The 114971-nt window shown below is 41.4% G+C and carries 122 protein-coding genes, 2 rRNA genes, 5 pseudogenes and 2 riboswitches (1 of these 131 running past the window's edge); of the genes and pseudogenes, 35 read left to right on the top strand and 94 right to left on the bottom strand.

What is annotated here, in order from left to right; translation table 11 throughout:
• Positions 1–716, top strand: partial view of an IucA/IucC family protein gene (locus tag B9Y89_RS01970; RefSeq protein ID WP_085521072.1) — the 3' portion only. The gene continues 1096 nt to the left of window position 1, outside the view; only the last 716 of its 1812 coding nucleotides appear in the window; the start codon falls outside the window, past its left edge; it ends in the stop codon at positions 714–716.
• A gap of 78 nt (positions 717–794) precedes the next feature.
• On the opposite strand, the gene pruA is transcribed toward B9Y89_RS01970, so the two are convergent.
• The 8 genes from pruA to B9Y89_RS01930 form a co-directional block, all read right to left on the bottom strand.
• Positions 795–2339, bottom strand: coding sequence for an L-glutamate gamma-semialdehyde dehydrogenase (gene pruA / locus B9Y89_RS01965; RefSeq protein WP_085521070.1), 1545 nt, complete (start codon positions 2337–2339; stop codon positions 795–797).
• Positions 2340–2586: 247 nt separating this feature from the next.
• Positions 2587–3789 (bottom strand): CamS family sex pheromone protein, encoded by a 1203-nt coding sequence (locus B9Y89_RS01960; RefSeq protein WP_085521068.1) that lies wholly within the window; start codon positions 3787–3789, stop codon positions 2587–2589.
• A 12-nt stretch (positions 3790–3801) separates the two neighbouring features.
• The gene (gene ligA, locus B9Y89_RS01955) at positions 3802–5808 is read right to left on the bottom strand and encodes an NAD-dependent DNA ligase LigA (RefSeq protein WP_085521066.1); all 2007 of its coding nucleotides are present in this window, start codon (positions 5806–5808) and stop codon (positions 3802–3804) included.
• 20 nt (positions 5809–5828) lie between these two features.
• Positions 5829–8045: a DNA helicase PcrA gene (gene pcrA / locus B9Y89_RS01950; RefSeq protein WP_085521064.1), complete on the bottom strand. Its 2217-nt coding sequence runs from the start codon at positions 8043–8045 to the stop codon at positions 5829–5831.
• A 17-nt stretch (positions 8046–8062) separates the two neighbouring features.
• Complete coding sequence (locus B9Y89_RS01945) at positions 8063–8764, bottom strand: heptaprenylglyceryl phosphate synthase (RefSeq protein WP_085521062.1); 702 nt, start codon at positions 8762–8764, stop codon at positions 8063–8065.
• A gap of 237 nt (positions 8765–9001) precedes the next feature.
• The gene (locus tag B9Y89_RS01940) at positions 9002–9301 is read right to left on the bottom strand and encodes a YerC/YecD family TrpR-related protein (protein ID WP_085521060.1); all 300 of its coding nucleotides are present in this window, start codon (positions 9299–9301) and stop codon (positions 9002–9004) included.
• A complete protein-coding gene (locus B9Y89_RS01935) occupies positions 9291–10355 on the bottom strand; it encodes a DUF3048 domain-containing protein (protein WP_254901160.1) in 1065 nt (354 codons plus the stop codon). The genes B9Y89_RS01940 and B9Y89_RS01935 overlap by 11 nt, the downstream gene beginning before the upstream one ends.
• A 20-nt stretch (positions 10356–10375) precedes the next feature.
• On the bottom strand, positions 10376–12103 hold the full coding sequence (locus B9Y89_RS01930; protein WP_254901159.1) for an adenine deaminase C-terminal domain-containing protein: 1728 nt from the start codon (positions 12101–12103) through the stop codon (positions 10376–10378).
• Positions 12104–12336: 233 nt separating this feature from the next.
• Between B9Y89_RS01930 and B9Y89_RS01925 the strand changes: the two genes are divergently transcribed.
• Positions 12337–12561, top strand: coding sequence for a spore germination protein (locus tag B9Y89_RS01925; RefSeq protein WP_441351461.1), 225 nt, complete (start codon positions 12337–12339; stop codon positions 12559–12561).
• Between the two features lie 602 nt (positions 12562–13163).
• Here B9Y89_RS01925 and purD read toward each other — a convergent pair.
• The 14 genes from purD to B9Y89_RS01855 all read right to left on the bottom strand — a co-directional run bounded on the left by purD (position 13164) and on the right by B9Y89_RS01855 (position 27580).
• Positions 13164–14435: a phosphoribosylamine--glycine ligase gene (purD, locus tag B9Y89_RS01920; protein WP_085521057.1), complete on the bottom strand. Its 1272-nt coding sequence runs from the start codon at positions 14433–14435 to the stop codon at positions 13164–13166.
• 16 nt (positions 14436–14451) lie between these two features.
• Positions 14452–15993 carry a bifunctional phosphoribosylaminoimidazolecarboxamide formyltransferase/IMP cyclohydrolase gene (purH, locus tag B9Y89_RS01915; RefSeq protein WP_085521055.1) on the bottom strand — a complete coding sequence of 514 codons (1542 nt, stop codon included), beginning with the start codon at positions 15991–15993 and terminating at the stop codon, positions 14452–14454.
• A 569-nt stretch (positions 15994–16562) separates the two neighbouring features.
• Entirely contained in the window at positions 16563–17126 is a 564-nt protein-coding gene (purN, locus tag B9Y89_RS01910) for a phosphoribosylglycinamide formyltransferase (protein ID WP_085521053.1), read from the bottom strand.
• Positions 17123–18157 (bottom strand): phosphoribosylformylglycinamidine cyclo-ligase, encoded by a 1035-nt coding sequence (gene purM, locus B9Y89_RS01905; protein ID WP_085521051.1) that lies wholly within the window; start codon positions 18155–18157, stop codon positions 17123–17125. The genes purN and purM overlap by 4 nt, the downstream gene beginning before the upstream one ends.
• Entirely contained in the window at positions 18154–19587 is a 1434-nt protein-coding gene (gene purF, locus B9Y89_RS01900) for an amidophosphoribosyltransferase (RefSeq protein WP_085521049.1), read from the bottom strand. Before purF ends, purM begins: the two co-directional genes overlap by 4 nt.
• Positions 19566–21797 carry a phosphoribosylformylglycinamidine synthase subunit PurL gene (gene purL / locus B9Y89_RS01895; protein ID WP_085521047.1) on the bottom strand — a complete coding sequence of 744 codons (2232 nt, stop codon included), beginning with the start codon at positions 21795–21797 and terminating at the stop codon, positions 19566–19568. The genes purF and purL overlap by 22 nt, the downstream gene beginning before the upstream one ends.
• Positions 21778–22464 carry a phosphoribosylformylglycinamidine synthase subunit PurQ gene (purQ, locus tag B9Y89_RS01890; protein ID WP_085521045.1) on the bottom strand — a complete coding sequence of 229 codons (687 nt, stop codon included), beginning with the start codon at positions 22462–22464 and terminating at the stop codon, positions 21778–21780. Before purQ ends, purL begins: the two co-directional genes overlap by 20 nt.
• The gene (gene purS / locus B9Y89_RS01885) at positions 22461–22712 is read right to left on the bottom strand and encodes a phosphoribosylformylglycinamidine synthase subunit PurS (protein ID WP_085521043.1); all 252 of its coding nucleotides are present in this window, start codon (positions 22710–22712) and stop codon (positions 22461–22463) included. Before purS ends, purQ begins: the two co-directional genes overlap by 4 nt.
• Complete coding sequence (gene purC / locus B9Y89_RS01880; protein ID WP_085521041.1) at positions 22712–23425, bottom strand: phosphoribosylaminoimidazolesuccinocarboxamide synthase; 714 nt, start codon at positions 23423–23425, stop codon at positions 22712–22714. The genes purS and purC overlap by 1 nt, the downstream gene beginning before the upstream one ends.
• Before the next feature lie 18 nt (positions 23426–23443).
• Complete coding sequence (purB, locus tag B9Y89_RS01875) at positions 23444–24742, bottom strand: adenylosuccinate lyase (protein ID WP_085521039.1); 1299 nt, start codon at positions 24740–24742, stop codon at positions 23444–23446.
• Complete coding sequence (gene purK, locus B9Y89_RS01870; protein WP_085521037.1) at positions 24739–25890, bottom strand: 5-(carboxyamino)imidazole ribonucleotide synthase; 1152 nt, start codon at positions 25888–25890, stop codon at positions 24739–24741. The genes purB and purK overlap by 4 nt, the downstream gene beginning before the upstream one ends.
• Positions 25890–26372, bottom strand: a complete 483-nt coding sequence (purE, locus tag B9Y89_RS01865; RefSeq protein ID WP_085521036.1) for a 5-(carboxyamino)imidazole ribonucleotide mutase — start codon at positions 26370–26372, stop codon at positions 25890–25892. Before purE ends, purK begins: the two co-directional genes overlap by 1 nt.
• 295 nt (positions 26373–26667) lie before the next feature.
• A riboswitch (purine riboswitch) is annotated at positions 26668–26769 on the bottom strand.
• Positions 26770–26846: 77 nt separating this feature from the next.
• Entirely contained in the window at positions 26847–27044 is a 198-nt protein-coding gene (locus B9Y89_RS01860; RefSeq protein WP_085521034.1) for an NETI motif-containing protein, read from the bottom strand.
• Complete coding sequence (locus B9Y89_RS01855) at positions 27041–27580, bottom strand: DUF2179 domain-containing protein (protein WP_085521032.1); 540 nt, start codon at positions 27578–27580, stop codon at positions 27041–27043. Before B9Y89_RS01855 ends, B9Y89_RS01860 begins: the two co-directional genes overlap by 4 nt.
• Before the next feature lie 101 nt (positions 27581–27681).
• Here B9Y89_RS01855 and B9Y89_RS01850 point away from each other — a divergent pair, with 101 nt between their 5' ends.
• Entirely contained in the window at positions 27682–28104 is a 423-nt protein-coding gene (locus B9Y89_RS01850; protein ID WP_085521030.1) for an Hsp20/alpha crystallin family protein, read from the top strand.
• Here B9Y89_RS01850 and B9Y89_RS01845 read toward each other — a convergent pair.
• The 9 genes from B9Y89_RS01845 to B9Y89_RS01800 all read right to left on the bottom strand — a co-directional run bounded on the left by B9Y89_RS01845 (position 28101) and on the right by B9Y89_RS01800 (position 40569).
• Positions 28101–28379, bottom strand: a complete 279-nt coding sequence (locus tag B9Y89_RS01845) for a hypothetical protein (protein ID WP_085521028.1) — start codon at positions 28377–28379, stop codon at positions 28101–28103. The two genes, B9Y89_RS01850 and B9Y89_RS01845, sit on opposite strands and share 4 nt — an antisense overlap.
• 393 nt (positions 28380–28772) lie before the next feature.
• Positions 28773–30089 carry an NCS2 family permease gene (locus B9Y89_RS01835; RefSeq protein ID WP_085521024.1) on the bottom strand — a complete coding sequence of 439 codons (1317 nt, stop codon included), beginning with the start codon at positions 30087–30089 and terminating at the stop codon, positions 28773–28775.
• Between the two features lie 192 nt (positions 30090–30281).
• Complete coding sequence (gene guaA / locus B9Y89_RS01830) at positions 30282–31823, bottom strand: glutamine-hydrolyzing GMP synthase (RefSeq protein ID WP_441351460.1); 1542 nt, start codon at positions 31821–31823, stop codon at positions 30282–30284.
• 128 nt (positions 31824–31951) lie between these two features.
• Positions 31952–32052, bottom strand: a riboswitch (purine riboswitch).
• A gap of 32 nt (positions 32053–32084) precedes the next feature.
• On the bottom strand, positions 32085–34301 hold the full coding sequence (locus B9Y89_RS01825) for a DUF4129 domain-containing transglutaminase family protein (RefSeq protein WP_085521020.1): 2217 nt from the start codon (positions 34299–34301) through the stop codon (positions 32085–32087).
• Complete coding sequence (locus B9Y89_RS01820) at positions 34288–35547, bottom strand: DUF58 domain-containing protein (protein WP_085521019.1); 1260 nt, start codon at positions 35545–35547, stop codon at positions 34288–34290. Before B9Y89_RS01820 ends, B9Y89_RS01825 begins: the two co-directional genes overlap by 14 nt.
• Positions 35544–36515: an AAA family ATPase gene (locus tag B9Y89_RS01815; RefSeq protein WP_085521017.1), complete on the bottom strand. Its 972-nt coding sequence runs from the start codon at positions 36513–36515 to the stop codon at positions 35544–35546. Before B9Y89_RS01815 ends, B9Y89_RS01820 begins: the two co-directional genes overlap by 4 nt.
• 372 nt (positions 36516–36887) lie before the next feature.
• Positions 36888–37841 (bottom strand): aldo/keto reductase, encoded by a 954-nt coding sequence (locus B9Y89_RS01810; protein WP_085521016.1) that lies wholly within the window; start codon positions 37839–37841, stop codon positions 36888–36890.
• 110 nt (positions 37842–37951) lie between these two features.
• A complete protein-coding gene (locus B9Y89_RS01805) occupies positions 37952–38935 on the bottom strand; it encodes an oxidoreductase (protein WP_085521014.1) in 984 nt (327 codons plus the stop codon).
• 362 nt (positions 38936–39297) lie between these two features.
• On the bottom strand, positions 39298–40569 hold the full coding sequence (locus B9Y89_RS01800) for an SLC13 family permease (protein ID WP_085521012.1): 1272 nt from the start codon (positions 40567–40569) through the stop codon (positions 39298–39300).
• A 349-nt stretch (positions 40570–40918) separates the two neighbouring features.
• Between B9Y89_RS01800 and B9Y89_RS01795 the strand changes: the two genes are divergently transcribed.
• The gene (locus tag B9Y89_RS01795; RefSeq protein WP_085521010.1) at positions 40919–42016 is read left to right on the top strand and encodes a tartrate dehydrogenase; all 1098 of its coding nucleotides are present in this window, start codon (positions 40919–40921) and stop codon (positions 42014–42016) included.
• Positions 42017–42349: 333 nt separating this feature from the next.
• Positions 42350–43078, top strand: coding sequence for a GntR family transcriptional regulator (locus B9Y89_RS01790; RefSeq protein ID WP_085521008.1), 729 nt, complete (start codon positions 42350–42352; stop codon positions 43076–43078).
• Between the two features lie 57 nt (positions 43079–43135).
• Here the strand turns inward: B9Y89_RS01790 and B9Y89_RS01785 are convergent.
• From B9Y89_RS01785 to B9Y89_RS01750, 11 genes and pseudogenes are all read right to left on the bottom strand, one after another.
• Positions 43136–43303: pseudogene (locus B9Y89_RS01785) on the bottom strand (enoyl-CoA hydratase); the annotation flags it as partial.
• Positions 43304–43707: 404 nt separating this feature from the next.
• Positions 43708–44647 (bottom strand): annotated as a pseudogene (locus tag B9Y89_RS19640) (IS110 family transposase).
• Positions 44648–44847: 200 nt separating this feature from the next.
• Entirely contained in the window at positions 44848–46032 is a 1185-nt protein-coding gene (locus B9Y89_RS01775; protein WP_085521006.1) for an acetyl-CoA C-acetyltransferase, read from the bottom strand.
• A 193-nt stretch (positions 46033–46225) separates the two neighbouring features.
• Positions 46226–46387, bottom strand: coding sequence for a hypothetical protein (locus B9Y89_RS18915; RefSeq protein WP_176222066.1), 162 nt, complete (start codon positions 46385–46387; stop codon positions 46226–46228).
• A gap of 116 nt (positions 46388–46503) precedes the next feature.
• On the bottom strand, positions 46504–47328 hold the full coding sequence (locus tag B9Y89_RS01770) for a 3-keto-5-aminohexanoate cleavage enzyme (RefSeq protein WP_085521004.1): 825 nt from the start codon (positions 47326–47328) through the stop codon (positions 46504–46506).
• Positions 47329–47431: 103 nt separating this feature from the next.
• Positions 47432–47872, bottom strand: coding sequence for an SDR family oxidoreductase (locus tag B9Y89_RS19255; RefSeq protein WP_254901172.1), 441 nt, complete (start codon positions 47870–47872; stop codon positions 47432–47434).
• 34 nt (positions 47873–47906) lie between these two features.
• Positions 47907–48170 carry an SDR family NAD(P)-dependent oxidoreductase gene (locus B9Y89_RS19250; RefSeq protein WP_254901156.1) on the bottom strand — a complete coding sequence of 88 codons (264 nt, stop codon included), beginning with the start codon at positions 48168–48170 and terminating at the stop codon, positions 47907–47909.
• A gap of 24 nt (positions 48171–48194) precedes the next feature.
• Positions 48195–49757: a sodium:solute symporter family protein gene (locus tag B9Y89_RS01760; protein ID WP_085521002.1), complete on the bottom strand. Its 1563-nt coding sequence runs from the start codon at positions 49755–49757 to the stop codon at positions 48195–48197.
• Between the two features lie 5 nt (positions 49758–49762).
• A complete protein-coding gene (locus B9Y89_RS18910) occupies positions 49763–49912 on the bottom strand; it encodes a hypothetical protein (RefSeq protein ID WP_176222065.1) in 150 nt (49 codons plus the stop codon).
• Positions 49913–49947: 35 nt separating this feature from the next.
• The gene (locus tag B9Y89_RS01755) at positions 49948–51000 is read right to left on the bottom strand and encodes a ketopantoate reductase family protein (RefSeq protein ID WP_085521000.1); all 1053 of its coding nucleotides are present in this window, start codon (positions 50998–51000) and stop codon (positions 49948–49950) included.
• Between the two features lie 84 nt (positions 51001–51084).
• Positions 51085–51885 carry a TrmB family transcriptional regulator gene (locus tag B9Y89_RS01750; protein WP_085520998.1) on the bottom strand — a complete coding sequence of 267 codons (801 nt, stop codon included), beginning with the start codon at positions 51883–51885 and terminating at the stop codon, positions 51085–51087.
• A 101-nt stretch (positions 51886–51986) separates the two neighbouring features.
• Between B9Y89_RS01750 and B9Y89_RS19515 the strand changes: the two genes are divergently transcribed.
• From B9Y89_RS19515 to B9Y89_RS18900, 4 genes are all read left to right on the top strand, one after another.
• Positions 51987–52538 (top strand): transposase, encoded by a 552-nt coding sequence (locus tag B9Y89_RS19515; protein ID WP_085520996.1) that lies wholly within the window; start codon positions 51987–51989, stop codon positions 52536–52538.
• A gap of 196 nt (positions 52539–52734) precedes the next feature.
• Entirely contained in the window at positions 52735–53169 is a 435-nt protein-coding gene (locus B9Y89_RS01740; RefSeq protein ID WP_085520994.1) for a cell wall hydrolase, read from the top strand.
• Positions 53170–53304: 135 nt separating this feature from the next.
• Positions 53305–53451, top strand: coding sequence for a hypothetical protein (locus B9Y89_RS18905; RefSeq protein WP_176222064.1), 147 nt, complete (start codon positions 53305–53307; stop codon positions 53449–53451).
• Between the two features lie 444 nt (positions 53452–53895).
• Positions 53896–54324 (top strand): hypothetical protein, encoded by a 429-nt coding sequence (locus B9Y89_RS18900; RefSeq protein WP_176222063.1) that lies wholly within the window; start codon positions 53896–53898, stop codon positions 54322–54324.
• Between the two features lie 148 nt (positions 54325–54472).
• On the opposite strand, the pseudogene B9Y89_RS01730 reads toward B9Y89_RS18900, so the two are convergent.
• Positions 54473–54559, bottom strand: a pseudogene (locus tag B9Y89_RS01730) (YjcZ family sporulation protein); the annotation flags it as partial.
• Positions 54560–54856: 297 nt separating this feature from the next.
• On the opposite strand from B9Y89_RS01730, the gene B9Y89_RS18895 reads away from it, so the two are divergent.
• A complete protein-coding gene (locus B9Y89_RS18895; RefSeq protein WP_176222062.1) occupies positions 54857–55000 on the top strand; it encodes a hypothetical protein in 144 nt (47 codons plus the stop codon).
• A gap of 770 nt (positions 55001–55770) precedes the next feature.
• Here B9Y89_RS18895 and B9Y89_RS19510 read toward each other — a convergent pair.
• Positions 55771–55860, bottom strand: a complete 90-nt coding sequence (locus B9Y89_RS19510; protein WP_369596709.1) for a putative holin-like toxin — start codon at positions 55858–55860, stop codon at positions 55771–55773.
• A 649-nt stretch (positions 55861–56509) separates the two neighbouring features.
• On the opposite strand from B9Y89_RS19510, the gene B9Y89_RS01720 reads away from it, so the two are divergent.
• The 4 genes and pseudogenes from B9Y89_RS01720 to B9Y89_RS01705 all read left to right on the top strand — a co-directional run bounded on the left by B9Y89_RS01720 (position 56510) and on the right by B9Y89_RS01705 (position 58283).
• Positions 56510–56716 carry a hypothetical protein gene (locus B9Y89_RS01720; RefSeq protein WP_085520988.1) on the top strand — a complete coding sequence of 69 codons (207 nt, stop codon included), beginning with the start codon at positions 56510–56512 and terminating at the stop codon, positions 56714–56716.
• A gap of 688 nt (positions 56717–57404) precedes the next feature.
• Positions 57405–57524 (top strand): annotated as a pseudogene (locus B9Y89_RS19505) (DUF1259 domain-containing protein); the annotation flags it as partial.
• Between the two features lie 365 nt (positions 57525–57889).
• Positions 57890–58000, top strand: a complete 111-nt coding sequence (locus tag B9Y89_RS01710; protein ID WP_085520986.1) for a YjcZ family sporulation protein — start codon at positions 57890–57892, stop codon at positions 57998–58000.
• A gap of 76 nt (positions 58001–58076) precedes the next feature.
• Positions 58077–58283 carry a hypothetical protein gene (locus B9Y89_RS01705; RefSeq protein ID WP_085520984.1) on the top strand — a complete coding sequence of 69 codons (207 nt, stop codon included), beginning with the start codon at positions 58077–58079 and terminating at the stop codon, positions 58281–58283.
• A gap of 411 nt (positions 58284–58694) precedes the next feature.
• On the opposite strand, the gene B9Y89_RS01700 is transcribed toward B9Y89_RS01705, so the two are convergent.
• On the bottom strand, positions 58695–59252 hold the full coding sequence (locus B9Y89_RS01700) for a recombinase family protein (protein ID WP_085520981.1): 558 nt from the start codon (positions 59250–59252) through the stop codon (positions 58695–58697).
• A gap of 579 nt (positions 59253–59831) precedes the next feature.
• Here B9Y89_RS01700 and B9Y89_RS01695 point away from each other — a divergent pair.
• On the top strand, positions 59832–60905 hold the full coding sequence (locus B9Y89_RS01695) for a hypothetical protein (protein WP_085520980.1): 1074 nt from the start codon (positions 59832–59834) through the stop codon (positions 60903–60905).
• Positions 60906–61326: 421 nt separating this feature from the next.
• Here the strand turns inward: B9Y89_RS01695 and B9Y89_RS01690 are convergent, their stop codons facing one another.
• Together B9Y89_RS01690 and B9Y89_RS01685 are read right to left on the bottom strand one after the other, a co-directional pair.
• Positions 61327–61530 carry a hypothetical protein gene (locus B9Y89_RS01690; protein WP_085520978.1) on the bottom strand — a complete coding sequence of 68 codons (204 nt, stop codon included), beginning with the start codon at positions 61528–61530 and terminating at the stop codon, positions 61327–61329.
• A 292-nt stretch (positions 61531–61822) separates the two neighbouring features.
• A complete protein-coding gene (locus tag B9Y89_RS01685) occupies positions 61823–62683 on the bottom strand; it encodes an ATP-dependent DNA ligase (RefSeq protein WP_085520976.1) in 861 nt (286 codons plus the stop codon).
• A 270-nt stretch (positions 62684–62953) separates the two neighbouring features.
• On the opposite strand from B9Y89_RS01685, the gene B9Y89_RS01680 reads away from it, so the two are divergent.
• Together B9Y89_RS01680 and B9Y89_RS01675 are read left to right on the top strand one after the other, a co-directional pair.
• Complete coding sequence (locus B9Y89_RS01680) at positions 62954–64186, top strand: DNA polymerase IV (protein ID WP_085520975.1); 1233 nt, start codon at positions 62954–62956, stop codon at positions 64184–64186.
• Between the two features lie 371 nt (positions 64187–64557).
• A complete protein-coding gene (locus tag B9Y89_RS01675; RefSeq protein WP_085520973.1) occupies positions 64558–65187 on the top strand; it encodes a hypothetical protein in 630 nt (209 codons plus the stop codon).
• Positions 65188–65584: 397 nt separating this feature from the next.
• Here the strand turns inward: B9Y89_RS01675 and B9Y89_RS01670 are convergent, their stop codons facing one another.
• The 10 genes from B9Y89_RS01670 to B9Y89_RS01625 form a co-directional block, all read right to left on the bottom strand.
• On the bottom strand, positions 65585–66067 hold the full coding sequence (locus B9Y89_RS01670) for a hypothetical protein (protein WP_085520971.1): 483 nt from the start codon (positions 66065–66067) through the stop codon (positions 65585–65587).
• A gap of 315 nt (positions 66068–66382) precedes the next feature.
• Positions 66383–67243 carry a DUF421 domain-containing protein gene (locus tag B9Y89_RS01665; RefSeq protein ID WP_085520969.1) on the bottom strand — a complete coding sequence of 287 codons (861 nt, stop codon included), beginning with the start codon at positions 67241–67243 and terminating at the stop codon, positions 66383–66385.
• A 24-nt stretch (positions 67244–67267) separates the two neighbouring features.
• Positions 67268–67474, bottom strand: a complete 207-nt coding sequence (locus B9Y89_RS01660) for a DUF1657 domain-containing protein (RefSeq protein ID WP_085520967.1) — start codon at positions 67472–67474, stop codon at positions 67268–67270.
• A 12-nt stretch (positions 67475–67486) separates the two neighbouring features.
• The gene (gene spoVAE / locus B9Y89_RS01655) at positions 67487–67843 is read right to left on the bottom strand and encodes a stage V sporulation protein AE (RefSeq protein ID WP_085520965.1); all 357 of its coding nucleotides are present in this window, start codon (positions 67841–67843) and stop codon (positions 67487–67489) included.
• Positions 67840–68853 (bottom strand): stage V sporulation protein AD, encoded by a 1014-nt coding sequence (spoVAD, locus tag B9Y89_RS01650; RefSeq protein ID WP_085520963.1) that lies wholly within the window; start codon positions 68851–68853, stop codon positions 67840–67842. Before spoVAD ends, spoVAE begins: the two co-directional genes overlap by 4 nt.
• Entirely contained in the window at positions 68854–69333 is a 480-nt protein-coding gene (gene spoVAC, locus B9Y89_RS01645) for a stage V sporulation protein AC (RefSeq protein WP_085520961.1), read from the bottom strand.
• A gap of 17 nt (positions 69334–69350) precedes the next feature.
• Positions 69351–69815, bottom strand: a complete 465-nt coding sequence (locus tag B9Y89_RS01640) for a YhcN/YlaJ family sporulation lipoprotein (RefSeq protein WP_085520959.1) — start codon at positions 69813–69815, stop codon at positions 69351–69353.
• Between the two features lie 69 nt (positions 69816–69884).
• A complete protein-coding gene (locus B9Y89_RS01635; protein WP_085520957.1) occupies positions 69885–70091 on the bottom strand; it encodes a DUF1657 domain-containing protein in 207 nt (68 codons plus the stop codon).
• Between the two features lie 157 nt (positions 70092–70248).
• A complete protein-coding gene (locus B9Y89_RS01630) occupies positions 70249–70530 on the bottom strand; it encodes a YetF domain-containing protein (RefSeq protein WP_085520955.1) in 282 nt (93 codons plus the stop codon).
• A 357-nt stretch (positions 70531–70887) separates the two neighbouring features.
• Positions 70888–72381 (bottom strand): phospholipase D-like domain-containing protein, encoded by a 1494-nt coding sequence (locus B9Y89_RS01625; RefSeq protein WP_085520953.1) that lies wholly within the window; start codon positions 72379–72381, stop codon positions 70888–70890.
• 530 nt (positions 72382–72911) lie between these two features.
• Here B9Y89_RS01625 and B9Y89_RS01620 point away from each other — a divergent pair.
• Positions 72912–73178, top strand: coding sequence for a hypothetical protein (locus tag B9Y89_RS01620; RefSeq protein ID WP_085520951.1), 267 nt, complete (start codon positions 72912–72914; stop codon positions 73176–73178).
• A 297-nt stretch (positions 73179–73475) separates the two neighbouring features.
• On the opposite strand, the gene B9Y89_RS01615 is transcribed toward B9Y89_RS01620, so the two are convergent.
• From B9Y89_RS01615 to istA, 4 genes are all read right to left on the bottom strand, one after another.
• Positions 73476–74159: a DUF421 domain-containing protein gene (locus tag B9Y89_RS01615; RefSeq protein ID WP_085520949.1), complete on the bottom strand. Its 684-nt coding sequence runs from the start codon at positions 74157–74159 to the stop codon at positions 73476–73478.
• 23 nt (positions 74160–74182) lie between these two features.
• A complete protein-coding gene (locus tag B9Y89_RS01610) occupies positions 74183–74761 on the bottom strand; it encodes a CBO0543 family protein (RefSeq protein WP_085520947.1) in 579 nt (192 codons plus the stop codon).
• Between the two features lie 476 nt (positions 74762–75237).
• Positions 75238–76248, bottom strand: coding sequence for a DUF3231 family protein (locus B9Y89_RS01605; RefSeq protein ID WP_085520945.1), 1011 nt, complete (start codon positions 76246–76248; stop codon positions 75238–75240).
• A gap of 139 nt (positions 76249–76387) precedes the next feature.
• Positions 76388–77623 carry an IS21 family transposase gene (gene istA / locus B9Y89_RS01600; protein WP_085521582.1) on the bottom strand — a complete coding sequence of 412 codons (1236 nt, stop codon included), beginning with the start codon at positions 77621–77623 and terminating at the stop codon, positions 76388–76390.
• Between the two features lie 94 nt (positions 77624–77717).
• Here istA and B9Y89_RS01595 point away from each other — a divergent pair, with 94 nt between their 5' ends.
• From B9Y89_RS01595 to B9Y89_RS01585, 3 genes are all read left to right on the top strand, one after another.
• Positions 77718–78308: a hypothetical protein gene (locus tag B9Y89_RS01595; protein ID WP_139822671.1), complete on the top strand. Its 591-nt coding sequence runs from the start codon at positions 77718–77720 to the stop codon at positions 78306–78308.
• 60 nt (positions 78309–78368) lie between these two features.
• Complete coding sequence (locus B9Y89_RS01590; protein ID WP_085520942.1) at positions 78369–79295, top strand: hypothetical protein; 927 nt, start codon at positions 78369–78371, stop codon at positions 79293–79295.
• A 513-nt stretch (positions 79296–79808) separates the two neighbouring features.
• Positions 79809–80705 (top strand): hypothetical protein, encoded by an 897-nt coding sequence (locus B9Y89_RS01585; protein WP_085520940.1) that lies wholly within the window; start codon positions 79809–79811, stop codon positions 80703–80705.
• A gap of 272 nt (positions 80706–80977) precedes the next feature.
• On the opposite strand, the gene B9Y89_RS18890 is transcribed toward B9Y89_RS01585, so the two are convergent.
• Both B9Y89_RS18890 and B9Y89_RS01580 read right to left on the bottom strand, forming a co-directional pair.
• Positions 80978–81124: a hypothetical protein gene (locus tag B9Y89_RS18890; RefSeq protein ID WP_176222061.1), complete on the bottom strand. Its 147-nt coding sequence runs from the start codon at positions 81122–81124 to the stop codon at positions 80978–80980.
• 223 nt (positions 81125–81347) lie between these two features.
• Positions 81348–82208, bottom strand: a complete 861-nt coding sequence (locus B9Y89_RS01580; RefSeq protein ID WP_085520938.1) for an ATP-dependent DNA ligase — start codon at positions 82206–82208, stop codon at positions 81348–81350.
• A gap of 270 nt (positions 82209–82478) precedes the next feature.
• Between B9Y89_RS01580 and B9Y89_RS01575 the strand changes: the two genes are divergently transcribed.
• The 4 genes and pseudogenes from B9Y89_RS01575 to B9Y89_RS01560 all read left to right on the top strand — a co-directional run bounded on the left by B9Y89_RS01575 (position 82479) and on the right by B9Y89_RS01560 (position 85358).
• Positions 82479–83711 carry a DNA polymerase IV gene (locus B9Y89_RS01575; RefSeq protein WP_085520936.1) on the top strand — a complete coding sequence of 411 codons (1233 nt, stop codon included), beginning with the start codon at positions 82479–82481 and terminating at the stop codon, positions 83709–83711.
• A 377-nt stretch (positions 83712–84088) separates the two neighbouring features.
• Entirely contained in the window at positions 84089–84715 is a 627-nt protein-coding gene (locus B9Y89_RS01570) for a hypothetical protein (RefSeq protein ID WP_085520935.1), read from the top strand.
• Positions 84716–84862: 147 nt separating this feature from the next.
• Positions 84863–84973: pseudogene (locus tag B9Y89_RS01565) on the top strand (recombinase family protein); the annotation flags it as partial.
• 91 nt (positions 84974–85064) lie between these two features.
• A complete protein-coding gene (locus tag B9Y89_RS01560) occupies positions 85065–85358 on the top strand; it encodes an AbrB/MazE/SpoVT family DNA-binding domain-containing protein (RefSeq protein ID WP_085520933.1) in 294 nt (97 codons plus the stop codon).
• A gap of 229 nt (positions 85359–85587) precedes the next feature.
• Here B9Y89_RS01560 and B9Y89_RS01555 read toward each other — a convergent pair whose 3' ends face one another.
• Positions 85588–86274 carry an ArsR/SmtB family transcription factor gene (locus B9Y89_RS01555; protein ID WP_085520931.1) on the bottom strand — a complete coding sequence of 229 codons (687 nt, stop codon included), beginning with the start codon at positions 86272–86274 and terminating at the stop codon, positions 85588–85590.
• 115 nt (positions 86275–86389) lie between these two features.
• Here B9Y89_RS01555 and B9Y89_RS01550 point away from each other — a divergent pair, with 115 nt between their 5' ends.
• The 3 genes from B9Y89_RS01550 to B9Y89_RS01540 all read left to right on the top strand — a co-directional run bounded on the left by B9Y89_RS01550 (position 86390) and on the right by B9Y89_RS01540 (position 89494).
• On the top strand, positions 86390–87238 hold the full coding sequence (locus B9Y89_RS01550; protein ID WP_085520929.1) for an isocitrate lyase/PEP mutase family protein: 849 nt from the start codon (positions 86390–86392) through the stop codon (positions 87236–87238).
• Between the two features lie 116 nt (positions 87239–87354).
• Positions 87355–88308, top strand: a complete 954-nt coding sequence (locus tag B9Y89_RS01545) for a DNA-3-methyladenine glycosylase family protein (protein WP_085520927.1) — start codon at positions 87355–87357, stop codon at positions 88306–88308.
• Complete coding sequence (locus tag B9Y89_RS01540) at positions 88301–89494, top strand: MFS transporter (RefSeq protein ID WP_085520925.1); 1194 nt, start codon at positions 88301–88303, stop codon at positions 89492–89494. Before B9Y89_RS01545 ends, B9Y89_RS01540 begins: the two co-directional genes overlap by 8 nt.
• 124 nt (positions 89495–89618) lie before the next feature.
• Here B9Y89_RS01540 and B9Y89_RS01535 read toward each other — a convergent pair whose 3' ends face one another.
• The 11 genes from B9Y89_RS01535 to B9Y89_RS01490 form a co-directional block, all read right to left on the bottom strand.
• On the bottom strand, positions 89619–90050 hold the full coding sequence (locus B9Y89_RS01535) for a GNAT family N-acetyltransferase (protein WP_254901155.1): 432 nt from the start codon (positions 90048–90050) through the stop codon (positions 89619–89621).
• Positions 90051–90190: 140 nt separating this feature from the next.
• Positions 90191–90688 (bottom strand): hypothetical protein, encoded by a 498-nt coding sequence (locus tag B9Y89_RS01530; RefSeq protein ID WP_139822669.1) that lies wholly within the window; start codon positions 90686–90688, stop codon positions 90191–90193.
• A gap of 85 nt (positions 90689–90773) precedes the next feature.
• On the bottom strand, positions 90774–91121 hold the full coding sequence (locus B9Y89_RS01525) for a hypothetical protein (RefSeq protein ID WP_085520922.1): 348 nt from the start codon (positions 91119–91121) through the stop codon (positions 90774–90776).
• A gap of 209 nt (positions 91122–91330) precedes the next feature.
• Entirely contained in the window at positions 91331–91768 is a 438-nt protein-coding gene (locus B9Y89_RS01520) for a hypothetical protein (protein WP_085520920.1), read from the bottom strand.
• Between the two features lie 260 nt (positions 91769–92028).
• The gene (locus tag B9Y89_RS01515; protein ID WP_085520918.1) at positions 92029–92220 is read right to left on the bottom strand and encodes a hypothetical protein; all 192 of its coding nucleotides are present in this window, start codon (positions 92218–92220) and stop codon (positions 92029–92031) included.
• Positions 92213–92485 (bottom strand): hypothetical protein, encoded by a 273-nt coding sequence (locus tag B9Y89_RS01510; RefSeq protein WP_085520916.1) that lies wholly within the window; start codon positions 92483–92485, stop codon positions 92213–92215. Before B9Y89_RS01510 ends, B9Y89_RS01515 begins: the two co-directional genes overlap by 8 nt.
• A 240-nt stretch (positions 92486–92725) precedes the next feature.
• A complete protein-coding gene (locus B9Y89_RS01505; RefSeq protein WP_085520915.1) occupies positions 92726–93244 on the bottom strand; it encodes a hypothetical protein in 519 nt (172 codons plus the stop codon).
• Positions 93244–93432 carry a helix-turn-helix domain-containing protein gene (locus B9Y89_RS01500; protein ID WP_085520913.1) on the bottom strand — a complete coding sequence of 63 codons (189 nt, stop codon included), beginning with the start codon at positions 93430–93432 and terminating at the stop codon, positions 93244–93246. Before B9Y89_RS01500 ends, B9Y89_RS01505 begins: the two co-directional genes overlap by 1 nt.
• Before the next feature lie 174 nt (positions 93433–93606).
• Positions 93607–93750 carry a hypothetical protein gene (locus B9Y89_RS18885; protein ID WP_176222060.1) on the bottom strand — a complete coding sequence of 48 codons (144 nt, stop codon included), beginning with the start codon at positions 93748–93750 and terminating at the stop codon, positions 93607–93609.
• A gap of 111 nt (positions 93751–93861) precedes the next feature.
• Positions 93862–94221, bottom strand: coding sequence for a hypothetical protein (locus B9Y89_RS01495; protein ID WP_085520911.1), 360 nt, complete (start codon positions 94219–94221; stop codon positions 93862–93864).
• Positions 94222–94246: 25 nt separating this feature from the next.
• Complete coding sequence (locus B9Y89_RS01490; protein ID WP_085520909.1) at positions 94247–94447, bottom strand: hypothetical protein; 201 nt, start codon at positions 94445–94447, stop codon at positions 94247–94249.
• Between the two features lie 747 nt (positions 94448–95194).
• Here B9Y89_RS01490 and B9Y89_RS01485 point away from each other — a divergent pair.
• The 4 genes from B9Y89_RS01485 (at position 95195) to B9Y89_RS01470 (ending at position 97743) form a co-directional block, all read left to right on the top strand.
• Positions 95195–95410 carry a hypothetical protein gene (locus tag B9Y89_RS01485; protein WP_085520907.1) on the top strand — a complete coding sequence of 72 codons (216 nt, stop codon included), beginning with the start codon at positions 95195–95197 and terminating at the stop codon, positions 95408–95410.
• A gap of 14 nt (positions 95411–95424) precedes the next feature.
• A complete protein-coding gene (locus B9Y89_RS01480; RefSeq protein WP_085520905.1) occupies positions 95425–95955 on the top strand; it encodes a homing endonuclease associated repeat-containing protein in 531 nt (176 codons plus the stop codon).
• A gap of 319 nt (positions 95956–96274) precedes the next feature.
• Complete coding sequence (locus B9Y89_RS01475; RefSeq protein ID WP_085520903.1) at positions 96275–97279, top strand: DUF3231 family protein; 1005 nt, start codon at positions 96275–96277, stop codon at positions 97277–97279.
• Positions 97280–97296: 17 nt separating this feature from the next.
• Positions 97297–97743 (top strand): hypothetical protein, encoded by a 447-nt coding sequence (locus B9Y89_RS01470; protein ID WP_085521580.1) that lies wholly within the window; start codon positions 97297–97299, stop codon positions 97741–97743.
• 97 nt (positions 97744–97840) lie between these two features.
• Here B9Y89_RS01470 and B9Y89_RS01465 read toward each other — a convergent pair whose 3' ends face one another.
• The 8 genes from B9Y89_RS01465 to groES form a co-directional block, all read right to left on the bottom strand.
• Entirely contained in the window at positions 97841–98377 is a 537-nt protein-coding gene (locus tag B9Y89_RS01465; RefSeq protein ID WP_085520901.1) for a hypothetical protein, read from the bottom strand.
• Between the two features lie 193 nt (positions 98378–98570).
• Positions 98571–99014: a JAB domain-containing protein gene (locus B9Y89_RS01460; RefSeq protein WP_085520899.1), complete on the bottom strand. Its 444-nt coding sequence runs from the start codon at positions 99012–99014 to the stop codon at positions 98571–98573.
• A gap of 500 nt (positions 99015–99514) precedes the next feature.
• Complete coding sequence (locus tag B9Y89_RS19245; RefSeq protein WP_085520897.1) at positions 99515–99637, bottom strand: DNA repair protein RadC; 123 nt, start codon at positions 99635–99637, stop codon at positions 99515–99517.
• Between the two features lie 905 nt (positions 99638–100542).
• Positions 100543–101541: an ArdC family protein gene (locus B9Y89_RS01445; protein WP_085520894.1), complete on the bottom strand. Its 999-nt coding sequence runs from the start codon at positions 101539–101541 to the stop codon at positions 100543–100545.
• 6 nt (positions 101542–101547) lie between these two features.
• Positions 101548–101733, bottom strand: a complete 186-nt coding sequence (locus tag B9Y89_RS01440; RefSeq protein ID WP_085520892.1) for a hypothetical protein — start codon at positions 101731–101733, stop codon at positions 101548–101550.
• Positions 101734–101749: 16 nt separating this feature from the next.
• Positions 101750–102517 (bottom strand): type IA DNA topoisomerase, encoded by a 768-nt coding sequence (locus tag B9Y89_RS01435; RefSeq protein WP_176222059.1) that lies wholly within the window; start codon positions 102515–102517, stop codon positions 101750–101752.
• A gap of 362 nt (positions 102518–102879) precedes the next feature.
• Positions 102880–104529 (bottom strand): chaperonin GroEL, encoded by a 1650-nt coding sequence (gene groL / locus B9Y89_RS01430; protein ID WP_085520888.1) that lies wholly within the window; start codon positions 104527–104529, stop codon positions 102880–102882.
• A gap of 53 nt (positions 104530–104582) precedes the next feature.
• On the bottom strand, positions 104583–104867 hold the full coding sequence (gene groES / locus B9Y89_RS01425) for a co-chaperone GroES (RefSeq protein WP_085520886.1): 285 nt from the start codon (positions 104865–104867) through the stop codon (positions 104583–104585).
• Between the two features lie 308 nt (positions 104868–105175).
• Between groES and B9Y89_RS01420 the strand changes: the two genes are divergently transcribed.
• Both B9Y89_RS01420 and B9Y89_RS01415 read left to right on the top strand, forming a co-directional pair.
• Positions 105176–105883 (top strand): CPBP family intramembrane glutamic endopeptidase, encoded by a 708-nt coding sequence (locus B9Y89_RS01420; RefSeq protein ID WP_085520884.1) that lies wholly within the window; start codon positions 105176–105178, stop codon positions 105881–105883.
• The gene (locus tag B9Y89_RS01415; RefSeq protein WP_254901154.1) at positions 105880–106074 is read left to right on the top strand and encodes a DUF4305 domain-containing protein; all 195 of its coding nucleotides are present in this window, start codon (positions 105880–105882) and stop codon (positions 106072–106074) included. Before B9Y89_RS01420 ends, B9Y89_RS01415 begins: the two co-directional genes overlap by 4 nt.
• Positions 106075–106341: 267 nt before the next feature.
• Here B9Y89_RS01415 and map read toward each other — a convergent pair whose 3' ends face one another.
• The 5 genes from map to moaC all read right to left on the bottom strand — a co-directional run bounded on the left by map (position 106342) and on the right by moaC (position 109249).
• Positions 106342–107100, bottom strand: coding sequence for a type I methionyl aminopeptidase (map, locus tag B9Y89_RS01410; protein ID WP_085520880.1), 759 nt, complete (start codon positions 107098–107100; stop codon positions 106342–106344).
• 75 nt (positions 107101–107175) lie between these two features.
• The gene (tatC, locus tag B9Y89_RS01405) at positions 107176–107916 is read right to left on the bottom strand and encodes a twin-arginine translocase subunit TatC (RefSeq protein WP_085520878.1); all 741 of its coding nucleotides are present in this window, start codon (positions 107914–107916) and stop codon (positions 107176–107178) included.
• A 2-nt stretch (positions 107917–107918) separates the two neighbouring features.
• Entirely contained in the window at positions 107919–108098 is a 180-nt protein-coding gene (locus tag B9Y89_RS01400; RefSeq protein ID WP_085520876.1) for a twin-arginine translocase TatA/TatE family subunit, read from the bottom strand.
• A gap of 21 nt (positions 108099–108119) precedes the next feature.
• Positions 108120–108749, bottom strand: coding sequence for a redox-sensing transcriptional repressor Rex (locus B9Y89_RS01395; RefSeq protein WP_085520874.1), 630 nt, complete (start codon positions 108747–108749; stop codon positions 108120–108122).
• A gap of 8 nt (positions 108750–108757) precedes the next feature.
• Positions 108758–109249, bottom strand: a complete 492-nt coding sequence (gene moaC, locus B9Y89_RS01390; RefSeq protein WP_139822668.1) for a cyclic pyranopterin monophosphate synthase MoaC — start codon at positions 109247–109249, stop codon at positions 108758–108760.
• Positions 109250–109346: 97 nt separating this feature from the next.
• On the opposite strand from moaC, the gene B9Y89_RS01385 reads away from it, so the two are divergent.
• Positions 109347–111308 carry an ABC-F family ATP-binding cassette domain-containing protein gene (locus B9Y89_RS01385; RefSeq protein WP_085520872.1) on the top strand — a complete coding sequence of 654 codons (1962 nt, stop codon included), beginning with the start codon at positions 109347–109349 and terminating at the stop codon, positions 111306–111308.
• Between the two features lie 200 nt (positions 111309–111508).
• Here the strand turns inward: B9Y89_RS01385 and tsaD are convergent, their stop codons facing one another.
• The 6 genes from tsaD to B9Y89_RS01355 all read right to left on the bottom strand — a co-directional run.
• Positions 111509–112525: a tRNA (adenosine(37)-N6)-threonylcarbamoyltransferase complex transferase subunit TsaD gene (gene tsaD / locus B9Y89_RS01380; protein WP_085521576.1), complete on the bottom strand. Its 1017-nt coding sequence runs from the start codon at positions 112523–112525 to the stop codon at positions 111509–111511.
• A 5-nt stretch (positions 112526–112530) separates the two neighbouring features.
• Positions 112531–112980 (bottom strand): ribosomal protein S18-alanine N-acetyltransferase, encoded by a 450-nt coding sequence (gene rimI / locus B9Y89_RS01375; protein WP_085520870.1) that lies wholly within the window; start codon positions 112978–112980, stop codon positions 112531–112533.
• Positions 112973–113680 (bottom strand): tRNA (adenosine(37)-N6)-threonylcarbamoyltransferase complex dimerization subunit type 1 TsaB, encoded by a 708-nt coding sequence (tsaB, locus tag B9Y89_RS01370; RefSeq protein ID WP_085520868.1) that lies wholly within the window; start codon positions 113678–113680, stop codon positions 112973–112975. The genes rimI and tsaB overlap by 8 nt, the downstream gene beginning before the upstream one ends.
• The gene (tsaE, locus tag B9Y89_RS01365) at positions 113677–114126 is read right to left on the bottom strand and encodes a tRNA (adenosine(37)-N6)-threonylcarbamoyltransferase complex ATPase subunit type 1 TsaE (RefSeq protein ID WP_085520866.1); all 450 of its coding nucleotides are present in this window, start codon (positions 114124–114126) and stop codon (positions 113677–113679) included. The genes tsaB and tsaE overlap by 4 nt, the downstream gene beginning before the upstream one ends.
• Before the next feature lie 394 nt (positions 114127–114520).
• Positions 114521–114636 (bottom strand): 5S ribosomal RNA (rrf, locus tag B9Y89_RS01360).
• A 171-nt stretch (positions 114637–114807) separates the two neighbouring features.
• A 23S ribosomal RNA gene (locus B9Y89_RS01355) occupies positions 114808–114971 on the bottom strand; the annotation flags it as partial.

The raw sequence follows: 114971 nt of genomic DNA, 5'->3' as shown, positions 1-114971 counted from the left end.
ACCTTGAAATGCTCGGATGTATTTGGAGGGAGAGTATCTATCGTTACTTAGAAGCGGGGGAACAGCCGATTACCCTTGCTGCTTTATTGCACAAAGACCAAGACGGAACGCCATATATCTGTACGCTGATCGAGAAATCAGGCTTATCAGCTGATGAGTGGATCAAGCAAATGTTTAAGGTGATTATGCCGCCACTATTACATTTCCTTTATCAGTATGGGACCGTTTTTTCACCACATGGCCAAAATACGATACTTGTTTTAAAAGATTATCAGCCTGCCAGGCTCGCTGTGAAGGACTTTGTGGACGACGTGAATGTCAGTGACCAACCCCTTCCGGAGCTAGAGGTTTTATCTGACGACCTTAAATCAGTTCTTAGACAAGAGACGCCTGAAGGGTTAACTCAGTTCATTATAACAGGGTTATTCATCTGTCACTTCAGGTATCTCGTGAATCTATTAGAGCGCCATCAGCAATTACGTGAGGAACAGTTTTGGGGAGAACTCAGAGACGTGATCGAAAACTATCAAGCGCGTTTCCCTCATCTAAAGCAAAGGTTTGAAACGTTTGATCTATTTCAACCTCAAATCAACAAACTTTGTCTCAACAGAAATCGTATGATTGATGACGGATACAGTGATGGTGACGACCGCCCCCATGCTTCAGAACACGGAACATTAACAAATGCCCTATCTCAAGTTCAAAAAGTTGAATAATCATAGGAAGAGCGTTGCTTAGACATCAATTGAGGCTGTCCTGTTTCAAATCAGGACAGCCTCAATCATGAGCTAACTTTAATAACTTTCTGTATATGTCTTCGCTTCTAGGAAGTTTTTCAAATAATCCGGGCTCCCGGCTTTGGCATCCGTCCCTGACATTTTAAAGCCGCCGAACGGATGATAACCGACAACTGATCCTGTACAACCACGGTTGATATAGAGGTTACCGACATCAAAATCACGATGAGCACGAGCAATATGCTGACGGTTATTCGAAATAAGGGATCCGGTTAGCGCATAATCCGTATTATTCGCAACCTCAATGGCCTCTTCAAAATCTTTCACTTTACAAAAGGCAATGACAGGACCAAAGATCTCTTCTTGCATGAGACGGTCATTTGGCTTTAGACCGGAAAAAATCGTTGGTTCCACGAAATAGCCTTTGCTGTCATCCACTTTGCCGCCATGAACAAGCTCGCCTTCTTCTTTACCGATTTCAATATAGCCCGCGATTTTATCAAATGCCCCTTTATCAATAACAGGACCCATATAATTAGCATCTTTCGGCTCGCCAACGGATAATGCCTTCGCAAGGTCAATTGATTTCCGTAAAACTTCATCGTAAACATCTTCATGGACTACCGCCCGCGAGCATGCTGAACATTTTTGTCCGGCATAACCATAAGCGGCGTAAACAATTGACTCTGCAGCGATATCCAAATCCGCTTCACTATCAACCACAACTGTATCTTTGCCACCCATTTCGGCAACAACGCGTTTCAGCCATTGCTGGCCTTCTTGAACCTTCGCTGCCCGTTCAAAAATGCGGGTACCAACATCCCGTGAACCAGTAAAGCTAATAAAGCGCGTTTTCGGATGATCCACAAGATAATCACCGACTTCACTGCCGCTACCTGGAACAAAATTAACGACGCCATCAGGAAGACCCGCTTCCTTCAAAACTTCATAAAGTTTTGCGGCAACGACAGGTGTGTTACTGGCGGGTTTTAATAGAACCGTATTACCGGTAACAATAGAAGAGACAGTCGTTCCACACATAATCGCAAATGGGAAGTTCCAAGGCGGGATGACGATACCGACTCCCATAGGTTTATAATACAATTCATTATGCTCAAAGCCTGTCTCGGAAAGCATCTCCTGTGGTTCGCTTAAACGAATCATTTGCCGGGCATAATATTCCATAAAATCGATGGCTTCAGAAGTATCGCCATCAGCTTCTTTCCATGGTTTACCTGCCTCAAGCACCATGGTCGCTGAAAATTCATGCTTCCGGCGTTTTACAATCGCAGCTGCTTTTAATAGAATTTCAGCGCGGTGGCGCGGTTCCCACTTTCTCCAAGATTCATAGGCTCTAAGTGCTGCTTGCATCGCTTGTTCAGCGTGCTCTTGATTCGCTTTAGAGACATAACCGACAACTTGATCTTTTCTCGCCGGATTAACAGAGGTGATCTTCTGATCCGTTGTAACCGACTGGCCGCCAATTTTCAAATCATAATCTTTGCCAAAGTCGGCTTCCACTTGCTTAAGTGCTGCTTCCATAGCCTGCTTATTGTCTTCTTTGGAATAGTCCAATGTTGGTTCATGTTTGTAGGCTTCCATCTTATGACCTCCATATAAAGCGTTTTCATAACTTCATATTCAATTGTAACTGAATCAGATAAGAACTGCAATTATGCATCAATAGCCTATAAAAAAAGAGGCCGTGCCCGCGGCAAGCGAAGGATTTTGACGAAGCGATGATAGGAATAACTATTCTAAACAAATCATCCGAACGGATTCATAAACAAGTTCGGATGATTCTGTGACTCATATACTTCTGTCCCACTCTCCTGCTAACAAAGACCTTTTAATGTTGATATACGTGAACGTTTGCGCTTTCGTCCTTCGATTGCTTCGTAATAATCGCTTCCGGACGATTAACCGAATTAATATAGACTTGGACGGGTACCGCCGCAGGAAACGGAAATTTCTTATTCAGTAGCATCCCAACATAGTTGGCAAACGACACAATCTCTGTTTTATCAAAAAAGCGAATGTTAATCTCAAATGTCAAGTTGTCCAATTCTTTATTTCTATAAAATCCGAATCCATGAACACCGACAGAGTTAGGAAAATAATTTTGGACATCATCTTGAAATTTTCCAAAGTTTTGGCTGGCTGTCTGATAGTCGTCTTTCGCTTCTTTAGATGGAAAGAGCACATGATTCTCGTTAACAGATTTCCAGTTATCGATATTATTACTGCCTTTTTTCACATAAGACTTAGCAAAATATTGACCGGGTACAATGGACTCAGGAGGGGCCTCAAGATAAAGACCAATAAAGACCGGTACTTGTTTTAAACCTTTAATTCCGCGAATGCGATCCAAAGCTTTTTCCGCATAAGCTTTAGCTTTTTGTTTCACTTTCTCATTGTCTAAATCTTTCTTTGCCCAGTAGTACTTGCCTTCAGCATCTTCAACATGATCACGATAAATATCATTGAAAGATAGCGACAAGGAGATACCGCCGAGCTTATATTTACCGTCTTTCACTTTTACAAGGTAATCTTGCTCTAACACATTACTAAGAATCTCAGGATTAGCTTCGTTTCGTTCTCTGACATTTTTCCCTTTTCCAAGTGGCGGATTAAAACCAGGGGGCCCAACTTTTTTATCATTCTTTTTAGCTTTTTTCTTCTGCTTCTCTGTCAGTTCACGTTTAATCATGTTTTCAAGCTGTGTTTGGTTAATGTACTGACCCGCTTGAAAAAAATACTTCCCAGGATCATAGACAGATTTGGACAACCGCCTTAAGCCCATTTCAATTTCATCAATATCGACTCGATTAGATACAGCATATCCAATATACCCGCGGGCATCCGCCGGTTGATCCGCATGAATCGTCCGGTAGTCTTTCGTATTGGTCTGCGAGATCACCGTAACATTTTCGTTTTTATCTTTTGGTGTGTCTTTAACGACCTCGGGTTCGTCAGGGTCAGACCATGGCATACAGCCTGTCAAAATTAACATGGTACCGACCGTGAGCACACTTAACATTTTTTTTATCAACGTTCGCCCCTCCTATTGCTCGAGCGATGCAATCATACGTTCTTCATCCCATATGTCAATGCCTAGTTCTTGGGCTTTATCAAGTTTGGAACCAGCGTCAGCTCCGGCAACTAGAATATCTGTATTTTTACTGACACTGCTAGTCACTTTACCACCGAGCTCCAGGATCTTAGCTTTCGCTTCCGGCCGTGACCATTGTTCTAATTTTCCTGTTAGAACAACTGTTTTCCCAGCAAAAGCAGAATTATTCACGTCTTCCTGATTAATAACAGGGCCATTATAGGCCATGTTAACGCCATATTCTTTCAATTCATCGATAAGCTGGTGGACGTCATCGTTCTGAAAATACGTATAGATAGCATCAGCCATTTTATCCCCGATCTCATCAACCTCAAGGAAATCGGCTTCCGATGCATTCATTAAGTTGTCTATGGATTCAAACGTTTTCGCTAACGTTCCGGCAGCTTTTGTGCCGACATACTTGATGCCTAAGCCAAAAAGCAGTTTTTCCAGTGAATTATCTTTAGAAGTCTCAATAGCTTGTAATAAATTTTGCACGGATTTGTCACCCATGCGTTCTAATTGAATCAGATCTTCATATTTAAGCCCATAAAGATCAGCAACGTCTTCAATTAAATCATTTTGAAATAATTGTGTCACCACTTTTTCACCTAATCCATCAATATCCATGGCATTCCGCGATACAAAATGAATCAAGCCCTCACGGATATGAGCGGGGCACTTCGGGTTAATGCATCTTAGCGCAACTTCACCTTCAATACGTACAAGCTCACTGTTACATTCCGGACATTCCTCTGGCATCGAGAAAGGTTGTTCATTGCCTGTCCGACGTTCTTCTAATACGTTGACGACTTCAGGAATGATATCCCCCGCTTTTTTGATGACAACTTCATCACCGATACGGATATCTTTTTCCCTGATTAAATCTTCGTTGTGCAGTGAGGCTCTTTGGACGGTCGTGCCCGCGACCCGAACAGGATTGAGCACAGCTGTTGGTGTGATGACACCGGTCCGGCCAACACTTAATTCAATGTCTGTCAACGTCGTCACAACTTCTTCGGCTGGAAATTTGTAAGCGATCGACCAACGCGGACTTTTCGCAGTAAAACCTAATGTTTCCTGGTGAGCCAAAGCATCGACTTTTATGACAATCCCATCAATCTCATAAGGCAATTCTGTTCGCTGGCTTGTATAAGTCTCAATATACTCAAGGACGTCATCAATCGTGTCACAGCGCCGCCATTCAGGATTGGTTTTCAGCCCAAGCGACTCTAACCACTCGAGTCCTTCACTGTGATACTGAATTGGATGATCCCCTTTATCACCTATGGCATACAAGAAGATATCTAGATGACGCTTGGCAGCAATCTTTGGATCAAGTTGACGTAAAGAGCCCGCAGCGGCATTGCGCGGATTGGCAAACGGTGCCTCCTCTGCCGCTTCCTTCGCATCATTCAATCGTTCAAAGGAATGATGCGGCATGAAGGCTTCACCCCGTACCTCAAGATTAACGGATTCATTCAAACGGAGCGGAATGGAACGAATCGTTTTCAGATTATGTGTGATGTCTTCCCCGACCGTTCCATCCCCTCTTGTTGCACCTAATGTGAACAAACCATCTTCATAAGATAACGAAACCGCCAAGCCGTCAATCTTTAATTCACAGACGTAGGTCACATCATCACCGACGCCTTGCCTAACACGCCGGTCAAAGTCACGCAAGTCTTGTTCGTTAAACGCATTACCTAGACTCAGCATTGGAATACGATGGTTGACCTTTCTAAAAGCATCCAAAGGTTCCCCACCAACTCTTTGGGTTGGTGAGTCCGGTGTTTTCAATTCGGGATATTGCTCTTCAAGTTGCAATAATTCCTGCATCAGTTGATCATACTCAGCATCCGGCACGCTTGGCTCATCAAGCGTATGATATTCATAACCATACTGTTTCAGCAGTTCCTGCAACGTTTTGGCACGATCTGTTACATGTTGTTCAGCCAACGGTCGGTCAACTCCTCATCTCAGTCATTTACTTTTTCAACCGGAGCGAACGTTGCCAATAATCGTTTTAAGCCCGTGGGTTTAGGAAATGCGATGTCAAGCTCCAATGAATCACCGCTTCCTTTCGTACTGACCACCGTTCCTTCTCCCCACTTGTTATGACGAACCCGATCGCCGACTTGCCATGCTACCGGGGCGTTGACATTTTTCTTCGACCGCTCGGGTGCGCGGTTCTGCCCGCGATTTCCGCTGAATTCAGGTACCTGCTTTCTTGAGGTTAAGAAGCTATCACCTTGTTCAGTATGGTTCACAACCAAATCTTGCGGTATCTCAGAGATAAATCGCGACACGGGATTCATATTGGTTTTTCCGTACAACGTTCGCATCCGGGCGTTCGTCATAAATAAGTGCTGTTCCGCACGCGTAATGCCGACATAAGCCAGACGACGCTCTTCTTCCATTTCTTCATCATCTTCTAAGGATCTGAAGTGGGGAAAAATACCTTCTTCCAATCCAGCCAAAAATACAATTGGAAATTCAAGACCTTTGGCCGAATGGAGCGTCATCATCGTAACGGTATCTTCAGGGCCCTCTTCATCATCTTGGTTGATATCAGCATCCAACGCTAATTCAGTTAAAAACGCGATGAGTGACTTATCTTCATTATTCGCTTCAAATTCTTTCGTTACGGATAACAGCTCGTCAAGATTTTCTAAACGGCTCTGTGCTTCAATGGACTGGTCATCCTTCAGCGCCTTCCGATAACCCGTATTTTCCAACACTTCTTCAACAAGATCTGTAACTGACAAATACTCTTGCATGCTCGTCCAGTTTTTAATTTGTTCACCGAATTCACTCATCGTTTTCTGAGCCCGTTTGGAAACACCCGTTTGTTCAATTTCCCCTATGGCTTGCATGAGCGATAAATCATGAGTTAACGCATGATCCGCCAACTTATCAAGGGATGTGGCTCCGACACCCCGCTTCGGAACATTAATCACACGAGCCAAGCTGATATCGTCATCAGGGTTCGCTATTAAGCGAAGATAAGCTAAAATATCCTTAATTTCTTTGCGGTCATAGAATTTAATACTGCCGACCATTTTATAATCAATGTTGGATTTCATCAGAACTTCTTCAAGCACTCGGGATTGCGCATTCGTTCTGTAGAGGATAGCCATATCACTATAAGGCGTTCCATCTCGATACAATTCACTGATTTTTCCTGATATAAAATGGCCTTCTTCCTGCTCGGTTCCTCCTTGATAATAATGAATCTGTTCACCTGCGCCATTATCTGTCCACAATTTTTTCGGTTTGCGAGAAGGATTGTTATCGATGACATTGTTAGCAGCTTGTAAGATCGTTTGCGTGGAACGATAGTTTTGTTCAAGCATGATGGTGTCCGCATCAGGATAGTCTTCTTCGAAAGACAAAATATTTTGGATATCCGCCCCGCGCCAACGATAGATCGATTGGTCGGAGTCACCAACAACACATAGATTTTCAAACCGTTCGGCCAGCATATTAACCAATTCATACTGTGCCCGATTCGTATCTTGATACTCATCAACATGGATATATTGAAACTTTCGTTGATAGTACTCTAATGATTCCGGAACACGTTTGAACAGGTGAATCGTGGTCATGATCAAATCATCGAAATCTAAAGCATGATTTTTAAGCAGTCGTTTTTCATATTCCTTGTAGGCATCGCGGACCACTTCTTCATAAGGTCCTTTGACATCTTTGGCAAAATCTCTCGCTGTCTTTAATTCATTTTTTGCCGAACTGATCGTCCCTAAAATACTTCGGGGGGGAAACTTCTTAATATCGACATTCTGATCTTTTAAAATTTGTTTAAGGACAGACTTCTGGTCCGTCGCATCTAAAATAGAGAAGTTACGATTGATACCTATCCGGTCAATATCACGCCGTAAAATCCGAACACACATGGAGTGAAACGTCGACACCCAAATATCTTCGGCCAACGGCCCTGTCAGGTCACCCAACCGTTCTTTCATCTCACGCGCAGCTTTGTTCGTAAATGTTATCGCCAACACATTCCATGGAGCCACTTGTTTTTCCGTCAATAAATAGGCGATTCGATGTGTGATGACTCTGGTTTTTCCACTTCCGGCACCCGCCATAAGCAATAGGGGACCGTCCGTGTGCTGAACAGCTTTCTTTTGCTGCGGATTCAGTCCCTGGAGTAAGTCGTCGATCATCCCTTGCATAGCCCTCACCAACCTCATTAAGAGTTATTTTTCACTTTTTTGACGGCGTGAACCGTCTTTAAGGCTGTCTTCAAATCATGATAAATGACGTCGCCAACAATTACAGTATCTGCATAGTGCGCGATCTCCGCAGCTTTTTCCTTGCTGTCGATGCCACCGCCATAGAGTAATTGTGTCTGGTGTAGAACGGATCCTGCCGCCTGAACCGTTTCAACATCACCATATGTGCCACTATATTCTAAATAGAAAACGGGTAGATGTAACATATTCTCGGCCATCATCGCATATGCTTTAACGTCGTCAATGGTTTGGTCTGTCTGGGCAGCTGTCCGTTCAGCCACTTTGCTGTTAGGATTTAAAACACAATAACCTTCCATGGTCACCTCGTCCCAATCCATCGTTTCACCGAAAGTCTTAACAGCCTCATGATGCTTGCCAACGATCCATTCGGTCTGCTGGGCGTTAAGCACCATCGGAATCATATAAAGGTCAAACCCAGGTGTCACCGCTTCAACATTAGATAGTTCCAAAGCGCAATCCAAAGCATATTGACGAATGCGTCTAAGCAAATATAGCGTGTTATCCAACGTCACACCATCGGTTCCGCCGACAATAACCGCATCCGTCCCCGATTCACATATTTCTTCCAACGCTTCATCAGTCAAATCTTTATTCGGATCCAACTTGAAAACGTGTTGCCATTCTTTATATAAATGCATTCTAGCATGTCCTCCTGGTCATTCTCTCAGAAGGATTATAACATATTCGCATCTCCAAGTAATCCAAGCATAGGTGATAAAGAAAACTTGGCTGATCACCAAGCTTTAGTTACACTTGGGCCCGCAAGTTCGGCGTTATCACAGGACATGACATTCTTAGCGAACATCGTTGTTTCTTTAAGTACAAATAAAAACGCCCACATTAACCGTGAGCGCATCGTATATCAGTCAATAGGATTACTTAATTTTTCCGCTAGCGCGATCGAGCGTCATTTGATAGCCATCATTACCGTAATTCAGACAACGCTTCACCCGGGAAATCGTCGCCGTACTGGCTCCCGTCTCTTCTTCAATCTTGTGATAAGTGAAATCTTCCATTAGCATCCGCGCCACTTCAAGACGTTGCGCAAGGGACTGGACTTCTCCCATCGTACATAGATCATCAAAAAAGCGATAGCATTCTTCTACGTCTTTTAGAGACAGTATGGCTTCAAATAATTGATCCATAACCTCGCCCCGTAATTTATCAATTTGCATTGGCTCCATCTCCTTCGTTAATAGTAACCGCTTGTTTAAGTCCTCGCTTTTCTGGAACAATATTGATCCACGTTTGACCAGGAACAAGCTTAAGCGTTTGTCCATTCTTAGATGGTAATATCCTGCCGTCAACATTTTTCCATTGAATGTTTTGCAGTCGACCGTTCTGCAGAAGATAGGCTGGGCCACCTGATTTCAAATCAATTTCACGACGGGGATAGCTGTCGATAAACCGGTGATCAGCACTGATAATCAAGACATTTTTGGCTGTAACGGGGTTTTCGGACTCCCTGTCAACAGATGGCTGGCCATTGACTAAACGGTGAAAAGCATCGTCCGTTTCATCGTATTGATATCCGACAACATAGTCATCATCATATCCAACCGATACTCCCTTTACATTTGTACCATCAATATTTTGCTTCTCCTTTTCCGTCATAAACGACAACGGGCTGACTTCTTGTGTCATTTGATAATCTTTATCCCCGGCACCCTTCATGATATTAGCAAAGGATATATATGAGTTGTGCGGCGCATCTCGGAATGATGCTCGGTGAAACAATGTTCCATCATGGTACAACCCTTGAAGAAACGGTGTCGATCCGCCACGCAATAACGCTTTAGCCTGCGGACTCCAGCCATGGGCAACATACAAGCCATCATAACCGTTTAACAATCGAATAAAATAAGGGCGCGCACTGCGTACAGGGCCAATAGTTTCTGGTTTGTGACTTTGAAAAATAGCTAGAAAACGGGTGATATTCCCTTCAACCAAAGCTTCATAAACGACATCAGCTTGAGTCAAGCCGGATTGAGGCCGTGCCTTTGGATGGTTATTGATCATCACTCCAACTGGTCGTTGATTGATCTCGTCTTCAGCCGGTAATCCTGTTAAAGGGTATGTCACCTGAGGGGGGGCCTGCTCCTCCTTTTGCGTTTGTGAATCAGACTTGACCGGCTCTTTTGTCTCATTTTTCTTTTGGCTATCGCTACACGCCGTCAGTATTAACATCATAGCTAAAGTATAAATGATCAGGCGTAAACGTCTGGACATCCACTCACAACCTTTTAAAGTTATAATGATTCAGCTTTAAGCAAAATTTTATTGTTCATCACATCGTATAAACCTTGCTGCGTGATTCTAACATAGGGAAGATGGATTGACGAAAGAAATAGCAGTGAATAGACAGGGTCAGCATGGTTATACCCGCGTTCACGCAGTTTCTCCGTCAGCGCTTCTTCTTGTTGCATCAATGCTTCCATCGGTAATGATGACATCCCACCGGCTAAAGGTAAAGGGACTTGTGATAATATATGTCCGTCTTCAGCCAGCACCATACCTCCACCCATCGCTTTCATCCGCCGGAAAGCCACCAGCATATCACTTGTATTTTTGCCAATCAGGATGATATCTCCGGTATTGGAATAACTGCTGGCAAAACCTGAAACTAATTTTGAAAACCCTTTCACAAATGTAGTGACCTTCCATTGACCATTTTTATCAACCAAACTTAAGTAAGACAAATCTTCAGGCAAATGATCACGATCAGGCAAAGCCTCAAGTTCAAAATATTGGGTAATAACCGCATTGACCATCTCAATGACGTTTGACGATTTTGGATGCAATTGCTCTGGTGTCAAATCCCAACTTAATGCCAGCGGCTGCAACGCGGCTTCCATAATCTGTTTTTCTTCCGGCCAAATGACTTGTTGATCTTTGACAACCCATTGACCTTTGGACAGAACAGCGACCGGAGTGGGATCACTTGGCGTTTCTAAAACATTTATATTTGCCAGACGCCCCGGTGCGATGTGACCAAGCACACGTTCCATTCCATAATGTCTAGCTACATTTGCCGATGTCATTTTATAAGCCTCTATTGGCGGAACCCCTTGTTCCAACGCAATCTCGATTAATCGATTCATGATGCCTTGCCGATAAAACGACGGCGTGGATCCATCGGTCGTCATATAGAGATGTTCAAAATAATCTAAGCCGCCATCGATGAGTTCAAATAAAATATCAGGTAAATCCGGACGGATGGAGGAATATCTCAACGAGGTCGTCAGCCCTAACTGAAGCCGCATTATCGCCTCTTTACCCGTCATCGCCTCGTGATCACAGTCAACGCCCAACAGTTCCATCCGTGTCAACGTTCTTTCCGAGGCCCCCGGCAGATGGCCCTCAACCGGTTTGCCACGCAGACGCGATGATTGCATCCATTCAAGTATATCATCATTACCATGTAATACCTGCGGCCAACTGGTCAATTCACCGCCTTGAACAACGTCAGGATGGTCGAGCCATTGTTCCACACGAGCACTTGTGAACGGATCCGCCTCCATAACTGTCTGAGAATCGAATCGAGTCCACCAGAAAAACGTTGTCGGCAATTGATTGAGCCGCTCAATTATATTAAACGCTTGCTGATCGGACATCTGCATAAAGAAAACCATATTATCACTGATTAGCGTCGTTGTCCCGCCGGCGGCTGCATATTTTGCCAGCGTTTCCGGATGATATAGCTGGAACGGATGGGCATGCGGTTCGATGTAACCCGGGACTAAATAATAGCCTTCACAATCGACTAATTCTGTCCCATCGGTATTTTTAGGCAAATGCTGACCAACATAGATAATCCGGTCTTGATTGATCCAAATATGGCCCTTTAACCACTGATTAATATAGCTATTAAGATAAGTTGCATTTTGCAAGACAATCGTCGGGGCCATTTGACCATCAATAATGGCTGTCTGGACCCTAAGCTCGTTATTTTGCCAAAATCGTTTAGGAGAAAGCAAATGATCGCCCCTTAAACATAGTTAATCGTATTATACATTAAATCACTAAAATCGTCACTTGAACGTTATTCATCGACGTTCCATATACATAAATTAGATATCATTCATCACAAATCCTGCAAATCATAGGTGATTTAGAGAAAACAGATCCCTTTTCTTAAAAATAAGATAAGCATACAACCTTTTTACCATTGAACATCATAGGATATTAAAAATGCGTTCAATAAGGAGGAATGACCGTGCCTGCTGTGATCTATGGATTAAAAGTTGACAGTATTACAGCCGGTGTTTTGAACACCGGTGACACTTTGAACATCTCTCCAAAAAGCACCGCAAAAACAAGTTCCGGAGCCGGAGGGCTCAACACAGGTGACCTCACCTATACAAATACCATATACAGTATAACAAATACCATTGACCCAGATGTCTCTGACGAAAATATCGCTTCGATCAATTAAATGTTTCCACCAAAACGAAGGCTGTCTCAAAAAGAGGCAGTCTTGATTTTGTTAAGGAACGATTCTTTGGATGACGTAGCAATTAAGATTGGCTAGGGCTCATAACTATGAGCTAGGGTACAATAATCGGAATAATGGCTATTAAATTTGAGTTAGGGAGCATTTCATAAAAATAGGGAACAAAGAGTGGGATTTAAGGAACATAAATGAAAAAAATGAGGAACAAATCGAAGGGCGTCAGGTGTGAGACGAAGTATCTCCAAAGTTTAGACATCCTAGAGAACCTTTTCTAAGTTTCAGCATATTGGGTTGATATATTTTTGTTTTACGCTCTTCTCTAAAAGATTGTTGTTTTTTAATAGGATTATGCAAGCTAAAGTGTCGAAAAGTTGATTGGAGCGGAAGGTGCGAGACTCCTGCGGGATAAGCGGGACAGGTGAGACCCCACAGGCGCGGAGCGCCGAGGAGGCTCACCGCCCGCCCGCGGAAAGCGAGTACCCTGGAGCGGAAATCACATCTTCCTCTCTCAAATAGCAACAAATTTGACGAAAAATAGGTGATGAAATGAGAAAGAGGAAGGAGAGTCATCTCCCCCATCTCAATTATGCATACTTCGCTTTATTCAAAGCACGATAACCAATATCTTCACGGTAAAACGTTCCGTCTGATTGTACTCTCTCTATTACTTGATTAGCTTGATCTATCGCGGCTTCTAGATGGCTAGCAAGACTCGCCACGAGTAAAATTCGGCCGCCATCACTTTGCCAGCCGCCATCAACTTGTTTTGTTCCGGCGTGAAACATAAGGGTTTGTGTGTCAACTTCATGCAAGTTAGGCAGAGGCGTTCCTTTTTCATAGGACCCTGGATAACCTTCTGAAGCGAGGACAATGCCACAACAAGCCCGCTCGTCCCATTCAAGATCGGGGCTTTGTCCATTTAAGACGTCATTCATCACTTGCAGCAGATCCGACTTCAACCGTGGCAGTACAACTTGCGTTTCCGGATCGCCAAAGCGGCAGTTAAACTCAATCACTTTCGGACCTGTCGACGTCCAGATTAAGCCAGCATAGAGCAACCCACAGTAGGGACGGCCCTCAGCTATCATGGCCCGGGCTGTCGGTTCCATAATATTCACCATCGCCGTCAGCAAAGCATCATCTGGCAATTGCGGAACGGGTGAATAAGCACCCATGCCACCCGTATTAGGACCTTTATCGCCTAAAAAAGCGCGCTTATGATCCTGTGATAACACAAGCGGGTAGACGTTTTCACCGTTCACGAACGCCATTAAGGAAAATTCTTCGCCAGCTAAAAATTCCTCTACGACCACTTGATCACCAGCTGCACCAAACCTTGCATCCTTCATAATCTCTGTCAGTGCGTCAACAGCTTCAGCCACCGAAGCTGCCACCGTCACACCTTTGCCGGACGCTAAGCCGTCAGCCTTGATAACAATCGGCGCACCTTTTTCCTCAACATAAGCAACGGCTTCGTCATAATCAGTAAACGATTGATGGTCAGCTGTAGGAATATCATAGGTGGCCATAAGGTATTTCGCAAATGCCTTGCTCCCTTCAATTTCCGCAGCTTGACGGTTGGGCCCAAAAATCTTAAGACCTTCTGCCTCAAATCGATCAACCATCCCATCAACAAGCGGCTGTTCAGGACCAACGATGGTGAGGTCAATGGCCTTGTCTTTTGCAAAGGCCACCAACGCTTCCCCATCCGTTTCCGCAATATCAACCGTGACCGCCACTTCAGCAATGGCAGCACTTCCCGGGGCGGCATAAATCGTCCCGACTTGATCACTCTGAACGAGTTTCCAGGCCAACGCATGTTCACGCCCACCCTTTCCGATCACCAATACATTCATCAGAGCCACACCTTTCTTAGTGTTTAAAATGCCTAACTCCCGTGAAAATCATAGCAATACCGTACTCATTTGCTTTATCAATGGATTCTTGATCACGAATCGAACCGCCCGGCTGGATGATGGCGGTAATGCCAGCTTGAGCTGCGGTCTCGACGGTATCATTCATCGGGAAAAAGGCATCGGAGGCCATTACGGATCCGACCGCTTCTTCACCCGCTTGCTCAATCGCTATTTGAGCGGAACCGACGCGATTCATTTGCCCTGCGCCAACACCAATGGTGCGGTCATCTTTCGCAAGCACAATTGCATTCGATTTGACGTGCTTAACAGCTTTCCAAGCGACATCAAGGGCCCGCATTTCATCATCACTCGGCTGGCGATCTGTAGGATAACTGATCTCCACATCTTCCAAACCAAGAATGTCTGTATCTTGAACAAGCAATCCGCCGCTCACGGATGTTAACTGCCGGCCTGACTGCCCATCTTTACTCACATCAACCTTCAACAAACGAATGTTTTTCTTTTGTTGCAAGATGGCTAACGCTTCATCGGTAAAATCAGGTGCCATAACAATCTCTAAGAAAATCGAATGGAGTTTCTCTGCTGTGGCTTGATCGATGGTTCGGTTGGCAGCCACAATACCCCCGAAAATCGATATCGAATCCGCTTCATAAGCTTTTTGGTAGGCGGCTTCAATCGTTTCGCCAATGCCAATGCCACAAGGATTCATATGTTTAACGGCAACAACAGCGGGTTGCTCCTGATATTCTTTAGCAATATTCAAAGCCGCATCAGCATCGCGAATATTGTTATAAGACAACGCTTTGCCATGTAATTGCTTGGCTCCGGCAATCGTGCGCTCACTTGTAAACACTTCTTTGTAGAAAGATGCGTCTTGATGCGGATTTTCCCCATAACGTAAATCTTGGTTTTTCTCATAAGTGACGGTCAATTGATCGGGATACTTCTCGCCTGTTTGCGCTGTTAAATAATCAGCAATAAGCGCATCGTAAGCAGCGGTATGGCGGAAAACTTTAGCTGCCAACTCACGGCGGAATGCAGCGTCCGTGCCCCCATTGTCACTCACAGCTGTTTGCACGGTCTCATAGTCCGACGGGTCACAAACAACGGTCACATGGTCATGATTCTTTGCAGCCGCGCGTAACATGCTCGGCCCGCCGATATCAATATTTTCTACAGCCTCTTCGTAGGTGACATCCGCTTGTCCAATCGTTTCTTTAAAGGGATATAAGTTTACAATGACAAAGTCGACCGGTGTAATATTATTTTCCGCTAACTCTGACATATGAGTCGTATTATCCCGCACCGCTAATAAACCAGCATGGACGTTAGGATGTAAAGTTTTGACACGGCCATCCATGATTTCTGGAAAACCCGTCATATCAGTAACTGAGGTGACAGGAAGGCCCGCTGCCTCAATCGCTCTTTTCGTCCCCCCTGTTGAGATAATTTCAATATCTTGCTTGACCAAAGCTTCAACTAAGGGAATTAACCCTTCCTTATTCGATACACTGACAATTGCTCGCCGTTGCTTCATTTTCGTAACACTCCTTTATTGTTAATTTAGGCTGTTTTATCAAAGATTGTTGTTATGCAGAAAAACTATAAAATACGAAGTAAGTGCTTTGTTGATTTCCGTTCCGGGCAGTCGCTTTCCGCGGGCAACTTCAGCCTCCTCGGAAGAAAACCACTTCCTGCGGGATCTTCAGATGTTGCTTTTCCTGCAGGACTCTAGTAAAGACACCTTGAGTAAGCGGCGCTGAGGAACACACTAAGTTTAAGTGTTCCGAACCTCGACGGCCCTTCACCCCAATCAACGCCTTGTATTTAATCAAACAAAATAAATGTTATTTCGTTGTATAAGCACAATACCAGTGAAGGAAATACACGGAGACTCCTGCGGGACTAGTGGCCAAAGTGAGACCCCACAGGGCGTAATAAGGATAATCAGCTAAATGCGTCACATCCTGTGACAACGCTGATCCTACCCACATCCTGTGGGCATGAGGAGGCTCACTGGTCGCCCGCGGAAAGCGTAGTGTATTTCCGGAGCGGTGACTACGACGCATTTCGAGGTAAAAGGCAACAAAGTTTACGAAAATAGCCTTAATTTATCAACTTAGCTAAAGTTTTTGGATATAGTCGGTGTTCAAGCTGGTGAACCTTGTCAGCCAATGTCTCAGCATCATCGCCCTCAGCAATCGTAACAGGCTCTTGTGCGATGATTGAGCCCGTATCCATGCCTTCATCGACAAAATGCACCGTCACTCCCGTCACCTTCACACCTGCCTCAAGCGCTTGATCAATCGCTCTAAGACCCGGAAAAGCCGGGAGCAGTGAAGGATGAATATTCACAATCCTATGTTTATAAGCTGTTAATAACTGTGAACCGACCAGGCGCATATACCCCGCCAAAGCGATCCAATCAATCTTGTAAGCTTCCAATTGAGCTAAAATCGCTGATTCATAGTCTGCCTTTGTATCATAATCTTTCGGTTCGATCACGACATAATGAATGTTCAGGTTTTGAGCCCGTTCAATTACACCGGCGGATGGTTGATCGCAAATGAGTAACGAGCATTCCGCTTGAATTTGTTCTTTATGGCAAGCCGACGCAATCGCCTCAAAGTTGCCTCCATTTCCGGATGCAAAAACTGCCAAGCGCGTCATGCGTGATCACGTCCTAACCATTCAAGCGCTTCACCTGGTTGTACCTTGCCAATCACATAGGCATCTTCACCTTGTTCAGCCAGCAATTGAATAATGGCATCAGCATCCGTCTCGGCAACAGCAAGCACCATGCCAATCCCCATATTAAAAGTGGCAAATAGATCCTCATCCGACAAACACCCTTGCTCACCAATGAATGAAAAGATGTCAAGAACCGGCCATGCGTCACGATTAATCGTTGCTGTTAAACCATCTGGCAACATGCGCGGGATATTTTCCTCAAACCCGCCGCCCGTAATATGCGCCATCCCTTTTATATTAAAATGGTTCATCACCTTTTTCACTGGTTGAACATAAATCCGAGTAGGAGTTAGCAAGTGTTCACCCAAAGTAGAACCAGAAGCAAGCGGCTGTTGTAAATCAAGATCACCATCCGCTATGATTTTTCTAACTAAGGAAAAACCGTTGCTATGCAGACCGCTTGATGGCAGTCCTATTAATACATCACCGGAGCCGATATCAGCACCGGTAATCATATTGGATTTTTCCACACCGCCGACAGCAAAACCAGCAATGTCATAATCCTCACCTGAATACATCCCGGGCATTTCCGCTGTTTCACCGCCAACCAGTGTACATCCAGCTTCGATACAACCGTCCGTAACACCTTTGACAATCGCTTCCGCTTTTTCCGGAATCAAATGACCGCATGCAAGATAGTCAAGGAAAAATAGTGGATCAGCGCCTTGGGTTACAATGTCGTTGACACACATCGCTACCGCATCAATACCAATTGTGTCATGACGCTCTAGTTGTATTGCCAATCTCAACTTTGTCCCAACTCCATCTGTTCCCGAAACAAGGACAGGTTCACGGTAATTAAGGGCAGATAAATCAAAGGCGCCGCCAAATCCACCAATCGCTCCCATCAGCTCTGGGCGCATCGTTTGCTGAATATGTTGCTTCATCCGGTTAACAGATTCGTAGCCGGCTTCAACATCAACACCGGCTTGTTTGTAGGCTTTGCTCATAGCACGCCTCCTGAGGATACCAGTTCTTTTTCATGCGGCAATTTCGTCCCTGGATAGATTTCTGTCGGATATTTTCCTGTAAAACAAGCCAAGCATTGGCCGCATTGACTCTGGCTCGAATCCCTGCCGACCGCATCCGTCATACCATTAACACTGAGAAACTCAAGCGAATCCGCGCCAATCGTTTCACATATTTCGTCCACGGATAACTCGGAAGCAATGAGTTCACTTTCTGATGAGGTATCAATACCGTAAAAACAAGGATGCTTAATCGGCGGCGAACTGATTCTGACATGGACCTCTTTAGCTCCGGCTTCTCTGAGCATATTGACGATACGACGGCTTGTCGTGCCGCGAACGATGGAATCATCCACCATAACTACCCGTTTATCTTTAACAATCCCATGCACAGGGGCCAGTTTCATTCTAACGCCTTGTTCACGTAATTCTTGAGAAGGCTGAATAAACGTCCGACCCACGTAGCGATTCTTAATTAACCCCAGTTCATATGGGATGCCTGAGGATTCCGCATACCCAATCGCAGCGGAAATACTTGAATCCGGAACACCTGTAACGACATCAGCTTCTATAGGAGCTTCTCCGGCCAATTGTTTACCAAGACGTTTGCGAGCCGAATGGACATTAATATCCTCAATATTGCTGTCAGGACGAGAGAAATAAATATATTCCATACTGCACATTGCCCGTTCTCCTGCTGATGATACCTTTTCGCTAGAAATCCCATCATCATCAATCACTAACATTTCCCCAGGTTCCACTGAGCGCTCGTATGTCGCACCAATGAGATCAAACGCGCATGTCTCCGAAGCGACGACATAAGCATCCCCTAATCGACCTATGGATAACGGTCGAATCCCATGTGGATCCTGCGCAACTAGGAGCTGATCTTCTGTTAACATGACAAAGGCATAAGCGCCTTTAAGCATAGAGAGAGCATGTTTAACCTTTTCTTTAAATTGTAAGGAACCCCCGCGTTTAATGAGATGGGCAATCACTTCTGTATCAGAAGTTGTTTGAAAAATACTTCCCTGTGCTTCAAGTTGGTGACGCAACGCATGCGCATTAACAAGATTACCGTTATGGGCTAATGACAAGGTATCTGTTTGTGAACGGAATACAAGCGGCTGGACATTCGCGTAATTATTTTCACCGTAAGTGGCATACCGAACGTGCCCAATCGCTGACCGGCCTGGCAATTGATCAAAGGTTTGTTCATCGAACACATCATTAACGAGTCCGAGACCTTTGTGAAAATGAACGTTTTCCTGATCAGTTGTGGCGATACCCGCCCCCTCTTGACCGCGGTGCTGCATGGAATGCAATCCATAGTATGTTAATTGTGCCGCATGCTCATGTCCCCATATACCAAATACGCCACATTCCTCGTTTAGCTCTCGTTCATATAGCATGGAAGCGCTCCTTTCCAGGCCTGCCCCAATTCGCTGGTGGTCACCTGCAACTGCGTTTTTTGTTTCGCATCCTTGATCACTAGGGCTTCATCATTCGTCACACGACCCATGAAAACCCAATCATCCATATAAACTTCGAAGGCATCCTTGAACTCAGGTTTAACCGAGACCATAAAACGTGACTGCGTTTCACTAAACAATTCAGATACAAGGTTCGTTTGCAAGGTCAGCTCAGCTCCGTACCCACTGTCGATAAGGCTTTCTGCAACGGCAACACCCAGCCCGCCATCAGAAACATCATGAGCGCTATTTAACCAGCCGTTTTGAATCACCGTTAATAATTGCTTCTGCCTGCGAGCTTCCACATCTAAATCAATGGATGGCGCCTGGCCAGTAATCTCACCTTTAATGAGCTGCTGAACCGCCGAACCGCCAAATTCGTGCTCCGCTTCACCTATAACGTAGATGAGGTCTCCAGCGTTTTTAAACGCCGTTGTCATGATATGATCGACATGCTTAATGAGACCGACCATGCCAACAACCGGGGTCGGATAAATCGCTTGATCACCCGATTCATTGTATAATGATACGTTACCGCTGATCACGGGTGTATCTAACGCAAGTGAAGCCCAACTCATGCCGTTAGCAGCCGTTTCCATCTGCCAGAATACTTCCGGTTTCTCTGGATTCCCAAAATTCAAACCATCCGTCAGCGCCAACGGGCGTCCACCGGAACATATTATGTTCCGAGCGGCCTCAGCAACAGCGATTTTTCCACCGGTCTCAGGGTGCAAATACAAATACTTTGAATTACAATCTGTTGTCAGCGCCAATGCTTTATCTGTCTCCCGAATTCTAACGACAGCAGCATCAGAGCCTGGGGCAACCACAGTGTTCGTCTGTACCATGTAATCATATTGATCATAGACCCACTCTTTACTAGCAATGGTGGGTTCCTGTAACAAGCTTAATAGCGTATCCTTTAGTTTAATATCTTCATTAGGCGTCCATGCCGGTTCTTTAGCCATTTGCTGAATGTATTCAGGCTCCTTCGACGGTAAGTGATAAACCGGTGCGTCCTCTGCCAATGAATCAACAGGGACTTCCGCAACTTGATCCCCTTCATGAAACAAACGGAAAACTTTATTCTCAATCACTTCACCCACTGAGACGGCATGCAAATCCCAGCCAGCAAAAAGATTCTGAATCTCATGTTCGCGCCCTTTTTCCACAACAATCAGCATCCGTTCTTGTGATTCGGAAAGCATCATTTCGTACGGTGTCATCCCTTGTTCACGCTGCGGGACCGCATCTAAATTCATAGCAATACCCACTCCGGCTTTGCTCGCCATTTCACTGGCTGAAGATGTCAGTCCGGCAGCCCCCATATCTTGAATCCCGACCAATGCATCAGAGTGAACAAGTTCCAGACAAGCTTCGAGTAAAAGCTTTTCCATAAATGGATCCCCGACTTGGACAGATGGACGTTTGTTCTCTGATTCCTCACTTAGTTCTTCGGAGGCGAACGTCGCACCATGAATCCCATCCCGGCCGGTACTGGCACCGACGTACATCACCGTATTGCCAATGCCCTTCGCTTGACCGACCTGAATATCATCATGACTAATCAAACCCACACACATGGCGTTCACAAGCGGATTACCGTTATAACAGTCATCAAACTGAACTTCCCCGCCAACTGTTGGGATGCCAATGCAGTTCCCGTAACCACCGATACCTTCAACGACCTTATCGAACAAATATCTCACGTGCTGATTGTTCAGGTCACCAAAGCGAAGCGAGTTTAATAGCGCAATGGGCTTGGCTCCCATAGAGAACACATCACGGATAATCCCGCCGACACCCGTGGCTGCGCCTTGGTATGGTTCAATCGCTGATGGATGGTTATGACTCTCAATTTTGAAAGCGACCGCTTGCCCGTCACCGATATCAACGATGCCAGCACCTTCACCCGGCCCTTGTAGAACTTGTGGACCTTCGGACGGAAATTTTTTGAGAACAGGTTTCGATGTCTTGTAACTGCAATGTTCCGACCACATTACGGAAAATAACCCAAGTTCCGTATGATTCGGATCGCGGCCGAGCAACTGATGAATCAGCTCAAATTCATCGTCTGTCACGCCCATCTCTTGATACAATCGCTGCTCTCTAATTGCTTCAGCGGTCGGTTCATTGTGCAACTTTGGCATGGTGTTCCCTCCAATTATGCAGAACGGATTGGAATAAACGCAGGCCGTGATCATGACCGAGCAAGGCATCAGCAGCTCGTTCAGGGTGCGGCATCATCCCTAGCACATTCCCTTTTTCATTAATAATCCCGGCAATATCACCCGTCGATCCATTAGGGTTATTTTTATAACGAAAAACAATTTGCTTGTTATCTTCCATCTTTTCTAAGGTCTCAGGATCACAATAATAGTTACCTTCATTGTGAGCGACAGGAATGCGGATGGTTTCATTGGCTTTATAGGATGATGTGAACATCGTTTCAGCATGATTGACGGTTAAATCTACCGGACGACAAATGAACTTCAAACCCGTATTGCGCATCATCGCACCGGGCAACAGCCCTGCTTCCAGCAAGACTTGAAAACCATTGCAAACGCCAAGGACAGGCTTACCATCCTCTACCGCTTGTTTGACAGCCGGCATAATATTAGAAAAACTCGCAATGGCCCCCGAGCGCAAATAATCGCCATAAGAGAAGCCGCCAGGAATCATCACAGCATCGAATCCATCCAATGAATGCTCCGTGTGCCAGACGAATGCCACTTCTTGGCCAATACCATCCGTTATCGCGTGATACATATCGGCATCACAATTCGAACCAGGAAAAACAATGACGGCTGTCTTCACTGGGAAACGACCTCCTCAACCTCATAACGATAATCTTCAATGACCGTGTTTGCGAGAACCTTATCACACATAGCGTCAATGGATGACTCAATATTCTCGGTCTCATCGACAGTTAGCTCAAAATATTTACCAACCCGAACATCTTTCACTTCGTTATAATTTAAATTGAGCAGGGACTGCTGTACGGCCTGCCCTTGTGGATCTAAAACAGCCTCTTTTAAGGTTACGAAGACTTTGACTCGTTTCATCACGCATCCCCCAGTCGATGTAAAAGTTGTTCATAGACTTCCGGTAGATCAGCCAAATCACGTCTGAAAACATCTTTATCCAATTTCTCATTTGTGTTGGCATCCCATAACCGGCATGTATCTGGTGACACTTCATCAGCCAAAATCAACTGACCCGCTGTTTCGGTATGACCAAATTCTAGTTTGAAATCAATCAGCCGGATGTTCTTCGACAGAAAATAGTTTGATAGAATCGTGTTCACCTTTAGAGCTTGCTCTTCAATGGCATCCAATGTCTCAGAGTCAGTCATGGCTAATTCAGTGATATGATCCCGATTGAGCAACGGGTCGCCTAAGTCATCATCCTTATAATAAAATTCAATAATCGGCTGCTTGAGCTTGACACCTTCTTCATAACCGATGCGCCCAGCAAGACTACCGGCTGCAACGTTGCGAACCACCACTTCAAGCGGCATAATCTTCACAGCTTGAACGAGTTGTTCGCGGTCAGACACTTTCCGGATAAAATGGTTCGGGACCCCATCTTCTTGAAGCTTTGCTAAAAGTCGAGCGCTGATTTCATTGTTCAGCCTCCCCTTTCCGGAAAGCACCGCCTGTTTTTCACCGTTAAAGGCTGTCGCATCATCTTTATATTCAACCAAAAGTTCATTCACTTGATCCGTCTGATAAATCCGCTTCGCTTTCCCTTCATAAAGGCATGTCGATACCGTCATATGGGCGCCCCCTATCTGTTAGTCATTCAAACCCAATCGTGCAAAAATCACATCAACATTTTTTAAATGATACGTATCATCAAAGCAAGCCTCGATATCTGCTTCCGATAACTGCGCTTTAACATCCTTGTCCTCTGCAATCAATTGCTTAAAAGAAACTTGTCGTTCCCAGGCTTCCATCGCCCGCGGCTGAACAATGTCATAAGCCGCTTCACGGCTGAATCCTTTGTCAATAAGTGCGAGTAGGACACGTTGCGAAAAGATAAGACCGTGAGTTTTCTGCATATTTGCCTTCATATTTTCAGGGAATACCTTCAGGTTTTTAATGATACTACCAAACCGATTAAGCATATAATTGAGGGCAATCGTCGCATCAGGAAAAATAACCCGTTCAGCCGATGAATGAGAGATATCCCGTTCATGCCAGAGCGGCACATTCTCATAAGCCGTCGTCATGTAACCGCGAATTACCCGGGCCATACCTGTCATATTTTCGGAACCGATTGGATTGCGTTTATGCGGCATCGCTGAAGAACCTTTTTGTCCCTTAGCAAACGACTCTTCGACTTCACGAGTCTCCGACTTTTGCAGACCGCGAATTTCCACGGCAAATTTCTCAATGGAAGCCGCAATTAAGGCGAGTGTGGACATGTAATGAGCGTGACGGTCCCGTTGCAATGTTTGCGTTGATACCGGGGCCGCTTCAAGACCCAGTCGGTCACACACATAAGATTCCACGAACGGATCGATGTTAGCATAGGTACCGACGGCGCCTGACAGTTTACCAACACGGACCGTATCAGCTGCTTGTTTGAACCGTTCTAAGTTACGTTTCATTTCCTCCCGCCATAATGCGAGCTTCAAGCCAAAAGTCGTCGGTTCAGCATGAACCCCATGTGTTCGCCCCATCATTATCGTGTATTGATGTTCCTTGGCTTTCTCTGTCAAGATCTCGATCATTTGCTCCAGATCTTTATAAAGAATCTCATTCGCTTGCTTGAGAACATAAGCTTGTGCTGTATCAACAACATCCGTTGAGGTTAATCCATAATGGACCCATTTTTTTTCATCACCCAGCGTTTCGGATACCGCACGCGTAAAGGCGACAACATCATGACGTGTTTCTTGTTCAATCGCTTCAATCCGAGCGACATCAAAGCTTGCGTTCTCCCTGATCTTTTCAACATCCTCTTTCGGAATCGTCCCGAGTTCTGCCCAAGCTTCACAAGCTGTGATTTCGACTTCTAACCACGCTTGATATCGATTTTCTTGGGTCCAAATCGCTCCCATTTCCGGTCTTGTATAACGCTCAATCATGTCGTCGTCTCCTTCATATCTAATGTTGGCCAAATATTTAAACGAGTGAGGGTGCTCAATGCTTGATCCGTTGTATCAGCTAAAAGCGTAACATGTCCCATTTTCCGCCCTTGTTTCGCTGCATCTTTACCATAAAAATGGATATTAGCTTCGCCTATCTCCGAAATGGATTCCAAGACGTCGCCTACATGCTCACCTAGTATGTTGACCGAAACGGCGGGTTTTAATAAGGATGTCGATGCTAATGGCCAACCGCAAATCGCTCGAATATGCTGGCGGAATTGCGATGTCTCGCATGCTTCAATCGTGTAATGACCGGAATTATGCGGCCGTGGTGCCAATTCATTAACAACGACCGTTCCGTCTGCTTGAACGAACATTTCGACTCCCAAAGTTCCGACTAACTGAACGGCATCAGCGACTTGATGGGCCACCTGTTTGGCTTGGTCGATCACCACATCATCAACTTTGGCCGGAACGATAGTATGATGTAAAATATTATTCTCGTGATGGTTCTCACCGACCGGAAACATGGTTTGCTCCCCTTGAGAACTCCGTGTGACAATGACCGATATTTCCTTATCGAATGCGACCCACTGTTCAAGAACATACGGTCTATCACCGGTCAAAAGGTGCCTAAGCGCTTCAGCGTCATCCTCTGACTGAATCACATATTGTCCTTTGCCGTCATATCCTCCTGACGCCGTTTTGAGAACAGCGGGATACCCCGTGAGTTGCAACCCTTCATCTAAATCCTTAGACGTACTCACCGCCGCATAAGGAGCGACAGGCACTTCAGCGGACGCTAATGTCGCTTTTTCCCTTAGACGATCACTCGTGATTTCCAAAAGCTCACTTCCTTGCGGCATGTATGCATGAGCCTCAAGGAACTTCGCTGTATTAATATCGACATTTTCAAATTCATACGTGATAACATCCGTCATTTCTGAAAGTTGCTGAACCGCAGCGGCATCATCATAGGCAGCCACAACCTGCTCATCTGCCACCTGACCACAAGGAGCGTCTGGTTTCGGGTCAAGGACAATGACACGATACCCCATTTCCTTAGCGGAAATCGTCATCATCCGGCCGAGTTGACCGCCACCTAATATGCCAATCGTTTGTCCCGGTGTTATAATGGGTGCCATCACAAATCACTTCCTTCCATAACCTTCTGTCTGAGCCCTTCACGATAGTCATCCAATCGCTTGGCCAGCTGCGAGTCAAAAGCTGAAAGAATTTGTGCAGCTAACAATCCAGCGTTTTTAGCCCCTGATTGACCTATCGCAACCGTTGCAACAGGAACCCCACCTGGCATTTGTGCAATAGATAGTAATGAGTCCATGCCATTCAGTGCTTTGGATTGAACAGGTACACCGATCACGGGCAAGGTCGTTTTAGCTGCGACCATTCCTGGTAAATGGGCGGCACCACCCGCCCCAGCAATAATCACTTTAAGTCCTCGACTTCTAGCGTCCTCGGCATAAGTAAACATCAAGTCAGGTGTCCGGTGGGCTGATACAACTTTTTTCTCATATGAAAGCCCTAGCTCATCCAACACCTCGCATGAATGCCGCATCGTTTCCCAATCCGACTGGCTTCCCATAATAACTCCAATTTCAGCATTCATAGACACACCCCCATCATTCCTTAAAAAGTAAAGGCTTTTTTATCAAAGATTGTTGTTATGCAGAAAAACTGTAAAATACGAGTAAATGCTATGTCGATTTCCATTCCGGGCAGTCGCTTTCTGCGGGCAAAAGCGTAATGTATTTCCAGAGCGGTTACTACGATGCATTTTTGAAGATAAAAAGCAACAAAATTTACAAAAACTGCCAAAGTAAAAAACCGGATCATTCGTCTCTCATGAGATGAGAAAACGAACGATCCGGTTGCTGGTCGCTTTTTTGCACACAACAAAGCAGAACGCTACATCTTCTCCTCATAGTCCAACAATTTACGGTCGTTGGGTAGAAACTTCCGGGCCCTATTCCCATGATTATATGAGGAACAAAATTTTTCCGATTCGCCTTATGACACCTTAATCATAACAATTCCCTGTATCACCGTCAATAATAATCGAACAATTTATCATCTTATATTATCATTGTTCGGATTTTATCAATCTGCCTTCATAAGCAATGTTCTGCCTAACATATTCAGGACCCTGTTTTCCTTCCTTGAACACCGGCTCTTCTTTCCGTCTAACCGGTCGATAACCTTCGGCTTCCATCGCTTGCAAACATTGATCAATTGAACCAAAATCCACAACAGAAAACGTTTTTTTGTTCGGTTTTTTCATGGGCGCATATCCTTTCTAATCGCTTTAACCCAAAATCCGCCATGAAAACTTTTGGGCTCATGTGAGACGATAAAGGCATTAGGGTCAAGCCCTTTAACACTGTCAATTAAATTCCATTCATTTTTTCTCGGTGTTAAAATTTCCATCATCATCCGTTCACCTTGTCGGCCATGGGCAGTCCACACAGTAACGCCATAGCCTCTCTCGCGTAAGGCTTCAGCCAAATTCTCTCGAACTCGACTCGTAATCACGGTCACCGTAATATAACCAAGCGCCAGCTTTTCTTCAATCTTCATGCCAACAATAACACCGGAGGCAAAGCCAATCGCATAGGCAACTATATTTTCAATTTGATGGAGATTATTGATGACCAAACCGATACCAAGGACATAAACAAATGCCTCAAACATACTCACTAGTGCCGCGGCATATCGATAATTTTTCAAAGTTAAGATGGTCCGAAGCGTGTAAAAAGAAACATAGATAATATTAATGACTAAGATAATAATAACCATTAAGATAGGATTTTCGAACATCGCCATCCCCCACCCCGTCATTAGGATTAATAAAAACATCTTATCATGCCGCACATATATGATAAAAGCCCATAGTATGTTTTTGAGAGGTGAAAATAAATATGGACGAACACAAAAAATACAAGGAATGGAGACGTTCAGTCAGCGATTTTCTAGGCAAAGATTTCTTAAATGATTTTCAAGATATGTTTACAAAGGATTGGCCGCCCGTCAATTTATACGAATCTGACACTCAAGTCATTTGTTTACTGCAAGTTCCAGGTGTTCGAAGTACCGAAGATCTGCATATGTATGTCTATCACCAGTCTTTAGTGATAAAAGGCGAGCGCCATATGGAGTTTCCCGATAAACAAATGGTCAAAGAAGAACTCAAAAAAGGACCCTTTAAACGCACCATTCAGCTCCCGTCCCCCGTTAAAACCAAACCGCTAGATGCTCATTATAGAACGGGTATGCTGACGGTTACGTTAGAAAAAATCCAAGAAGAAGAAGTGAACGAAATCATCGTTGAACCCAAGGACTAGACTGGATAAAAGCCAAGCGCAACAAAACCGAGAGCCATGATACAAAGGCCCACAATTATGAAAAACAGCCGGATTGCATACCATGGTGTGAAATTAAGAGCCTTTTCACCCATACCTAAATATAAACTTTTCGATTGGTCTTGATGCTTAACCGACTCGGCATGTTCTTTCAAATGGTGACGCGTATGGTTCAATTGTATGTAAAGAATACGTCCACCAATCATAACCAAAATACCTACAAGCCAAAAAAGACCAGAAATAATAAGCGGCGCCATATTTAGCACATCCTTTTATGATAAAATATTCTCTTATTCTTAATATGGACGAAACCGCTTGTTTTCATGAAAAGGGAACAAAAAAAGGCATTCATCAAAAAATGATGAATGCCTTTTTTATTGACCGTTTTGCTATAAAATGCGAAGTTAGTGCTTGTTGATTTCCGTTCCGGGCAGTCGCTTTCCGCGGGCAACGCTTCAGCCTCCTCGGAAGAAAACCACTTCCTGCGGGATTAGTGGCCAAAGTGAGACCCCACAGGGCGTATGCCCGAGGAGGCTCACGGGTCACCCGCGGAAAGCGGAGTGTATTTCCGGAGCGGTATAGTACGACGCAGTTTTGTTCAACCACGAGTGCGGTCTAAATAGTAACCGTCTATACGAAAACAGCCTTTATTAAACCGACAAGTATGGCAAACAAATAATAAATATGATGAATAAGCCATACATGATCGGATGTAATTCTTTGTAACGCCCCTTCACAATCATTGTGATCGGATAAGCGATAAAACCTAGCGCAAGCCCTGTTGTAATACTATAAGTCAACGGAATGGCAACCAATATCAAAAATGCAGGAATGGCAATTTCAAAATGATCCCACTCAATTTTACCAATAGATGAAGCCATCAATGCGCCGACAACGATCAGCGCTGGTGCTGTCACTTCATTCGTAACCACGCTTAGAAGCGGTGAGAAAAACAACGCTAATAGTAACAATACCGCTGTAATGACTGAGGCAAATCCCGTACGGCCGCCGGCAGCAACCCCTGAAGATGATTCAATATAAGCGGACGTCGGTGATGTACCAAATAAGGACCCAGCAACCATTGAAATGGAGTCGGCAAGCATGGCTCGACCTGCCCGAGGTAGTCGATTCCCTTTTAGAAATCCCCCAATATTTGCGACAGCCATTAACGTCCCTGCTGTATCAAAAAACGCGACCAATAAGAAGGTGATGATGACCGTGACGAGTTCCGTAATCTGAATATCGGAAAAGCCCTCAAAGGCTGCTAAAAAAGTAGGTTCCATGCTCGGCACAGCTGATACAATATCGCCCGGCACTGGCACAACGCCAGTAATCATACCAACAACAGCAGTAGCAACCATTCCGTAAAAGATACCCGCTTTAATATTTAACGTCATGAGGACAATCGTAACAACCAGGCCAAAAGATGTCAGCAAGACACCCGGAGCTGTGATATCACCAAATGTGACCAAGGTTGACTCATCAGGGACAACCATTTTAGCATTCTGTAAACCAATAAAAGCAATGAATAAGCCAATCCCACCGGAAATGGCATACTTTAAATTCAAAGGAATGGCATTAATAATCTTTTCTCTAATGCGGAAAACTGTAATCAGCACAAATAATAGTCCGGCTATAAACACGCCTGATAAAGCCGTTTGCCATGGAATCCCTCGACCTACAACCACCGAAAAAGCAAAAAAAGCGTTGATTCCCATACCAGGGGCTACAGCGATCGGATACTTCGCTAAAACGCCCATTAATAGTGTACCAAGAGCAGCAGCTAATGCTGTTGCAACAAAAACAGCCTTTTGATCCATGCCAGCATTGGCCAATACACTTGGATTAACAAATAAAATATAAGCCATTGCAAAAAATGTGGTTAACCCAGCAACAGACTCTTGTTTATAGTTTGTTTGTTGTTCATCAAAGCCAAAATACTGAGCGACTTTTTGGCTGAAACCCATGAATGGAACCCCCCAAATTGTAATTCCCTAAACAAAATACGAATAAAATGTCATAAGAGCGAAATTTTGTTCATCCATTTACGAACATTATCGATTTTCCTTAACACGTGTGTCATTATACCAAGGGGGTTCGTTCATGTCAATTTTAATCACGAACATTATAATAATATAATCGTTATATTGTTCGCTATTTCACTCCCACTCAATCGTAGCAGGTGGTTTTGACGTCACGTCATACACAACCCTATTAATATGAGGAACTTCATTAACAATCCGGTTCGATATCCGTTCGAGAACATCCCACGGAATTCGTGCCCAGTCGGATGTCATCCCGTCAACCGATGTCACAGCACGAATCGCTACACAGTGATCATACGTTCTAGCGTCCCCCATGACGCCCACACTCTGGATATCCGGAAGAACAGTGAAGTATTGCCAAATATCGCGGTCTAATCCTGACCGACTGATTTCATCACGTAAAACAGCATCCGATTCCCGAACAATATTCAGCTTGTCCTTTGTAATAGCACCCAAAACACGAATACCAAGGCCCGGTCCTGGGAAAGGCTGACGCTGAACAATGGTGTCAGGTAACCCTAACTCCGTTCCCAGGCGACGCACTTCATCCTTAAACAACGTATTCAAAGGTTCAATGAGATCAAACGCCATTTTTTCCGGTAATCCGCCAACGTTATGGTGTGATTTGATAGTTTGAGCTGTTTCTGTGCCACTTTCAACAATATCCGTGTATAACGTTCCCTGAACAAGGTAAGCGATATCTTCCAATTGACCCGCTTCCTCTTCGAATACATAGATAAACTCATTACCGATGATTTTCCGTTTCTGTTCGGGATCACTAACACCTTCCAGTTTGTTAAGAAAACGGTCTTCAGCATCCACTTTTAAGAAGTTCATCTGAAAATCATCACGGAACGTTTGGGCAACACTCTCCCCTTCATGTTTGCGGAGCAAACCATGATCAACGAACACACAATAAAGTTGATCACCAATCGCCTTGTGAACCAAAGCTGCGGCAACTGAAGAATCTACACCGCCACTTAGAGCACAAAGCACTTTTTGATTGCCAACACTCGCGCGAATCGCCTTAACTTGGTCTTCAATAAAATGCTCCATTGACCACGTTGCTTCACAGTTACAAATATCAAACACAAAATTGCGAAGCAAGTCATCACCGTGTTCACTATGACGGACTTCGGGATGATACTGAACGCCAAAGATAGGCTTGTTATTATGCCCCATAGCCGCTACAGGACAAGACCGACTTTCGGCCAAAACCTGAAAATCTTCAGGCGTTGTTTCCACTAAATCACCATGGCTCATCCACACTGTTTGCTCCTCAGGTTGCCCTTGAAATAGCGGGTGGTTCGTTGTTGCTTGGATCGCGGCTTTTCCATATTCTCTATTGACCGCTTTGGACACATTAGCACCAAAATGATGGCTCATCAGTTGCATGCCATAACATATCCCAAGTACGGGAATTCCCAATTCAAAAATCTCAGGATCACACGTCGGTGAATCTGGATCAAATACACTATTGGGTCCTCCGGAAAAAATAATGCCGGATGGTTGTTCCGCTTTCATTTTCTCAGCACTCGTATCCGGCGGGAGCAATTCACTATATACGCCTAAATCACGCACACGCCGCGTAATCAGTTGATTATACTGTCCACCGAAATCCAAAACAATGATCTTATCATGTTCCAAATGGCTCACCCCAAATCAAAGCAATTTAAAGAAAACTTGGCTTATCGCCAGACAATAATAGCGAAAGCCTTACTTACACTTATACTTTCTTTAAGTGCAAAAACGAGATGTCCACCTTTTAAAGGTGGACATCTAACAGACTGGACATCCACCCTCATAGTCAGATCGTTTAAGGCAATCTGGTAGAGACACTTAAGCCTTATTCTTAAGCTATATGAAGGTAAGTAACATCTTTTTTCTTATTTATTCTACCAACAGTTTCAGGCATTATCAACGGCGCAAACGATTCACCATTTGTTCCCAGGTTGATTTGCTCTCATTCCACACATTATCCGAATACTTGGTGTAACGTGATTTTTCATATTGAAGGATCAGTGTCTTCATATCCGCTGTTCCTAGTGATTGATCCACCTGAATAGCAAACTCACGTAGTGTTTCATTCTGTTTTTTCCGATAACCTCGGCGTTTGAGCAATTTAAGCAAGTGTCGAAACGCCTGCTCAAATGCACGTTCATCCGTCCGTCGCCGGTAGCGCTTGATTAACAAGGCCGGTATCAGACGTCCCCGGGCACGATAGAGATATACCCCAACACCGATGGTAAAGACAATAATGACTCCTATAATATATTTGATATAAGGATTGGAACCCCCGTCGCCATGACCAAAAATCAATCCGAGGAAATGATTGCTTTGCTGTTCGGACTGATCCTTAGGCTTCGGCGGCTCAGGTTTATCTGGTTTGTCGGATTCCGGTGTTGCTGTTGTCGGCTCGGCTTGTTCCGATTCCTTCGTATCCTCGACATAATTGAATTGACTACTGAAGCCTTGCGTCGGTTCAAACGGAACCCAACCCGTTCCTGGGAAATACACTTCAACCCATGAGTGCGCATCAGCATTTCTGATAAGATATTCATCACGTTCATCCTCACGGCCTTGAAATTCACCATAAGTAAACCCTTTAACCCAACGCGTCGGAATTCCAATCGTCCTAAGCATCACCGCCATACTCGTGGAAAAGTTATCACAGTAGCCTACTTGTGACTCAAACAAAAATTGAGCGACATAATCTTGATTTTGATCGGGATAAGGCACGTCTTGAGTACTATACTGGTAGTCATTATTCTCAAAATAGTTCACAATAGCTTGAGCCTTATCGTAACGATTATCCGCATTTTTAGTAATATCCTGAGTCAACTGTCTCACACGATTGGGCACATCATTCGGTAATTGTGTATAAACATCACTGATGGCATTGGAATCATTAGCCTTATTCACATCTTTTAAACGCTTAACAGGAAACGTCGGATATTTATAAGTCAATTCATAAGTTTTTTCCGTCTTGGCTTCGCCGTCTTCGAACATTTGTAATTTACCTGAGTTAGGATGAACACGGAGATCTTTTGTTGATAACGCACTTAGCTGCGTAAGCTCACCTGCATAAGGTAACTGAGGAAATGAATCTACTTCTATTGAAACACGATCCGTCCTTGTCTCTGTCTTTAATCCATCGCTATAGATATCGAGCAAAGGGTTATCATTGATATGATCAGGATTTATCGCATCCAGTGACGCTTCATCCGTCGTCCAGCCTTTACCCGTATAATGGCTTTTTGTTTCAATTCGCCAATAGTGCGGTTCATGGACAGAAGTGGTCATCACCGGTGTCTGATCCATAGTAAAGGAACCTCCAAGCCGCGCATCATCTTCATCATAACCAATCGTTTGCATGCTTCCGCTTCCTCCAGCACCATCATCGCCATCGCCATAACCGTTTGCCGCCTTCTGGATAAATGGGACGGGATCAGGCCACTGCGGTCCTACCTTTGGCGCAGCATAGCCAATCGTAGACGTTAACAATATCATGCCAACCAAAGCTACTAACCAAGGAACCGGTAAACGGCCTTTAGCAAACGAAACCTTCTCTCTTTCTTGAATCTTGATCATTCGCAGCAATCCAAGCAATATTAATCCAATAATCATGGTTCGGACAATGGCCGATTCCGCCGAATACATCGTAAACGTATCCAGAACCGTGAGATAGAGGACCGTGATAAAGAAGAATAAAAATAATTTACGGGCCTGAACGAGCCAGTAATGCATTAAATAACTGACCAACCATAATAGCAAAAAGAACAGGAATGACCGGAACAAGTTCGTCATCCCTACCCAATTACCTTCGATCAAAAAAGACAAGTTTTTATGAATATCCTGAAGTAAGAATTCTACCCAAAGGGGGTCTAGCAATGAACTGTTGAAAAAGAACAGAACATGGATTGCATAAAGCATGGCTACCAATTTAGCTGGAAAGCTCACCCAAATGGGCAATCGCAAAAACGATAGTAAAAAGGACAGTGCGGCGAAACTAACGAAATATTCAACATTGGCTGTACGCGTAATCGCAGTTAGCGGCCTAAGCCATTCCCAATATAACAAAAAGCCAAGGACATACAGTACTAGTGTAAAATAAGAAGATTTAACTTGTTGCACGATCAACACCCGCCTTCACAACTGCGTCAAAAGCTTCATGATCGATCACATGTACCATAAGCCCCATGGATCGCAATCGCATAATGTGCTGCTGCTCATAATCGGTCAACGACCGCTGTCCACCACTCACATTAAAGAAGAAATCGACCGCCATCCCCCGAGAATGAAAGTCATATAGCAGTCCGACCATATGTTCATCCATTCGCTGACTAATCAAAATGGCAGACACTTGCGGCGGGAATTGAGATAAGTATCTCCTTATCTCACCGGCCGGATGGATATTCCCCTGACGATGCACCCGGGCAAGGTGATTTAAAATGGTGTAGCGATGATAGGCATAGTCATTCATCTGAATCAATCGGCTGTTCCGCCCAACCGACAAGAGACCGACGGATGAGCCGCTTCTTAAAGCCTTCGTAGCTGTTGATGCCGCAATAGAGGTCGCACGTTCAAATAAGCTTTCGTCACCATCACGATGGTATGTACCATCCAATACCACCACAACATCGCGATTCAAGGGATGTTCGAATTCTTTGGTCACCAGCTTATTCTGTTTAGCTGTCGTCTTCCAATCTAACCAGCTGAGTCGATCCCCTGGTTTATAATCCCTAACGCTGGATACTGATGTGATGTCAAACTCGAAGCGATTGTTCGATCGATGTTTGCCTCCATGACTTTGATGAGGAGGTAGCCAACCACCCAATTCTTTAACCTGAGGATAGACAATGAACTCATCTTTAACCCGAATCGTCCTTGACTTTTGAATAAAACCAAAAATATCTCCGGTTTTGACCATGACTGATTCAAGCGTGTATTCGCCACGCGGCACATTAGCTATCTTGTAATCATATCCCGCACGCTTCTGAAAATTTAACGAGAATAATCCTTTTGGCTGGACTACAGGGGCATCCTCTGACTTTGGCCGCTGTAACAATGCTTCAGGTAATTGATCTTCAATAACTAAATAAAAAAGTGGAAACGACCGCTTTCTACTAATTTCAAGCGTAACATTCATCGTCTCTCCAGCATTCAATGCATCTGTCTTAATGACTCTGCGGACGTCAATGTCTTTCAAAGAGTAAGAGGCCATCGCAATGGTGTACACCAAGACAGGCAGGAAACTATAGAACACAAACCAACTTACAAACCCGCCTTGAAACATGGCATAAACAAAAGCGATCATAAACAGGAACAGAACCCATATAACACTTAGTATCGTCCTGTACTTAGCGAGCCATTTTTTCATTTAATGCCATCCTCTTTTAATACAGGTACCTTTACTCGGTTAAGAATGGAATCAACAACTTCCTCAACGGTGGCACCTGAGAATTTTGATTCAGGCTTTAGAATAAGACGATGTCCCAAGACATAAGGGGCTAAAAACTTAATATCGTCCGGAACCACAAAGTCACGATTATTAATAAGCGCATGAGCTTGGGCTGCCTTGAGCAGTGCCAATGAACCGCGCGGACTGACACCTAGATAAACATCGCGATGCGTACGCGTCCCACTCACAATATCAATTAGGTACTTCTTGATGGCTTCATCCACATGGACTTGGCGTGATTGGCGTTGTAACGCAAGCACCTCATCTGTTGTCAAAACAGCTTCTATCGCGTGAATGGGATGGTCGCTCTCAAGGCGATTGAGCACCTCAAGCTCTTCCTCATGATTCGGATAGCCCATACTAAGCTTGAGCAAGAATCGGTCCAATTGGGCTTCTGGAAGTGGGAAAGTCCCCTCATATTCGATCGGATTCTGTGTCGCCATCACAAAAAAAGGTTCACCAAGTTGACGGGTCTTACCATCAACCGTTACATTGCTTTCTTCCATACCTTCAAGAAGAGCTGCCTGAGTTTTTGGTGACGTCCGGTTAATTTCGTCTGCTAAAACGACATTACCCATGAGCGGACCCTCATAAAATTCAAAAGTCATGTCTTTTTGGTTATAGATCGACATCCCGGTTAAGTCAGACGGTAGTAAGTCGGGCGTAAACTGGATCCTACGAAACTCAGCTCCCAAAGACTTGGCAATCGCTCGAACCAGCATCGTTTTACCAACACCAGGCACATCTTCTAGTAAAACGTGACCCTCAGCAAGAAGCGCCACAAGTGCCAACTTCGCCGTGTCCCTTTTTCCAATCATGACCCGCTCAACATTGTTTATGACTTTATCAATAGATTGATTTAATGTATCAAATACCACGGTTATCATACGCCCCCTATACGACAATCCCAATTTTCTGATTCTACCATATAATAAAAATTTAACATGAATTTTTACAAATTGAAACTCGCATTGGTAGAGTCATACTTTTATTTTAACATGTAGCAAGGAGATTAATGGGATGACATACTCCAAAAAACATTGGTACTGTATCCATACTTTGAGAGCTTCTTTACCTTTAAATGCATCGAACGATAAAAAAGCGCAATCTTTTGACAGATTAACGCTCGTTTATCATCAACCTTATACTAGGATGCGGTAACACATAGAAGAGAACCTTTCTTTAGATTCTCTCCCAATTGTATTTCAACCCCACACCTCAATTTTCCCTGACACTTCAGTTGGAGCTTGCGGTTTTTACTATTGCATCCTATTCTCCCAAGCTCCTTTTATTTCAACACCTGTTGCTTTTGCCGAAGTTTCTAAGTCATTGATTTCCTGTTCCGATAAAACAAGATCCACTGCTTCAGCAGCTGCGTCGACATGCTTTGATTTGGTGACCCCCATAATAGGCACGGTGCCTTTCGCAATGGCCCAAGCTATGGCGATTTGTGCGGGGTCAGCATCGTGAGTATCGCCTATTTTTTTCATAACCTCTATTAAGTTTTCTAGCTTCAGCAGAACCTCAGAATTGAAAGCCTCTCCTCTTCTCGTCCCTGATTGAAAGGGATTTTGCGCATTATATTTTCCGGTTAAAGCCCCTTGTTCCAAAACCATATAAGAAAAGAATAAAACATTGTTTTGATGGCACCAGTCAATGATTCCAGCATCTTCAGAGGAGCGATAGAGTAGACTATAATGGTTTTGTACGGCTGAAAGCTGTAACCCTTCCTTTTCAAGAATTGAAGCCGCTAACTTTACTTCTTCCAAATTATGATTGGAGACACCTGCGTGTTTGATGCTTCCATTTTTCATCAGCGGAATCAGTTCAGATGTCCATTTGTTTACATCATTTGGATTATGAATCCAATAAATATCGGTATGATCAACGCCCAAGCGGTTTAAACTTTGAGTCAGTGACTCCTCCATAGTGTCCTCACTTACACCCGGAGTAAATTTCGTTGAAATGATGGGATTTTTTTGATCTTTAATAAAGTCGCCTAAGATGGTTTCTGAAGCTCCCATTCCATAAACAGCAGCAGTATCCCATAAATTAAATCCAGCGTTCACAGCTGCCTCAAAAACAGGTCTTAGATCCTCTTCTGTTAGGTTATTTCCAAAAATATCTTCTCCGCTATTGACGCCGTTTCCCCAAGACCAAGTTCCTAATGCAATCGATGGAATTTTTTCATTGTCTAAGTTTGCATACTTCATCTTTTAACCCATCCTTTATATAAGTTTATTTCAATTGGTAATTAACAGCATATAACAAGCATAAGGAAACGAGGCTGTTTTATCCAATTATATGTTTTTTGCATTTAGAATTAGATGTCAAATTGGGTTCCAGTTAAGGATTCGCTCATTGTCCATAACTGCCTTGCAAATTCAGGATTGATGGCCCAAGGCCGTACACCTGCAGGTTCTGAGCTATCCTCAGGCTCGGCTTTGCTAATGTCAACATCCTCACAGTAAACACCGCCCAACCCCTTTAACTGCGGACTGACAGCACACCAAACACTGGTTGCTGCACCTTGTTCAATGGTTTTGACCATAGCTTGTTGTTCATTAGATACAGGTTCACCGTTCTCATCCAAGACAGGCTTTGGAGCGAATTCTTCTCGTGTTAGGTCTCGACCAAGGCTCGTATCAGGAATGAGACCCGGATGAACGGAAAAAGCTCGGACACCATACGCCTTCCCGCGTTTGTCTAACTCCAAAGCAAATAAGATATTAGCTGTTTTTGACTGAGCATAACCCTTCCACTTGTCATATGCTTTATGTTCAAAGTTTGGATCATCAAAATCGACGCCGCCAAGCCGGTGTCCGCGTGAGGAAACGGCCACAACTCTTGCATTGCCTTGCTCTAATGCGGGCCATAGTCTTGCTGTCAGTTGGAAGTGTCCAAGGTGATTTGTGGAAAACTGCGATTCATACCCGCGGTCATCACGTTTTAAAGGTGGCGCCATCACACCTGCACTATTAATGAGTATATCGAGGGGTCTGTTGGTTTCGAGAAATCGCTCAGCAAACCCATCAATAGAGGCAGGGTCCATTAAATCCATGGTATCCAATTCTACATTTGGGATATCTTTTAACGCTTCACGGCCTTTGTCTAGTGTCCGTACAGGAACAATAACAGTGGCCCCAGCATTTGCGAGAACGCGGGTCGTTTCGAGACCAATCCCTGAATATCCTCCAGTGACAATGGCAACCTTGCCCGTTAAATCTATACCCTTAATGACTTCCTCAGCAGTTGTATGAGCATCAAAGCCTGAATGAATAGGTGTTTGACGTATGTTTTCACTCAATTACTGTCACTCCTTTTATACTAATTAGAAATTTATGCTGTCAGTCGGCTCTATGATGGTAAGGAGATCCATTCTATCCCCCTCTTGCCACAGGTTCTCCATATATGAAGACGGCATACTAATTTAAAGGGGTAATTACCATCTGTTTCATGTTCAAGGTATTTTTATTATAACGGTTAACGTGCACTTTATAGCAAGAGATCAACTTCAAAAAAACTTCCCTTTAATTAGATTGTCACTATATTTAAAATTAATAGCAATAAAGCGTTGGCCGTTCGGCCAACGCTTTATTTTAAAGACTAAGCACAAAATAAATACATGTTAAACAAAGCCTTAATTTATCCTAACGCTACGAGATATGTCTAGTAAAAAGGGAAGAAAATAGGTAACAAAATCATTGCTACTATTATTGAAACGATAACTAAAGGTGCCCCCGCTTTCACATAATCTGTAAACTTGAAACCACCTAAACCATAAACCATTGTATTTGCCGGCATTCCAATTGGTGTTGCAAATGCTAAAGAACCCCCAATGACTGTAGCCATAAGAACCGCTCTTGGGTCTGCCCCAATACCATTGGCAATGGACAAGCTTATTGGAACCAGGAGTGCTGTTGTTGCAGTATTTGACATGAAATTTGTCATTAATGCTGAGAGCGTCAATATCACAAATAATAAAATATATGGTGAAGGATTACTGCCCAAAGTTCCGATTAACCAATCTGCTATTAACGCCCCTGCACCAGATTCTTCTATTCCTTTAGCTAATGCGAGTGAACCTACAAATAGAAGAATCGTGTTCATATCTATTGATTTTATTGCATTTTTATTTGAAATAACACCGGTAGCAACTAAAATCAGTGCCCCTGCCCATGCGGAAACATGTAGCTCTACTCCAATTTGTTCTTCAAATACCATCGCAAGAACGGTTAGCACAAGTACGAGCACTGCCAGAATTTGTTTCCATCTTGGTACACTCGAATAATCAATTGTCTGATTAAACACAGAGTCCGTGTCTGAAGAATCATCTTTCCTATTTGGAAGAAACTTATACCCATATAAACTAAAATATAAAATACCAATAACCAGTATAGGTATACCCACTTTTGCATATTCGAAAAATCCAAAACTTTCACCAATATTATTAAGTGCAGACTGAGCTATTAGATTACCCGGAGCGCCAATTAGACTAAGGTTTCCCCCCATTGCAGCTGCTAACACTAACGGTAAAAGTAATCTAGTACGTGCAAATCCAGATCTAACAGCTAATCCAATAACCACTGGTATTAAAACCGCTGCAGTCCCCGTATTAGAAAGAAGCCCGGACATTAAACCCGTAATAATCATTACAGCAACGATTAACTGTCTTTCTGTTTTCGCAAATTTGGTAACAAATCCACCTACTTTCTGAGCCATTCCAGTATCAAAAAATGCTGCACCAACAATAAACATAGCCATAAAAAGAAGAACATTTCCATCTACAAAACCAGCAAAAGCCTCTGAAGGTTCTAAAACACCGGTTAATGTAAGTCCAATTGCAACAATCATTGCTGTGACCGCCAATGGTATTTTCTCCCACGCAAACATAACAATGGCGAATAATAGAAAAATTAAAGTGATCATTTCAGAACTCATAAAAACAGCACCTCTCCTTTCAAAATATGGGGAAAACCCTTTCATTTTATTGATCTAATTTTCAAAGATAGAATTAACTTATTTAATAATCAATCGTTGTGTCCGACCTTTTCAAACCCTCGCGAATCACCTTTCTCTAAATTGACCGGAATAATTAAGAGAAGTCATATCACCAATAACGACAGTCCATATTGAAAGCGCTTTTAATGAGAATTATACTACATCAATGTATACGTTATGTCAAATATGATTAAAAATAAAATGAATTTAAGGAATTAAAGACTAATACTTGACATTAATGTATACGTTATTGATAATATAATTAAATTAAACAGGAGGAGGATAATGAATGACAAATACACAGCACTTTAAACTTGCAGTTATACCAGGTGATGGGATTGGAAAAGAAGTGATTGATGAGGGTATTCGTGTGTTAGAATTTCTATCCGCACATTCCAATGGTAAATTCACTTTTGAAACCGATTACTTTCCTTGGGGTTGCGAGTATTATTTAAAAAATGGAAAGATGATGGCAAATGATGGGTTAGATCAAATAAAAGATCATGATGCCATTTATTTCGGAGCAGTCGGCTTTCCAGGTGTTCCCGATCATATCAGTCTATGGGGGTTGAGAATAGCTATTTGTCAAAGCTTTGATCAATGGGCTAATATTCGTCCTGTAGAGTTTTTACCAGGCGTAGAGAGCAAGCTTAATCACCCTGAAAAAGATAAATTAAATTGGGTGTTAATACGTGAAAACACGGAGGGTGAATATTCCGGTATCGGCGGACGAAACTTTACAGGCAGGGGTGCGGGAAAAGAGGTTGCAGTTCAATCTTCCTTATTTACGGAAGAAGGATGTGAACGTGTTATACGATACGCGTTTGAAACAGCTCGAAAAAGGGAGAGAAAAAAAGTAACAAGTGTAACAAAAAGCAACGCCCAGCAATATGGTATGGTGCTTTGGGATGAAGTATTCGCTCGAGTCAGCAAGGAATATCCCGATGTAGAAACAGATCAGTGGCTTGTCGATGCCATGGCAGCTAATTTTGTTCTGCATCCGGAAGAATTAGAAGTAGTTGTTGCATCAAACCTATTAGCAGATATTTTATCAGATCTCGGAAGTGCATTAGCAGGAAGCTTGGGAATTGCGGCAAGTGCAAATTTAAATCCAGATCGGAGATTTCCAAGTATGTTCGAGGCTGTTCATGGTTCCGCTCCAGATATTGCTGGAAAGGGCATAGCCAATCCAATCGGTGCTATTGGAAGTGCTGCTTTGATGTTAGACCACCTAGGCTTAAAGGAAGAGGCAGCCTTTGTTAATCAAGCCATTAAAGATGCAACCAAATCGGGATTTTTAACAGCAGATATAGGCGGAAGTACTTCAACGAAAGAAATGACAGACTCTATTTTAGAACAGCTATCAAATGTTTATGAAAAAGCTTAATATTCTTGGAATTTATTTTTCATACAGTCAAAATTAACAGTAAAACAAGATATAAACTATTAGCCATAGAAGTTTTAAATAGCATGAATGAGGCTTTGAAGACATTTTTAAATAGACATCTTTCTGGTATTATAAAGATAACTACCTACCAAGAAGGATGTCTATTATACAATAACCAGAGAAACCCCTTAAGAGATTTTTCAATCTTATCTATACTTTGGCCATCATCACCATATTTGCAGTTTAAAGGCTGTAGCGTTTACGATAGGATGCTTAACCAAGGGAGGGTATACATTATAAAGGTTTTATAGAGCAAATGGAGGTTCTTTTTTTATGTCAAGCAAAAATCAGATTAATTCAGAGAGCAGTTCCAATTATTTAAAAGAAGATTTATTGGAAATTATGCATTATATTGAAGAAACTCGATTACCACAACGAGCCTATCAAATTATTCGAACTGCCATTAAGAACTTAAAGCTTGCTCCTGGAAAAACATTTTTAGAACGCGAAATAGCGGAAATGTTAGGAATGAGTCGAACCCCGATGAGAGAGGCGTTAGTTCGTTTACAGACTGAAGGAATGATTACATTAGTGCCAAGACGAGGGTTTATTATTAATCCAATTAAGGAAGATGACCTGAAGGAAATTTATGAAGTCACGGAGAGTTTAGATGGTCTAGCAGTTGAGTTAGCAACAAATAAAATAACGGAAGATGAACTGCAACATTTAAAAGAGCTTATTGTGCAACAAAAAGAGTGTTTAAGCGAGAATAACCTGTATAAATGGTCATTATTAGATGATCAATTTCATGCAGATATTATTAAGTATGCTAATAATATCCGCTTAACTAATATTATTGATATTCATTCTGACCAACTTTATCGGGCGAGACTGTATACAATTAATGATAGACCCGTTCCATATCGCTCTGTCACCGAACATCAAGCGATTATAGCTTGCATGGAAGCACAAAACGGAGAAGCAGCGAGACTCGCGATGCAATCACACCGTAGACGTGCTTTGTTGGAGATTTCTAAGGCCTTAGAAGACGTTAATTTCTAGGCGTAACATAATTAAACAATCTCTCACCTTTCACATTAAGATATCTTAATATGACTCTTTTGTTGGCAGAGTTGCTTTTAATAACCCCCGAACGACGAGTTTTCCCTGTTCATCCGGGGTCATATGGTGACTCCCTTCATCACTGGAAACCTTAGTGAATAATTTTACATCTTCTGCTGTAAAAGTCCGTTCAAATGTAATCCTATCTCCTACTTGTAAGGACAACCTTATTCCTCCCTCTTTAAATTAAGGTTTTCTTAGAATTTCGCCGTTTTTCTCCATATTTCTTTTTGATCAATCAAAGTCCACAGTTGTTTGTGGCCCTATTATTTCCTATTAATAATATATATGGAACTCGGGCATGAGACTGAATAAGCCTTAATGGAAAATACCATTAAATGGATAATTTAGACTTATCATCGCACCTTGGATCACCTCGTTTTACATGGCGGTGGACCATCCCATGTCTCTCGGCGTCTATGCGCGCAAATTCCTTCGTTCGACCTAACCATAATGGATGCCGGAAATGCTCCTTTGGCGGGGCTATGCCCTAATGGATGAAATAACGACCGGCTTCTCCGTGTTTCAATTGTACAAAAGATGTTTCAAAACGATGTCTGTACGTCTTGTTAAGCGGCTTCCTGTAACGTCGAAATCATTGGGATATCACGAAGCATGCGTTCTTTACTGAACGTACACTTTCGTGTACCTAATACATAAAAGATTTTGATGAGTTTTCTGCTTAACGCAATAAACGATTGTTTGCCTGTTAACGGATTATTGGGCCACAGTCATGGCACTTACGCCTTTAATTGCCATCATTTGATCGGACCCCGGAACGTGGAGAATGATTGCTTCGAGTTGTGATTCAAGAGCGATTAGACGTTCTTCAAGAGCCTTATACTGGTCAATCAAATAGCGAATTTCCTGACGTGCCATGCGTAATCCCACTGTGAGGCCAATACTGTCTTCAGCTGCCTGTTTTAGGGCCTTTATGCGTTTAATACCCACTCCGCGTTTGGCAGCCTCTTTGACTTCCAGAAGCAAATCTTCTTCCGAAGTTTTACGGATATCTTCTGGCATATAGCCTCTTTCCAAGAGATGAAGGGCAGCCTTTTTCCCGTAATTAGCGTACACATCCTCCGTTAATGTAGGTTCATGATAACGGCCATCACGCACGACCTGGGCGATGAATTTGGTACCTTTTGTATCGTTTTTCGTTGGTGAGTCATCATCCAGTTCTTTGGATCGCTTGACCCTCATCGGGTTGACGACAACCACTTGAAACGCCTGGCCTTTTAAGTGATAGGCTAAATTCAGCCAGTAATGGCCCGTTGGTTCCATCCCAACGATGATGTTGGGGCGGCGCATTTTTCGAACAAGGTCTCAGCCCATTCAAATAAGATTTAAGAATCCCTGCAGCGAATTGGTGAATACCAGCCGTTTGACAAGATCTCGACCACGATCATCTATCGCACGGGCCACGTGTTTGCGTTTCGCCACATCAACCCCGATAATTAATGTCTGTTCGTTAATTTGCGCTAATCGATTATTTTGTGTAAAATCCATTGTAGAAGTCCTCCTTCGGTACTCAATTCGAGGTCATGCATGACACTCTCTATCGTCCAAGGGGACTTTTTTTATGCACTTTTCATTTTCACTGATTTCCCTTCAAGTTTTCTTCCTTACAGGAGGATTGATGGTGAAACAAGTAGTTTTAAACATTATGCTTGGTTAATTCTTGTTGATCAACGCGCGTGATTTCACTTTCACAATTGATTTTCAATAACCATCGCAATCCCTTGACCGCCACCGATGCAAAGGCTGGCTAGCCCATAACGCAGTCCGCGTCTTTTCAATTCATAAGCAAGTGTCATAAGAATTCTTGATCCGCTTGCTCCAACTGGATGGCCAAGTGCAATTGCTCCACCATTTACATTTGTAATATCACGATTTAAACCAAGTTCTTTCTCAACTGCGAGATATTGTGCAGCAAATGCCTCATTAATCTCGACAAGGTCCATGTCCTCTATTCCGAGCCCGGCACGTTCCAATGCAATTTTCGAAGATGGGGCAGGACCAATCCCCATGATAGTAGGATCCACCCCGGCAACTCCCCAGGAGAGAATTTTGGCAAGCGGCTTTTGCGATCCGGATTGGATATAGTCTTCACTTGCAATCATTAGGGAAGCAGCACCATCATTAATTCCGCTCGCATTTCCAGCTGTGACAGAGCCTTCTATTTTGAAGGTTGGCTTCAGTGCAGCCAGCGCTTCCTGCGTTGTGTCCTTTTTTACATGTTCATCCTGGTCAAATACCTGAACACCTTTTCGTGTTTTGATTTCGACCGGAACGATTTCTTCGGAGAAACGTCCGGATTCAATGGCACGAGATGCACGTTGGTGACTGGTATAGGCATATTTATCTTGCCCTTCGCGTGTTAGGCCATATTTATCTGAAAGGTTTTCAGCTGTAACACCCATCCCACATCCATTGTACTCATCCGTTAGAGCACTTTGCAGCATGTCTTCCAATCTTAAGTTTCCTAACTTAACACCGGCGAAACGGCTTGTGAAATCAGAATGCGGTGCCATCGACATATTTTCTGCGCCCCCAACAAGCGCAGTATGACCCTCATTGAGCCGTATGCTTTGTGCAGCCGAGACAACTGCCTGAAGCCCGGATCCACAAAGTCTGTTAACTGTTAAAGCAGGCGTTTTTTGTGCCACACCAGCATGAAGAGCAATATGCCTCGATATATATGCAGCGTTTGTACTGGAATGAATGACATTTCCGTAAATAACCTGATCAACTTCCTCCGGTTCTACAGATGACCTTTTCATGGCCTCGACAGCGGTGAGGCGTCCCATTTCTGTTGCAGAAACCTTCCGTAATGATTTTCCAAAACTGCCAAAAGGGGTTCTTGCCCCATCCAAAATGTAAACATCTTTCATGGTTCTTCTCTCCTCTTTGTACTTGAGTCTAGATCGCATACATTGATATTAACAGTCTAAGTTTTAAGTCCTGGTGATGACATTCTGTCTGCAAACTGGACGAAAAAAGTTAAGCGATTCCGGATTATCCAGTGCGCCTGTATTGACCGCCCTTTCAATCGAATATCCCATCAGAATTTTCTTTATAGGCACTTCAAGCTTTTTGCCATTTAACGTTTTTGGAACCCTCAGCAATCTCATAAATACCATTTGGCACATGTCTGGGCAAACAATTTTCACGAATATGCTGCTTGATTTGTTTTTTCAGTGATTCATCGAGCCTGGCTCCATCATTTAACACAATAAACAACGGCATAAATGCTTCATTCCTTTCAGTACTGATATCCATCACAAGACTGTCTGATACGTCATTTATATTTTCTACGACACTGTAGATTTCACTAAGGTAATGTTATGTCTTTAAATTAACGATTAATGAACAGGTTGTTTCAATCCGAGAATTTGGCGTGCTTCAGATGGAGTTGCAACTTTCCGATCAAATTCATTCGCCAGCCGTACAATCCTTTCAACAAACTGAGCATTGGATGTTGCCAATTCGCCTTTTTTGTAATACACATTGTCTTCCATACCGACACGGACATGGCCACCCATGACCATAGCGATTGTATTCATGGTCAATTGATGTTTTCCGATACCGATGGTGGACCATGTGGAACCCTCTGGTATACTTTCGATTAAATGCAGGAGATTTTTAGGTGTTGCTGTCATACCCCCAGGTACACCCAAAACAAACTGAAAATGGAATGGCGGTTGAATAAGACCTTTTTTCTCAAGCATCAACGCATTGTTTATCATGCCTGAATCAAAGATTTCAATTTCCGGTTTTACATTGTATTTATTCATTTGCTGCGACAGCTTCTCCAGAAACGGCGGTGAATTCTCAAAGACATCATTTCCAAAATTAATGGATCCAGCATCTAGCGACGCTAATTCCGGACTTAATTCACAAACCTTTAATCGATCTTCTTCTTTAAGATAGAGTCCACCTGAAGAAGTTAAATTAATGACAATATCACATTTTGCCTTAATCAGATCAACGGTCTCACGGAATTTATGAATATCCATGGTTGGCTTACCATTGTCATCTCTGACATGAATATGAGCGATAGAAGCACCGGCTTTATACGCTTTGAACACCTCATCAGCAATCTCCTCTGGTGTTAGTGGTATATATTGAGTGTTTTCTTTCGTTGTAATAGCTCCAGTAGTTGCAACAGTGATAATTAGTTTTTCCATGGTAAATCCTCCTAGAATAATTAATTGAATAATAGTTTTTCGTTACAGTTGACAGTCTATTTTTTCCGCTGCTTTTTAATGCTTTTAAATCAATTCAATCCTTTCAGGGTATTAACCCTCCATCCACACTCAGGACTGTTCCCGTTATGAAACCAGCTTCATTTGAAGCCAGAAACGCGTAAGCATTGGCAATGTCCTCAGGCTTGCCGATATCATTTAACAGAGACATTTCTTTCATCATGTTCACGACTTTCTCAGGCATTTGTTTAATCATATCGGTTAACACAAAACCCGGCGCAATTGAATTGACCCTGATATTGTAACGCCCAAGCTCTCTGGCCCACGTCTGTGTCAGTCCGTTAATTCCACTCTTGGAAGCAACATAGTTTGACTGACCAAAATTTCCATACAGGCCTACCACCGAAGAGGCGTTTAAGATGACACCACGCTCTTGGTCTTTCATTCTCAGTGCTGCAGCCTGTGTCATCATAAAGACACCTTTCAGATTGACATCGATTACACTGTCCCACTGGTCTTCATTCATTTTCAGCAATTGTGCATCCTGCACGACACCTGCATTATTGATTAATATATCGATGACCCGAATTGATCCTTTGTAAATTGAACCGCAGCATCGACAGAAGTTTTATTCGTACATCTGCTGCAAATCCTTTTATCCGATTTCCATACTTTTGCAAACCAACCACAGCATCATCCACATCTTTGTCATCTAAATCAATAATAACGACGTTAGCACCTTCTTTTATAAACTTAATTGCGGTAGCATAGCCTATCCCCTTACATCCACCTGTTATAAGAGCTGTCTGATTAGATAATTTCATTATTCCACCTCATAAAGAAGCAATTTACGCATCTTTTTTCTCGATCTTTTCCTCATCCACAGTTGTATTTGCATCGCTCCTCTGTAAATTGACGATCGTATTATGGGTCGACTGGCTTATTTCAGCATTAAAATATGGCTCGTATGCTTCAACAGGTGGTCTTTTCGTATAGAATACAACCAGTAATACACCCACTAAAGATGCTACGAGAGCTATCAGAAAAGCATTTGAGGAACCAGCGATTTGCGCAACTATATAAACTGCAAACCCAGCAAGCATGGAAACATAGGCTGCAGCCTTGTTCATGCGTTTCCAATATAAGCCCAGTATAACAACAGCAAAGAACACAGCACCGAAACCGCCATACACGTAGGTGTAGCCCATAGCCAGGAACCAAGGTGGCTGAATGGCACTAAAAACCGCTACTATAGCGATGAAATACATGCCAATTCTCAGATTCATATTAAACTTTTTATCATTAACCTTCTTCTCGTTAAAAATATTTAAATAAACGTCATAGTATATGGATGTCGCACAGTGCAACAGCATTGAATTCGCTGAAGAAACAGCAGCCGCGCACAATGCAACCAGTGTCATCGCTCCTACTATCGGAGGGGCGTATTCCTGTACAATGACTGGAATAATGTAATCTGTTGTTTGGTCAGCCGGCAGACTCGGAATTAATGTTTTTGCGCCAAGCCCCATAATAATCAGAGGTATAAATATTGCAGTCAATACAAGCACCGATCCCATTATCTGCAGCACGGCTACTTTTATATTTTTTGGGGCTAACATTCGTGTCACCCAATGTGGCGAAACGATTGACCCAACAGCATTTGACATGAAAATACCAAATAATGCCCCAAAACCAAATGTCCCCAGGGGCGTCATCATTGACCCTTCTGGAATAGCTTTGCCCCCAACATTTGTAGGGCTGGTCGTAACAGATAAAGCATCCATGATATTCTGCAAGCCGCCTGTAGCTGCCCAAACGGCTCCACCACCTAAAATGACACCAATAACAATTAATATTGTATTGAGCGTATCTGTTGCTGCAACTGACCAGAATCCTCCGATACTTGTGAAAAGAAGGAAAATTAAAAACGCAAATATTGCATACTTATAATCTATTCCTGTGATCGTAGAAAACACGATTCCAAAGCCCACGACTTGAAGATGTACAAACAGAAAATACCCAATAAACATAATACTTCCAACAATAGTTCTTAAATGACTCGTACGATTGAAAGGCTCAAATCTAAGATGAATATATTCCGGAAACGTTCGCGCCGGTTGCTCCGGCCTTCTGATTTTATAAGCCACTACCGGAATTAACGAAGTGGCTAAAAACCAGCCGCCAACCCAGCCGATAATAGCCGAAACGCCATTACTGTACAGATAACCCGGCACCCCCATGACAGAAGCAACACTCACCCACGTAGCGGTTGTCGTGCCAATACCCAGAAACAATCCCATTCGATGGCCCCCGGTCGTAAAATCGGACATCGATTCAGTCTGTCTTAAACTTCTCAGTGACGTCCAAATTATAAAAAGAACATAGACACATAGGACGATTATGTACCACATTTTACTTATTCCCCTCCCTTCTGTTTATATCTGAAAAGACTGCCCGTTGCTCCCCAGCGTTCGACTCCATGTTTTTCAATCCTGTAGCATAAATAAGTTCCAAACACCAACGCAAATATAATAATAACCAGCCAGATCATTAATGCAACGATCATTATTTAACACCACCTTTTGTAATATAGTTGAATTATCAGGTTTCAGCTGAATAGGTTTTCATTGACCTGGAAAGCTTCCGGAATTCAGCAATGTTCGTGTTGAAATCAGGCACATTTTTCTTTTCTTCTGCATCCTGAACAAGCCGACAAACAAGTTCATTAAACGAGGTTGGTGTTCCAGACTCTTTTCCTTTTTTCACAACATGACCGTTTATATAGTTAATTTCGGTTGGCTTTTTATTTTCCAGATCCTGTAACATACTTGCTTTCAAGTTTGCATGAGGATCCCAGACTTCATGATAGAATGCCAGTTTTTCAGGGATATCGTTTTGACTCCCTAACTCTAAGAACTCAAAATCCTTCCCCTGCATTGTGACTAAGCGGAGGTGATGTGAATGAGCAACTTTAATAGTTTCATCAGCAATGTTTGCTAAACATATCATCGCGTCTGAATTATTTAAGACATCGCCAAAGGTGCATCCAAGAGCAGCAGACATACCGCTGAATGTTGTATTCATCAACAATTTCGTCCACTTAACCTCCTGTATGTTTGTCGAGATTTCGCAATTGCCGACACTATCAAGTATTTTTTTAATCTTGTTGATGCGACTCGTTTGTTCCCCATTCAGCTCGCCGACATCAAAGGCATACTTCCGCATGGTTTCAAGTTCGGTCGTCAGTTCTGAAACGCCAGGACCATGCCATGTAGCCCCGAACCCTACAGCTCCACCAACCGTTCTGTATTCTCCGACAATGGCTGCAACATATTCTTCCGGAACCCCATTCTGAAGCGTACAAACGGCACTTTCTTCATGGAGAAATGGGAGCATTGAGGACAAAGCATTTTCGGTAAACACTTGTTTTGTCAGCAGAAAAACAACATCATAAGTTTCATCTAAGTCATTTGGATGCTTTGCCGTAACTGGGATGTTCGTATCTAGAAAGCCTGTAACCGTTGCTCCATTCTGATTTAATTCATCCACGTTTGCCTGATTGACATCAACCAGGTCAACACTGTAACCCACTTTTGATATCATCGCACCAATAATTGTTCCTAAAGAGCCTGCACCTAATATTGCGATTCTCACAGTACTCCTCCTCACTTTCTGTTATGACTTTCTTTTTGTAAAACGCTTTCAAAAAATGCGTTAACTCACACCACCACAGGTCTACTAGAAACCGCTGATTAAATTTTCCAAGCTACGACCATAGTATTCTATGACTGAATCCTCAAAATCATAAATCATTCGATTAACATAAATATCATGCCTTATGTAATTTCGTGTCGTCGTTACCATCACCGGATGACTCGAGACCACAGAATGAGGAGAATTCTCAAGTGACTGAAGCACAATGGCCTTATTATTATCCACTACAATTGACAATTCACCCCTGTGCCTTCCAACAGCCAATTCTTCCTTGTAATGCGTGAAATTTTTCCAGGGAACGTCAACTTGTTTATCATCAAAAATTAGTGTCACGACAACGACACCCCGGCTATGTGCTTTCAGAAGATATTCCTTCAAAACATCGAACTCACGTTTCCAGCAGCTGAGTATAATTTGCGTATCACATTCCTCAATGGCTGTCTGAACAACTTCCATTGAAGACGAATAACCCTTTATCATAAATAGTTCAGACCATTCTACATCACTCCGGGAAGAAACATTATTCAGGGACTGATCAAGAAATTCCAGATGATTCAAAAACTTATTCTTTTTTGTTTCCAGTAATTCTTTGTATGGAAGAGGACTGTAGCGTACCTGATTGCCGTTAGTCCCACCGGATACAGTAAACACTAATTCCTTTTCCTTCATTTTCTGCAAAGCTTCGTAGACCTTTGGAGTCGGCACACCTGATACTTTTGCGATGTTGTTTCCATTTGATGGTTGATTGCTCAATAGAGCGATATATATCTTAGCTTCATACCTCGAAAGTCCAAGTTCTCTTAACGTATCAATAACTTCTTCCATATTTTACGCTCCACATCTATACTACCTAAGTAGTAATATCTTTGTGTAGATTCTACTACCTAGGTAGTTACGTGTCAAGTATACTGGATCCATATCGTTCAATGATTAAAGATGCTGTCAAGCCAGGCGTGACAGCAAAAGAAATCTATGAGGAACTTGTCTCTAGGGGATATCAGGGGTCTTTTTCCCTTGTATCCCACTATATAGCTGATATCCGAAAACAAAAACGGAAAGGGCATGTCAACAAACTTTATCTTACGAGAAAGAAGCTGCACCGATGGTTATGGCAGTCATACTTAGACCTTAAGAAACGAAGTAAATGGATATTTTTGGATAGGTTGTGTCACCAATACCCAGACCTTCAACAATTATATGAGCATGTACAAACGTTTCAGGCAATGATACGACACAGACTTTTTCACTATCTCCCAACCTGGTTGTCCCATGCGGAGCAAAGCTCTTTTAGAGAAATGAGACGTTTCGCAAAACGAATCCGAGCTGATTATGAGGCGATTCACAATGCGTTGAAATATGAATGGAACAATGGCGTCCTGGAAGGCCAAATAAACCGGCTTAAAGCAATCAAGCGGATAATGTATGGCAGGGCCAACTTTGACCTGATTGAAAAACGTGTTCTATATCAAGGAGTGTAACCTTTTAAAAAAACATATTAACCCGAATAAAACCTAGGTTACATCGTTTCACCAAAACTGAGGGAGAGCCACTTTTATTCTGCCATATACACATTAAGAGCGATCTCTCCCTCAAGATAATGATTAAGTATGCTTAGATATGAATATTGAAATCAAAAGTGGGCTTTTTTTCATACGATATTTTGGGGGTGAAAAAATGCCAAGAATAAAATACAAAAGTTCAGACGTTGACTTAATGGCAAGGTTGATGAGAGCGGAAGCCGTAGGTGAAGGAAAGCTAGGAATGTTGTTTGTCGGAAATGTAGTTGTTAATCGTGGTGTAGCGGACTGTTTAGACTTTACAGATGTAAGAACAATACAAGAAGTCATTTATCAAGTACAAGGAGGAAATTATTCATTTGAAGCTGTCCAAAAAGGTAGTTTATTTTATCGAAGAGCGAGAGAGGTTGAAAAAAGATTAGCAAGAAAGAATTTGAAGTATTGGAGGCAACACCCAGCGAAATACGCTCTTTGGTATTTCAATCCATATGGTCCATGTCCTCCAACATGGTACGGTGAACCTTTAACTGGTCGTTATAAAAATCATTGTTATTATGAACCAGCAGCTGGAACATGTCCCAGTGTTTATTGAGTTATTTTATTTATCCACGAAAACAAGCTTATGAAATATTTTACTTAAACTAACGGGCGCGCTAATCGAATAAGAGCGTGCTCCTTTTTAATCGGGACAGGTTAGGCATCGTTATTTGCCCGGGAATAGACTCATATGGGACAATGTGAGGCCTGTTCTCGGGATTTTGATCATCATGAGATTGTCGCTTATGCCAAAATCGATGACATCGTTGTTTGTCACACGTGTGCCAATCGCTTAAAACAGCAACCCATTCAGTTAATGACGTTTGTCCATACATAATATTTTGTGACATCGGTGTCTTAGGGAAGTCGGATAATGATTGATGGGCCCAAAATACAATGGATGGTGAACATATGGGGTGTTTTTGCCCGTCCCCTCGAAAAGGTGTATTTCAGAATAATCTGATTAATATCTATGCCCGAAGAATGCTGTAAAGATGCGGTGTTTGCACGTTTTCTCTCGGAATGATGGAGATCAAAATAGCCTGAATTACAATCGAGTTTTTCAAAAGGTATGCTTTTTGAAAGAACCTATTAATCGTCATTTTTGCGTTTCAAAAGTACAACTTAAATCATTTTGAAGTACTTCAAAGCACCTGAAGGCATTGTGACAGGCTTTATTAAAATACATAATATTCCGATATCAACCTTTTCGGGGCGTTGGGCAAAAATACCCATATGCCAAATAGAGGACGTATCTTAATGGCGAAAGGAGGCATATATCATGGAAAACAATATGCCAATGCAAGATCATATGCCGATGCCTAATATACCAATGCCGAATCAAATGCCCATGCATCCTTATCAAGGACATAACGTTAATCAGCCTATGGGTGATATAAAATCTCTGTGTCAGCAGTGGATGCATTATCACGTCATTGCACACATGAGAGACGGGTCCCAATTTGATGGGATTATGACAGGTATGGACGAAGAAGGCGTGAACATGCTCGTTCCCCAAGCATTGGATCCGGAACAGATGAACAGACAATATGGGTATGATGGATACGGCTATAATGGTTATGGCTATAGAAGAAGATATCGTCGATATCGGCCACGCCGTTTTCCCTATGATTTCTTCAGATATCCTTTTTTCTGGCTTTACCCCTATTATGATGGTGGTTATGGCTACAATGGTTACGATTGGGGTTAGTATTGACAATCCGATGTGTTATTTAAGGAAGGGGAGGGCCCCTTCCTTTTCGTATGAAGGGCCTAGATGATCGCTAGGGGACAGTCATGAACGCTTGATAGGACCTTATTTAGTAACCATAGCCACCATAGCCATAACCACCGTAGCCGTAGCCACCGACATAGCTCGTTCCGACGATGATCAGCAAAATAAACAATACGACAACTAACGCGAATCCGCTTCCGTAACCACTCATGTCATCACTCCTTTCAAACATCGTTAATACAATGTATTCGAATGGATTGGCTAACGAAAAGATATGAACTTATCCCTAACGAAAATAGGTGTTCATGGATCCAACAAGGCAAAATAGGGCCTGTCCCATGCTCCTCAAGCTAAGTCAAAAACACAACGCGATTGATCCTTATCCTGACGTTTTGACCGAGATCGAAGAAGAGCTAGAGACATTGGGCCCTACCATACTAGAACCATTTTTTCTATTCAATACATCGACACCTATGTTAAGGTGTTTGATTTTAATGGAGGTTAAAGCATGGCAAAGACTGTTATGTATCAAGGGGATTTTTATGACATTCAATGGCATTATGGCAATGGGTGGTTACTGATTGGGCATCAAGATTGGGACGACGACAAACATAAGCTAGTAAACCAAGAAGAGATTCAGCTATTGATCTGAGAACGGGTACCACATCAGGTTATATGTCATATGATATATTATCCCCCATCCGAGGAGGATAATATATCACAGGGAGTCGTTTAAGTTGGATGACCTTTAATTAGTCATCAAAAAAGTCAAAGTCATCATCATCTTGTTGCTTTTCAATGGCTTTGGCAAATGCCTCAGCAAAAGCCTTTGATTTGGCTTCGGCTTCAACATAGACATGAGAGTTGCCACTGTTTTTAACGATGGATTGTTGTTTCTACGTTGATCACGATCAAAGTCAAAATCCGGCTTTTTCTTGTATGACATAAGGCTATGCACTCCTTTTAAAGGTATAGTTCATTCTATGGCCTCGTAAAATAGGATGCATCGGCTTTTATAAGGACCTGACCAAAAATAGGAGTTCGTCCTTGTATAGCATCAGCCCCGTACCCTTAATGGGTGCGGGGTTATTTTGTGGAAAGCGAACAAAAGATTCAAATAAAGGCTAGGCTAGTTTTAGGACACTTATGTTGGCGTATGGCTCCAATTTGTTGCGTTTTTCTATTCGCAGACAAGGGAAAATAAGGATATAACAGTGGCTATTAAATCATTTTACAATATGCGTTAGATTGTTACCAAAAAGAAAAAAATGTTCGTTGGAGGCGTTTTGTCACTAATTGAGGTGATACCCCTTTCAATTTCAATATTGATGTCAGAATAATACCACGGTATAATAAAGAGGATAACGAAAAAAAACCAAGGTGTGAGGGCACCCTGGTCCATACAGAATGAGTTCAAACGTTTTAGCGTTTCCGTCCGTGCATGATTGTAGCAACCAGAAGCCCAAAGCTAATCATCAGTTTCAGCACTTCGAACGGAGCCACATCAATCATCTCCTTTCAAAGGGGATGACTCATTCTGTATAGTAGCCTAGCGGTTTTATTATATCATAACATGTTCATAAGTAAATGAATTATCGGAAAAATAAGTAAAATTTAATGAGTACATAGGACTAGTTTATGTTAATTTGCCTGCATCGCTACATAATGCTTAACAGAAAACATCTGTTAGGCATTTGCCTTTTCATTAAATGTATCACAAAGAGAGAGCAAGGGTTAAAGACTGACAATCATCATTGACGAATCGAAAACTGATGTTTGGTTATATTTTAAATGACAAAGAGGTCCTTATGGGGCCTTTATTGGGCTTACACCTAAATAACTCGAATCGCATAGATATGTATTGTATACCCATGGTTTTTTCATGTTTGAAAAGGTTAGCACTACCTTTCTTCCCATTGCCCAAAGGGCTGAAGCGTGTGGAGAACACGATAAGTTGTCTTCATACGCTTATATTTGATCAATTCTCCGTTTTGTCATAATATTAAGACATAAATGGAACACCTCATCCTTCCAAGCGTTCTCATCTTATTTATTTTATCCTTTGTTACGCCTACACCGTAGTCAAAAGTTTTTATCGAAGGCTCGAGAACCAAGATACAGTATTTCTTACCTTATAAATACAACCATAGGAGTTGAAGCAATGAAACCATTGATTAGAGGTGTCAGTGTTCATGCGTCGTCCTCAGGGTTAAGGTATTTGATTCACTATGATAACCATACTAAAGCCGTTACCAGTGCTGAATACCAGGTAGCATTATTTTGCTTGAAAGAATGGGAACAAACGTTGTACGAAGAGCCAGGGATTGATTCCTTGAGTGAACATGGCGATGACCAAGGACTGTCATAAAAAGCTTATTTGATGGTATTGTTGTCCTTATGATTCATAGGTAGTGGTCATGGGGGTCGAAACAACCATTTGATTTAAAAAAGCAGGGAAAACCCTGCTTTTACGGAGAATAAAGGAAGACCTGCCAAAAAGCAGGGGACAGTTGATATCTTGTTCTTTCTACGAGAAATATATGCACAATCAATACGAAGCTGCTTGAAAATAGCAATAAAACGAAACAACAAAGACTCTAACCCTGTTAGGAAATACAGTTGATTAGAGTCAATAAATCTTATGGAAATAGCCTAGGTATGGCCCGATATATTTCCATTTAAAGTAAGCTGCTTGGCCCCTGATGAAATCTTTGCTAGTTCTATGCCTACCCCTAGATATGCGTTTTGATATCACCTATGGAAAATCCGCTTCTATCGCTTAACACTCGTCCATACGGACCTTCCTTTTATAACATACGCTAGAACGAAACAAATATTGATATGAGAAGAAGATTAAGATCGATGTGGATTGGCATTCATTAAAAGACGTTTGTCGTCAATTTGCCCGTATATTAGATTCAGACGGAAGTTTAACAAATGATGAGGTTTGTTTTGCCCAACTTTCGTAGATTCAATTTTAAGAACCAAGTTTCCACTTTCACTACCGTAAATTTCCCAGTTCTGAAAATCTTGATTGAAAAGGCTGGGCCTTCAATTTTGGTGAAACGGTACTACAGCAAGAAGAAGTCAATCCTTTACTCACCGAATTGAAAAAACGGGATATTCTTGTAACAGCGATTTATAATCATTGGTTATTGATTGAAAACCCCATTTAATTTGCGAAAAAGGTTAGTGAGGCATTGGAAGTTTTGGACAAACATCACGATGATTATTAATAACAACGAGCAGGAGACTGCACACTGCCTATTGCGTTACCCTATGTATTTAACAATCCCCCATCTCTAAAAATGATCCCTTGGTTTAGCGTTATACAATGTCGACATCATTGTGCTTAAATCCTTTGTCATTCGTCCATACGATAACCACTTTTTTAGCATAGGATAGGACTGTAGAATCAGGCTTAACAATAACGTACCATTAAATGGTTTTTAAAAGCCCGATGAATTATAAGATTGAAAGAGGCGCTGCAAGCCTCTTATATCAAAATGGTTTGGATATCACCGAAGAGAGGAGGCTATATATGTCTGACTACGGATATGGATATGGTGGATACGGAAAGGGCGCTGGATTTGCGCTTATTGTTGTCTTGTTTATTCTTCTCATTATTGTAGGCACAAGTTATGTGTATTAAACAATAGGATTAAGGCAAAGGACGCCCCCCTCGTCTTTTGCCCCTTCACTCATGATTTGAAAGGAGAAGAAGACCTATGTCGGCTGATTATATGTATCATAAAGCTTGTGACTATTACGGCAAACCCGTTGAGATCGTCGATTGTTATGGCCACTGTTATCGTGGCGTTCTCAAGGACGTGACACCGCAAGGTGTTTATCTTGCTACAGAGGGATCAGGGTTCTTTTTCCCATTCTTTGCTATTACCTCTCTAGTATTGTTAACATCATTATTCTTTTTCTAAATATAGACAAGCATCTCGAAAAAGGTTGGGTGCCAATAGGGTACTCAACCTTTTGTGCGAATGACAGCACATAGACGGCAGACCACAAAATTTAATTTGTCAATCCCCATTTTCTTAATAAATATTTGCGATGGAATATTGATAGACATATAGTGTATTAAAGGTAAAAAATGTCCCCAAAAAGGGGACAAGGGGATAAAAGGTGCCTAGGTATTTCATGATGCCATTCCATTGTATTAAATTTATCCAAAAAGATCTACCTCTTCGATTTCTTCCGGTGCCAACATCAACCGATTGAGCCACACAAGCCCTTGACCGGCATTCAACGGTAGTAATGAATCGCAAAAAAATACAGCAATAATATGGGGCCACTGGGTACTATAGCGACGTTCTACAACTATTATAAAATGTTTATTCTCTTTGACTTAAATAACGATAAAAGGTAGCACGACTAATATTAGTAGCATCCAATATCTCTTTAATACTGTATGCCTTACTATCATACATCCTAAAGGCCATATCTAATTTAGATGGGTCTTTTTTAGGTCGGCCGCCTTGCCGTCCTCTAGCTCTGGCACTTTCTAAGCCTGATTTCGTTCGTTCCGAAATAATGTCACGCTCAAATTGGGCTAAACCACTAAAAATCGTAAAGACCAATTTCCCCATGGCCGTTGTTGTATCGATGTTTTCATTAAGCGAAACAAAGTTAATGCCTTTTTCTTGAAAGTCATTAATCAAATCGACAAGGTGTTTTGTACTGCGACCAATCCTATCTAATTTATAAACGACGACGGTATCTCCTTCACGGAGATATTTTAACATTTCATTAAATTTAGGTCGGTCTTTTTTTGTCCCAGTAATTTTCTCTGCAAAGACATTTTCTTCTTTAACACCATAATGTTTTAAAGTATCAAATTGCATATGTAAATTTTGATCATTGGTACTGACCCTCGCATACCCAAATAACATAAAATGCCAACTCCTGTTCGAAATCTCTCATTCTATGTTATCAAAAATGTTAACTGAAAGATATATTGAAATTTAGATTTTGAGATGACTTTTTAAACGATCAGGATGCTGATATATCGCTAAAAAATTTTCAGATTATTATATTGTACCCGGTGTTTCAAAAACGAACGTTATTGATATATTATGACTTTAAGCAAAAGGGCCATATTTGCGTGTTCTTATCACCAAACGGTACCGGACCGAAGGGAGGATAAGGAGTTGACACGATGCACCAACCCAAACGCTGGTGTCATGAACGGGAAGGGAAAACCATTTATTCCCTTTCCGTTTCGCCTAACGGCGAGCGATAAGCCCGGCGGCGATTGATCCTACAGAAAGTTTTGGTGAGGCTTTTTCAAAAGCCGGTATATTTTTTATTCCATTATATAAGCGCTCAAAATTGCAATTAGATTTATTTTCATGGGGTATGGGTCACTAACTGCAAACATGGGAACATTCGTTACAGAATATATTTTACTAAAGAATCACTGTGATATAATAAGTTGTGTGGCGCCACTCATTGGAGGGGAAAGATAAATTATGGGGGATGATAAATACCCTGTGGAAATGAGGATTAGTATAGATAATTTGCCAAAGATAGGGTTACAGTCAAAAGCTTTTCAAGACGCAACATTAATCGGAAAGAGAATAAATCCTTTCGCTGCAACAAGTTCAATAGCGAAGTTACAGAAACGTATGGATGATTTTCAAAAGATGGGGTTACAGTCAAAAGCTTTTCAAGACGCAGCATTAATCGGAAAGAGAATAAATCCTTTCGCTGCAACAAGTTCAATAGTGAAGTTACAGAAACGTATGGATGATTTTCAAAAGATAGGGCTACAGTCAAAAGCTTTTCAAGACGCAGCATTAATCGGAAAGAGAATAAATTCTCTTGTCGCGACAGGTTCAATAGCAAAGTTACAAAAACGTATAAATAATCTCTCAAATATAGGATTAAAATCTAAAGATTTACAAGAAGCATCAAAACTTATACAATCTGTTAATTTAGGGATTCCAGATGATTTTTTGGAAAATATCAATCAAATTTCGAACCTTTATGTGGCTGATTACGATCAAAGCATTCAGTCCGATTCTAAGCAGAATATAGAGAAATTAAATGGAGAATTAAATCAAGAATTAAATGATAACCCTGTCGGTATTTGGTCCAAATTAAACTCGTGGGCTACCTATATTTTAGAATCCCGGAAAACCTTAGCGGAGAAGCAGCCTTTTATATATCTTATTCTAAGCATCTTTTTTTCACTTTATATGTTTGTTCTGCAACCAGCCGTTGATGAGGTAATGAAGAATCAAGTTTTACATGAGGTACAGTTATCTGAGGTGAAACCCAAACAAAATGCAAAAGTTATTAAGATCAATTTGGTACACGAATATGAAATACCGGAAAAAATGCTTACTCAGGTTCGAGTTACTTCTAGGGAGACACCGGTGTTTCTTTCTTCCAAAATAAAAAGTGGAAAGATTGATTCTTTAGATATGAACAAACCGGTTATAATTCTTCACAAAAAAAGAAATTGGTCTTTTATAAAGTATACAAATGAATCTGGGTCAGAATTAACCGGTTGGGTATTCACAAGAAATCTTACTAAATAATTAAATTTAAAAAAGGCCGCATTTCTCAACAGCAAAGTGCGGCTTAAAGACGTTAAAAGTAAACGACTCTATTTTCATCAAAATGGATTTATATTCCGTTTATTTTTTGTTTTACGAAGTTATAAAATCATATGGGAAAGACATTATGATTCTTAGAATGCAAATGTAATTTAGTTGCCTTAAGGCAACCTTTTAAACCTTCATGGTTTCCTATGGATGGAAATAAAGTTCCATCATAAAACCGGCCATGGATCTTCCGTTAACGGGCCAGATTGTTTAGCAACGCTCGTAAAGCAAATGGATTTTTTATGTTAGGATAAATGGTGATTGTGAAGAAATGTACTTAAAGTAACGGGCAGGTTAGTTCAGATTCTGTTTTATTTAAATAAAAGACGGTGAAAAAAGCACCGTCTATAATTCGCTATTTATTTTGTGTTAATTCTTTGTAATAAAGGTAATTGACTTTATGCTTGGTAGCCATTAACTGCGAAGCCAAAACCGCCGTATAAACAGTGGTTAGTACAATTGCTCCAATACCAAGACCTGAAAGGTTTATCTTATTAGATGTACTCATTCCATTATTACTTGTGCTCATAGCATTATTACTTGTGGGTGCTTCTGCCATTTTATTAACCCCCTAATTTGTTATAGGGGTATTATTTGTAAAGGCATTTAAACTTATACTCTAAAAAATAACTGAGAGAAAGAAAAGAGGCAGGTCTTAAAACCTTTAAGTTTGTGAACAAATATACTTAAACAAACGGGCGCATTTGTCGAATAACGTGTCTTTTAATAGGCGTCCAATTTTGCATTGAGACGATGGGTAGTACCTTAAAACATATTTCATTGCAAAATTGACGCTTTTAATTTGCTCAAAAAATGGGTTAAAGAAAACCCTGCCACAAAATGCAGCAGGATTATAAAATAAATTCTTCAAACACCGGTGACCGTAGCATACTTTTCCTTGTCCAATTTCGGAATTTGACTTTGGCACGGATGGCCGGTTTGAGGTGTACGGTTTTGCTATCTTCATCTGTGACAAGGGGTTCGGCTGCTTGATAGAAAGACTGACGTTCCGTTCTTGACGGACCATGTTCGATAATGCCAACAGGCTTAAGCCTGTTATTAGTCTTGATGGCTGCAAGCCATCCAAATGCCGGTGTTTTAAGGTAACCGGTAAGATATATCTCGGTATGCTTCCAGTTGATGATCTTACGCCAATTCGGACTTCGACGAGACTGGTAAGGACTATTAAATAGCTTAGCACATATCCCTTCCATGTTGGCCGTTTGGATCGTTTTGAAAAGCTTTTTCCCTTCTCCTACAACATAAGGTGTTTGATGAATGAAGTCGTGATCTTCCAGAACATTGTCAAGCACCGTTTTTCGCTCGCTTAATGGTAATCTTCGCAAATCCTTCCCTTGATAATACAAAACATCAAAAGCCATGAATGAGCATGGTAAGGATCGGCTTTTATGTTTAACCTTTTCCGGATGTTTCGTAGAGAAACGATTCATGACAAGCTCAAAATCAACATTTCGCGTTTCTGGATCATAACAAACGATTTCGCCATCAAGAATGACATCATCACTTATCGATCCATTTAAAAGTTCGGAAAAGCGTTCAGTCACAACGGTTTGATGTCGGGTATAAATGGTCGTCATACCCTGTTTAACGCTTAGAATGGCTCGGAAGCCATCAAATTTAGGTTCAAATATATAATCGGCATGATCAAATGCGTGCTTGCTTGTTTCAAGTAGCATCGGTGCTATAAACATGATGTCTCACCTAGGCTAAGTTTAGCAAAGATTGAAGCCATCTTGTTAGCCCAACGCTCTTGGTGTTTTAAGGTATTATTCCAATCCATATGATTGATATAAGCCAAACTTTCCGCCTTACTTGGCACGACAAATAGCCCTCAAATAAATGCGCCATTTAAGACTAATTCACGCCAATTAATGAGAAGTTTTATTTTTATGTATAAATCGAATGTGTATTCGTCTATAATGATCAATAGAACACATGTTTCTATTGAAAGAAGGTTCATGATGAAAGACAGCGTGATTTTCCTTGTTGATATGCAGTCGTTTTATGCTTCCGTTGAAAAGGCTGATGATCCGACATTACAAAACCAGCCCGTTATTGTATCCGGTGATCCAGAGAGACGAAGCGGCATTATTCTAGCTGCTTGTCCTATAGCTAAAGAGTTCGGTGTTGAAACAGCCGAACCCCTATGGAAAGCCCAACAAAAATGCCCCCAAGCTGTCGTGAGGCGTCCAAGAATGCAACGATACATTGATATGTCGTTACAAATCACAAAGATCTGTGAGCAATTTACGGATCTGGTCGAACCCTTCTCCATTGATGAGCAATTTTTAGATGTGACAGGCAGCCAAAGGCTTTTTGGTAACCCTTTTGAGATCGCGACGAAGATTCAGAAACGGATTATGTCTGTGACAGGGGTCTATGCTCGGGTTGGCATGGGTCCAAATAAGGTTATGGCTAAAATGGCCTGCGATCATTTCGCCAAAAAGAATCGAAATGGTATTTTTCAGCTTGATGCATCCAACATGCAAGAGAAACTTTGGCCACTGCCGATTGGGAAACTTTTTGGGGTTGGTCACCGCATGGAACGTCATTTCATTCGAATGGGTATCCGTCAGATTGGTCATTTAGCGAACTTCCCCCTACAACAGCTTCAATCGCGATGGGGCATCAACGGTCAGGTATTATGGCAAACCGCCAATGGCCGTGACTTTGCGCCTGTGACAACCCAAACGCATGACGGGCAAAAAGCCATTGGTCACAACATGACCTTGCCCCGAGATTATGACACATTGAGTGACGTTCGAGTGGTGTTGCTTGAATTAAGCCAGGAGGTGGCACGGCGAGCAAGAGCTAAGGGCTATGCTGGCCATACTGTGTCAGTAGGCGTAAGGGGTGCGGACTTTGATAGGCCGACGGGGTTTCATCGACAAATCAAACTCACGTCCCCGACTGACTTTGACTTAGATATTTACCATGCAGCTGATCATTTGCTTCACTTGTATTGGGATCGGTTACCCATCCGTAGCCTTGGTGTGACCTTATCACAACTCCAACAGGGTCATAACATTCAGTTAAGTCTTTTTGAAGCGACAAATAAAAAACATCAGCTTAATCAGGCTCTAGATACGATTTATCATAAATATGGCCATACCGCTATTGTCAGGGCCGCTTCACTAACCGCTGCCGGTCAAACCTTTGAGCGATCGGCTAAAATAGGTGGCCATTATAAATAATCGGGGGATGATGATATGACAACGACCCATTAACACCTGGCCAAAAGCTAATAGGGGCGTTTATGACTGTCCCACCTATTTGGTGTGTATGAATCCATTGGCCTCTGACCAGACTGGCTCGTAAAGGAGTTGATGGTCTATATGGGCGTCAATATGTCAAAAAGTGAAGCTAAAAAAGTGGCCAAGCGCTGCCAAGAGGTCGGTAAAAAATACGGGATTCCCTCAAGAAAGAAATAGTTATTTAAATAAAAACTGGGTTTATATCCAGTTATTTCTTTGTCCTAAGGATACATAAATGAAGGGTCCTCCCTCATAAGCATTAACTTAAGTCTAGGACACAGGGACAGTGTCCAAAAGCTAAGTGAGGGATAGTGATAAGTGTCGAAGCGAAGAGGAAGACCCGTTCAGATAAAAAACGAGACATCAAACCAACGATTGCCATTCAGCTTTACGAAACAATCAGCCGACTATCTTACATCACAGATACGCCCATGAAAGATGTCAGCGTCACGATTTGCAAAAGGGGTCTATATGCTCATCCCGTTCTTGAATACCTGTCCGATTACTTCAGACGTGATTATTGGGCCAACAATCAAACCCTTTATACGGGGGAGCTTGTAAATGAAAAGTATCAAACGAAGAAAGGTATAACCAAAAGACGAATCACCATGCGTTTCACCCAAAGAGATTATGATCAATTAGCTAGATTGGCCTATGCATTAGATTTAACAATATCTTCAGCAACGGGATTGTTATTGGAATTGGCTTTAAAAAACACCGATGTTTTTCACAGTTTGGTGGCTATGCATGTCAACAAGGAACTCGATCCCGGACGAATGAAACAGCTGCGTGAGATCATTAAATACATTAATCGGCATAATCCTTATGAAACTATATCCTTTGGTCATGTCGTCACAATGATCATGGAAGACATTAAAGATCATACGGTAACAATGACCGAATCCGTTAAGCAATGGATCGATGAACACACAAGCAAATAAAGATCAAAAGATTAACCTTATGCCTACAAAGGCAATGGCATTTGGCATATGACTTCCAAACTGCTAATAATAGCATCATTGTGAAGGCATAATTGACAGTCAATCGCATACCCTTTTCTTTTTAATGAACCCGATAAAAGATGACCACCTTGAGGTTTTTATTGGTTACCTTTTGAAAAACGACACATTGAATTTTGCAATGAAATGGATTATCCACCATCTATTTTAAGCTCACTGCAAATATGAGGGTCTAACCTTTGAGGCTTTTCTCCATGCAAGGGGTTGGCATGTTGCCAAGCCGAACATACTCAAAACGGGTTATTCGGCTTGTTTTTCCCCATTATACCTGCCGAACCGCCTTGTGCGTCCGTTCAAAAAACCCGACTTACACCATAGATCATGACGCTGAAAAGAACGACCACAAAAGAAGGAGGGCTTTGCCCTCTGCCTGCGGCGATTCACCCAGCCAGCCTTCAAACCTCAAAACAGGGGTTACTCCATTCCTACTGAAAAGCGACCACCATATCAAAAACGAACGTTTTGTATACCTTTGCATGTCCCATAATAATTTCAATAGCCTGTGACCGTTGGTAATAATCCCATAAGCCGATTTTGATATTTTCTTTGTTAAACCGTACTCCGATAAAAAAGCAGCAAAAGTATATAAAACATCTTCCGGGTCATTGCCATTTGCAAGGACATCGCCATTTCCGTCAAGCCCCACTCCACCAAAAAGGTTTGTTGAGTTTATGGCGATTGTAGTATTGAACAACATATCTATATTTATACCTTTATAAGAAAAAACGGAGTTAGGATATGGCTTACCGCTAAACTCAAAAAATTTTTCCTTCGCTTTTAAAGGGAGTTTCAATCCTATCAAAATAAATGATATTCGCCTTAAATAAAGCTTTAATATGTTTAGTGTAACCATTCATTGAGGAGGGTACAGGTAGGTGATATCGTAGCGATACATTCGTATGGCTGGTACGTTTATTTCCGCATAGAGGACGTCAATCAAAGCCGCACAACCGCGATTGTTTGGGGAAGACGTCCGCTTGATTGCCGATGCACCGATGGATGACCTTGTCATGGTGAACAGATTAAAAAAGACCACTCTTAAAGAGCGGTCAATGGAAAAGAGGGGACGTCTGGATATGTAAAAATCCTTTTTACACATCAACCAAATGGGTTACCTCTATTGTTTCAATAAATGAGTAACCTTATCCAAAACTTTTTCCAATTCTTTTGCATTCTTTGTGTACATCTCTTTGGCTGGCTCGGATTTTGTTTCAAGCGCAAACGTTTCCAAATCAGCCTGACATTTTTTAAGCGTATTCAGTAACAACGGCTTTTTTTGCGGGGAAGGAACTTGAATTTTATCGTCATAGAGATCGACCGTTAACTGCCCGGATGAGTCGACCTGTCCCAAAAACACGTTTTCAAGAGCGACACCTTGCTTGTCTAGGGCTGTATGAAGCCAGCCCCGGTTCAAACCAATGGTTGATAAAGGCTCATCCTGTATTTTACCGTCCATAATAACCGTTTGAGGCTCTTTAATCGCAGGAACAGACATATCCATATCCTTAGGTGTTAACGGCTGATTTTCTTTTTTCAAAAGAACATCAAGCTCCCCAGTCGGTTCAAGAACCGCAAATTCGACATCATCTGTTTTAAAAATATTTTTGGATCGCAGTTGCGTCAACAGCTCATCGGTTGTGAACTTTTCCTTTTTTAGATTATCCTCTAAAATTTTACCATCTTTTATAAAAATAGTCCCTTTGCCTTCGACAACATCACGGAAGCTTTTGCTTTTCAATGACCACACCGAGAAAGCCAACGGAACGAGTGCCCAAACCACCATGCTGATCAAACCATGAAACAAATTCGACTCAATGTCCATAGAGATGGCGGCCGCAATACTTCCGATCGTAATCCCTGTGATATACTCAAAAAATGTCAGATGAGTTAACTGTTTCTTTCCTAATCCTTTCGTCATCACAAATAAGACGACGAAAATAAACAGAGAACGCAACAGTATATTGATCCATTCCGGCATAAGACTGGCCTCCTTCACAACGTATTAGAATCCTTTGTATTGAAACTCTTCTTTCTCCAAATCTCCAACGCGTTGTTTTAAGTCTGTTATTACCTTTTCTGTCGCGTTAACTGCCTCTTGATACGCTTTTCGCTCTTTTTCATCTAGCGTTGTTAGGGCAAAGTTGGACAGTTCAGCTTCTGCCCCTTTTAAACTGGCAAGGCTTTGTTTGACTTGGGAAGCAACCGTCATTTTTTCATCTCCTTAACCTTTAGGTTTGAATAGTAAAGCACCGATCATCCCGAAAATGATCGCGGCTGATATTCCCGAACTGGTCAAATGGAACATTCCGGTAATCACGCCGACAAGCCCGTATTTTTCGGCATCGACCATCGCGCCATGGACGAGGGCATTTCCAAAGTTTGTGATCGGGACAGTCGCGCCAGCCCCCGCAAAGTCGATCAGGGGATCATACCATCCGAAACCATCCATCAGCGCACCAATCACAACAAGGGTACTAATGGTATGAGCCGGGGTCAGCTTCAAAACATCAAACATGATTTGTCCGATCACACAGATCAAACCTCCAATGACAAATGCCCAGAAAAAGATCCACACTATACTTCACCCCCAGTTTCAATGGAGACGGCATGTGCGATACACGGAATCGATTCATTTTGCTGATAAGTGAGAGGGGAAAGCAGTGCGCCCGTAGCAACCACGAGGATTCGTTTGAATTCCCCTTGTTGCATGCGGTTCAACAAATGTCCATAAACAACGGTAGCTGAACAAGCTGCCCCACTGGCTCCGGCTAAGACTGGTTGGCCCTTGCGGTAAATCATTAAGCCGCAGTCCTGAAACTGGTCTTTTGTGATGGATAGCTTGTGTTTATTCATCAATTCAAAGGCAATGGACTGTCCGATTTCACCCAGGTCACCGGTGACGATGAGATCATAGTAGGATGCATCTACGTTGCGTTCTTTCAAATGGGTTTCAATCGTGTCCACAGCAGCTGGCGCCATCGCACCGCCCATATTAAACGGGTCGCTCATTCCCATATCGATCACGCGGCCGATGGTAGCGGAGGTCACGCAAGGGCCTTTTCCGGAATCGCTTAACACAGCTGCTCCAGCGCCGGTGACCGTCCATTGGGCGGTTGGGGGTTTTTGTGCTCCGTATTCCGTAGGATAACGAAATTGCTTTTCGGTAACCTCATTGTGACTTGCTGAGCCGGTTAATAAATGCCGCGCTCCGCCGGCATTTACAATAAAAGCTCCTAAAGCCAGTCCCTCCATTGAGGTCGAACATGCACCAAATAATCCGAGATACGGGGTTTCCAGGGTTCGGGCCGTAAAGCTGCTTGTCGTTATTTGGTTTACCAGATCCCCTCCGAGGAAAAATTGAATATTTTCTTTTTGCAGGTCTGCTTTTTCAATGGCTTTCTGAGAGGCTTCTTCAAAAAATACCTTTTCCGCTTTTTCGTGAGAATCTTGTCCCAACCAGACATCTTCGTGAAGTAAATCAAAGTCATCCGGAATGTTACCCTGGGCTTCAAACGGCCCGCCAACCGTGCCTGTGGCAACAATCACCGGTTGTTGTTCAAAAGTCCACGTATGATGACCGACGAACATTTACACCACCCCCAACATCTTGAGAATCGTTTTGATCGTAGCCACCACAAACGCGGAAAATACGCCAAAAAGGATGACAGAACCTGCTAATTTAAACATGTTTCCCCCAACCCCGAGGACAAAACCTTCCGTTCGGTGTTCGATCGCTGCTGATATCATTGAATTACCAAATCCGGTAACCGGTACTGCGGTCCCGGCCCCGCCGAATTGAGCCATGCGGTCATAAACGCCAAATCCGGTCAAAAGCATGGTAATAAAGATGAGCACCGCTACGGTTGGGTACCCGGCTGTTTGTTGATTAAAGTCAAAATAGTGAATAAAAAAGGTTTGAATACACTGTCCGATCAGGCAGATGAAGCCGCCTACAAAAAAGGCCTTCACGCAGTTTTTAAAAACCGGCCTCTTCGTCTCTTTTTGTTTTTCAAGCTTTTGGTATTTCTGTTGGGTTGGCGTCATTTTCTTATTTTTTTTGTTGCCCATTTCTTTACCTCTTTTCCTTAATACACGTCTTGGTCGATTTGTTTGATTTTCTTAAATTGTTTTTCCAGTTTTGTTTCATCAAGCTTTCCGTTTTTAAATTGATCTTCCAATTTCCCTAATTCAAGCAAGGCCTTCTGATCGGTTGTTACCGTCACGTCCATACCGGGGAATTTCTTTTCTAAAGCCTTCGTGGCCTTTTTGCTAAGCGGTTCTAATTGGAACTTATTCCGTTGCCGAATTTCCAACGCGACGAGCAATTCTTTGTCAAGTTGCACGGCTTTTACACCGGTGACCGCTTCCCACTTGATCAGTTGTTTTTTTGTTTGATTTGCAATAAACTGATCGTTCGCCTGCTGGTTACTGATTTCTGTAACGGAACCTTCAGCATTGTCTGGGTTCTCATCTTTATTTCCACAAGCTGCACTAATTAGTAAACAGAGAACGATAATCAAATACCGTCCCGTCCGTATGATCTTTTTCATTCCTGAACGATCCTTTCTCTTTTCATCTGAGAAAAAGGTTGACGTGTTGAGCCAACCTTTTTCCAATGTTTATTGCTGTTTGTATTGAGGCTCTTCTTGTTGAATTTGCTGTACACGCGCTTCGATTTGATCGACAAGCATTTGGCATTGTTGCGCTGCATTTTGATACGTTTGTTTAGCCGGTTGATTTTGAGTTTCAAGCGAAAACGATTCAAAGCTAGCTTGTGCACCTTTTAAGCTTGCCAATGCCTGTTGAACTTGGCTGCTTACCGTCATGGTGTTTCCCTCCTTAAAAAAATTAATCAACAATAGATAGTGTGAAAAATGGCATTTATTTTATTCTGTAAATTTATGGGTTATTGTTATGACTTTTCTTAAATTCAATGGGAAAACCATAATGACAGGGGTCGGCTGAAGGAACTACCTGTTATTTTCATCGACCTTGTCCGTAAGTACATCGTGATAGGTACCCTTTCCGTGTATCTACAGATATCGCATGATCACTGTCTCTGACCGTTGCATAAAAGATATCGCTAAATTGGGGGTAACCTCGTACATTCAGTTGCTGTTTTAACCATTGTTCATCTTTGTGAATGAGCTTCAAGTTTTTGTACTGAATTTTACCTTCAATCACGACCGCAATCGGCAATTCTTTATAATCTGAGAAAAGATTTAATTGTTTGGGCGTGACCGCGGCTGCTTCCTGTTTTTTCATACGTTGGTTAAATAAAATTATTATTGGACAACCAGTTATTGCCGATAAAGTACGGAAAAATCATTAAAGCCAACCTCAGACATTCTCGATTTACCTTAAGGGAGATGTTATCTACAGTCCGTGCAAAGGGTAAAGGAATTCAAAGAGTAAGCTGGTATCGAAATCGCTCTTAAAAAACTTTACGGGATATGTGAGCATTTTTTCCGCTACAATCCAGACGCTAATAATGATTGAAATATAAGTGGTCAATAAGAAAATGAGAACCTAATCTTTGATTGGTGGTTTTCTTAAACTGAAAAATAATAGTGCGAGTCCGAGTATAAACAAAGTCCATAGTATCACCCAGACGTTTTTTATTTACAACAACGGCGAAAGTAGACGAGCTCCTTGCTCAATCAAGCGCTGAGGAAGGGAACGTTCTAACAAATATTCCATTCGAAACTGCACAGAATCAGCGAGATCCTGCTCGAATTGCTCCGTGAGGTCCCTTGCCACGTCAGTACTGTAGATAATTTCACACACCTCGTAATTCAGGCGAAAGCTTCTCATATCCCAGTTCGCGGCGCCTATTTCAGCAATCTCCCCATCGATGATCATCTGTTTCGCATGCAGCATGCCTTTATCGTACTGATAAATATAAACCCCTGCTTCCAACAGTTCTCCGTAGTAGGTGCGGCTTGCAGGTCCCACAACTTTTTGATTCACATGGCGCGGTACCAGCAATCTTACACGCACACCGCGTGCGACGGCTGTCTTTATCGCCATTAGGATATCTTCATCGGGCACAAAATAGGGGGTGGTGATATCAACAGTCTGAGTCGCTTGAGTCAAGCAAATGAAGTACATTTCACGAATGACTGGCGTAGGGATTCCGGGATTCCCTTCTATCGTCTGTATATGGACTTTATGAAACGATTCCGTGCTTCGTGACGTTTCTAAATCATCGATGCCGCCCAACTCAGTGCCCCATTCTGTCAGTGATTCGGAAAGTGCCTGCCGGTCGGACGGTGCTGTTTTCCGAGATCGTGTATGATCCGTTTTTGTGTTTGGGCGTGACTTTGTCTTCACCCATTCCGGCGATGCTATTTTCCAATGGACGTCAAAGATCGTCTGCAGGTCGTCTGAAGCTTTGCCTTCGATTCGCAAATGAGTGTCGCGCCAGAATCCCACATTTGATTTTAATCCCGTGTACTCATACCCAACGTTGATTCCCCCTGTAAAAGCTTCCTTTCCGTCAATCGTAACAATCTTACAATGATCTCGATAATTCCAATTAGACAGGAACCAAGGGAACCGCAATGGAAAGATCGTCCGGCACTTAATTCCTGCATCCCTCATCCGGATGATTTGACGCCGTGGAAACTCCCGACTGCCCCAACCATCCCTCATAAAACGGACTTGAACCCCCGCATCCGCCCGATCGATCAGGAGCTCCGTAATACGTTTACCAATTGGATCATCCCGGTATATGTAATACTCTAGGTCAATCGTTTTTTTGGCTTTCCGAAGGGATTCAAGGAGTTTTTCGTAGGTTTCACTGCCGTTTATGAGTACTTCGACTCGGCCTTTCCGAATCCCATGTACAGTCAGATGCCGTAGAGCATGAGCGACAACCGATGCTGAGCGCCCGAATGAATCAGGCAGCGTGTCTTCACTGCGCGGAGAAGTCAGTCTCTCCCGACGTATGTGCACCGGATTCGTTGTGCTAAGATAAAGACCGAAACCGATGACAGGTAGAATCAGGCTGATAGCTAGCCAATTTAAAGCCTTGGCCGGTCGGCGAACCTCACGGATCATTATGATTAACATAAACAACGCATTGAATAGGTAAAGCCATAGAATCCATTCCAAGTGCTATTCCTCCTTGTTTAGCCTATAACTTGTGTAAAATGTGATAGGTATATACACTTGGCAAGTTATGATAGAAAGGTTTCAGCATATTGAATGTTCATCAGAAATTGGAACTGTAATGAATGAAATGGTATGAGAATTTTTCATGTACGAAGATTAAATCCAAAACGGTGGTCGACATATCAAGTGCATTTTGCAGCTTTAAAATGAAAGCATATATGGTGTGAATTTTACCTGCCGAGTGGGGCATACTATTTTAGGAGATTCTCAGACACCCGATTCGACAAAAAGGGGAGAAGGGGCAAGCAATGAGATGGTTTGGAAACACTCTACATAAATCTGAATCGTGAATTTGAACAAAGATCAAGCGGAGAAAGTTAACCATGCAAAACCCATTTTCCAATCCCTCCTAGTAATGATTTTTACGGTATGATCAATACTCGGGTGAAAACTAGTTCTGAAGCACCTTAAACGGTTCAATAGTTGTGATTTACTTAGTATACCGACCGATAGAAATGAGGAAATTGGCAATGAAAAGCATACAATCATTTCAGTTATTGACCAGCGAATTTACAATTTCAATGATTTTAGCTTTGTATAAGCGAATTCGAAAATCGAAAAGCGTCATTTATTTATGTAAAAACGGAGAATTATGCAGGCAAGAGGATATTCCGCAAGTGGTTTCATTTGTCTTGAGTTTGCAAGAACAATGGTTGCTTATCATCGTAGAAGGGGAAGACGCCGAACACGTCAAAAAAGATTTTATTGAAAAATGTGATTATCTTGGTTTAGAATAACCTGAGAAATTGTTCTGATATATGACCAAATCCCCCAATCTATTGATGAAATGTACTGATGAAATGGGCTTTTTAGCGAACCTCAACTTGTCAACTACACCTTAAAGTGCATTCTGCCACTTTGGTTGGACACAGATATTGGAATGGATAAGAAAAGTAAATAAAGAGCTGGTAAGATCGTCTAAAAAGATTTGATGCCCCTGAAGGAAAAAAAGGAATTTGCACCATATCAATCAACATTTTAACGAAAAAGTTGGGTTTAGTCAGCAAATGAGCGTACTGCATACAATATCTTTTTTATTTGGGGCTAATATGAATACCTTCACTATCCCGCCAATCAGCGTGAAGTATTTTTTTTTCGTTATCATACCCATTGGCCAATAATTCATTATCTAACCACTGTTGGTCAAATCCGCGTTCGCGTAAATTATCCGTTAAAACTTCGCCATCGATTATCAAGGTGATGGGGAGGTCTACAGGACTTTCCAGAAGATTCAGATCCTGCTTTTCCGGCTTTTGATATTTCGATTTAAGTAATGTAGTGATTTGACCATTGGTTTCCAATATACCGTATTTGACTTCACGTACTGAAAAAACATTTCTTTGTCGCAGTAAACTTAATATTTGATTCACATCTAATTTGTTCCTTTTCGCTATTTTCCGATCAATCATGCCATCCCGAATGATGATGTTAGGATTGCCTACTAAAAGAGAACGTGTCGATTTCATGTTGAGGGTTAAAAACTCTACCCCCAACATGAGAAGCGTCCATAATCCGACGGCATATAAAAAGGAGATAATGCCTAACTGATCTTGGTAAATGATGCTTCCTAAAAGATCGCCAAGCAACAACACAAAAACTAAGTGAAAAGGCGTTAACTGATAAATGGATGTCTTGCCTGTGACGATGACGATAAAAAATAATGCGACAAAACCGATGACAAGTTTAATCGTTAGTAAACCAATATTAACTTCTTCCAAAGTTTTTTCCTCCAATTTAAATTTTACTTAGTTGTAAGATCTTGAGGTTTAGATAAAGAGGCTAGTTTTAGTATTAAAGCTCGAGTTGCAATTCCAACAATGATGTAATATATGAATGAATATCTGTATCTCCACTCTAAATAATTAACAAGTTTGACCCACTCGCAAAAGGGTTCACCTATAAAGGCATATGTTAGTGCCATAATGATTTGGGCTAAAATAAAAGATTTCCATCTTCTAAAATATTGATATAACAACATGTGAGCCACAGGTACCATTGAAAAATCAAAAGGATAGGCCCGAGGCATAATAGGTAGGAATGCAATGGGGTAATCCCAAAAATTATATTGTGCACCAACTACATCTAATAAGGTTGTTGTCAAGATAATTATGGTACCAAATAACAAAATTTCTAAAATAATGTCTCGTTTAACAAGTTTAGCCCATATAACCCAAGGCATAATTAAAAAAACGACTAGAATCCACCATTCCCAAGATAAAAACTCATTTTTTAGCCAACCATTTAATTCTAAATGATACAGCTTATCTTCTAATAAACGTATTTCCTTAAGATTTTCAAATATATTATCTATTGATATCACCCCTATATTTAAATTAAAAGGTGACAGATACTTTTGAATTCAAACTCTTTGAGCTGTCTTTTTAGTATTACCATTTTTAAGTTCTTCTAACACGGGTTTTCGACTTTTTTAATGAATTAGAAATATCTTAAAATGAATTTTTTAAGTCTAGATTTAAGATATAACAATAAAAACAGAATACATCAGCTTATAATAATGGAGAAAGCAGGCGAGAACCCTGGGGTACGGAAACGGTTCGTAATTTCAGGGGCCACTATTCGGTAAATACCATTTAATTAATTGACAAGGAGCTCATCAGATAGCTGTTTTAAACCATTCATGTTGAATCTCTCCCTACTAAATGTATAGAACAATCATAATTAGAGAAAAAGACAAAATATTATAGCAAAAATACAGACGTAATGCCTCCCTAGACGACACCCCTCTCGTAGTCTTTCCAACATCTAACGGAATATGAGAAGGTGAAAATTGAACAGTTATTTTTTCTTGGCTAATTCATCCCTATCCAAAGCCCTAGGTGGTTCTTCCATCCATCCATGTTTAATCATAAGTTTAGCCCCATCATCAGCATACTTAAGTATTTCAGCTACTAGCCTGCTATATTGCACACCTAAATCTCTTCTTGGACTCATGGCCATACTTGAACCATAATACCCAACACTTAAGGCAATTAAGGATGTGCAGTAAAACATCATTAGCTTATCAGAAAAAGTATAAGTCGTTGAGTCTGTCACCTCTGTATCAAATGTCATAGGAACAGGAATGTCATCCTCTCTCATGATTGAGCCAAATACCTCACAATGCTTTTGGGCAAGTTCTTTGCCCCTTACAAGAAACTTTCTTACCTCTTTTGATTTTGCAACCTGACTATATCCAATCATAGTGGCTACACCTAGAGCATTCCTTTGAAAATTAGCATAGAGATTTGCAATTTCTGTACCTGTCAAAGGTCTTTTTTCACCAAAATAACCTGTAAGGAAACTCTGACTTTTTACAAAATCATAAGTCTCAGGTGTTGGGAGGTATGGAGACCTCATATAAAGCCCTTTAGTTAATAAAACTTCCTTTACTTCTCTTAGAAAATCAGTTAACTGTGAAATACATTCATTAAAGTAACTGTAAACATCTGCTCTCACAGCTAAAGACAAACTGATACTATAGGCTTGTAAGGTAATTTGTGCCCCTTGGTGAAGGTAATTCAAAACATATGTGTCAGAAAATAATCGAGGGGCAGTTACATTTACATCTTCATCCATTTTGAATCCATATGGTATAGGATAATCTTCTTTATTGAAAATCTCAGTTAAAGTTTTTATATTGCCTTGAGCTAAATCCAAAGCCTGTTGGATGAGTGGTCTAATTTCTTCATCTTCTACTTTAGCTAAAAATTGTTGAAATTGACATGTTAATGCCGTGTCATTCATGTAAGCAGTCCAAAGCTCTGTAATCTCTACTGATGTTAATTTGACATTCTTTTCAGGTTCTATTTGGGTTCCCTCCAGTAACTAGATTATGCTACTTTAGGTATCCCCAACATTCACCTTGAATATGTAAATGCAAAAAAGGCTGTTTAGATATATCCTAAACATGTCTCCTCTTCCTTACTGAATTTAGTAATATCATTTTTCATGACTGATCGCCCTCCTCTAGTTGATCATAGATTTGAAGAGGCCGTTTGGCTACTTCTTCAATATCAGAGGACTGGAATCGGCTATCGGTCGGCAAACCATTAGCAGTTGGTTTCAGTCCTTTATAATGCTCAAAATCAATATGATCCCTTGCTCGACCTGTCATAATCGGATGCTTCGCAATGCATTCATGGGCATCGTATATTTCCAGATGGTGATCGAGGGTTTCTTTGATTTTCAACGCTTGTCCTACGTACCGAAAAGGTACGGAATAGCGTTTCCCTTGATAAGAAATAAAACAATCCTTGCTCACACGACGCATTTCCCAATGATTAATGTGGAAGAGTGGCTTGGTGTTTGATTGTCCTAAGTATGTTTGCTCATGTTGAAAACGGGCTTGTGGCGATTCCTGGGTGGTGTGATGTATCTTATGATTTGCCGTTTTATCTAACCACTGGCGTACATCATCATTAAGCGATCGCAAGGTAGGCGCGTGTTTCCGCTGCAGGAAGTTTTTCTTTACATAGCCTACAACATTTTCGATCTTGCCTTTCGTCTGAGGACGATAGGGCTTACAAGCCTTAGGTACGATACCATAATAAGCAAGAAACTCTTCAAACCTCCGGTTAAATCGGATTTCTACAGGACTATGTTTGATGACCGCGGTTTTCATATTGTCATATAAAATTTGTTCAGGAACGCCATTAAAGTAGGCGAACGCGTTCATATGACATTTCATTAAAGTCTCCAAATTCATACTGTCCGTGAACTCAACATATTTCATACGCGAATAGCCTAGCACCATGGTAAATATATAGATTTCTTTGTCCTCTCCGTCTACTTCAAACTTGCCAACATGGCCCCAGTCCATCTGTGCCTGCTTTCCAGGTGGTGTTTCGTACCGTAAAGTTGCTTGTTTTTTGGGTTTCTGGCGAAAAGGACGAACAAATTCCCGTAGAATCGTCATCTTTCCCACATAACCCATGGCCTGTATTTCATCAAATAATACGACACAATTAGTTGTACCTTCTTTAATCCGTTTCTTCAAATAATCTTTGAAAGGATCAAGCTTACTTTGTTTGTTATTTGAAGTCTTTCGGGCCGGCAGTTGATCCTGATTGATATACTTCCGAATGGTTTTGGGATCAAATCCGGTTTCGTTAGAAATCGCGGTAATCGACCAACCTTTTTGATAGAACTCTTTAATCATAAAAAACTCCCCATCTTTGACCATCATTTCTACACTCCAATGTTCTATGTCATATAGAAATGATTATCCGTTATTTTTGGGGAATTTGAAACCGTTGTTATTAGGGATTTTATCACCGTTGATAACAATCACAGATATACTTTTACAAAACCCCAGTTTTAGAGATATATACGAAACACATAATAAAAAAGTAAAGGATCTAAAGACACAAATTGAGGAAGACATAACTACTTTATTTAATATTAAAAGTGAATTAGATGAAGCGAACCAAGAAGTGAAAAATTTAGGAGATAAAACGACGGTACAAAATGAAATAAATCGTCTTGAAAGCGAAGTTGATAAAATAAGGGAAAGTTCAGGATTGTCTTATGAAGACAATAAAAAATACGAAGAATTAAGTGAACAAAAAGAGAAACTCGACAAAGAACTATTAATAAATGATAGTAATTTGAAAGTGTTAGACGAATATAAAGGGTATGTTGAATACCAAAGTAAAAGATATAAGGAATTAATTGAAGAGAAAACTGAACAGTTTCTTAATCGAATTGATGATGAAGGTAAGATGTTATTAGAAAATATAACAAAAGAAATAAAAGATTTCATTGATGAGGAATTTAATAATTTTATTAGAAATAAATTTTCAATCACTGAAACTATTGAAGAAAAGCTAAACGAGGGTAAAACAAATATTGATGAAATTGAGAAGTAGTTAGATCCATTTACAAAAAGGTTTGAAAATCAACATAGGCTTCAAGAGTTGCAAGGAAATTTGAAGGAACAAAAAGAGATTTTATCAAAGATTGATGAAAAGGAAAAATTTGTTGATTCCCTTAAAACACAATTTGACTCGATCAAAAACATTATACCCCGAAGGTATGATGAGCTTCTGGGATTGTATGATGAAATTTATCAAGAACTAAATAAAGATAATTATAAGCAAATATCATCCGAACTGAAATTAGAAGCACATATTAAATTTGATGAGGAAAGGTTCTTTGCACGATTTACAAATGCTTTTAACAGAAGAAAGAAACTTAGCAAAGTTATTGAAAATACATTTGAGGAAAATGATCAATTCGTTTTTGATAATTTTGCTCAACATAAATGGAAAATTAATAACATTTTTAGGTATTTGATTGATGACAATAGTGACCTTCATTTAAAGACAGGTAATAGTTTAAAAGATGTTACCAATGCTTTATTGGAAGATTTATTTTATATTGATTATGATCTAATACAAAGAAATGATTCATTTCTTCATATGTCACCAGGTAAAAGAGGTCTCGTTTTACTTCAACTTTTCTTGCATTTAAGTAATGCTAAGTATCCAATTCTTATTGATCAACCAGAAGATAATTTAGACAATAGAACCATTTTTACAGAGTTGAATACATTTATTAAAGATAAGAAAATCGAGAGACAGGTAATTATTGTTACGCATAATGCTAATTTAGTAGTGTTGACTGACGCCGAGCAGGTTATTGTCGCTAATCAATCTGGACAACAAATTAACAGAGAAAATGCTCAATATCAGTTTGAGTATGTGACAGGAGCGCTTGAATGTACACATAATAATCCCCTTGCAAAGGGTATTTTGTTTCATATTGGTATTAAGGAACATGTATGTGACATTTTAGAAGGAGGGAAAGAAGCATTTGAGAAAAGGGAAGAAAAATATGGTTGGTCGATCACATAAACATCTTTAGTGAGCATAATATGGCATCCAACTTTATTAACGGATTTTCCATATTACGTAAAAATGCTGTTAAAAAGCAGTTGAATTTAATGTGTGCAATTAGATGGGTTATCCCCCATCTTTTTTAATCTCATTGCAAATGTGATCCTTCTTCTTTTGATACTAATTTCATGCAAGGGTCGGGTTGTATTTTTTAGACTGCTTACGCTTAAAAATTTCCACTATTATCCCTTGCATGCCGAAATTCGGCAGAGGCTAGCCTGCCGCCAAGCTGAACAAAATCAAAATGTGGACATGAATGATTCGGCTTGTGGCCCAATTGTAAATGCCCTCAGAAATTTAAAAGGTAGTAGTTGCAAATATAATGTTAAATATAAAGTAACCCCATTGGGATTCAAAATATCATTCATACGGGGCTTTGATGCAATTGATGGTGGAAGCATTATTTTTTTGTACATAAGCAGGGATCTTGTGTGATTTTTCGAAAGTTATGCGGAATTAAGGGGGTAAATAATGGTCGGTTGCTTAGGAATAGTTATTTTTATTTTAGTTATTTGGGTGTGGTTTCTTATATATAAATATGTCGGACACGAGCCTAGAGTCGAGGGTTATTGTTTTCATTTAGGATGCGACTTTCCAGATGACTATGTTAGGAATTGGTTTGGAGATATATGGCTGTATAGCCCTCTGTGGCTACCAGCTTTAATTTTAGTAATTTACTTTATTTATGATAATTGGAGCCAAGTTAAAAAAGTAATTACAGCAAAGAAAAAGAAAATACTCATTTCTAGTCTTATTGGGGTCACTGTTGTCACACTTTTTCTATCAGTTAAACCTAGATTAAGTGATTGGGCGAATAGACGGGATGCTTATAATCAAGCCATAACAAAATTGAATGAAGAAAAATATTTAGAAGCAGTATCCAGTTTTACTCAAATTAAAGGTTATAAGGACTCCGAACAAAAAATTAGAAAAATAAATTCCATCCTTTTCGAGAAATCGCCCAAACTAATTGGTGAAGGTAACTATGTAAAAGCAATTAATTATTTGAATTATCTTTCTGGAGTTCCGAAATATAATAAGAAAGTAGATGAAATGATTGCTAATGCAAATGCAAAATTGGAAAATAAAAAAGCTGAATTTAAGGCTGAAAAAAGGTCTGAATTAAGGAGCAAACCTCCTCACGATGGTATGTTAGAGAAATATATCAAATATTCAAGTTGGGGCGCTCCTACAAAAATAGAGCTTTCCCACAATTACAATGCTAAAAGACCAGACAGAAGGTTTAAAGTTTATAAATGGATTAAAAGAGATGGCGGAGAAATTATCCAAATAAAATCTTTAATGGTGAAACAAGGAAGAGTATGGGGAGAACCTGAGATTTCTAACTATTCCGGGTATGGGGGTTAAAGAAGGGGGTTTGTAGAATAAGTGAAGGATTTCTCAATGAAATATAATAGAACTAACAGCTCAAGTTAGTGAAGAAAATTTTTGACCTATACTATTCAGAACAAAAAGTAATAATAACAAAATAAACTCTGGAAAAGAACCAGAGTTAATCAGAGTTTTATTAGCCTATTCTTCTTTTAACCTATTAAAATTAACCCAGCATAAAAATTCATTAAAATCATATGTTGAAAAATCGTAACAAGTGTTGATATCACCGTTTTTATAATGAATTTCTACTGTAGGGTAACTTTTTTTATCTCATCCGCCGAAAATTTAGTGAATCCACCTTCGTGATCTAGTACAATATTTGGACCAAATATATCTGTTTCTGAATCTTCGTGGCGAATCAAAGGTGAATGAATTGGTAATTTAAATGCCATAGGAATCCTCCTTCTTATTTTATTCACCATACTAATAATAGTACTTTTTTGGGTAGGATATCCAATCAAATGGAATTCATAGACGATACAAAGAGTTGTTTCTGATATAACTTGATTTTTCAAATCCGGGGGAGCCTTAAAATTAATTTAATTGCAAAATTGGCGCCTTTTATTTTGCTCAAAAAAATGGGTAAAAGACATCCTGCTACAAAATGCAGCAGGATTATAAAATGAATTCTTCAAACACCGGTGACCGCAGCATGCTTTTCCTTGTCCAATTTCGGAACTTGACTTTAGCACGGATGGCTGGTTTAAGGTGTACGCTTTTGTTATCTTCATCTTTGATAAGGGATTCGGTTGCTTGATAGAAAGCCTGACGTTCCGTTCTTGAAGGACCATGTTCGATGATGCCAACAGGATTGAGCCTGTTATTAGCCTTGATGGCTGCAAGCCATCCAAATGCCGGCGCTTTAAGGTAACCGGTGAGGTATACCTCGGTGTACCTCCAGTTGATGATCTTACGCCAATGTGGACTTCGACGGGACTGGTAAGGACTATTAGAAAACTTAGCACATATTCCTTCCATATTGGCCGTTTGGATCGTTTTGAAAAGCTTTTTCCCTTCACCGACGACATAAGGTGTTTGATGAATGAAAGCATGATCGGCCAGTACATTTTCAAGCACCGTTTTTCGCTCTCTTAATGGTAAGCCTCGCAAGTCTTTCCCTTTATAATACAAGATATCAAAAGCAATAAATGAGCATGGTAAGGATCGGCTCTTACGTCTAACCTTTTCCGGATGTTTCGTAGAGAAACGGTTCATGACAAGCTCAAAATCAACGTTTTGCGTTGCTTGATCATAACAAACGATTTCACCATCAAGAATAACATCATCGGCTATCGATCCATTTAAAAGTTCAGGAAAACGCTCAGTCACAACGGTTTGATGTCGAGTATAAATGGTCGTCATACCCTGGTTAACGCTTATAATGGCTCGGAAACCATCAAATTTAGGTTCAAATATATAATCGGAATGATCAAATGCGTGCTCGCTTGTTTCAAGTAACATCGGTGCTATAAACATGATGTCTCACCCAAGCTAAGTTTAGCAAAGATTGAAACCATCTTGTTAGTCCAACGCTTTTGGTATTTTAAGGTATGATTCTCATATGAATGATTGATATATGCTAAACTTTCCGCCTTACTTGGCACGACAAATAGCCCTCAAATAAATACGCCATTTATGACTCAATTCACGCCAATTAATGGCATTTTTATTTTTGTGTATAAATCGAATGTGTATTCGTATATAATGATCAATAGAACACATGTTTCTATTGAAAGAAGGTTCATGATGAAAGGCAGCGTGATTTTCCTTGTTGATATGCAGTCGTTTTATGTTTCCGTTGAAAAGGCTGATGATCCGACATTACAGAACCAGCCCGTTATTGTATCCGGTGATCCAGAGAGACGAAGCGGCATTATTCTAGCTGCTTGTCCTATAGCTAAAGAGTTCGGTGTTGAAACAGCCGAACCCCTATGGAAAGCCCAACAAAAATGCCCCCAAGCTGTCGTGAGGCGTCCAAGAATGCAACGATACATTGATATGTCGTTACAAATCACAAAGATCTGTGAGCAATTTACGGATCTGGTCGAACCCTTCTCCATTGATGAGCAATTTCTAGATGTGACAGGTAGCCAAAGGCTTTTTGGTGAACCTTTTGAGATCGCAACGAAGATTCAGACAAGGATTATGGCTGTGACAGGGGTTTATGCTCGGGTTGGGATGGGCCCGAATAAAGTCTTGGCTAAAATGGCCTGTGATAACTTCGCCAAAAAGAATCGGGATGGTATCTTTCAGCTTGATACCTCCAATATGCAAGAGAAACTTTGGCCGCTACCGATTGGAAAACTTTTTGGGGTTGGTAACCGGATGGAGCAACATTTGATTCGAATGGGCATCCGTCAAATCGGCCATTTAGCGAACTTCCCATTGCAACAGCTTCAATCGCGATGGGGCATCAACGGTCAGGTATTATGGCAAACCGCCAATGGCCGTGACTTTGCGCCTGTGACAACCCAAACGCATGACGGGCAAAAGGCCATTGGTCACAACATGACTTTGCCCCGAGATTATGAAATCCTAAGTGATATTCGAGTCGTGTTGCTTGAATTAAGCCAAGAGGTAGCACGGCGAGCACGAGCTAAGGGCTATACTGGCCAAACGGTGTCATTAGGTGTAAGGGGTGCGGACTTTGATCGGCCGACGGGGTTTCATCGACAAATCAAACTCACGTCCCCGACAGACTTTGACTTAGATATTTACCATGCAGCTGATCATTTGCTTCATCGGTATTGGGATCAGTTACCCATCCGTAGCCTTGGTGTAACTTTATCACAGCTGCAACAGGGTCATAACATTCAGTTAAGTCTTTTTGAAGCGACAAATAAAAAACACCAGCTTAATCAGGCCCTAGATACGATTTATCATAAATATGGAAATACCGCTATTGTCAGGGCCGCTTCACTAACCGCTGCCGGTCAAACCTTTGAGCGATCGGCTAAAATAGGTGGCCATTATAAATAATCGGGGGATGATGATATGACAACGACCCATTAACACCTGGTCAAAAGCTAATATGAGCGTTTATGACTGTCCCACCTATTTGGTGTGTATGAATCCATTGGCCTCTGACCATACTGGCTCGTAAAGGAGTTGATGGTCTATATGGGCGTTAATATGTCAAAAAGTGAAGCTAAAAAAGTGGCCAAGCGCTGTCAAGAAGTCGGTAAAAAATACGGAATCCCCGCCAAAAAGAAATAGTCATTCAAGGTTAAAACTGGGTTTACATATCCAGTTATTTTTTTGTCCTAAAGATACATAAATGAAGGGTCCCCCCTCATAGGTATTAACTTAAGTCTAGGACACAGGGACAGTGTCTAAAAGTTAAGTGAGGGATCAAGATGAGTGTCGAAGTCAAGAGTAAGACCCGTTCAGATAAAAAACGAGATATCAAGCCAACGATTGCCATTCAGCTTTATGAAGCGGTCAGCCGACTATCTTACATCACAGATACGCCCATAAAAGATGTCAGCGTCACGATTTGCAAAAGGGGTCTATATGCTCATCCCGTTCTTGAATACCTGTCCGATTACTTCAGACGTGATTATTGGGCCAACAATCAAACCCTTTATACGGGGGAGCTTGAAAATGAAAAGTATCAAACGAAGAAAGGTATAACCAAAAGACGAATCACCATGCGTTTCACCCAAAGAGATTATGATCAATTAGCTAGATTGGCCTATGCATTAGATTTAACAATATCTTCAGCAACGGGATTGTTATTGGAATTGGCTTTAAAAAACACCGATGTTTTTCACAGTTTGGTGGCTATGCATATCAACAAGGAACTAGATCCCGGACGAATGAAACAGCTGCGTGAGATCATTAAATACATTAATCGGCATAATCCTTATGAAACTATATCCTTTGGTCATGTCGTCACAATGATCATGGAAGACATTAAAGATCATACGGTAACAATGACCGAATCCGTTAAGCAATGGATCGATGAACACACAAGCAAATAAAGATCAAAAGATTAACCTTATGCCTACAATGGCATTTGGCATATGACTTCCAAACTGCTGATAATAGCATCATTGTGAAGGCATAATTGACAGTCAATCGCATACACTTTTCTTTTTAATGAACCCAATAAAAGGTGGCCAACTTGAGGGTATGCGCGGGTTAGCACTGAAGATCAAAACTTAGATGGCCAGCTTGAGCAACTAACAAAGTATGGTGTATATGAAATTGTCCAGGAGAAAGTCAGTGGCGTTGTGAGGAGAGGGACATAGAAATTTTTACATAAAAAAAGAAGGTGTGAGCGATTTCGACATAGAAACTAATGTTAATATCATACAAGGGGATGATTCAATGAAATCAACGGGTATCGTTCGGAAGATCGATGAATTAGGTCGTATTGTCTTGCCAATTGAGTTAAGAAGAAACCTTGATATTAATATTAAAGATCCAGTTGAAGTTTACACGGATGAAGACAAAATCGTCCTAAAAAAATATAAGCCTACCAAGGCGTGCCAAATGACAGGTGAGGTATCGGATAATAATCTGGTACTTGCTAATGGAAACGTGATTTTGAGTGAAGATGCTGCGAAAGAACTTGTTAATGAAATAAAACAATCTATTGATGAACCGGTGGGAGCCCACTAAAAGGTGGGCTTTGATAAACATACATTTACTTGAGCGACAGAGTTCCGAGAAGGACAAAAAATACGACCCATGGAGAAAATCCTCAAAAATGGGACGCTCACATTTTCAGTGAGATTGAAGGGCATGGGGGACAGTTCATCTAACTGCACACATATGTTCATTACAAATATAGTTATTTTATTAAACAAACGCGCCCGTTTGCTGAAATCTTAATTTCAAGGTAAATCTCTCAAATAGACAGGTGAAACTCCTGCTTTAATCCAGACTGGCCTTTATTTGTAATTTTGATCGCACGTGACGAAGGAACTTGAGTAATCCATTCTAATTCAAAAAGACGTTTGGCAAGACCGTTACCTAAAGCCCCTGCAAGATGATGATGGCGCTCGCTCCAATCGAGGCAGGCTCGGGAAAAAGACCGGCGTTTTTTTCTTAAGGCCGTCATATCCAAACCAAACTCTGTGAAAAATTGTTCCCCGCTTGGGGTCACCCGAAAGTCCTTCTCCTCTTTTTTGAGATAGCCTTCCTCCACCATCGCATTTGTTAAACCTACACCCAGCGATCCTGCCAAATGGTCATAACAGGTTCTTGCGCTGTGCAGGGCTTTGGCCTGGGAGGATTGTTTCAATGAACGAACTTTGGGTGGTTTAGAAACGGACAAAAAAGATTCCAACATATTCGCTATCTCCCGATTGGCAAGCTGATAATAACGGAAACGACCGTGTTTCTCCACGATTACAAAATCACCATCTACTAATTTTGCAAGATGAAAACTCGCGGTTTGAGGTTTGATTTCGGCCATATACGCTAATTCAGTGGCTGTATGAAATCGGCCGTCCATTAAATTGGTCAGGATCGCTGCCCTCGATGATTCCCCCATCAAAGAAACAACTTCTGCAACATTTGGATTTGCACCCATTTTAGTCACCCCCAACATGTATTCCATATTTCGATTATAGTTGAACTTTCCTTAAGTTACAATGAAAGCAGGCAAAAAAGCTGCCTTATCCAATACATGAAACGGAGGTTTTTTTATGAATCCCAAGGATCAATTACAAAAGACCAAACATTTTCACCAATTGCATCAACCTGGGTCAACTTTTGTCCTTCCAAATGCCTGGGATGTGATTAGCGCAAAAATATTTGAGGAAAGTGGATTTGAAGCCATTGGAACAACAAGTGCAGGTATCGCCACGTCACTGGGATTTAAGGACGGTCAGAATATACCTTCCGAGAAAATGACAGAGGTCATTAAAACGATTGCTGACGCAGTGAATGTTCCCGTCAGTGCAGATATTGAGGCAGGGTATGGAGAATCAGCTGAGAATGTCGCAAAAGCAGCCAAGAAAGTCTTAGAAGCAGGTGCTGTTGGGATCAACCTTGAAGACGGAACAGGAAATCTTGAACATCCACTATATGATCTTTCCCTGCAAAAGGAGAAAATAACAGCGATCAAAGAGTTTTCAGATACGACAGAGGGTTCCTCTTTATTTATCAATGCGCGTACGGATACGTATTGGCTAAACATTGACGATCCCTCAACGCGATTCCAAAAGACGGTTGAACGTGTTAAGGCATTCGAGGAAGCCGGAGCTGATTGTATTTTTGTACCCGGCCTGCACGATCGGGAGATTATCCAGAAACTCAGGAAAGAAACGAACTGTCCTATCAACCTTTTGGTTGATCCTGACATGCCTAATTTGAGTGAGTTATCAAACCTCGGAATTGAAAGGGTTAGTTGCGGTTCAAGCCCTTTCAGAGCAACCGTAACCCTATTGAAAACAATCAGTGAGGAAATCAAAAACCAGCAGACCTTTCATCACATGCAGGGCGATGTTCTGTCATATAGGAAGGTCGCTAAATTGGTAGAACAAACATCGTAATCGCATCAAATAGAATAACATTCATATTTCAACTAGCGTTGAATTCATTTGTGGTTACAATCCTTTCTGTGACTCTTTTAAACGATGTCACCTAGTGAATTTATTGGAGGTGCAACATGCAGAAAAAACAAACAGAAATCATACCCGCTCAACCTTATGCATTTGGTCAAGCCCTGGCCTATATTCGGACATCACCTTCGTCCATCCTTGAAAAAATCGATGACCACGGATATCATCGTGTTTTTACATTTACAGATCAACCGGTGTTGGTTCAAATGAACCATGAAGGCTCTATTGATAACGCAAGGCTCAAGGTCGAAGTGATTGGAGATCATGTTGATGCTGCAATATTAAATCAAGCTGTAGATACACTTAAGCGTATTTTTTGCTTAACAGTTGATCCCGAACCGTTTCATCTCTTGACCGTGAAAGATCCAATACTAGGTGGACAAATGAGTTCCTATCGAGGGTTACGACCTGTATTAATCGGAGACCCTTTTGAGGCTCTTGTTTGGGCGATCATTGGACAACAAATTAATATTACGTTTGCCAAAAAATTAAAGTTAAAGCTACAAGGTCTTTGTGGCGATACATTTCATTTTAATGGGAAGTCTTATCCGGTCTTTCCAAAACCGGAGCAAATTATTGCATTAGGTGAAGAAAAGCTTCGTGAAAATCAATTTAGCCGTCAAAAAGCGCAATACTTAATCACCGCTTCAAGGGCTGTGGCCAGTGGGGATATTGATTTTGAGGCGTTAACACATATGTCTTACGACAAAGCCTGTCAATCCCTTATGCAGTTTAAAGGTTTGGGTCGCTGGACGGCAGAGTATGTCTTGATGAGGGGACTAGGATTTCAGGATATCATCCCAGCTGGTGATTTAGGATTGCAAGACATTATCGGTCAATTCTATAAACATGGGAAACGGGCGACTGAAGATGAAGTTCGCCAAATTGCAAAAGCGTGGTCTCCTTGGCGAAGTTGGGCAGCATTCGTATGGTGGTTACAGCTTCAGTTGGCCCATTTTGTTGAACAGAAACATCGATCAGGGGTGATTTCAGATGAGTAAGAAAAACACGGTAACCTTTTGGTTAGTGGGTTACACCCTGTTAATGTTAATGGTTGGAGCGAATATTCCATCCCCTCTGTACAGCGTCTATCAGCAGCAATGGGATTTTTCATCAGCAATTTTAACACTGATTTTTGCTGTTTACGCTCTGGTTCTCATTCCTTCCCTTCTAATATTTGGACAACTTTCTGATCGAATCGGAAGAAAAAAGGTCCTGCTTGTTGGATTACTGATTTCAGCTGCTGGTTCAGCTATTTTTGCATTTGCAGGTAGTATTGCTTGGTTATTTATCGCTCGAGGTTTGCAGGGGTTAGCAGCAGGGATGATGAGTGGAACAGCGACGGCTGCACTGGTTGAACTCCGTCCCAATCACCGAAAAACCGCTTCGCTCGTTGCATCAATTGCAACAGCGGGTGGAACTGCAGTTGGGCCAATACTAGGAGGAATTCTTGCACAGTACGGTCCTATTCCACTTGTATTGCCGTATATCGTACACCTGATTTTATTTATACCAGGGTTTATTACAATCCTTATGATGAACGAGACGGTTACATCAAAATCAACCGGACGTTGGCGTCCTCAACGTCCAAGTGTCCCTTCTAATATTCGTACACCTTTTGCAATGGGTGCTATTACTGCTTTTGCAGCTTGGTCTGTAACAGCCTTATTCATGTCCCTTGTCCCTTCTTATGTTTCATCCTTGATGGGGATTCATAACTTAGCCATAACAGGGGGCGTTGTATTTCTTATGTTGGGTGCATCAGCTGTTGCTCAATTAACTTTTAAAAACCTATCTTTTCGAACATCAATGATTTCCGGGCTTATTTTACTAATCATTGGTTTGGCCGGTATTTTGTTCGCTGTACCTTCACAATCAATTACGCTGTTAATCATAAGCACCATCATTACTGGATTAGGGCAAGGCCTTGCCTTTATGGGAAGTATGGCATTAGTCAATGAGATTGCTCCGGAAAACCGACGAGGAGATGTTGTTTCCACACTTTATGTGGTCATTTATATTGGTGTCGGATTACCTACAATAGGAATTGGATTTGGAGCCGTATGGATTGGCTTATATAAAGCCATTTTCATCTTTGCTTGTTTCATCGCGGCTTTGTCCATTCTTATGTCTATTCTGATTGCAGTTAAAATGAAACAACGCTTAGAGAGCCCAGTTGCAGGATAAATCGGGGATGGGTGTTTTCCCCCATCCTTTAATACATTTTCATACCTTTCTAGGGAAGGTACGCCTCTTCATTCCAGATAACTCACGTTCTCGTTATTCCGCGACTGCGCCCGTTAGTTGCATATTAAACTGTTAAACACATCCGAACCGTTTTCAGAATGTGACCATCGAAATTATCATCATATTCTTTAATTGTCTTAAACCCTTTGACATCGTAAAAAGTTTTTCCGACGGTGTTTTCCTTTTCAACATCAATATATACTTCCTTCAGATTCTCTAACTCCTTAATTCCTCGCTGAAGTAAAGCAGTGCCTATACCCTCACCTTGACAGTCTTGATAGAGATATATTGCACTTAACTCTGATTGTCCTTCACTGTTAACTGGCGTAAAATTGGCAAAACCTACGACCTTATCTTCCATTTCTGCAACAAAAATAAATGATCCATTTAAACGCTTTTCCATCATTTCGTCATTGTAAGCAGCGTTCAAAAAGTTTTCCTGTACCTGATGCGGGATTATCCCTTCATATGTCGAGTTCCAACTTTTTCTTGCCACGTCTTGAACTTACTTAATATCTTCTTTTACCATTTCACGAATCACAAAACTCATTTTTTCTCCCCCCATTTATTTAATTATCTGGCCCTTATATGCAATATTGGCGCTTTTCTGGAATAAACTAAAATTGGTTTACCCAATTATGAAGTACTTTTCCAATACGGTTCATCTAATTTTGTGAGCTTTCCCTGGACGGGATCAACAACATAATGTATTATTTGATTTTCCTGATCATCCTTGATACCCACATAATATAATCGATTATTCAACAACCAAGAAAAATGACTTTTCGATGGAACCGTTTTATCCAATATAGGCATAACAACTGAATCCGTATTTCTTTGGTTCACATAATGCGACGATGCAATTTGCCTTGCGTCATCATAGGTATAACGGGGTATTGCAATAATAAACATAATAATTATCAATGCGATGATTCCACCATTTACAAAGAGAATTCGGCGACTTTTTTTCTTTTTAAATAATCCGTACACACCAAAAAATAGTGATAAACCAAGAAGTCCCCCAAAAAAACCCATTCCAATAACGCCGGCATAATACGAAAAATTAATATAAAAAATTGCTACACACAAAATGATTGTCAGAACAAAAAGTACCCAGTTCCACTTTCTCATCATAATCATTAAGCCCCCAAAATTTATAAACACACGGATCTTCAAATTTTAAATGCTTATTCCGTTAAATGGCCCGATTGCGGAAACTTTACCTGTTTTCCATGGTGCCACGGTGCATTACCTTCATTAAAAGATCGGCAATGGTTTTTGCGCTCTCAAAGATAACTTGGTTTTTTGTGTATGGGTCAATAATATCACCCAACCCTTCACTAAGCATGACTTCAAATTCGTTATTATCCAAAATCCTTCCTGTCATGATTGTATCGCTTTTACTATCAAACTTATATCGCTTGAGTACATCACATAAAGAAGCGACGAGAGGTCTTAACATTTCCTCATATTCCGGACAATATTTCATCATGTCCTCTCCAATTTTTTCGTTAAGAACAAAATCCATCCCGTCCCCTTGGATGTCAAAGGAGTACAAAAAAATCAATGTACACACCTCACGATAAATTTTATAAAACCGAATAAAAAATTATGGCCACTCTTTCGGATGTAGGTTAATCCCGAACTTTAAGGTGTTTCTAGAGTTGTAGTCAACTCGATATTACCGAACGTTTTTTATCTAAACAATCATGACAATAAAATTCTTCGCGTTTAAAACCCTCGTCGTCGGCATATGTACCGCAATAAGAACAAACTTTATACATGAATCTCCCCCCTTATGCTTTGCTTCTCTGGAGCGACTTCGTCGATTCCATACGATATACTTTCAAACGGAATTGATTTTCTACCCCATTCAACTGATTGTTTTAATAAAGCTTTGGTCACCTCAGTTAAAGAAATGGGATGATAATCTTGTTCATAGACGGGTGAACCCATTAACATAACATGCTTAATTTGATTGCTTGGTACTGAAACCTCACAATAGTTGATGTTGTCGGCGTTAATCACAGTAGCTTGTCCATTTATTTGATGGATGATATGGGTTGAATCTGAATCAAAGAAGACTTTACCCCTATCCATGTTTTTTGCTATTTCAAAAGCTTTTTCTTGACTTTCAGCTCTTACAGTATCAATAGGCAAATTAATAAAGTAACCTTTATTATGGAAAGTACCACTTATCTTAAATTCATTCATACAAATTCCCTCCTATGGTATATGATCATAGGCGTATTTAGGGCACCTACAAATACAAAATAAGACACCGATACCCTTGCATTTGCTATGTGTTTAACGTAAAGTGTATAATAAATCAGGCACCGGGAAAAGCGTTCTTGTCTTTAATCTGGGAGGATCAGACAAGGCGCTTTTCTTTTTGTACAGTCGATAAACCAACAATCATAAGAAACCTTTGTTCCTTCGTTAATCGAAGCCATTCACCTGTTTTACAGATCACATTAACCCCTCCCTTCATCTGGAAACCGATAATCTACCCGATCATAAAGCAAGTCATAAAACGCAATCATATGGCCGCCTTCTTGATCCTTAATCATATGGCCATAAGGTAAGATGTCGGTTTTCTCTATAGTGATATGCTCCATGTCAAAGTTATCCCGGACCCATTGCATGACCTGTTCATTTTTAGTCATTGTTAAAACCTTCCTTATCCTTTAATCCTTCAATAATCAAATAATCTTCTTTAACCCGGATAGCGTGAATATCTTGTATAAGATCCCCGCGGAATTCCTCTTTTCCTAAGAACGCCCCTTTTTCAAAGTCAAATCCTTTTGCAGCCATAGACAGCGGATACTTTAAGACAAAATTAAAATAATCCTGGTCATCATCCGTTTTAAACGTTTCGAGCAAAGCCCCATCTTCCAGTTCATAAAACTTATATTTTGCTTTCGGTCTCATCGGTAAACCTCCTTTTAATTGTCAATGGATTGCAAGTAATCGAAATACTCATCATAATTGTTTTCTTTGAACATTACATATCCCTTTTATTCCATGCTTTCCTCGTTTTTATTTACAGTTGAATGCCAAACCATAAAAGTGAAAGCAAGATAAATAACGGGATGGCACAACCGATAAGTTTTATTGACTTCCGTTTTGATAGAAGAATAATTAGCAAAATGATAACAATCATCCAAGCCATCAAACGCTATCCCTTATTCTCTTGTTTGGCGTATTTTTCCCCTTTTTTATAGTCATCCTTTTCTTTGTTGATTGCTCCATTCTTGCAGCAAGATTTTGAATATAGGATTCGGTCAATTTAAAAGGAATGTAGCCGATTCGTTCACGTACTAAATTTTCAAGAACGAAACATTTTCTTGTCCAGTATTCGTATAGATCGTAGGTATAACGTTCGCCATCTTGAAATCGGCTAGCTTCCGACTTCATGGCCTGAATGAAGATATGTCGATTGTGATAGGTTTCTGATCGTTCTTTACGGGCGATTTTTAACATGAAAAGGAGTTCAATCGTGGTGTATGTCATCAATTCGGGAGTGGATTTTTCTACATCAATATTTGAAGGTTGGGTTTTCGGCAAAAAATCTTTACGATTTCCGTTTTCCTGAACATCCGAGCTGTCAATGATCATTTCGCAAAAGTGACAGTAATAATGTTTGCTGTAAGGGTGAACGTCACTTCCGCAATAACAACATGTTTTCATCAGTCAACCTCCTTTTCAGGATACTCTTGATTTTTAAGAATAACGTAAGGGGATTTTTTATCATCAGGGTCTAACTTTCGTGCAATGATTTGTCCTTGTCTAGCAAGTCTTTTGACAGAATCCTGTGTTATCCCCCATTTTTGTGCTGCTTCTCTTGTACTCATGATTTGATCTAAGGGATTGTTCATTATCATTAATCCTGCCTATCACGAATCGTTAGAATTAATGCGATAACACTTATACCAAGTGCAACAACAGAAACAACAAGAGCAACTGTCAGCATGGTTTGTCCTCCTTGATATTTCTGAATGGTAAGGATATAATAAGCATAGAATAGTGGAACGAGGGGAGGGCTTGCGCCCTCAATCCCTCTGCTGATCTGAAGCCTTTTCCGATGACCCCGGAGAAGGTTTCTTTCTATCGCGATACTTCAAAATAGCAACAGCTAGGTTGATACCGGCTGTCGCTAAATTGGTTAGAGCGACAAGAAGTAACATCTGTTCCACTATTATCACCTCCCTTCTTAGGAGGTTAATTTTATTATATCATGTCCGTATACGGACATCAACACATTTTTGCTAATATTTCTAATCAAAAGAGGGATTTTCCCCCTTTGATCAACCCCATGCTGCCTTTTCAATGGCTTGATCACTCAGTTTATAATTGGTTTCAATTTTCTTCACCCATTGCTTCAAATCGTGAAAAGCGTTACTGTCAATGTCCTCCCCATGCTCAAGGCAGTTGTATTGAATACATTTCAACGTTTGAAACGCCTGTTCAGGCGATATAAGCGGACAAGTGAAGAAGTCAAACGCCGTATTGTATGGTGCGTTGTCATCATATTGCCAGTTGAAATTTTCTACGTTTAATTTGTGGTAAGACTCGATCTTTTGAGCTGCTCTTTCCTCGCTCATGGACAGCGTGAAAAACTTTCCGAGACATTCAAGGCTTTCATGGTTGATGATCATAACGGACATCTTAACACTTCCTTTTAAAAAAGTTTTATATGGAACAAACGGAACGGACAACAATTCCCGACTGGTAAACGAAAATCCATTCATATAGTCGGTTGTTCAATACAAACGACCATATGTAATGTTTTTCATCTTCCCGATCAACATAAAAACTTGCTTTTTGTTGTTCCTTCTTGGAAAAGCTTTGTTGAAACTCTTTCATTAATTTTCTCTGCGCTTTTTCCTTCATATCTTTTGCTCCTTTCCTATTGCATTCCGAAACGGAATGAGTTCCCCAAAGGGAATTATTTCTGCCCTTTTGACATGGAGAACGAATCGGGAGCATAGACAGGGGCGCAAGGGTTTCCGCACAAAAAGTTTTTTGTGTTACGAAGTGCTTTTAACAAAAAAGTTTTTTGCCCCTTGCGCTGCTGGCTCGTGAACTTAGTAAAAAACATGTTGGGCATAGGGGACCCGACACGCTTTTTTACTTAGTGAACTTGCGACTGATACGATTCGGAATGCAAAAGGAAAGAAATTAAAAGTAAGCAGACATCAAGTCTGCTTACCTTTTACAACGCAATCTTGAAGTCGGGCTTATTGACTTCAATGGTTGCCCTCTTTGAATGAACCTTCACCGACTCGTTCGCCCGTTAAGAAATTGACAGGAACCTACGGACTGTTTGACTTCATGAAAAACCCCTTTGTTACAGTCCGTGGTTATCAGCCATTTTAGGGAGAAGCGACACGTACAGAATGACGAAAAGCGTTTTGTGCTTTTCGATCAGTCTGTCGTGCCGTCGCCCAAAAACTTGTTTTCTACCTTGCCTAAACTTTTGTTTTATTTTATGGTACAACTAATGTTGAAGCCACTTACAAAGCAGATAATGATCGTATTATAAGAATTGGGATTTAAAAACCGAACGAAAAAGAATGCCTGGAGTTGTGGCCAGAATCATATACCGAACAATGGTCCGATTAAAAAGGAGAGTCTATTATGATAATGTTTCAAAGTATCTTAGTTAACGTGACATTGTTTTTATGGACGGTATTTGCTGCGGTGACTTGTCATGCCTTAGTTAATGCCGGGGGTGCATTGGTTGCTGTATTGCTTTTTGTGTCCTGGTTCACTCTAGTCATTGCGACAAAAATGTATGAATTTAACCACGGAAAAGCAGATGTAGAGGAACACAAAAGAAAACATCATAAATAAAGCGGTGAGCCATTATGAGATATACTAATGAAGATATCATCAGATCACTACGTCGATGCGCTGAACATCATAACGGTAAGGTTACTTTTGATTCATATAAACAATCAGGATTGAAACCCAATATAACGACAGTTGTTAAACGGTTTGGTTCGTTTAACAATGCTCTCCGGCAATCTGGTATTGACTTGAATAAGAATAGAACAAAAGAAGAAATTATTAATGAGTTTAGACGAACAATGGCAAGTTTTAGTTATATCCCCAGCCAAATTGAATATAAAAAGTTGAACACAAATCCGACATTACAGACGATGGCCAAACATGATTTAACTTATATGCAAGCATTAAAAGAAATCGGTATAAACCTACCTAACCGGTCCATAACATCAAAAACAAGGTCTAGAAAATGCGATGTTTGTGGTACTGTGTTTTTGCCGCATAATGGGCGTCAGAAATATTGTTCAAGAGATTGTGCCTATGAATTAGTGAAAGAAAGGCAAAAAATGAAGCATCAAGTGCGTTCTAAATTGTGGTGGAAACAACAATAACTCCTTGCCATCCAACCAACTGGAAAGCTTAGCGTGCGTTTTTGCGTTTTAATGTTACGCTCTCTTGTCGATTGACAAAAACTTTCATGGAGTTGTCTTAGGCCAATGTCATTGACATGTATTGATTTTTGAAAAGGTGAGATACTGTAAATGTCCAAAGGTTGGAAGTTGTTCTGTGACTACTTCCCCCAAATACTCATTGAACCCTAAAATACCATTTTTAGGGTTCATTTTTTTGTTCCTGTCTAAGGGATATGAATATTTCCATACAGCGAGTAAAAAAATACCTAAGAAAACGTGTTATGGAGGTAGTCATATAATGGAACATCAACCGAACTTAACAGCATCGGAAATCTCTAATCTTTGGACATCTTTTCAAAATGATTCAATGGCGATCTGTGGGATTAAGTATTTTTTAGCCAACATTGAAGACCCAGACATTCGTTCCGTTTTAGAATACGCTCTCGATATTTCTCAACAACATGTTCAACGTGTCACCGAAATGTTTCAATCGGAGACTTACCCTGTCCCGGTAGGATTTACTGACCATGACGTCAATGTAGACGCTCCGCGCCTGTTTTCAGACATATTTTATTTAAAATATATCCTCAATATGGGGAAATTCGGGCTTAGCTCATACAGCTTAGCTTTATCATTGTCTTCCCGTGATGACATCATTGATTACTATTCCGATTGCCTGGCCCAAACAAACAAATTACATAATTGGGCTAAAAAGTTGGCCAAACAAAAGGGGATTTATGTTCGCGCGCCTCAACTTCCAATCCCCGATCAGGTGGATTTTGTTAAAGACACAAGCTTTTTATCCGGAGGTTTATTTGGTGACCCTCGACCGTTGCTTGGTGTTGAAATTGGTGATCTTGTTTACAACGCCAATCGAAACGCGCTTGGCCAAGCCCTCATTACTGGCTTTAGTCAAGTCGCCAAAAATAAGGACGTGCGTCAATATTTTGAAAAGGGAAGAGACATTTCGGGCAAGCATGTCGAAATATTTAATTCATTACTTCATAAAAATTACCTTTCTGGCGTGACCCCTTTAACTCCCGAGGTCACTGATTCAACCGTGGCTCCTTTTTCCGATAAGCTTATGATGTACCATATTTCAGCATTGGTTGCTTCAGGGATTGGCCAATACGGCATATCGATATCCACCAGTCCACGTCGGGATTTAGGTGTTGATTATGCCCGTTTAATCGCTGAAATTGCCAAATACGCTGATGATGGGGCGAAAATCATGATCCATCACGCTTGGATGGAACAACCACCCGAGGCTGCTGATCGTCAAGACTTAGCCAAAAAGCAGTAAGAGGGACGGTGGATGGTATGGAAAAATTGTTTTGGTCCATCGCTCTCCCGGGTTTCGGCCAGCTTTTAAACGGCAAATACATTAAAGGTATCGTCCTCATTGCCCTTGAATGTTTAGTTAATATTCAGGCGAATTTTAATGAGACGATTCTTTACAGTTTCTATGGAGACATTCAAACGGCTATAGCGCAAACCGATTACGGATGGTTGATGTTCTATCCCTGTCTATACTTTTTTGCCATGTGGGATGCCTATAAGGATGCAGGGGGAGGAAAGTCACGTTTTGCGTTTCTCCCGTTTGTTTTTTCAGCTTATTTTGTCACCGTCGGTCTGATTTTTTCTAAGACATTCACATTGTTTGGTGTGCTTTTAGGACCCGTTTGGCTGCCCATGTTGTCTGTGATGCCAGGTGTATTAGTTGGATTCACGATAAAAAAAATCATGCTTAATGTATCAGGAAAATAAAAAGATGGAATTTCATAAATCCATCTTTTTGATTATTTTCTTTTCTTTCTTCCATAATATTGTATAAGAAGGCGCCCATTCTTTATTCTCAATCTTTTCAGTCCTTTAAATGCTTTTTTTCTGATGCACAAAAACGCTCTACCGTTGACTGCAACCAATAGGGCTTGTTTGCAAACTTTTGATCTGGTTCTGGCAGCTTCCCGCGCCCATAATAAACATTTAGTTTAATTCGATCATACTTCAGTCCCTGCTCTTGTAAATAGGCTGCAAACTGGCTTTGATTCAAATAATCATCGTTTTCTCGGACAATCGAAAAAGAGGAACTTTTAATCAGTTGAGTTTCATCTTTAAAATAGGAAGTGATCAACTGCAAGGCAAATGCCAGCCAGTCATCTTGTAGATTCGTATACAACATAGCTAAGTCAAACGTCTCTTTTTCCGGATGTTCAAAAAAACAAGCTAACTGAAAAAATGTACGTTCAACATCATTAAAATCCTGAATGGCCATCACTTGCTTGTCATCATACAAGCTGTCCTCATCATGTTTTTCATGTGGAGCAATATCTTGCTGCTCCGAAAAATGCTCTTTAAAGAAAGGAAAACGATCGACGATTTGTTGGGTCGCTTTTTTCATAATTTTCATCCCCTATGTTTACATTGTTAACAATAGTATATCACGTTTTTGTTAACAATGTAAACAAAACCAAAAATACTTTATCATTTTCTGCCCGTTTGGTGGACGAGTCGTCCACCGAACGGGCAGATCATTCGGAAGGGTTCGATGCCCTGACGAATGATACCAAGAAAAAGAAGGGGAATCCCTCCTTTTAAACATACCCTCTTTCTTTTAGGCTCGTAAATTCTGTTGCTGCGTTAACAATCACGTGATCGAGTAACCCAATTCCCATAATGTTACCTGCATCACGAATCCGCTTGGTAACTTCAATATCTTCTGGCGATGGCGTAATGTCCTGGCTAGGATGTTGATGCGAAATGATAATACTTGCAGCATTGTTCAGTATGGCTGCTTTGAAAATTTCTCTTGGATGCATGAGGCTTTCGTTTAACGCTCCAACATGACAGCGATGAACAGCGACAACACGGTTTTTCGTATTGAGACACATCACAAATGCCACTTCTCTGTCTTCGTCGCCAATAAACCGTGCTGCTATTTTCGCCGCGTCATTGGGGGAACGGACGATGTATTGCTCTCCGCCTTCGATCTCCTGAATCACCTGTTTAATTCGTTGAATTTCATAAATACTTTCCATGATAAATACCTCCTTCTTGTTTGAACAAGGAAGCATGTTGGCGAAAACGCAGGGGAAGGGTGGGCTTTTTGGTTTTTAAAAGCCCACTTGCAAGGTAAGGTCTAAAGGCAGCACCGGTTTTTTGTGCTGACTTTTGTGAAAGCGAGGAAAGCCCAATGACTTAGTAGGCGTTGAAAAGCGTTTTTGGCTTTTTTACGCCTAGTTAGCCAACTTGGCTTGACCGATTTCAGTTGACCTTACCGCCCGCCCTTCCGCAAGTTATGAGCCAACATTATAATGGAGAGAACAAAGAAGGATACACCTAGGGGGCTAAAAGCTAAAAAGAGGGTCTAGCTTAGAATAAGCTTGACCTTCTTTGAAGCGTAAGGCATGATTGCCAAAGCTTTCATGCCTTCGGTTTGTGAGGGCTCGATGCCCGACACAAAGCGTTATATAGGGTTGAATTTTGGGGAGCCATGCGAAGCGAGCGACAACGCTTCCCGACCCTAGGAGGGAAGCTTCTATGATCTTGGTCTATCTGGGGTGCCTGCACCGTCTTCAGGTGATCGAATAACATCGACATTCGATAATTCTGCTTCTCTTACCACTTGCCTAATTCGTACAATTTCATAAATCGTTTCCATTCGTAACACACTCCTAAATTTGTGATATACTAGGTACATAAGAAAAAAAGGGGAAGTTGCTCCCTTCCCCTCGTTGATTACAGATTATTTAACTGATACAAGATGTAATCAGCAAACCAATGAAATAGCATGAAAACAGTGAACAGTCCGTATGCTACCACTAATAGCGTGCGGACTGTTTCATTTTCAAAGAAATCATACAGCTGCAAGAAAACTAAACACCCTGCAACTATGAGAAGAACTGTGATGAATAATTCGATAATCATTTGATTCACCTCACTTTCTTTTTTGATGGCTCCCCCCACATTTTTGTGAGAACGTAATCAAGGGTCGGCTAACGAAGAAGCCGACTTGCCAGAAAAGCATAGGACACGTATGCACACATAAACATATTAGCTCTCACATGGTGTGTCCGTTGGAAGACGAGCGAAAACCAATGACTTACTGGCAATTGACAAAGCGTACTTTGCTTTGCTAGTGCCAGTTAGCCTACTTGGTTTTGCCGATTTCCTTTGCTTTTCGCCTGCCCTTGATGGAGTTACGAACAAAGAATGTATAATTGGGAGACACAAAGAAGAAAGATACGAAATCATAGCACACAAAAACGGTAAAGAGACAGCTTTTTTCTTTTTCAAGGGTTCGATGCCCGCAGAAAAAGAATGAAAGCGAAAAAATAATGCTGCAGCCAATTGGTTTTGATTGGCCGTAGCATTAAAATTTTGAGCGAACTATTTCAGCACACTTTTGAAATAGTGGGTTTGTGAGGGTTCGATACCCGAAACAAAGCGAATAGAGAACTGATTGCATTCTGAATCGTATCACTCGTAAGTTCACTATGAAAAAAAGAATAGAATGCTGAAGCAAATAAAAAAGCAGACATCAAGTCTGCTTACCTTAACAATTGATTAAAGCTCTAATTCAGCTTCCTTTTTAGAAGAATTTGATTTAGACAAATCCTTTGATTCCTCCTTATCTTTGCCGTTTTCATGCTGAATCTCCTTAACACGGTCTTTCATAAGATCATCAATTTCACGGATGGTGTGATTAGAGACATTTTGAATCTCCTGCATGGCTTGTTTTGCAAGCTTAATATTTTTTGCCCATCCGGCGATATATCCGGCGCTATATTGGGAAGTATCGAGTCCATAGTATTTAGAGACAACAAAAGCAACTGATTCAGCTTGTGCTTCTTTATGCCCCCGTGGGAGGTCTTTCATGTCGCTCTCTTGGTGATGTAATTGAGCATGAGCATATTCGTGAATCAGCGTTTTAAATTTCATCGAAGTATTCTCCTGTTTGGCGTTGACTCGAATGGTGTCATCAGCTGGACGGAAATACCCATTGACTTTGTCGTCATCTAATGCCTGTTCTTTAACATCAAATGTTGTATGCTGATTCAAGTAACCTTTAAAGTCTTGATATAATTGATTTATTCGGTCACTCTCTTTCAGATCATCTTGAATAAAATCCCGTAATTTGAATAACTCTTTACCTTTTGTTTGGCTAACATCGAAAGTGCTAACCATACGGAAACCCGTAAGCATGTCCTTTTTTTCCGTCACTTCATTCCCATTCTTATCAAGAACAGGCTTCTGTGTCTTCGGGTCAATCCTTGTCATATCAACTTTTTTAGTGACTGGAGCAAGGATTTTCAAAGCCTTTTCCCCTTTTTGCACTTGACGGTCAAGTTTCTTCCAAGCGTTATAACCTTGTACCATCGTGGCATCCGGCTTTTGCGCGGTAATCATCATCACATTATTTAAACTGTACTTTGGGAATTTAGACACGACTTCTAAATAACGCTGAAACTCGTCATTTTTAAAAATACGCTCAATGGATTGATCAACTTCTTTTTGGATTTTATCCATATCTGCCTGATAGTTTTTTGATTTTTTATACGCCATTTATCCTCATCCTCTTTTACTATATAAGGGTTCATAATACTCCCGGCCGGCCTCAAGGACTTCTAAATAAGCGACTTCATCAAATGAGGGAAAATCACCGGAAGGGATTTCCCCGAAGGTCAGAAATCCGTCGGGTTTTTCAGTGTAAATAGGCTTTTCGCTTCCTATGATTTCATGGTATTGATAGAACATGTCATAACCTCCCAAACTATTTTTGTGTAGCCTTATTGGATGATTGCTTTTTGGCAAACTCAAATTTTATTTTTCCGGATTTGGCATCTTCCCAAAGGATATAAGCATCAAAGGATTTCCCTTTTTTGCTCTTAAATCCCTTGATGAGATTGGTTTTCCCTTTGGACAATAATTTTTTGACATTGGTTTCAGTAAGACTCTTACCTGCCAGTTCTTTTGGAAAAGTAAAATGGCAGCCGTCTTTATATCGCGAACAACCATAAAATTTTTTCTTATCTATGATATTTCCTTGCTGACAGGATGGACACTTGCCTAGACTGGCTTCTTGCTTACTTTCTTCGATTCGATTTTCAATTGCTTTGGAATCCAACGCTTCAGGCGTTGTTTCAATTAATTTATTAATAAACTTATTGATGTTTTGCAAAAACGTTTCCTTGGTTTTCTCCCCTTCCCCGATCAACCGTAAAAACTTTTCCCATTGTGCTGTCATATCCGGTTTGGATAAAAGTGTGCCTTCTATCGACTGGCAGAGAATTTCTCCTTTCTTTGTCACTTCAGCTTTGTTTTTCTTAATGGTGATATATTCTCGGTCCTTTAAGGATTCAATAATACTCGCTCTCGTTGCTTCGGTGCCAATGCCTTCAACTTCTTTAAGGACTTTTTGTGAATCATCGTCATCAATGGACTTGCCGCAGGTTTTCATCATATTAATCAATTGACCTTCGGTGTAAGGCTTCGGGGGCTTTGTCGTGCCCTCTTTGATTTCCGGTTTATTCTCCCCCAAATCGTTGATTCCCGGATTCCTGTTCACAAGATAATTTTTTGAATTTACTTTTTATTATTTATATTCCGATGGTATTGAAATTTATCTAACTTAATTTGAATACTTGTGGGATGTTTATGGATATGACTAATGATGGAGTGTTTAAAATTTAATTAATGGAAGTTCAGTAATCAGTCAAGTTTAATGACAACTGTGGTATTTTCTAAATTGAAAACCTAAATATAAAAGGACGTCTCCGCACAGAGTCAGTACTTGTACGAAAACGTCCTTTTCAAAATAAATTTTAAATTAATTGTTCTTTTCTTGTGACATTTTTAGTCTTGAGCAGAGATAACCCCTGTCTTTTCAGGGATGGGGGCAGCTTACATCATGCCGCCCATACCACCCATGCCGCCCATGCCGCCCATGTCAGGAGCAGCAGCGCCGCCTTCGTTTTCATCAGGTTTGTCAGCAACGACAGCTTCCGTTGTTAAGAACATCGCGGAAACAGAAGCAGCATTTTGTAGAGCGTAACGAGTCACTTTGGTTGGATCAACAATACCTTTGTCAATCATATCGACCCATTCACTGTTAGCTGCGTCATAACCAACGCCAACCTGTTCGTTTTTCAAACGCTCAACAATGACAGACCCTTCTAGACCGGCATTATAAGAAATTTGGCGAATCGGTGCTTCAAGAGCGCGTTTAACAATGGCAGCACCTGTGCTTTCATCGCCTTCTAGGTTGTCTTCGACTTTTTCAACAGCTTTAATGACATTAGCAAGAGCTGTACCCCCGCCGGAGACAATACCTTCTTCAACGGCCGCACGCGTCGAGTTCAATGCATCTTCAATGCGAAGCTTCCGTTCTTTCATTTCAGTTTCAGTTGTGGCACCGACTTTGATAACGGCAACGCCGCCAGCAAGTTTAGCCAAACGTTCTTGAAGTTTTTCACGATCAAATTCAGATGTTGTGTCTTCAAGTTGTTTTTTAACTTGGTTGACGCGGTCGCCGATTTTCTTAGCGTCACCTTCACCGTGAACAACAGTTGTGTTGTCTTTAGTGACCACAATTTTGCCGGCGCGGCCAAGTTGGTCAATGGTTGCAGATTTTAGATCTAGACCAAGATCTTCTGTAATGACTTCTGCACCTGTTAACGTTGCAATATCTTCTAGCATCGCTTTACGACGGTCGCCAAAACCTGGTGCTTTAACGGCAACAGCATTGAAAGTACCGCGAAGTTTATTCACAACCAATGTTGCAAGGGCTTCGCCTTCAACATCTTCAGCAATGATCAAGACGGGCTTACTTTGTTGAACAACTTGTTCAAGAACAGGAAGCACCTCTTGAATGTTTTGGATTTTCTTATCTGTGATTAAAACATAAGGATCTTCGAGAACGGCTTCCATTTTGTCTTGATCTGTTACCATATATGGTGATGCATAGCCGCGGTCGAATTGCATACCTTCAACAACTTCAAGTTCAGTATTGAAGCCTTTGGATTCTTCTGTCGTAATAACACCATCGTTACCGACACGTTCCATTGCTTCAGCAATCAATTGACCAATTTCTGGATTACCGGAGGAAACTGAAGCAACTTGTGAAACAGACTCTTTGCCTTCGATAGGTTTTGAAATACTTTGAAGTTCTTCAACAGCAGCTTGTGTTGCTTGTTCAATACCGCGTCGAACACCCATCGGGCTTGCACCAGAAGTGACGTTTTTCAGACCTTCTTCAATCATGGATTGGGCAAGAACGGTTGCCGTTGTTGTACCATCACCAGCAACATCATTTGTTTTGCTGGCGACTTCGGAGACCAACTGAGCACCCATATTTTCAAATTTATCTTCAAGCTCAATTTCTTTAGCAATGGTTACACCGTCGTTAGTAATAAGCGGAGAACCGAATTTCTTATCAAGCACAACATTACGGCCCTTTGGTCCGAGTGTTACTTTAACTGCATCCGCTAGAGCATCTACACCGCGAAGCATGGCCCGTCGGCCGTCTTCACTAAACTTAATATCTTTAGCCATTGTAATGCCTCCTTAGAATATGTAGTCTATCACACGTTTCTATCTAGCTGAAATTAACCGATAACGGCTAATACATCGTCTTGGCGAAGGATGAGATATTCACTACCATCGAACTTAATCTCAGTACCAGCGTACTTGGAGAAGATGACACGCTCGCCTTCGGATACTTCCAATGCAATTCGTTCACCTTGATCAGAAACTTTACCGGTACCAACAGCGACAACACGACCTTCTTGCGGCTTTTCTTTTGCGCTATCAGGCAATACAATGCCGCTTGTTGTCGTTTCTTCCTTTTCAACTGTTTCAATTACAATACGGTCGCCTAGTGGCTTTAACATGGGAACACCCTCCTTAATAATTCAACTTTTGATTTTGTTAGCACTCTAATGTGATGAGTGCTAATCCAATTAATATAATAATCAAATCTGAAACATTTTGCAAGTCTTTTATTTGCCGAGTATTGTCGATACATCATTTTATGACATTTCACCTAGTCATAATGGTTTCATCTGAAAAATAATAGTATGAGTATAAGACAATATGTCTGATCACAAACAGCTGAAATTTATGTTTGATTCTACACATATGATACAATGTTATCGTATTGACCATCGGAGAATGACAGTATAGAAGGGGAGCATGTCTTTTGCCGAAACGATATTGGTATATACTGCTTGTTTACGTTCTGTGGTACCTTTCACCATTGTTATTAGGACTTTTCGACATTAAGAAGAATCATATCGAAATCATTTCCGGCTATTGGATGACTTACAGTTTTCTGGTCGCCCTCCCGATTATTATATGGCTTTTACGAACGAGTGAAGATCATCAGCGGGACAAAGAAGCACGAGTCACACTTGGACAAACCATCGTTTGGGCAATAGTCGGCATATTCATGACTTATGTTGTTCAAATGCTGGCTAGTATTGTTGACGTGACTGTATTAGGGAACAAGGCCGAATCCACTAATACTCAAAATTTAATGGGGATTGCTGAACAAGCACCAATTGCCATTATTAGCATTGCCCTATTAGGTCCGATTGTCGAAGAAATTGTATTTAGAAAAGTGATTTTCGGTTCGTTTTATAAACGATTCAATTTCTGGCTATCAGCGTTATTCAGCGCGCTTATTTTTGCTGTTTTTCATTTTGATGCACACATCATTGTCTATGGTTCAATCGGATTTGTCTTTGCCTATTTATACGCTAAAACAAAACGAATCATCGTTCCGATCATTTCACACATGGTCCTCAACAGTTTGAGTGTGATACTCTTTTTTTTCCGGGATGATCTTCTCCAGTACTACGAAGATCATGAGCAACAATTGCAGTTGATTTGGGGGGTATTCTTTTGAAGCAACAAACATTAAATATATGGATTCTATTTTATTTGGTGATTACCGCTGGATGCATCTACTTTGCTGTTAATGCGGCCCACCAAAGTGTATGGAATCCCGTAACAATTTTCTTTTCCGCATTTGCGGCATTTATCATACGCACGGCTTTTACACTTATGCGCTATAAGTCTTCCATGAAACACAAATAAAAAGGTCACTTCAATTTGAAGTGACCTTTTATTAGGCTGTTTTCTAAAAGATTGTTGCTCTTAGATACAACTGAAAACATTTATTGCTGTGAGCAATTGAAATACATGTAGACTCCTGCGGGAACAGCGGCCAAAGTGAGACCCCGCAGAACGAAGCGGTAGCGGAGTTCGAGGAGGCTCACTGGTCGCCCGCGGAAAGCGAAGTGTATTTCAAATGCGGACAAAAAATCAACAATCCATGCAAAAAGAGCCTTTTATTATAACCATTTATTCAAGATGGTCCTGATCGGTTAAAATCATCGGACCGTCCTTGGTAATTGCAACCGTATGCTCATACTGTGCCGATAATGAACCATCCGCAGTTCGAGCCGTCCAACCGTTATCGTCCAACTTAGAGTGCCAACCGCCAGTGTTAATCATGGGTTCGATGGTTAATACCATCCCTTCCTTTAACCTCAGGCCTTTTCCTTGTACACCGAAGTGAGGCACTTGCGGCTGTTCATGGATACTGGGTCCAATCCCATGGCCCACAAAGTCACGAACCACACTATAACCTTCACCTTCTGCATAGGTTTGGATGGCATGACCGATATCACCAATCCGGCCACCAACTTTGGCTTGTTCAATCCCTTTATACAAAGCCTCTTTCGATACATCAAGCAGATTTTGCGCTTGTTCCGAAGCTGTCCCTACAGCATAGCTCCAAGCGGAATCGGCTAACCAACCATTCAGGTTAACGACCATGTCAATCGTGACAATATCCCCTTTTTTCAACGGCTCGTTGCGCGGGAAACCGTGACAAATTTCGTCGTTTACAGATGCGCAGGTAGCATACTCATAGCCTTGATAACCTTTTTGTTCTGGTGTTGCCCCCCGCTCGCTTAAAAAAGCCTCTGTAAAAGCTTCAATGTCGGCTGTGGTTATGCCTGGTTGAAGTTTCTTTTTGATAGCCTGATGACAAGCAGCGAGTATTTCCCCAGCTTCCTTCATTTTGGCAATTTCATTCATCGATTTTAACTGCAGCATTTTATCACCCTTCTTCATTCGTTACAATAATCACCCTATGTTAGATTCCTAATCATGGGTACTGCCGACGGCTAGCTATTGATTTTCGTTTGTTAAAGACTTAATCTTTTGTCGATAAGCCATTCGAGAGATCACAATACTTACTTCATAGAGGATGACCAACGGCACCATCACAATCAATTGGGAAATGACATCAGGAGGCGTAATGAAACCTGCCATGATCAAGAGAACAAAGTAAGCATACTTCCGTATCCTGTGCAATAAGGCTGGTGTGACAAGACCCAGCCTCGTTAAGAACATAACAAGAATCGGTAATTGGAAAACAAATCCAAACGGCAATGTGATTTGTAATAAAAAACGAAAGTATTCATTAATGCCAATCTCACTTTCAATATTCAACGACGTGCTTAGATTTCCCATAAAATTTAAGGTATAAGGAAAAAGAATATAATAAGAAAAAGCAAGACCGCCTAGAAATAATAAAACTGCCAATGGGATAAAGGCTAATGTCACTTTTTGTTCCTTTTTATATAGACCAGGCGCAATAAAAGCCCATATTTGGTAGAGTATGAGTGGTAAAGCAATAATAATCCCAATCACAAACGCCATCTGTATAAAAATGTTCAGAGGATCGGTAACCCTGAACGCATTCATGGCAACGCCTTTCGCTTCCTCTGCTTTCTGTAAATACAAAATTAACGGCTTGGATAAGAAGAAGCCAACTACAAAGGCGATGACAAAACCAATGGCGACGATCATCAACCGCCGCCTGAGTTCGTGTATATGTTCCGTCATGCTCATGTACTTATCAGCCATGCTTAATCATCCTGCTTTTTGTTCTTATCGTCATGATTGTCGTCCATAATTCCCTTAGTAGCATTCTTAAATTCCCTGAGCGTATGACCTGCAGCTTTACCTAATTCAGGAAGCTTCTTCGGCCCGAAAATAATTAAAGCGACAACTGCTACAAGAGCAATACTTCCCGCACCGTATCCCATCGTTACGTCACCTCCATGCTGCTATTTAAGCGGATAGTTTTTGAGAAAATAAATGATTGATTGTAACTCGACAGCCAAGTCAATATGATGAACCCTAATGTGATCAGGAACCGAAAGACGGACTGGCGTGAAGTTCAGAATCCCATTAATACCTACAGCAACCAGTTGATCAGCGACTTTCTGCGCAGCGGCTGCTGGCACCGTCAAAATGGCTACAGGGATGTTACCATTTTCAGCTTGTATATCACGCAAATCATCGATGGTCACACCAGCGATTTCCGTACCAATTTTATCTCCATCAACATCATAGGCTTTCACGATTTGTGTGCTATTATTTTTCATAAAATTATAATTCAATAGTGCTGTTCCAAGATTGCCTACACCTACTAACATTACTTCAGTTAACTCATCTTGGTCAAGTGTTTCCCGAAGAAAGTCCAACAACCGTTCCACATTATAACCGTAACCTTTTTTACCCAATGTGCCAAAATAGGAAAAGTCTCGTCTAATAGTGGCCGAGTCAATTTTAACCACATCGCTTAATTCTGAAGACGACACGCAGCTTTTCCCCGATTCAGCGAGGTGACGCAGCGAACGATAATATAGTGGCAGTCGTTTAGCTGTTGCCCTCGGAATCTGCTCATAACTCATATCAATATTTAACCCCCGTCGACGCTTTGGTCAGACTGATAGTCACCACTTTTTCCCCCGGTTTTTTGGACGAGATAAGTCGATGCTATCGTCATACCTTTATCTAACGCTTTGCACATATCATAAACCGTTAAAGCTGCGGCAGATACCGCTGTCAGCGCCTCCATTTCTACACCCGTTTCATTTTTGGTTTTAACGGTAGCATGGATGGCTAGGCATCCTGCTTCTTCCCATGTAAACGTGATGTCAACGCCCGATAGCGATAACGGGTGGCACATCGGAATCCACTGTGAGGTTTGTTTCGCTGCCATAATCCCCGCAACCTGAGCGACTGCAAGTACATCGCCTTTTTCCACCTTTTGCTGTGTCACAGCATCATAAGCTTGCTGATTCATGGTGACGGTTGTACGAGCGATAGCTGTGCGTGACGTTTTTTCCTTAGCGGATACATCAACCATCTTTGCTCTACCTTGGTCATTGACGTGTGTGAGTCGATCCAATACCAAGGCCTCCTTTTATCTTAGTCTTAACACCCATATGGTTGCCACTGGTCTCAGCTATACGATACACTGAAATAAGGATTTGAGGTGTATTCAAGTGATCCTATTACAGACCAATAAAATCAGTAAATCCTATGGTACTGATACCATTTTATCGAATATTAACATAGAAGTACAATCTCATGAACGTGTCGCACTCGTTGGCCGCAACGGCAGTGGTAAAACAACGTTGCTCAAAATTATTTTAAACGAACTTGAAGCCGATGATGGGGATGTCATTTTTGCAAAAGAAACGTCCGTAGGTTATCTTTCCCAGCACACTGCTATTCATTCAGAGCGTTCAATCTATGATGAATTAGCCCTCGTTTTCACTGACCTCATTAACATGGAAACGAAACTCCGGGACATGGAGCAATCCATGAGCGATTCCGACAATATGAGCTCAGATGACTATCAAAAATTGCTGGATGACTACGATCAACTTCAGTCAGCCTTTACTGAACGCGGAGGCTACACCTTTGATGCTGATATCAAAGCCATCCTTAACGGTTTAAATTTCGGCGACTATGATTGGCAGACACCAGTCAGTCATTTGTCAGGTGGACAAAAAACACGTTTAGCCCTTGGCAAATTACTCCTAAAAAAACCTGATTTATTAATTTTGGACGAGCCCACCAACCATTTAGATATTGACACATTAACATGGCTGGAAGGCTATCTACAGCATTATGCTGGAGCCATTCTCGTCGTCTCACACGATCGGTATTTTCTTGACAAATTAATTACAAAAGTCTATGAAATATTTAATACAGTCTCCTTCAAATATGTCGGCAACTATTCACACTTTTTACAAGAACGGGCCGCACGCTACGAGCAACAACTCAAAGCTTATGAAAAACAACAAAAAGAAGTTGCCAAACTTGAAGACTTTATTCAAAAAAATATAGCTCGTGCATCCACATCAAAACGGGCCAAAAGCAGGCGAAAAAAACTGCAAAACATGGAGACGATGGATCGGCCGGATAGCGATCATCCTTCTGCTAAATTTTCTTTTGATATTAAAAAGCAAAGCGGACATGATGTCCTTTTTGTCAGAGATTTAAGTTTTGGCTACGACACATCAGCCTCACTTGCTGACGATGTATCATTTGCCATCACACGGGGCGAAAGTGTCGCTCTCGTTGGCCCTAATGGTATTGGCAAGACAACTTTACTCAAAACATTAGCCGGAGATTTACCGCGTCTTAATGGACAGATAGATATTGGCAGTAATGTGAGCATCGGCTTTTATGATCAGGAACAAGAAGATCTCAATCCCAACAAAACGGTGCTTGATGAATTATGGGATCAATATCCTAATGTCAAAGAAATGGATATCCGCACCGTTCTCGGTAATTTCTTATTTTCCGGAGAAGATGTTTTAAAGAAGGTTCATGCTTTAAGCGGAGGAGAAAAGGCGCGGCTGTTATTAGCCAAGCTGATGATGCGCAAAGATAATGTTTTAATCTTTGATGAACCCACCAACCACCTTGATTTAGATAGCAAAGAGGTTTTGGAGTCAGCGTTACTAGAATATCCCGGGACCCTCTTGTTTGTCTCACACGACCGATATTTCATGAACAAAATTGCCGACCGAATCCTTGAGTTATCCACATCCGGCTTAAAAGATTACATTGGTGATTATGATTACTATGTGGATAAAAAGGCGGAAGAACAAGAACTTGCAGTATTGAAGGCCAACAAAAATCCCTCTATGACTCAAGTGGATCAACGACAAGATCATGGAGAAGGAAAAACGCACTATGAAAACCAGAAAGCCCAAAGACGTGACATTCGAAAACTTGAGCGATCCATTGAAGACACCGAACAAAAGATTGAACAACTAGAAGGCGACATTGAGACCCTTGAACATCAACTTGCTGACCCTGAAGTCTTTAATGATTACCAAAAAGCGGCGGATATCCACTCCCAATTGGAACACACGAAGCATCAATTAGATGAAGCCATGCAATTATGGGAAACGCATCAACACAAACTTGAAAACCTCACCGGTGAATAACCCGGTGAGGTTTTTTAGTATTGTATAACTGTGGATAAATATAAAATTATACACAGTTATAGATGATTTATTCACAATTTGTTTATGGTTTTCAACATTTGCTATCCATTTGTTCACAACATCCCTGTGTGACTTGTTGATAATCAATCATAGACACCCATCCAGTATGATCAGTGAATGTCTCAATAGATGTTCATCACCTAAAATCTCTCGATGCTTAAGCCCGGCTGCGCATTTAACGCCATATCAGCACGGTGCCCCTTCAAGTAACCTATTGTTCCTGCCGCACCGATCATCGCAGCATTATCTGTGCATAAGTGAATCGGCGGAATAGAACATTGAATGTTTTCTAACTCACATGTGGATAACAGTGATTGACGCAATCCCTCATTGGCAGCAACTCCACCAGCAACAATAATTTGTTTCGCTTGAAAACTTTTAGCGGCACGAATCGTTTTACTAACAAGGACATCAATGACACTTTGCTGAAATCCGCCTGCAATATCCTCCGTACTTAAGTCCTTGCCTCGTTGTTCCGCATTATGAACTTGATTAATGACAGAAGACTTGACGCCGCTAAAGCTAAAATCAAATGACTCATCATGCAACATCGGCTTTGGAAAATCTACAGGTTGCTGACTCTTCTGTGCCATTTGATCAATGGCAGGGCCGCCAGGATAAGAAAGCCCAAGCGTACGAGCTACTTTATCATAGGATTCCCCAGCTGCATCATCCCGCGTCTTCCCAATAATTTGGTAATGACCATGCTCCTGCATATAAATGAGTTCCGTATGTCCGCCTGAAACCACGAGAGCAATTAATGGAAAAGTCATTTTATCTACTAATCGATTGGCATAGATATGCCCAGTAATATGATGGACGGGAATAAGCGGCAGTCCATGAGCAAAAGATAGCGCTTTGGCAGCATTGACACCCACTAGCAGGGCTCCGACCAAACCTGGACCCTGAGTAACAGCAATGCCGTCAAGATCCGTAAAATCGATATCTGCTTCCTTCATAGCCTTTTCAACTACCATCGTTATTTGTTCAACATGATGACGTGAGGCAACTTCGGGTACCACGCCCCCGAAGCGCTTATGGCTATTAATTTGAGAGGCAACAACATTGGATTCAATACTTGTCCCATTTTTTATGACTGATGCAGCCGTTTCATCACAGCTCGTTTCAATCCCTAGTATTAACGTTTCTTGATTAATCTCCACTATAAATTCACCCACATGACTAAGGCGTCTTCATGATTATCCGAATAATAATGTTTTCGAATACCGCCTTTTTGAAATCCTAATTTTCGATATAAATGCTTCGCCTTTTCATTTGATACACGAACTTCTAAACTCATGGTCTTGGCCTTTTTCATCTTGGCTAACTTCATAGCCTTTCGAAGTAAGGTCTCGCCAATTCTTTGCCCACGGTACTCATCCAATAACGCTATGTTTGTAATATGAGAGTCATCAAGAATCACCCAAGTACCGCAATACCCAATGATCCGTTCCTTATCCTCAGCAACAAGATAGGTAGCGAATCGATTATTGATCATCTCATTTTCAAATGCTGCCAGCGTCCATGGATGTTGAAAAGTTTCTTCTTCAACATGATGAACTTGATGAATATCTTCTGAAGTCATCACACGGTACGAAATCTTTCTATTCATGTTCCGATATCCTTTGGGCCTCTAACCATTTAGCTTCTGCTTCAGCCATTTGAATATAAGCCGGTGCAAAAGTGTGAATATCGTTGACGGGTGACTTCAGCATCCCTAACCGTCCTAACTCAGCTGGACGCGGGTTGTTGATACTTATGTCCGCATATTCAGTCTGTTCACCCAAAGCCGCTGTGATCGCCGATCCATGCTTTTCCATATCGTTGCTCAGAAATAAAACATGTTCTCGATGCTCTTTTATTTGTTCAAGCCATTGTTCCATCAAAACAATCCGATCATCTAGCACAGGTATAACCTGTCCATCTTTGAATTGATACATCCCTGTATATACTTGACCACGTCTAGCATCAAAAAATGGGACAATATATCCGTCAAAATACCGGCCATTTTGCGCCAATATTTCTAAACTAGAGACACCAACTAAATCTATATTCAAAGACCATGCCAAAGATTTTGCTATGGAGACGCCGATTCGAACACCTGTGTATGAACCAGGACCTTGAGCAACAGCAATTCGGTCAAGGTCCAAAGAAGATACCCCAACGTCATCCATCAATTGTTGAATCGCCGGCATAAGCCTTATGGAGTGATTCTTTTTGACATTCGTGATGATTTCACCGAGAACCCGGTCATCGTCATTGATAGCCACTCCCATAACCAAATTAGATGAGTCAATTGATAAAGTTTTCATGATTTGATCTCCTTACAAATCTCGTCATAACGAAGGCCATTTGGATCTAAAGTGATAAGCCGAGTCCTTTCATCAATGTAGCGAATGCTAATGTCTAAACGTTCAGATGGGAGGATCGACTGAATATGATCCGGCCATTCAATGACGACAATGCCATCACTTTCAAAATACTCATCAATGATATCCAAATCATCTCCATGTTCCACACGGTAGACATCCATGTGATACAAGGGTATGCGCCCATTATATTCTTTGACGATAGTAAATGTTGGACTATTCATTGTTTCATCAATATCCAAGGCCGACCCTAACCCCTTGGCAAATGTCGTTTTCCCAGCTCCTAGATCTCCCGTCAAAGTTAATATATCTCCCGGCCTGAGATGATGAGCAATCGATTGGGCAATGTCCATTGTTTTCTCGTTTGAATCTGATATGATTTCGTACATAGCTTAACCCCGTTTTAATTTCTTTATTTTAGGCGGTTTTCGTAAACTGTGTTGCTATTTTGAAGGGAAGGGTTGATTGCCACTCCAGGATGCTCGCTTTCCGCGAGGCGGGCGGTGAGCCTCCTCGGCGCTCCGCGCCTGTGGGGTCTCACCTGTCCCGCTCATCCCGCTGGAGTCTCGCACCTTTCGCTCCAATCAACTTTTCGACACTTTAGCTTGCATAATCCTATTAAAAAAAACAACAATCTTATAGAAAAGAGCCTTATTTTAAGATATCTATAGTCCTATTCTAATGGAGGCTAATGTTTGTCTCAAGTACCTACACAAACTCCTATATAAAATAATATATCACATAAAAAAGAGGAAGGCTGAATATCAACCTTCCTCTTCTTTAGCCCGGCGGCGTCCTACTCTCACAGGGGCAAAGCCCCAATTACCATCGGCGCTGAAGAGCTTAACGACCGTGTTCGGGATGGGAACGGGTGTGACCTCTTCGCCATCACCACCAGACTTAGATCGATAGAATGTCGGTCAGTTCGATGTTACCATAGAACGTTCAAACATCTCTTTCCCTGCCATCATACCACATTGATGAGATATGACTAACAATCGACCATTGCTATTTAACTGTCAAGGCTTGCGCCTTCAGAACTAGAAACGAAAGTAGAAACGCATCTCAATTAGGATAAGCCCTCGACCGATTAGTATCCGTCAGCTCCACGTGTCACCACGCGTCCACACCGGACCTATCAACCTCATCATCTCTAAGGGGTCTTACTGGCCTAACGCCATGGGAAATCTCATCTTGAGGGGGGCTTCATGCTTAGATGCTTTCAGCACTTATC

The organism is Tuberibacillus sp. Marseille-P3662 (assembly GCF_900178005.1).
Taxonomy (GTDB): domain Bacteria; phylum Bacillota; class Bacilli; order Bacillales; family Sporolactobacillaceae; genus Marseille-P3662.
Note: the sequence above shows the minus strand (reverse complement) of the source record. Positions and strands in the feature narration are given on the sequence as shown.

What these genes read in the sequence shown, in the direction of transcription:
- B9Y89_RS01850 (WP_085521030.1), top strand. Translation starts at nt 27,682, where the DNA reads ATGGACGAACACAAAAAATACAAGGAATGGAGACGTTCAGTCAGCGAT.
- B9Y89_RS01935 (WP_254901160.1), bottom strand. Translation starts at nt 10,355, where the DNA reads ATGTCCAGACGTTTACGCCTGATCATTTATACTTTAGCTATGATGTTA.
- tsaB (WP_085520868.1), bottom strand. Translation starts at nt 113,680, where the DNA reads ATGAAAACTTTATCAATTGACTCATCTAATTTGGTTATGGGAGTGGCT.
- purK (WP_085521037.1), bottom strand. Translation starts at nt 25,890, where the DNA reads ATGGCACCCATTATAACACCGGGACAAACGATTGGCATATTAGGTGGC.
- B9Y89_RS01770 (WP_085521004.1), bottom strand. Translation starts at nt 47,328, where the DNA reads ATGGAAAAACTAATTATCACTGTTGCAACTACTGGAGCTATTACAACG.
- B9Y89_RS01705 (WP_085520984.1), top strand. Translation starts at nt 58,077, where the DNA reads ATGTCGGCTGATTATATGTATCATAAAGCTTGTGACTATTACGGCAAA.
- B9Y89_RS01470 (WP_085521580.1), top strand. Translation starts at nt 97,297, where the DNA reads ATGGAAAAATTGTTTTGGTCCATCGCTCTCCCGGGTTTCGGCCAGCTT.
- B9Y89_RS19515 (WP_085520996.1), top strand. Translation starts at nt 51,987, where the DNA reads ATGATTAAAGATGCTGTCAAGCCAGGCGTGACAGCAAAAGAAATCTAT.
- B9Y89_RS01660 (WP_085520967.1), bottom strand. Translation starts at nt 67,474, where the DNA reads ATGACGGTTGCTTCCCAAGTCAAACAAAGCCTTGCCAGTTTAAAAGGG.
- B9Y89_RS01775 (WP_085521006.1), bottom strand. Translation starts at nt 46,032, where the DNA reads ATGAAAGATGTTTACATTTTGGATGGGGCAAGAACCCCTTTTGGCAGT.
- B9Y89_RS01580 (WP_085520938.1), bottom strand. Translation starts at nt 82,208, where the DNA reads ATGTTTATAGCACCGATGTTACTTGAAACAAGCGAGCACGCATTTGAT.
- B9Y89_RS01510 (WP_085520916.1), bottom strand. Translation starts at nt 92,485, where the DNA reads ATGAGACCGAAAGCAAAATATAAGTTTTATGAACTGGAAGATGGGGCT.
- purM (WP_085521051.1), bottom strand. Translation starts at nt 18,157, where the DNA reads ATGAGCAAAGCCTACAAACAAGCCGGTGTTGATGTTGAAGCCGGCTAC.
- B9Y89_RS01940 (WP_085521060.1), bottom strand. Translation starts at nt 9,301, where the DNA reads ATGCAAATTGATAAATTACGGGGCGAGGTTATGGATCAATTATTTGAA.
- B9Y89_RS01400 (WP_085520876.1), bottom strand. Translation starts at nt 108,098, where the DNA reads ATGGGATACGGTGCGGGAAGTATTGCTCTTGTAGCAGTTGTCGCTTTA.
- B9Y89_RS01555 (WP_085520931.1), bottom strand. Translation starts at nt 86,274, where the DNA reads ATGGGTGCAAATCCAAATGTTGCAGAAGTTGTTTCTTTGATGGGGGAA.
- B9Y89_RS01665 (WP_085520969.1), bottom strand. Translation starts at nt 67,243, where the DNA reads ATGCCGGAATGGATCAATATACTGTTGCGTTCTCTGTTTATTTTCGTC.
- B9Y89_RS01500 (WP_085520913.1), bottom strand. Translation starts at nt 93,432, where the DNA reads ATGAACAATCCCTTAGATCAAATCATGAGTACAAGAGAAGCAGCACAA.
- purC (WP_085521041.1), bottom strand. Translation starts at nt 23,425, where the DNA reads ATGACGGTATCGACATGCCTTTATGAAGGGAAAGCGAAGCGGATTTAT.
- B9Y89_RS01475 (WP_085520903.1), top strand. Translation starts at nt 96,275, where the DNA reads ATGGAACATCAACCGAACTTAACAGCATCGGAAATCTCTAATCTTTGG.
- B9Y89_RS01485 (WP_085520907.1), top strand. Translation starts at nt 95,195, where the DNA reads ATGATAATGTTTCAAAGTATCTTAGTTAACGTGACATTGTTTTTATGG.
- spoVAC (WP_085520961.1), bottom strand. Translation starts at nt 69,333, where the DNA reads ATGGGCAACAAAAAAAATAAGAAAATGACGCCAACCCAACAGAAATAC.
- B9Y89_RS01480 (WP_085520905.1), top strand. Translation starts at nt 95,425, where the DNA reads ATGAGATATACTAATGAAGATATCATCAGATCACTACGTCGATGCGCT.
- B9Y89_RS01720 (WP_085520988.1), top strand. Translation starts at nt 56,510, where the DNA reads ATGAAACCATTGATTAGAGGTGTCAGTGTTCATGCGTCGTCCTCAGGG.
- spoVAD (WP_085520963.1), bottom strand. Translation starts at nt 68,853, where the DNA reads ATGTTCGTCGGTCATCATACGTGGACTTTTGAACAACAACCGGTGATT.
- B9Y89_RS01505 (WP_085520915.1), bottom strand. Translation starts at nt 93,244, where the DNA reads ATGAAAACATGTTGTTATTGCGGAAGTGACGTTCACCCTTACAGCAAA.
- B9Y89_RS18915 (WP_176222066.1), bottom strand. Translation starts at nt 46,387, where the DNA reads ATGCCGTTGTTTATTGTGTTAAATGATGGAGCCAGGCTCGATGAATCA.
- B9Y89_RS01545 (WP_085520927.1), top strand. Translation starts at nt 87,355, where the DNA reads ATGCAGAAAAAACAAACAGAAATCATACCCGCTCAACCTTATGCATTT.
- B9Y89_RS01860 (WP_085521034.1), bottom strand. Translation starts at nt 27,044, where the DNA reads ATGAAAAAACCGAACAAAAAAACGTTTTCTGTTGTGGATTTTGGTTCA.
- B9Y89_RS01570 (WP_085520935.1), top strand. Translation starts at nt 84,089, where the DNA reads ATGAGTGTCGAAGTCAAGAGTAAGACCCGTTCAGATAAAAAACGAGAT.
- B9Y89_RS01815 (WP_085521017.1), bottom strand. Translation starts at nt 36,515, where the DNA reads ATGATAACCGTGGTATTTGATACATTAAATCAATCTATTGATAAAGTC.
- B9Y89_RS01395 (WP_085520874.1), bottom strand. Translation starts at nt 108,749, where the DNA reads ATGAGTTATGAGCAGATTCCGAGGGCAACAGCTAAACGACTGCCACTA.
- groES (WP_085520886.1), bottom strand. Translation starts at nt 104,867, where the DNA reads ATGTTAAAGCCACTAGGCGACCGTATTGTAATTGAAACAGTTGAAAAG.
- B9Y89_RS19510 (WP_369596709.1), bottom strand. Translation starts at nt 55,860, where the DNA reads ATGATTGATGTGGCTCCGTTCGAAGTGCTGAAACTGATGATTAGCTTT.
- B9Y89_RS01635 (WP_085520957.1), bottom strand. Translation starts at nt 70,091, where the DNA reads ATGACGGTAAGCAGCCAAGTTCAACAGGCATTGGCAAGCTTAAAAGGT.
- B9Y89_RS01855 (WP_085521032.1), bottom strand. Translation starts at nt 27,580, where the DNA reads ATGTTCGAAAATCCTATCTTAATGGTTATTATTATCTTAGTCATTAAT.
- B9Y89_RS01640 (WP_085520959.1), bottom strand. Translation starts at nt 69,815, where the DNA reads ATGAAAAAGATCATACGGACGGGACGGTATTTGATTATCGTTCTCTGT.
- B9Y89_RS01630 (WP_085520955.1), bottom strand. Translation starts at nt 70,530, where the DNA reads ATGAAAAAACAGGAAGCAGCCGCGGTCACGCCCAAACAATTAAATCTT.
- B9Y89_RS01820 (WP_085521019.1), bottom strand. Translation starts at nt 35,547, where the DNA reads ATGAAAAAATGGCTCGCTAAGTACAGGACGATACTAAGTGTTATATGG.
- purL (WP_085521047.1), bottom strand. Translation starts at nt 21,797, where the DNA reads ATGCCAAAGTTGCACAATGAACCGACCGCTGAAGCAATTAGAGAGCAG.
- B9Y89_RS19245 (WP_085520897.1), bottom strand. Translation starts at nt 99,637, where the DNA reads ATGGAAACGATTTATGAAATTGTACGAATTAGGCAAGTGGTAAGAGAA.
- purF (WP_085521049.1), bottom strand. Translation starts at nt 19,587, where the DNA reads ATGCTATATGAACGAGAGCTAAACGAGGAATGTGGCGTATTTGGTATA.
- purS (WP_085521043.1), bottom strand. Translation starts at nt 22,712, where the DNA reads ATGAAACGAGTCAAAGTCTTCGTAACCTTAAAAGAGGCTGTTTTAGAT.
- B9Y89_RS01495 (WP_085520911.1), bottom strand. Translation starts at nt 94,221, where the DNA reads ATGTCCGTTATGATCATCAACCATGAAAGCCTTGAATGTCTCGGAAAG.
- B9Y89_RS01460 (WP_085520899.1), bottom strand. Translation starts at nt 99,014, where the DNA reads ATGGAAAGTATTTATGAAATTCAACGAATTAAACAGGTGATTCAGGAG.
- B9Y89_RS18905 (WP_176222064.1), top strand. Translation starts at nt 53,305, where the DNA reads ATGGGACAATGTGAGGCCTGTTCTCGGGATTTTGATCATCATGAGATT.
- B9Y89_RS01520 (WP_085520920.1), bottom strand. Translation starts at nt 91,768, where the DNA reads ATGAATGAATTTAAGATAAGTGGTACTTTCCATAATAAAGGTTACTTT.
- istA (WP_085521582.1), bottom strand. Translation starts at nt 77,623, where the DNA reads ATGGTCAAAGATGGGGAGTTTTTTATGATTAAAGAGTTCTATCAAAAA.
- B9Y89_RS19250 (WP_254901156.1), bottom strand. Translation starts at nt 48,170, where the DNA reads ATGAAATTATCTAATCAGACAGCTCTTATAACAGGTGGATGTAAGGGG.
- B9Y89_RS01800 (WP_085521012.1), bottom strand. Translation starts at nt 40,569, where the DNA reads ATGAGTTCTGAAATGATCACTTTAATTTTTCTATTATTCGCCATTGTT.
- B9Y89_RS01440 (WP_085520892.1), bottom strand. Translation starts at nt 101,733, where the DNA reads ATGTTCTATCAATACCATGAAATCATAGGAAGCGAAAAGCCTATTTAC.
- B9Y89_RS01695 (WP_085520980.1), top strand. Translation starts at nt 59,832, where the DNA reads ATGGGGGATGATAAATACCCTGTGGAAATGAGGATTAGTATAGATAAT.
- B9Y89_RS01465 (WP_085520901.1), bottom strand. Translation starts at nt 98,377, where the DNA reads ATGAAAAAAGCGACCCAACAAATCGTCGATCGTTTTCCTTTCTTTAAA.
- B9Y89_RS01835 (WP_085521024.1), bottom strand. Translation starts at nt 30,089, where the DNA reads ATGGGTTTCAGCCAAAAAGTCGCTCAGTATTTTGGCTTTGATGAACAA.
- B9Y89_RS01810 (WP_085521016.1), bottom strand. Translation starts at nt 37,841, where the DNA reads ATGAAGTATGCAAACTTAGACAATGAAAAAATTCCATCGATTGCATTA.
- B9Y89_RS18890 (WP_176222061.1), bottom strand. Translation starts at nt 81,124, where the DNA reads ATGGCATTTAAATTACCAATTCATTCACCTTTGATTCGCCACGAAGAT.
- purB (WP_085521039.1), bottom strand. Translation starts at nt 24,742, where the DNA reads ATGATTGAGCGTTATACAAGACCGGAAATGGGAGCGATTTGGACCCAA.
- B9Y89_RS01795 (WP_085521010.1), top strand. Translation starts at nt 40,919, where the DNA reads ATGACAAATACACAGCACTTTAAACTTGCAGTTATACCAGGTGATGGG.
- B9Y89_RS01620 (WP_085520951.1), top strand. Translation starts at nt 72,912, where the DNA reads ATGAAAAGCATACAATCATTTCAGTTATTGACCAGCGAATTTACAATT.
- B9Y89_RS01845 (WP_085521028.1), bottom strand. Translation starts at nt 28,379, where the DNA reads ATGGCGCCGCTTATTATTTCTGGTCTTTTTTGGCTTGTAGGTATTTTG.
- B9Y89_RS01560 (WP_085520933.1), top strand. Translation starts at nt 85,065, where the DNA reads ATGAAATCAACGGGTATCGTTCGGAAGATCGATGAATTAGGTCGTATT.
- B9Y89_RS19255 (WP_254901172.1), bottom strand. Translation starts at nt 47,872, where the DNA reads ATGAATGAAGACCAGTGGGACAGTGTAATCGATGTCAATCTGAAAGGT.
- pruA (WP_085521070.1), bottom strand. Translation starts at nt 2,339, where the DNA reads ATGGAAGCCTACAAACATGAACCAACATTGGACTATTCCAAAGAAGAC.
- map (WP_085520880.1), bottom strand. Translation starts at nt 107,100, where the DNA reads ATGCTGCAGTTAAAATCGATGAATGAAATTGCCAAAATGAAGGAAGCT.
- B9Y89_RS01945 (WP_085521062.1), bottom strand. Translation starts at nt 8,764, where the DNA reads ATGCATTTATATAAAGAATGGCAACACGTTTTCAAGTTGGATCCGAAT.
- B9Y89_RS01790 (WP_085521008.1), top strand. Translation starts at nt 42,350, where the DNA reads ATGTCAAGCAAAAATCAGATTAATTCAGAGAGCAGTTCCAATTATTTA.
- purH (WP_085521055.1), bottom strand. Translation starts at nt 15,993, where the DNA reads ATGAAGCAACGGCGAGCAATTGTCAGTGTATCGAATAAGGAAGGGTTA.
- purE (WP_085521036.1), bottom strand. Translation starts at nt 26,372, where the DNA reads ATGAATGCTGAAATTGGAGTTATTATGGGAAGCCAGTCGGATTGGGAA.
- purN (WP_085521053.1), bottom strand. Translation starts at nt 17,126, where the DNA reads ATGACGCGCTTGGCAGTTTTTGCATCCGGAAATGGAGGCAACTTTGAG.
- B9Y89_RS01515 (WP_085520918.1), bottom strand. Translation starts at nt 92,220, where the DNA reads ATGACTAAAAATGAACAGGTCATGCAATGGGTCCGGGATAACTTTGAC.
- B9Y89_RS01575 (WP_085520936.1), top strand. Translation starts at nt 82,479, where the DNA reads ATGAAAGGCAGCGTGATTTTCCTTGTTGATATGCAGTCGTTTTATGTT.
- B9Y89_RS01540 (WP_085520925.1), top strand. Translation starts at nt 88,301, where the DNA reads ATGAGTAAGAAAAACACGGTAACCTTTTGGTTAGTGGGTTACACCCTG.
- B9Y89_RS01490 (WP_085520909.1), bottom strand. Translation starts at nt 94,447, where the DNA reads ATGAAGGAAAAAGCGCAGAGAAAATTAATGAAAGAGTTTCAACAAAGC.
- B9Y89_RS18910 (WP_176222065.1), bottom strand. Translation starts at nt 49,912, where the DNA reads ATGATCGTTGCATTAATGATCTGGCTGGTTATTATTATATTTGCGTTG.
- tatC (WP_085520878.1), bottom strand. Translation starts at nt 107,916, where the DNA reads ATGGCTGATAAGTACATGAGCATGACGGAACATATACACGAACTCAGG.
- B9Y89_RS01685 (WP_085520976.1), bottom strand. Translation starts at nt 62,683, where the DNA reads ATGTTTATAGCACCGATGCTACTTGAAACAAGCAAGCACGCATTTGAT.
- B9Y89_RS01550 (WP_085520929.1), top strand. Translation starts at nt 86,390, where the DNA reads ATGAATCCCAAGGATCAATTACAAAAGACCAAACATTTTCACCAATTG.
- B9Y89_RS18900 (WP_176222063.1), top strand. Translation starts at nt 53,896, where the DNA reads ATGGAAAACAATATGCCAATGCAAGATCATATGCCGATGCCTAATATA.
- B9Y89_RS01445 (WP_085520894.1), bottom strand. Translation starts at nt 101,541, where the DNA reads ATGGCGTATAAAAAATCAAAAAACTATCAGGCAGATATGGATAAAATC.
- B9Y89_RS01585 (WP_085520940.1), top strand. Translation starts at nt 79,809, where the DNA reads ATGGTCGGTTGCTTAGGAATAGTTATTTTTATTTTAGTTATTTGGGTG.
- B9Y89_RS01700 (WP_085520981.1), bottom strand. Translation starts at nt 59,252, where the DNA reads ATGTTATTTGGGTATGCGAGGGTCAGTACCAATGATCAAAATTTACAT.
- B9Y89_RS01530 (WP_139822669.1), bottom strand. Translation starts at nt 90,688, where the DNA reads ATGATGAGAAAGTGGAACTGGGTACTTTTTGTTCTGACAATCATTTTG.
- B9Y89_RS01740 (WP_085520994.1), top strand. Translation starts at nt 52,735, where the DNA reads ATGCCAAGAATAAAATACAAAAGTTCAGACGTTGACTTAATGGCAAGG.
- B9Y89_RS01690 (WP_085520978.1), bottom strand. Translation starts at nt 61,530, where the DNA reads ATGGCAGAAGCACCCACAAGTAATAATGCTATGAGCACAAGTAATAAT.
- B9Y89_RS01680 (WP_085520975.1), top strand. Translation starts at nt 62,954, where the DNA reads ATGAAAGACAGCGTGATTTTCCTTGTTGATATGCAGTCGTTTTATGCT.
- groL (WP_085520888.1), bottom strand. Translation starts at nt 104,529, where the DNA reads ATGGCTAAAGATATTAAGTTTAGTGAAGACGGCCGACGGGCCATGCTT.
- B9Y89_RS18895 (WP_176222062.1), top strand. Translation starts at nt 54,857, where the DNA reads ATGGCAAAGACTGTTATGTATCAAGGGGATTTTTATGACATTCAATGG.
- rimI (WP_085520870.1), bottom strand. Translation starts at nt 112,980, where the DNA reads ATGAATAGAAAGATTTCGTACCGTGTGATGACTTCAGAAGATATTCAT.
- B9Y89_RS01750 (WP_085520998.1), bottom strand. Translation starts at nt 51,885, where the DNA reads ATGGAAGAAGTTATTGATACGTTAAGAGAACTTGGACTTTCGAGGTAT.
- B9Y89_RS01710 (WP_085520986.1), top strand. Translation starts at nt 57,890, where the DNA reads ATGTCTGACTACGGATATGGATATGGTGGATACGGAAAGGGCGCTGGA.
- pcrA (WP_085521064.1), bottom strand. Translation starts at nt 8,045, where the DNA reads ATGCAAGGGATGATCGACGACTTACTCCAGGGACTGAATCCGCAGCAA.
- tsaE (WP_085520866.1), bottom strand. Translation starts at nt 114,126, where the DNA reads ATGTACGAAATCATATCAGATTCAAACGAGAAAACAATGGACATTGCC.
- B9Y89_RS01760 (WP_085521002.1), bottom strand. Translation starts at nt 49,757, where the DNA reads ATGTGGTACATAATCGTCCTATGTGTCTATGTTCTTTTTATAATTTGG.
- purD (WP_085521057.1), bottom strand. Translation starts at nt 14,435, where the DNA reads ATGAATGTATTGGTGATCGGAAAGGGTGGGCGTGAACATGCGTTGGCC.
- B9Y89_RS01925 (WP_441351461.1), top strand. Translation starts at nt 12,337, where the DNA reads ATGACCGTGCCTGCTGTGATCTATGGATTAAAAGTTGACAGTATTACA.